The following is a 115343-nucleotide window of genomic DNA, read 5'->3' as shown; positions in this document are numbered from 1 at the left end:
TTATTCGCGGCGATCTCGAGGAGATCCGCGGGATTCGCGTACTCGTAGGGCGGGAGGGTGAGAGCGACGCCCTGGTGAATAGCATCGTCGGTGAGTCGGTCGAGTTCGGCCCGTGTGGCTTCGTGCAGCTGAAGGCCCTTTTGATGGGCAAGGCGCATGATCTCGCGTACGCGCTCGTCTGCATCAAGCCGGATGGCAAGAGTGAGCGAGAGTGCCTCCACGCCTTCTTGGAGCGCCTCGAGAACGGAGTTCCGTCCCGCGATCACCGTGGGGCGGTTTGCAGTGTCCTTAGGGGACTTGCGCGGTGGGCGGCGCTTGCCGGATTTGGCACCGGATTTTCCGACGGTGTCGTGCGTTCCCCTGTAGGCCTTGTGATGCGGGCGATCCTCCGCCTTCGGGGTGGGGCCGCGCCCTTCGAGGCGGCGGCGGCGCACGCCGCCGGATCCGACCTTCGGGCCCTTGCGGGAGCTCTTGTGTCCTGCCATGGTCTCTCCTAGTTCGTGAGGCTCCAGCGGGAGGAGCCCGCGGAGTCTTCGATGCGAATGCCGGCGGCAGCGAAGCGATCTCGGATCGCGTCGGCGCTCGCCCAGTCTTTGTTGGCACGTGCCTCGGCGCGCTCCTCGAGTTGGGCTCTAATGAGCGCATCGAGGGCGTCGTGTTCGGCATTGGTGGCGCTTGATTCGTCGGCCCACTGGGGCCCCGCGAGGTCGAGTCCCAGAACATCGAGCATGTCGCGAAGCTCGCCTACGCGGCGCGCAATCTCGTGGGCGTCGCTCGTGTGCTCGGCAAGAAGCGAGTTCAGTTCGCCCTGGCGCTCGTGGATCACGGCGAGAGCTTCGGCGACGGAAAGGTCGTCATTCATCGCGTCAACGAAGCGCGCGGGAAGCTCGCTCTCGCCTACCTCGCGCAGGGCTTCGCTCGCGCCTTGCTGGCTGACTGCTTCGAGTGCGCGCGTGAGGGTGCCCTCGAGGCGCGAGAGCACGGTCTCGGCTTCCGCGAGGGTGGTCTCGTTGAACTCCACGTTGGTGCGGTAGTGGGAGCCAACGATCGCGAGGCGCACGGCTGCTGCCGAGTGCTTGGCGAGGACGTCTTCGGCCGTGATGAAGTTGCCGAGGCTCTTGCCCATTTTCATCCCGTCGACCGTCAGCATCCCCGAATGCATCCAGTGCTGCGCAAAGCCGTAGCCAGCTCCGTAGCTTTGGGCTTGCTCGTTTTCATGGTGCGGGAAGCGAAGATCAAGGCCGCCACCGTGAATGTCGAAGCTCTCCCCCACGTATTTTTTCGCCATCGCCGAGCACTCAAGGTGCCAGCCGGGCCGCCCTTCGCCGAACGGGGTTGACCACTTCGCTGTCGTGGGTTCGCCGTCCTTTGCTTTCTTCCACAGGGCGAAGTCTCGAGGGTCCTGCTTGAGGTTGGAGGCGGCTTCCGCATCGTCAACCATGTTCTCGATGGACTGGTTCGTGAGCGAGCCGTATTCGGGCAGGGAGGATACGTCAAAGTAGACGCTTCCTTCCCCGTCAGCATAGGCGTGGCCGCGCTCGATGAGCCGCTGCATGAAGTCAATCATCTCCGTGACGTGACCGGTCGCGCGGGGCTCGTAGTCAGGGCGCACGGCGCCGAGCCGGTCCATGATCTCGCCAAACTTTCGTTCGTTGGCGTACGACCACTTCCACCACGGCTCACCTTCCTCGGCGGCGCGCGCGAGGATCTTATCGTCGATGTCAGTCACGTTGCGCACGTAAGTCACGCGGTAACCGCTCCTGCGCAGCCACCGCACGAGCACGTCGAACGCGAGGAACGTGCGGATATGCCCCACGTGGGGACCGTCCTGGACAGTCGGCCCACACACGTAGAGCGAGACTTCACCGTCCTTGAGCGGGGTGAAGTCCGAAACGGTCCTGGTCTTCGAGTCATGCAGTCGTAGAGTCACGTCTTAAGCCTAGCCTCTCGTGGGTACCGAAAAAGCGAGGAGCGCTTGCGGCGCCCCTCGCTTCGTGTTGGTCGTAATGTCAGATCTCGCGCGGCGTCGCGGCGCTGACCTGCTTACCGTAGAGTTCTTCGAAAGCGTCGTCGTAGTCAACGCTATTGGCGCGGCGCTTTCCCTGAACGGATTCGACGGCGCTCTTAGCGGTCTCGATGGTGACTTCGGGCGCGGTGATCTTCTTGACGATCAGGTAGGCGATGAGGCCGAGGATCGCGCCGAGTACCACGAGCGCGCCACACACGATGAGGAACGACGCCCATGCCGGCAGACCGAGTGCCACAAGGCCCCACGCGCAGAAGAAGAGGAACATCACCCACGCGCTCAGGAGGAAGAACACGAGAACCGCGGCAAGCGCCGCAACGGCGCCGCCCTTGACGGCGATCCCGGTGATTTCCTTCTTCGCGATTGCGACCTGCTGGTCGATCACGGAGGTGAATTCGTTCTTGATCGAGGCGACGAGTTCGCCAATCGACCGCGAGGTCGTGCTCGCTCGGCGTTCGTTCGAGGAATTGATCATGCATTCAGCCTATCAATGCGGGCCCTGCGTCATTCAGGGGTTTCGAAGGGTTTTCTCCGGTTAGTCGTGTGATGTTTAGTCGATCGTCACGCGCTTGCGGCGCTGCTGCTCGGGTCGCGGCCCTGCCGACGAGGAACGACGCACGATGAGGTGCGGCGAAACCGCGGTGTCGCGTGCGGGCCCTTCGAAACCGCCGATGCGCTCGACGAGCATCTGCGCGCCAAGCGCCCCGATGCGGCGCGAGTTCGGATCGATGCTGGTCACCTGCGCAATACCCGAGGACGCGAGCGACGTATTGCCATAGCCGGTGACGGCAAGCTGAGCGGGAACATCGAAGCCGGCGTCGGCTGCTGCCGAGAGCACACCGACGGCGGTCACATCGTTCGAGCACGTGATCGCGGTGGGAACCTGGCTGCCGCGCAGAAGCATCGCTCCGGCGGTCTGCCCAACCTGCTCGCTGAAGTCCGCCGGCTCCACGCGCGCACGATCCTCGAGTCCGTGACGCTTCATCGCGGCCTTGAAGGCGGTCGCACGCTCCTTCGCCACGGCATACCCCACGCCACCCACGTGAGCGATGTCCTTGTGGCCGAGACTCACAAGGTGATCGACGAGAAGACCAAAGCCCGCTTCATCGTCGATACGGACCGTGTCCGACTTCCCGATGCGCTCTTTCGATCCACCGATCGCGACGAGGGGGCGGTTGCCGATGGCCTCAAAGACCTTGTCGAGCTCGGGGAGCTCACTGGCCATGATGAAGCCATCCACCCCGAGCGCCGTGAGCGAGGAGATCGTTTCTTCCTCGAGCGTGACGGGGTATTCGGGCATACGCCGGCGAGTCGGCACAACCACGACGTGGCGGCCGGTCGCGGCGAGCTCGATGCGGATCGAGCGAACCAGATCGGAGATCCACGTGTTGCGCATCGTGTTCACGAGCACAGCGACGACACCGCGGTGGTCATCCTCCTGAGCGAGGTCTTCGAGCGGGTAGTGGAGCCGTTCGGCGGTCTCGCGAACGGACGTCACGAGCCTCGAATTGATGTCGGATTCGCCGCGAAGGGCGCGAAGCGCAACCGCGGCCGTAATGCCGAGGGAGTTGGCAACTTCGGTCAGCGTTGCGCGGTCACCTTCGGAGCGCTGCTCCGTGACCTCGGGAGCGACCTTCGCCGCCGCTTCGAGCTCGTCGGGGCTCTCTCCGGGTGCGAAATCACCGTTGATGTCGCCGCGTGCTTTATCGTTCATGAGGCCTTAGCCGTCCTTTTCTGTCCTGGAAGCCGCGCCCGCATGGCGCGTAACATTCGCCTTTAACGGTAGCCCACGTGCCTCAACACGCGGGCAAGGACACGGGAACCGTGACGGCGAGGCCGCCCATTGCGGTTTCCTTGTAGTGCTCGTGCATGTCCTTACCCGTGCGGCGCATGGTCTCGAGCACGGTGTCGAACGAGACGAAGTGTTCGCCATTGCCACGCATCGCGAAGCGCACCGCCGTAATCGACTTGATCGCGCCCATCGCGTTGCGCTCGATGCAGGGCACCTGCACGAGACCACCGACGGGGTCGCATGTGAGGCCGAGGTTGTGTTCCATCGCAATCTCGGCAGCGTTTTCGACCTGCCGGGGCTTCGCGCCCATAACTTCGGCAAGCCCCGCCGCGGCCATCGAGCTCGCCGAGCCAACTTCACCCTGGCAGCCCACTTCCGCGCCGGAAATCGACGCGCGCTCCTTGCACAGCGACCCGAACGCGGCAGCTGCGAGCATAAAGCGCACGATGACGTCATCACGATCGTCGTAGTTGAGGTAGGTGAGCGCGTAATAGAGCACCGCGGGGATAATCCCGGCCGCGCCGTTGGTGGGAGCTGTGACGACGCGCCCGCCGCCCGCGTTTTCCTCGTTCACCGCGAGCGCTGCGAGGCTCACCCATTCGAATGCGTTGTCGGCGCGATGGTTCGGGTCTTCGAGCTGAAGGGCGTCGTGCCAGGTTGCTGCGCGGCGCCGCACGTTGAGGCCGCCCGGGAGCACACCGGAGGTGTGCATGCCACGCTCGATGCAGGCTTCCATGACTGCCCAAATGTCGAGGATCCCCTGGCGGATTTCGCTGTCGGTTCGCCATTGCCGCTCGCGCATGAGCATCGCTTGCGAAACCGTGATGCCGTTTTCTTCGCACACGCGAAGAAGCTCCTCACCACTTTGGAAAATCGGTTTCACACCGTCATCGGCGCCCGCTGCGCTGTCGTCTGCGGAGGTTTCCGACGCCTGCTGCGCTTCGAGCTCCTCCTTGTCGACGACGAAGCCGCCACCGATCGAGAACATCGTGCGCTTGTCGAGCTCGTTGCCGTCCTCATCGAGCACCGCGAAGGTCATGCCGTTCGAATGCTCGGGAAGGAAGGTGAGGGGGTGCAGCACGATCGTGGACGGGCGGAGGCTTACCGGGACGCGCCCGCCGAGCATGAGTCCACCGTTGGCGTCGATGTCTTTCGCTCGCGCCCAGGCTTCGGTGGGATCGATCGTGGCGGGGTCGTTGCCCTCGAGACCGAGGACGACCGCGTCGAGTGTTCCGTGGCCCATGCCGGTCGCCGCAAGCGAGCCGTACAGATGCACCTCGACATCGGCGATGTCGGGGCCAATAGTGGGGTGGGCAAGGGCCTCGTCGGCGAATTCTTTCGCGGCGCGCATGGGGCCGACGGTGTGCGAACTCGAGGGGCCGATCCCGATCTTGAACAGGTCAAACAGGCTGACGCTCATCGAGGGACTCCTTATCGTGTCGAACGCGGATCATCTGACGTGTGGTGAAGCTTTAGCGCGACCGGCGCTGGCCACGCGACCGGGCTGGGGAAGCACCGCGTGCCCGGCGAGCGTCGGACCCTCGTTTCTTCCCGGCCGTGCGGCGGCCTTTGCCAGAACCGGGCGTACGCGAAAATGGTGACTTTTCGTTCTCGTCGTATACCGCGCGGCGCTTCTCGTTCTCGCGCCGTTCCGCGGCGTTTCTCGAGTTAGCTCCGCGCATCCTGGTGACATCGAGCTTACGGGGCGCGCCCTTATATTTGACGAGCTGAGGGTCCCGGGCGGGGGTCCCGCTCGGTGTCCTTCCTCCGACATGCCGGATCACCTCGTCAGTTTCGGAATTCACCTCGCTCCATTCGGGACTCACCTGGGCTGCCTCGAGCACCTGGCGAGTCTTGTCCTTCTGATGTGGGAGGGCGAGAGTGACCACGACGCCCGAAGCCCCGGCGCGTGCCGTGCGGCCCGAGCGGTGCACGTACTCCTTCGCGTCATCGGAAGGATCGACGTGCAGCACGAGCGAAACGTCGTCGATGTGAATGCCGCGAGCGGCCACGTCGGTCGCGACGAGCACGTCGAAGGCCCCCTGGCGGAACCCTGCGAGGACGTTCGTGCGCAGGCCCTGCTGTTTATTGCCGTGCAGGGCCGCGGCGGGAATGCCCACCTCAATGAGTTCCTGGGCGACGCGTTCGGCGCCGAGTTGCGTGCGCGTAAACAGGAGGGTGCGACCATCGCGCGCCGCGATCTGGGCCGTGATCTGGCGCTTCTTTTTTGGGTTGATGGCATAGACGACGTGCCGCATGTTCTGCACCGCCGCGGCGACAGGGGTCGTCTCGTGCGTGACGGGGTCGACGAGGAAGCGGTCGGTGATCGCATCGACCTGGTCGTCGAGCGTTGCCGAAAAGAGCATCTTCTGCGTGCCCATCTCAACGTGCGCGAGAATCTCGGTGACGACGGGAAGGAAGCCGAGGTCGGCCATGTGGTCCGCCTCGTCAATAACCGTCGTCTCGATGCGGTCAAGGAAGAGATCTCCCCGCTGAGCGAGGTCGACGACACGCCCCGGTGTCGCGACGATGATCTCAACGCCCCGACGCAGCGCATCGGCCTGTTTGTCGATGTTCATGCCACCCGACACAAGCTGAGCCTTGATACCAACGGCACGCGCGAACGGGTGAATTGTGTCGACGACCTGGACGGCAAGCTCGCGAGTAGGCACGAGCACCATTCCCAGTGGCCGACGCCTGTGGGAGCTGCGATGCCGAAAACGCGCACACATCGACAGGGCAAAAGCGAGGGTTTTACCCGATCCAGTTTCAGCGCGGGCAAGAACGTCGCGTCCCGCGAGCGCATCGGGCAAGATTGCCTCTTGAATTTCGAAGGCACGCTCGAAGCCTTGCGCCTGAAGTTCTTGAACGAGCTCTTCTGGAAGCGCCATCGCATCGAAGCGCTCTGCTTTGTGTGTCCGTCGTGACTTGGGCATGGCAGTGGCCCCTTTCTGCGCGCGTGTGCGCGGTCCTGTGCTTCTCATGGGCGCCGTAGCGCCGGGCCCCAACGGGGCGGTAAACACCTCAAGTATCCGCGAGCCATCCCGGCACCGGAAGAGACGGTCGGGCAATTCGTTCGCAAACTCACGTCTATGACTGCTGCCCGATGGCCCACGGGGTGGAATACTTGAGCATCGTGTTGCGAACACTCATGACATCAAAGATTCACCGCGCCACCGTCACGCAAGCCGACCTTCACTACGTGGGGTCGGTAACCGTCGATGCCGATTTACTCGATGCCGCGGGCCTCATCGAAAACGAACTCGTCGCCATCGTCGACGTGACGAACGGGGCTCGGCTTGAAACCTACGTGATTCGAGGCGAGGCGGGCAGCGGGGAGATCAAGATCAACGGGGCTGCGGCCCACCTGGTACACCCCGGCGACCTCGTGATCCTGATCGCCTACGGTCAGTTCACGCCGGAGGAGGCCACCGCTCACACCCCGCGGGTTGTCCACGTCGATGACAAGAATCGCATCGTCGCGCTCGGCAGCGATCCTGCCCAGGCCGTGCCGGGAGCTCCCGACCAGATTTCCTCGAGGTAACTCACGTGGCGGGAGTCGTGAGCGGGTTCTTCGTGATCGCCGTGATCGTCACCGTGGGCGCATTCGCGGGGTGGTGCAATCTTTTGGGCCCCCAGGGCCGCTTTGTTCTCAATCGCCTGACCTATTTCATCGCGGGGCCATGCCTCGTGTTTGTGTCGCTCATCGACAGCGACCTTCACCTCATACTCTCCGCCAATTTTGCGGTCGCTGCCCTGGCAGCACTCCTCACGACTCTGCTCGCCGCCGCCCTTTCGCGCATTTTCCTCCAGCAGGATTTCCCCCACACCGTGATTTCCTCGGTTTCGGCCTCGATGGTCAATAGCGCGAACATGGGCTTTCCCATCGCGGCCTATGTTCTCGGTGACGTCTCTCTTGCGCTCCCCGTGGCGCTTTGGCAAATGGCGGTGTTCACGCCGCTCTTCCAGTCGGTTCTCCACTCTGCGGTCTCAGGGCAGCGACCAAGCGTACGCGCCCTCGCGGAAACAATTGCCGTGAACCCCATGATCGTCGCGTCCGCGGCAGGTCTCGCTGTTCTCGGCTTCGACCTTCACCTCCCGGCCTTCGTCACCGAACCGATCGACGTCATCGCGGGCATTTCCATCCCAGGGATGCTCCTCGCGTTTGGCATGTCGCTCACCACCTCGAGGCCTTTCTCGAAGGAGGCGGGGCATCGCGCCGACATCGTCCTCGCTACTGCCCTCAAGCTCCTCGCGATGCCCCTTTTTGCCTGGGCTCTCGGCCGGTTCGCCTTTGATCTCACGGGAACGGCGCTTTACGCGGTCGTCGTCCTCGCTGCGCTGCCTACCGCGCAAAACGTATACGTCGCCGCTGCGCGTTACGAGGTGGGCGAGGAGATGACGCGCGATATCGCGCTGTTGACATCGGTCGGCACAATGGTCGCGCTCATGGTGATTGCTTCGCTTTTCGGAGCGTGAGAAGCGCTTTACGTTAGGGTCGAGGCATGATCGTCACTACCGTATGCTGGGGCAACATTTGCCGCTCCCCGATGGCCGAACGCATCCTCGCCTCCGCGCTGTCGTCCCTCGAAGGCGGTGAAGGCATCACCGTCAATTCCGTTGGTGTGAGCAGTGAAGAGACGGGCAACCCCATGGATCCACGCGCTGCCCGCGTTCTCAAAGCCCAGGGCTACGACGCGGGCGGCCACGCCGCTCGTCAGGTGAGCGCTGCCGACATCGAGCGAACCGATCTTTTCGTCGCCGCCGAGCAGTTCCACCTCGACCGGCTTCGTGCGCTTGGAGCCCGCGAGGAGCAGCTCGCTCTCATGACCGACTTCGACCTCGAGTCTCAGCCGGGCGACGCCCTGCCCGACCCGTGGTACGGCGGCGCCGAGGACTTCGATCGGACTCTCGACGTGCTCGAGCGCGCGATGCCGCGCCTCGCCGCACGCCTCGTGAAAGAGTCCTAGAAGCTCGCCGCGAGGCTCGTAAGCGCGTCCTCGTCCATCCCCGCCTCGCGCAAAACCTTCTGGAACATGGGCGCCTTCGCGCGGCGGTACTCGTCCACGTCGATCGCCCCCGTGAACGCAAGACCTCGCTTGTAGCCCGAAAACTCCGCCACGAGCTCGGGGCTGTTCATGAGGACTTGACGCGCCGCGACGCTCGCGTGAAGCAGCGGCGATCCCTCATCGAAAACGGTGAGGGAGTGAAGCACTCCCGACGTGGGAGTATTCAGTTTTCGGTAACCCTCGCCCTCCTGGCGATCGCCGCCGGCCACGTAGCCAAGCGGGGCGAGCGCCTCGCACGCCTCGTCAAGCGCGAGTGGCGCAGCGACCACCGCGATATCGATGATCGGTCTTGCGACCATGCCCGGAACCGAGGTCGCGCCGATGTGCTCGATCCCCTGGCCGCCGTGGCCGTCGAGGGCGTCCACGAGGGTCGTTGCGACCCCCATAAAATCGCCCACCCAAGATTCCGAATACTCGCTCAAATGAATCGCCATACCCCCATCCTACGGGCGAGGAACGGGGCGTATAGCCGAGCTGATGCTGGCGCGGCGGCCGTCGGGCCCTCACGAGGCCCCCAAAGGCACAGCACGTAGACTAGAGACATTGAATGCGCGCTCGAGACCGAGGGCGCACGACACCGACACGAGGAAAGGGACACGATGGCTGAGGCCCCATACCGTTACACCGCCGAACTCGCGGGACAGATCGAGCAGAAATGGCAAAAGCTGTGGCTCGAGCAGGGTACTTTCAACGCCGTCAACCCCGTGGGCGAGCTCTCCGATGGACGCAGCGCCGAAGAGCTCGGCGAGAAGATGTTCATCATGGACATGTTCCCCTACCCCTCGGGCAAGGGACTGCATGTGGGCCACCCGCTTGGCTACATTGCGACCGACGCCGTCGCGCGTCACAACCGCATGCTCGGCAAGAATGTGCTCTACACGATGGGCTACGACGCCTTCGGCCTGCCCGCGGAGCAGTACGCGATTCAAACCGGCACCCACCCGCGCGTCACGACCGACGAAAACGTTGCGAACATGGCCCGTCAGCTCTTCCGCCTCGGCCTCTCGCACGACTCGCGCCGCTCGCTTCGCACGACCGATCTTGACTTCGTCAAGTGGACCCAGTGGGTATTCCTCCAGCTGTTCGACTCGTGGTACGACCCGAACTTCGTGAAGGCTGACGGCACACGCGGCTCTGCACGGCCCATTTCGGAACTCAAGGGCGCGATCCAGGATCGCGATGTTGATCCGTACGCGCTCGCCGAGCAGCAGGGCATCGACATCCCGCAGATGTGGCACGACCGCAAGCCGGATCACGAGCATTGGAATCCCGAGCACGACACACCGTTCGACTTCCTCATTCAGTACACGCCCGAGGAGATGACGGAGCTCGTCAACTGCTTCCGACTCGCCTACGTGAGCGACACGCCCGTGAACTGGTGCCCTGGTCTCGGCACCGTGCTCGCGAACGAAGAGGTGACGGCCGAGGGCCGCTCGGAGCGCGGCGATTTCCCCGTGTTCAAGCGCCGCTTGCGCCAGTGGAACCTGCGCATCACCGCGTATGCCGATCGACTTCTCGAGGATCTCGACACCGTTAACTGGCCCGAATCGGTCAAATCCATGCAGCGGAACTGGATCGGCCGTTCGCGCGGTGCGCAGGTCACGTTCACGCTGGATTCCGACGGCTGCCCCGCCTTCGCCGACTCCACGTTCGACGTCTTCACGACGCGCGTGGACACGCTGTTTGGCGCGACCTTCACGGTGCTCTCGCCCGAGCATCCGCTGCTGTCTGACGTCAGCGCTCTCCCCGAGGCGTGGCCCGAAGACACGAAGTCCGCCTGGACCGGCGGAGCATCGAGCCCGCGCGAGGCCGTCGCCGCCTACAAGGAACGTGCCGCCGCACTCGATGACACCGAGCGCACCGCCGATTCGCGTGAGAAGACGGGAGTGTTCACGGGCCTTTTCGCAGTGAACCCGATGGACGGCCGTGCGCTTCCCGTGTTCACCGCCGACTACGTACTCATGGGCTACGGCACGGGCGCCATCATGGCCGTTCCCGCCGAAGACGAACGTGACTACGCGTTCGCGAGCGCTTTCGAGCTCCCCGTGATCCGCACCGTTCAACCGCCCGCCGATTTCGAAGAGGGACAGGCCTACACGGGCGACGGGAGGAAGATCAATTCGCGCAGCGACGAGCTCGATCTCAACGGCATGAGCAAGGACGAGGCGATCGCTGCCGCGACCGAATTCGCCGAGAAGAAGGGCTTCGGCCACGCAAAGACGACGTACCGGCTGCGTGACTGGCTTTTCAGCCGCCAGCGCTACTGGGGCGAGCCCTTCCCGATCGTGTACGCGGAAGACGCCCCCGAAGTCCCGATCGCGCTCCCGTTCGATCAGCTTCCCGTTCAGCTGCCCGAACTCGACGACTTCTCCCCCAAGACGTTCGACCCGGAAGACGCCGACACCGAGCCGCAGACCCCGCTCTCGCGCGCGGAGGACTGGGCCTGGGTCGAGCTTGATCTTGGCGACGGCATGAAGCGCTACCGTCGCGAAATGAATGTCATGCCGCAGTGGGCCGGATCGTCGTGGTACGAAATCCGCTACACCGATCCCACGAACGACGACCAGATTTCGGCGCCCGAAAATGAGCAGTACTGGATGGGCCCGCGTGAAGGCGCCCCCACTGGCGGTGTCGACCTGTACGTCGGTGGTGTCGAGCATGCCGTTCTCCACCTGCTCTACGCACGTTTCTGGCACAAGGTTCTCTTCGACCGCGGCTACCTTGCGAGCGCCGAGCCGTTCCACACCCTGTTCAACCAGGGATATGTGCAGGCCTATGCTTACCGCGACGAGCGAGGCGTCTACGTCAACGCCTCCGAGGTTGTTGAGGAAGCCGACGGCACCTTCACTCACGATGGCAAACCCGTGCGCCAGGAATACGGGAAGATGGGCAAGTCCCTGCGCAACATCGTGACCCCGGACGACATGTACGACGAGTTCGGCGCCGACACGTTCCGCGTGTACGAAATGTCGATGGGTCCGCTCGATCTGTCGCGCCCCTGGAACACGCGCGACGTCGTGGGCTCGCAGCGCTTCCTTCAGCGTTTGTGGCGCCTCGCCGTGTCCGAAGACACCGGCGAGTGCATCGTGAGCGATGCCGAGCCGAGCGTGGAGACCTTGCGCGCCGTGCATAAGACCATCGACGCGGTGAGCGCCGACATGGACCACATGCGTTTCAACACCGCAATCGCGCGCCTCATCGAGCTCGTCAATCACCTCACGAAGGTCGCCGGCGAGAGCGGCGGCGCGCCGCGTTCGGCCGTCGAGGCTCTCGTGCTCATGGTCTCGCCGTTTGCCCCGCACCTCGCCGAGGAACTGTGGGCGAAGCTCGGTCACGACGAGTCGCTCGCGCGCGCTTCCTACCCGGTTGCGGATCCGCAGTACCTCGTTGCCGACGCCGTCACGTGCGTCATCCAGGTCAAGGGCAAGGTGCGCCACCGCATCGAGGTTGATCCGGAGATCTCGGCGGAGGAGCTCGAGAAGGCAGTGTTTGCCGAGGAGCGCGTGCAAAAACTCATCGAGGGCCACGAGGTTCGTAAGGTGATCGTGCGCGCGCCGAAGCTCGTTAACATCGTCCTCTCCTAACTGAATTGCATAGGGGTTGCGGGGGTTTGGATACCGCCCCCTCTCCCTGAAATTGCATAGTTGTTGTGGGGGTTTGAGCCGCGTGGCTCGGACCCCCACACCTCTTCGGTTTAAGGAGCGTTTCGAGACGGAACAGCGACTCTCGCCGAACGCGCTGAGGCGGCTCGCGCTCCACATTTCTCGGTTTCTCCCACTCCGCCCAGGGGCGCGCATGATGACAGCTGCCGATCCATAGCATGCAAGCCGTGGCACGCATCCGAGCTCCTATCCCGGCCGCCCTCGCGCACACCGTATTCACGTCCCAAGAGGCCTATGCGCAGGCAGTCACGCGAGATCAGCTCCGCGGTCCGAATTATCAGCAGCTCCACCGGGGAATCTATGCTCCGACGGATCTTTCGCCCACAAGTTGGGACTACGCGCGCATCGTGACTCACGCATGCCCAAAAGCAGCACTCTCTCAAATTTCGGCAGCACTCTTGTGGGGATTTCCTCTACCCACCAGATTCCTCGCGCAGGAATGCCCACCAACTCCGGAACTGGCGCGTATCCAAGACGCTCACGCGCCCATACCCGAAAAACTCAATGGCCTTCCGAACTTTGTTTACCCCTACCATCACCGCTCCCCCACGCAGCCATGTGCCGAGTGGCGGCAGCATCTTTTGGCAAGCGACGATGTCATTGTTGTGGAGCCCGACCAGATTCGTGCGGGCTTAGGTGCCGACGGTGGCCCAGCAAGCGTCGGAATGCCGTGGCACCCCTCCACCGCGCCCCTGTGGAAAAAGCCGCTCAGGATCATCTCCCGCGAGAGAACGTTCCTTGATCTTGCGACGGTGCTGAACCCGTTTGAGCTCGTGGCCGTAGGCGACTATCTCGTGCGTCGGCCGCGCCCGAACTACGAGGGGCGAAGCCGGCCCTACTGCACGATTGCTGGCCTCAAGGGCGCGCGCGAGAAATACCCAAAAATCGACAGTGCCTCCAACACGCGATGGGCGCTCGACAATATTCGCGTGGGCTCTGACTCACCTCAGGAGACTCTGTGCCGCCTTCTTCTCGTCGAGGCAGGCCTTCCCGAACCGCAGCTCAATATTCCTATCCCGCTGGCCGGAGGAATCGTCGTTCCCGATCGTGACCTCGTCTATCCGGCTCAGAAGGTCGTTGTGGAGTATCAGGGAAGCTCCCACGAAGAGCCGCAACGGACGGCGCGCGACCGCTACCACGCCGAGAATCTTCGGGAGGAGGGGTGGGAGGTCGTCCCGATTTATAAAGATGACCTCCCGTATGTCGGTTGGTGCAACGAGTTTCCAGCGAAGTATCGAATAGACGCGCCGGGGATGCCTCGCATCAATCGCGTCAACTTTAAGTTGTCACCATATGCGCTGGCGCCGGTGCCTCGCGAGTGGCCCCTTGTTGTCAAGGTTCGCGAAGCATTCCGACGCCAGGCAATGCGGTAGGTTGCGGGGGGGGCTAAGCCCGAGGGAATAACCCCCACAACCCCTATGGAATCCAAGTGAAGGGGTGCGAATAACCCCCACAACACCTATGGAATTCAGTGGAGGACGAGGCGGGCCGGCGCCCCCTCCTCGTGCTCCACGTCAACCGTGACCTTCTGATCGTCCGTAACCTCGCCCGTGAGGATGAGGCGCGCGAGCGCGTCGCCGATCTCCTTCTGCACGAGACGCTTGAGCGGGCGCGCGCCGTACGCTGGATCGAATCCGCGCTCGGCAAGCAAATCCTCGGCAGCGTCGCTCACCTCGAGGGTGATGCGGCGATCCTTGAGACGCGCGGCAAGCGACGCCACCTGGAGGCCAACGATGCGGCGCAGCTCCTCGCGGCTGAGGGAGTCGAACATGACGATGTCGTCGAGGCGATTGACGAACTCGGGCTTGAACGCGGCGCGAACAGCGCTCATGACCGCCTCGCGTTTCGCACTGTCGTCGAGGCTCTCGTCCTGGAGGAAGTGCGCGCCCAAGTTGGACGTGAGGATCACAATAGTGTTCCGGAAGTCGACCGTGCGCCCTTGGCCGTCGGTCAGGCGGCCGTCATCGAGCACCTGGAGGAGGATGTCGAAAACGTCCGGGTGGGCCTTCTCGATCTCGTCCAGGAGTATGACGGTGTAGGGGCGGCGTCGGACCTGCTCGGTGAGCTGCCCTCCCTCTTCGTAGCCAACGTAGCCCGGAGGTGCACCCACGAGGCGAGAGACGCTGTGCTTTTCACCGTATTCGGACATGTCGATGCGAACCATTGCGCGTTCGTCGTCGAAGAGGAATTCGGCGAGGGATTTGGCGAGTTCGGTCTTGCCTACGCCCGTGGGGCCGAGGAAGAGGAACGATCCCGTGGGCCGGTTCGGGTCGGCGATTCCGGCGCGCGAGCGGCGCACGGCATCCGAGACCTCGGCGACGGCCCTGCGCTGACCGATGAGGCGTTTACCAATAATGTCCTCCATGTCGAGAAGCTTTTGCGTCTCGGACCTGAGAAGTCGGCCAGCGGGGATGCCGGTCCACGAGGACACCACGCCAGCGATGTCGTCGGGCCCGACCTTGTCGGCGACGAGCGGCTTTTGCTCCTCGTCAATAGCTCGGCTCTCGGTGCCTTCTCCGTGCTCAAGTTCCACGAGCTTCTTTTTGAGCTCGGGGATGTCGCCGTAGAGGATCTTCGAGGCCTGGCTCAGGTCGCCTTCGCGCTGGGCACGATCGGCCTGCATGCGGAGATCCTCGAGCTTTGCCTTGAGCTCGCCCACCTCGTTGAGGCCGGATTTCTCGCGCTCCCAGCGGGCGGAAAGCTCGTTCATCTCCTCGGTGCGCGCCGCGAGATGCTCGCGGACGCTCGCGAGTTGCGCGAGCGATCCCGGATCGTCCGAGCCCTTGAGGGCGAGCTCTTCCATCTTGAGCCGGTCGACCTGGCGGCGAAGAACATCGAGCTCCACGGGTGAGGAGTCGAGTTCCATCCGCAGGCGCGAGGCAGCTTCGTCAATGAGGTCGATGGCCTTATCAGGGAGCTGGCGATTGTTGATGTAGCGATCGGAAAGCGAGGCAGCAGCGACGAGCGCCGAGTCCGAAATCGTGACCTTGTGGTGCGCCTCGTACTTGTCTTTGAGGCCGCGGAGGATCGTGATCGTGTCTTCGACGCTTGGCTCGCCCACGAAGACCTGTTGGAAGCGGCGTTCGAGAGCCGGGTCCTTTTCGATCCGTTCGCGGTATTCGTCGAGGGTCGTCGCGCCCACCATGCGAAGTTCGCCGCGCGCGAGCATGGGTTTGAGCATGTTGCCGGCGTCCATGGAGCCCTCGCCTGTGCCGCCTGCGCCGACGACTGTGTGCAGCTCGTCGATGAACGTGATCACGTTGCCGTTCGAGTCGCGGATTTCGTCGAGGACGCTCTTGAGACGCTCTTCAAATTCGCCTCGGTATTTCGAGCCGGCGACCATCGAGGAAAGGTCGAGCGAGACGAGGGTCTTGCCGCGGAGCGATTCGGGCACATCCCCTTCGACGATGCGCTGGGCGAGGCCTTCGACGACGGCGGTTTTTCCGACGCCGGGCTCGCCGATGAGCACGGGGTTGTTCTTCGTGCGGCGGCTGAGCACTTGGACGACGCGGCGGATTTCGCCGTCGCGGCCGATGACGGGGTCCAGTTTGCCTTCGCGCGCGCGGGCGGTGAGGTCGACCCCGAATTTTTCGAGGCTCTTGAAGGAGCCTTCCGGGTTTTCTTTGTTCATGCTTGTTCCTTTGGTGAGTTTTGCGATGCTGGCGCGGATCGCTTTCGGGGTCGCGCCGAAGTCTTTGAGGATGTCGCCAGGGGTTTTTGCGGCCTTGGCGATGCCGTAGAGCAAGTGCTCGGTCGAGATGTACCCTTCTGCCCCTTGCCCCATGCCGGCGCCGGCTTCTTTCCCGGCAGCCTCAAGCGCGTCGTAGCCATCGCCCTGGAAGACGGGTTTTTGGTCGGCGCTGCCCGTGAGGCGCGGCAAACGCTGAATTTCTTGGTTGATCCGCTCTTTGAGCGCACCGATGTGCACGCCCGTGTCGGTGAGCACGGCCGTGGCGATTGAGTCTTCTTGTTCGAGCAGTGCCGCGAGCAAGTGCAGACCGGTGACGTTGGTGTTGCGCAGTGTTTCCGCCGAGCGCGTTGCCGCCCCGACGGCTTCGCGCGAGCGTTGGGTGAAGGAAAATTGCATATTTTCCGCTCCTTTCACGTGGTGTGCGTGGAGCGGGGTTGTGGCCTGGCAGGTCCGACGATTGCCGAGCCTTCCTCGTTCTCACGCTTACGCTCTATGCAACGCCACCAAAGTTGAGTCTATTCCGCTCAACTTTCATCATTGTCGAAAATGGTCGTCCACCTGCCGTTTTGCGATTCGCGGCCGCGCAGGCGGTCGAGCGCTCGGCGTTCCTTTTTCGTGGGGCGGCCAGTCCCACGCTCACGTCGCGGTGGTGCCGCGAAGAGCTGCGGGGGCGGCGGAACGGAGATGTCGGTGTAGGCCTCGCGGGCAAGTGGCGCACCAACTCTCTTTGAGAGCAATTGTGTGACGACGTACTCGTTCGTGTAGCCGGGGTGGCGTATGGCAACCGTTCTGCCCATGCTCAAGCGGAAGCTCGGCTTGACGACCTCGCCATCGACGCGCACGTGCGAGGCTCTGATCGCGCTCGCGGCGAGGGAACGCGTTTTAAATAGCCGCACCGCGTGCAGCCACGTATCAAGGCGCACGCTCACGGCTCCCGCCTGCTTGTTCTCATTCACGGTGCTACTTTCGCACACTCGGCTTGCTCATAGCGCAACCACGTGCGACTTCGCTACTCCACCCATGAAGCACCCCGGGTGTCTCGGGTTAATATGCAGGTTCGCTCCTTAGACTGCACACGTCAGATGCAGGGGCGAATCTCGCACGCCCCACACAGGATCCCGGAGAGGAGGCGCTCATGCCCGCGGCACGGTCGTACGTCATCGATCCGGCTTCCGAGGCGAGCGCACATCCCCTCCCCTTGAATGCCTCGGAACTTCTCGATTTTGCCATTTCGCATTTCCGTTCACGCACGGCTATCGAGATGAGCGGAACCCGCGTGAGCTATGGGCAGCTTGGCCGCCGCATTCGATGCCTTGCGCAGGGACTCTTGGATTCGGGAATCCGTGCGGGCGACCGCGTCGCGATCGTCCTGCCTATGAGCATTGAAGCCGTCGTGGCGTTCCACGCGGTCCTTCGGATCGGAGCGATCGCCGTGCAGCACTCCGATCGCGAACCGATGATGCGCCTGAGCCGGGAATTTGCCGATTACACGCCGGTCGCGGTCATCATCGCCGAGTATCGTCTCAATGCGCTCGCGGGTCTCGACCAGCACGCGCGACCAAAAACCGTCATCACCGTCCAAGCGCCGGAGCTTCCGAAGACTGCCCCGCGTCGGCTCACGCTAACAGGGGCACTCGCAGAGATTGCGAAAGCGGGCGGCAAGGGAGTCATGCGGGTTGCATCGCCGTCCAAAGGCCCGGCGCAGCTTCCCCTCACTTTCTGCACGCGCACGCGTCTCAAGGACCTGCTGGGCTCAGCGCCGCTTCCTGACGACTATCCCTACCCGAGTCCACGTGACCTCGCGACCATCGTGTACGAAGGGCACACGCGGGCCAGCTCGCTCGGGGCGATGCTCACCCACGACAATCTCACGGCGCTCGCGCACCAGTCCCTGGAGTATCTCGAAACGGCACCAGCAGGGACCGAGACCGGCTACGCGCTATGGCCGCTGCACTCGGTGATCGGGATCGCCGATACTCTCACGACCAGCCTTTTTTACGGTCGGCACACGATTCTCTTCCCGCGGTTCGACCGCGCCGGCCTCATGCGCGCTCTCAAGAAGCACCCTCCCGAGGTGATCTCCGGCGATACCGAGGTCTTCCGCTTCCTCGCCGAGCATGCCCGCACGACAGGCCGGTCCCTCACATTGAGGCTCGCGTTGAGTCCCGTGAGCCGTGACCACGCACCGAGTTTTCGGGATTGGGCACGGGACCTTGGCTGGCCGCTCATGGTCGGTTACAGCGGCGCTGAAGCTGGCGTCACCGTGTATTTGCGCACCGCGGAAGAGGGGCGCGAGCACACCGTGGGGACACCGCTCCCCTCGATCGAGGTGCGGGTCGTGGATCTAAATGACCGCAGGCGCGTCGTGGGCCCGGGAACCGTCGGCAAGCTCATGATCAAAGGACCTCAGGTGTTCCACGGGTATTGGAAGAAGCCCGATGAAAGCACGGCCGTGCTCAGCGCGGACGGCTGGGTGCTGACCACTTCGCTCGCCTCGATTGACGCTGACGGCTACGTCACGCTCGCTCCCGCGCCGCCGCACTAACATGGGGTCATGGCACGCCTCATTTCGATTCACCCCGTCACTCCACAGCAGCGCCTGCTCGACCAGGTTGTTGAGCGGCTAAAGGACGGTGAGCTCATCGCGTACCCCACCGATTCGGGGTACGCGCTCGGCTGCCGCATCGGTGCCCACGAGGCGTTAGAGCAGATCCGCACGATTCGCCACACCGGCAAAGACCACCACTTTACGGTCATGTGCAGCGAGTTTGGCCAGCTGGGCACCTACGTGCGCATTTCGAATCCCAACTACCGCTTGCTGCGCGCGCATACCCCGGGCCCGTACACGTTCATCATGCCGGCGACGAAGGAGCTCCCGCGCCGCATGCTCCACCCGAAGAAGCACACGGTTGGGGCGCGTATTCCCGATCACGTGGTGGCGCGCGCGATCGTTGAGGCACTCGGGGAGCCTCTCATGAGTTCGAGCCTCATCATGCCCGGCGAGAGCTCCGTGCTCACGGAATCATGGGTCGTCGAGGATCGCCTCGGCCACCTCATTCCCGCGATTATCGACGGGGAGGTCACGGGCACAGAGCCCACAAGCATCATTGACCTCACGGGCGATGTCCCGCGCGTTCTGCGCGAGGGTGCGGGCGACACACGCGCGTTCGAATAAACAGGAGCGGGCTCGAGGGGCGTGGGGCGGTCCGACGTTTGCCGGGCCTACGATGCGGCCGCGGCCTTCACGCGCTTATCGGCCTTTGTCAGGTCCTCGAGGGCACCGGCGAAGATGAAGATTCCGATCGCGTAGAGGGGCACGAGTGCGAGGGCATAGCGCAGCGTGAAAAGATCGGCGAGCCAGCCCACGATCGGTGGGGCGAGAAGGAACCCGATGCGCGCGAACCACCCGACAACGGTGATGCCGACCCCGTGACCGAAATCTTCAATATTGTCGCCCGCACGGAAGACAGCCGGGAAGAGAGTCGCGACGCCCCAGCCGGCCGCGGCGAAGCCGACGACCGCCGTCACGGCATTTGGCCACACGAGCATGAGGCCCATACCCACGAACGAAATTATCGCACCGACGCGTGCCGTTTTTCGGTCGCCCCACGCATCGACGATCGGGTCTCCCACGAATCGACCTACCATCTGCGCACCTTGGAGGGCGACGAAAGCGAGCCCCGCGACGAACGGCGAAGCATCGAAGGTGTGGGTCATGAAGAGCGCGCCCCATGTGCTCCCCGCGTCCTCGGTCGAGCCGGCAAATACCAGAACCATGCCGAGCGCGCCGAGGAGCGCGAGCGCACCGAGCTTCCCGCGTTGTGGCGTGGTGCTTTCGAGGAGGGTGTCACCGCTCGTCTCCCCCATGAGGTCCGCCGGGGCTTCGTTCGCGGAGGAGGCGCTTGGAGACGAGACCTCTTTGACGCGCTCGGAGGCGTCGGAACCTTTGAGCAGGAACGGGAAGTTCGCAATCGCGATGGCACCAAACACGACGAGCCCGCCCCAGCCTTGCCAGGCGAGCGGGACGCCGAATTGCGCGCACGCGGAGCCGATCACGCCCCCGAGCACAGCACCGAGGGACCAAAATCCGTGAAAGCTGTTGATGATCGAGCGGCGATAGCGGCGCTCGACCCTCATCCCGTGAGCGTTCTGCGAAATATCCGTAATGGCGTCGAAGCTCATCGCGAGCACGAAGCCGAGCGCGAGCATGCCCCAGCTCGGAGCGAGATAGATGAGCACGTGCGCGCTCGAGGCCAGGAGCTGAAAGATCACCGCGGTCTTCCCGGATCCGAGCCGCTTCATAATCGGCGCGGCGAGCAAGCCGAAAGCGAGGCCACCGAGCGGCCCGAGACCCACGGCGAGTCCGAGTTCCGCGTTATTGATGCCCAGCTGCCGCACTATCTCCGGGTAGCGCGGGAGAATCGCACAAAAACTCACGCCATTAAGGAGAAACACAAGCGAAACCGCCCACCTTGCGCGGACGGCTTCACGATCTGGCAGAAAAGTTTCGGGCATCCCATCTCCAAACACCGTAGGCTTAAGGCATGTCTACTCATATTAATGCCCCCGAAGGCGCGATCGCGCCTTACGTCCTCTTCCCCGGAGACCCCTATCGCGCGAGGTGGATCGCGGAAACCTTCCTTGACGATGCGAAGCTCTATAACGAGGTGCGCGGCATGCTCGGCTACACGGGTACATACAAGGGCGTGCGTGTGAGCGTACAGGGTTCCGGCATGGGCCAGCCATCGATGGCGATCTACGCGCACGAGCTCATGAACGACTACGACGTCCAAGCCATCATCCGCGTGGGCACCGCGGGCGGTATGGCGCCGGAGGTCAAGGTGCGCGACGTCGTAATCGCGAGCAGCGCCAGCACGGATTCGGCCATGAACCGCGCGCGTTTCGGTGACGTCACCTACGCCCCCGCGGCCGACTTCGAACTCTTGCGCCTCACGGTGGAGGCTGCCGAAGCGCAGGAACTCCCCTATCGCGTTGGCGGGCTGTTCTCCGCCGACCAGTTCTACAACCCGAATCCGATCACCCAAACCCTCGCCAACTACGGTGTGCTTGGAGTCGAGATGGAAACCGCTGGGCTGTACACGCTCGCCGCGCAGTTCGGCCGCAAGGCGCTATCCGTGTGCACGATCTCCGACCATCTGCTCACGGGTGAAGAGACGAGCGCTCAGGAGCGCCAGGAGACGTTCGACTCGATGATCGTCATGGCGCTCGAGGCCGTCGTGGCCCTCGATAAAAGCGCAGATAAGAAGCGTGCGCAATAGCTCGCTCCTGCTTCTTCGCAACGAAAAGGCCTCGGCGACCGCGCCGGGGCCTTTTGCTATCGCTGCTGTTCTACTTCATGAAGAAGCGCGGGACGATATCGAACGCGAGAAAGAGCGCGACAATCGACATGGCAAGCCCAACGACGAACCAGATCGGCGCAATCGTGTAGAGGCTCATAACGTAAAGGCCGCCAGCGAAAAGCACGAACACGACCGCGGTGAGGAGAATCGAAAAGCCGAGGCTGTAGCCCTGCGAGGTTTCGTTGCTTGCCGCGGCGTTATTGTGCTGGGTCACGCTTTTCTCCATGATGGTCGGGTAGGAATGTCGGCCGCCGCAAGCGGCCGCCGCGACCTCAGTCTAAACGATGGACGAAAGTCCTCCAAGTGCTTCGCGGCGAGTCCGTCTCCTGTATAACGGGGACATGGAGAAAAACACACGCCGAGCGCTCACCGTCATTCAACACGAGGACGACTGCCCACCGGGCATGCTCGAACCGCTCGCGCGTGCCGCGGGCCTCACGCTCAACGTTATTCGACCCTACCGGGGCGAAGCACTGCCGTCCCTCTCGAGCATCGCCTCCACGTCCCGCGGTCTCATCATCCTCGGCGGTGGCCCGGGCCCGCTCGAGGACGATCGCTACAAATGGCTCGCACCGTGCCGAAAACTCTGTCTTGACGCTGTCGAGACCACATTTCCGCTCTTTGGAATTTGCCTCGGCGAGGAACTTCTCGGAGCCGCACTAGGCAGTGCGATTACCCGCAGGCCGGAGCCTGCCGTCGGGCTCTGCACCGTAATAGCGCAGCCAGCTGCCGCCACCGATCCCCTGTTCTCCCGTGCCGAGCTTCACGAAACCGGGACGGTGTTCCGCGCATTCCAGTGGCACAAGGACGAAGTCTCCGCACTCCCCACAACCACTCCCGGTGGCGCGCCCATCGTTCCCCTCGCCCTCGACAGCGAGGGCCGCCTCGAAGCCTTCCGGGCTGGCGAGGCGGCATGGGGTGTGCAGTTCCACCCCGAGGTCACGCCCGCAATTGCGACGCGCTGGGCCGCTACGAGCGCACTCACGCCCGCCGAACGAGAACGCGATTCCTTCGCGCGCGAGATTGAACAGTGGCGCGCGAGCGCCCAGGGAATGCACGGTTCCGACGGCGCCTTGCGGCTACTCGAAGCTTTCCTCCGCCTTGTACAGCCAGCCCGCCACTAGGAGCGGCCGCGCGATGGAAGGTTACGCGGCTTGCGTTGACGCCTCATGCACGCGCGCAGCTTCGCGATAGAAGCCAAGGAGCTGTTCGGCGAGAACCGGCCACGTGCGCTGGCGCACCGAGTCCTGAGCGGCCGCAGCGAAATGCTCGCGTTTCGCATCGTCCCCGAGGAGGTCCTCGACGTAGGCACGAAGCTCATCGAGCTTGCCGGGCGTGTACAGCCAGCCCGTACGCGAATGGTCGATGAGGTCGATGGGGCCGCCAGAGCGGGGGGCTATCGCCGGCAGCCCAGAAGCCATCGCCTCCTGGATCGTCTGGCAGAAAGTTTCGAGCTCTCCCGTGTGCACAAACAGGTCGCACGTAGCCACAATCTCCGCAAGCTCGGCGCCCTTCTTGAACCCCGCGAAATACGCGCCCGGCATGGCCGCGCGAAGCTCTGCCTCGAGGGGCCCTTCGCCAACGATCACGAGGCGAACGTTGGGAAGCGATTCAAGCACGGCGAGGTCCTCGACCTGCTTCTCGGCTGCAAGGCGCCCGACGTACACCACGAGCTTTTCCCCATTCGGGGCGAGGCGCTCGCGAAGCTCGTCGCTGCGCCGCGAGGGCGAGAACTGCGAAGTGTCGACCCCACGGCGCCAGATCTGCACGCGTTCGATGCCGTGCTCGACGATCTGATTGCGCGTGCTTGACGACGGTGCAAGATTCACCTCGCAGCGGTTATGGATGTCGCGGAGGAACATCCACATCGCTTCCTCGAGAACTGGCGCCCCGTACTTGCGCGTGTAGCCAGGAAGGTCAGTTTGGTAGATCGCAACCGTTGGGATACCTCTTTTGACGGCGGCCTTCGACGCTGCGTTGCCGAGCAGGGCAGGGCAGGCAAGATGGACGACATCGGGATGAAAATCGTCGATGATCGAGCGAATGCGGTAGTTGGTCGTCGCACTCATGCGCACCTGGCCGTAGCCCATCATGGGTATCGACAGCACGGGGATGATTGGCACGCGCTCCGCGCCGAACGTCAATTCATTCGGGATACCGGGCGCGCCGGGGGCGACAATCCGCACCTCGTGGCCGGAGAGAGCGAAGCACTCGACGACGCGAAGAACGGAGTTGGTCACGCCGTTCATATGGGGAAGGAACGATTCGGCAACTACGAGGATTTTCACGCTTCCGATTGTGCAGCCTCGGAGCAACGCCCACGATAAAGACACGTGTCCCCAATGTGACGGGGGCGTGAACGCTACGCGTCACGCCCCCGTCACTTTCGCGGCTGGTCGCGGATGACCTCAGTACTTCGCCGAGGCGATGCCCGCGCCCTCCACGAGGGACTCGAGCTTCGCCCATGCGATCTCCGGGTGGATGCGGCCGCCAAGACCACAGTCGGTCGACGCAATCACACGCTCGGGGCCCACGATGTCCGCAAAGCGCTCGATGCGCTGCGCCACGAGCTCGGGATGCTCCACGACGTTCGTCGAGTGCGAGACGATGCCGGGAACGATCACGCGATCCTCGGGCAGCGTGACGTCCTTCCAGACAACCCACTCGTGCTCGTGGCGCACATTCGCCGCTTCGAACGAGTAGTACTTCGCGTTAACCTCGAGCATGAGCTCGGCGAGATACTTGAACTCGAAGTCCGTCACGTGCGGCCCGTGCCACGAACCCCAGCACGTGTGCAGGCGCACGAGCTCGCGAGGGATTCCATCGATCGCACGGTTGATGGCATCGACGCGCTTCTTCGTGAACGCGAGGTAGTCCTCAACGCTCGGCTCAGGGTTGATCTGGTCGAAGTTCTCGGCAAGCGAAGGGTCATCGATCTGGATCTGGATGCCGGCGTCGGTGATGGCCTTGTACTCGGGGCGCATCACCTCCACCCACGCGTCGAGGAACGCATCCGGATCACCGTAGTATTCGTCGTGAATTCTGGCGCCCGAGCCCGGCGACAGGGTCGAAAGGTAGCCCTTTTCATACCCCGACTTCTCAAGTGCGTGCGAGAAGTTTCGAATGTCGTTGGCGCACAGGTCCTTACCGAGTTCGGAGAAGGCAACCGGCCCGGTGGCAGCAGGAATGATGAACGTTTCGGGCTTGTCGTTGGTCGTGGGAACACCGGTAATGGGATCGGCGTACGCTCCAGGGAAAAGGCTGCGGTCGCGGCGATCGTCGAAGCTCGTCAAGACAATCTTGCCGGGCTCGCTGCGCTGCGGTTTTGCATTGAAGAAATCGGTCCCCGTGAGCTCGAGCCCCTCGGTGCGGTCGTAGATGTATGACCACCAGGAGCCGTAATTCACGGCTGAGCCCATCGCCTTGCCGTACTCGCCATCGCCCGGCACGGAAATACCGATCTCCTTCTGGCGGGCCACGACGCCATCGACCGCGTCCGCGAGAATGCGTTCAAACTCAGGCGATTTCTTTGGGGTGAAGCCGTCGGCCTCAAGCTCCCTGTTGTAGTTCGCGTCGATCAGTTCTTGGGTGCGCGGGAGCGAGCCCGCGTGTGTGGTGAGTATCTCTGTCATGGCCATCAACCTACGAGATTCGCAACGGCGTGGCCAAACTCCAGTTCACGCTCGTTCATGTTTCCCAAGACCAACGCAAAGGTGGGGCGCTCCCGAAGGAACACCCCACCCTTAGGCTGCGCTATTAGCCCTGTTCGTAGGCGTCAAGCGGCTGGCACGAGCACACGAGATTGCGGTCACCGTATGCCTGGTCGATGCGCCTGACCGGCGGCCAGTACTTCGCCTGGTACTGCATCTGCTTTGTCATGTGGAAGTCAGGGTCATAGCCCGCTTCGCTCGCGGCATTCACACCCGGGTACACGGCTTCGTCACGCGAGTAGGGATGATCCCAGTCCTCGCGCGCAACCGAATACGCGGTGTGCGGGGCGTTGACGAGCGGGTTGTCGTCCTTCGGCCACTCGCCCGACACAACCTTTTCGGCTTCGTCCGCGATCCGGTGCATAGCGAGGATGAAGCGCTCGATCTCCCACAGGTCTTCCGATTCGGTCGGCTCGATCATGAGGGTGCCCGCAACGGGGAAGCTCATGGTCGGAGCGTGGAAACCGTAGTCAATGAGACGCTTCGCGACATCATCGACGGTGATACCCGTACGGTCGGTGAAGGGGCGCAGATCCACGATGCACTCGTGCGCCACGAGCCCGTTCTCCCCGCGGTAGAGGATTTCGAACTTCTCGCTGAGCCGCTTTGCCATGTAGTTTGCGGCAAGCACGGCCGATGCGGTCGCGTGGCGCAGCCCCTTCGCGCCCATGAGGCGGATGTAGGTCCACGGGATGGGCAGGATCGACGGGGAACCGTACGGTGCCTGCGACACAGGTGCGCCGCCGTGGGCGCGATCCGCACCGCCAATGACGGGGTGCTCCGCATTTTGCATGTCCGGGTGCCCCGGCAGGAACGGTGCGAGGTGGGCCTTCGCCGCAACGGGGCCGACGCCGGGCCCGCCACCGCCGTGCGGAATGCAGAACGTCTTGTGCAGATTCAAGTGCGAGACGTCGCCGCCGAATTCGCCCGGCTTCGCCACTTCGAGCAGCGCGTTGAGGTTTGCGCCATCAACGTACACCTGCCCGCCAGCATCGTGCACGAGCTGCGTGATCGTACGGACTTCGGACTCGTACACGCCGTGGGTCGACGGGTACGTGATCATGATGCACGCGAGTTCATCGGCGTGATCCTTGATCTTCTGCTTGAGGTCGTCGAGATCCACGTTGCCGTTAGCGTCGCTCGCAACAACGACGACGCGCAGGCCCGCGAGGACCGCGGAAGCGGCGTTTGTGCCGTGGGCCGAGCTCGGCACGAGACACACGGTGCGGGCGGATTCGCCGCGGCTCGCGTGGTAGGCGCGGATCGCGAGAAGACCCGCGTACTCGCCCTGCGAACCAGCGTTCGGCTGAAGCGACACGGTGTCGTAGCCTGTGACGTCGGCGAGCCAGGTTTCGAGCTGAGTAATGAGCTCGACGTAGCCTTGAACGTCGCTTGCGGGCGCGGACGGGTGGATCGCGTTGAACTCGGGCCACGTAACTGCGGCCATTTCGGTCGCGGCATTGAGCTTCATCGTGCACGAACCGAGCGGGATCATGCCGCGATCGAGGGCATAGTCCTTATCCGCGAGACGGCGCAGGTAACGCATCATCGCGGTCTCCGAGCGGAACGAGTTGAACACGGGCGCCTCGAGGAACGAGGACGTACGCGCGAGTTCGCCCCAGGTCTCACCGGGCTGAGCCCAGTCGTCAAAAGCCACGTCGCCGACGTGGGAGGGCGAGAACTCCGAGAATACCTCGATGATCTCCGAAAGCGCGCTCGGCGTGACAGTCTCGTCGAGGCTGACGTGGACGGTGTCCGCATCGGGATGAGCGACGAGGATGCCTCGGTCATCGAACGCCTGAGCAACGTCCTCAGCCTTGCCGTTGACGGTCACTTCAAGTGTGTCGAAGAACGTCTCGTGCTTGAGCTGGAAACCGTTCGATGTGAGCCACGCAGCGAGCGCGGCGGTGCGGCCAGCGACCTCGCTAGCAATCTGCTTGAGACCCTCGGGGCCGTGGTACACGGCGTACATCGACGCCATAACAGCGAGCAGGACCTGCGCCGTGCAGATATTGCTCGTTGCCTTCTCGCGGCGAATGTGCTGCTCACGAGTCTGGAGGGCGAGGCGATACGCGGGGTTGCCCTCCGCATCGAGGGAGATACCCACGAGTCGGCCGGGAATCTGCCGCTCAAGCCCCTTCGAGACCGCCATGTAGCCGGCGTGCGGCCCACCGAAGCCGAGCGGAACGCCGAAGCGTTGGGAGTTACCCACCGCAACATCCGCGCCGAGCTCGCCGGGCGAGGCAAGGAGCGTGAGCGCGAGCAGATCCGCGGCCACGATTGCCTTCGCCTTGTTGGCCTGAACCGCGGCAATCACGTCGCGAGGATCCCACACGCGACCCGAAGCGCCCGGGTACTGCACAAGCGCGCCGAAGTACTCGCCCGACGGAGCGCCATCGTTCGCGAAATCGACGTCCTTCAGTTCAATGCCAACGGCCTCGGCACGGCCGCCGAGAACAGCGCGGGTCGACGGCAACACGTCGGTGTCCACGAGGAACACATTCGACTTGTTGCCGCGGGCCGCGCGGCGCGCAAGAAGCATTGCCTCGGCAGCCGCCGTGGCCTCATCGAGCATCGACGAGTTTGCGATCTCGAGGCCCGTGAGGTCCCCGATCATGGTCTGATAGTTGAGCAGCGCCTCGAGTCGGCCCTGCGAGATCTCAGGCTGGTACGGCGTGTACGCCGTATACCAAGCTGGGTTCTCGAGGATGTTTCGCTGAATGACCGAGGGCGTGTACGTGCCGTAGTACCCGTGGCCGATGAGCGACCGCTTCACGGTGTTTTTCTTCGCAAGAGCACGAAGCTCCTCGAGAGCCTCGGCTTCGCTCGCGCCTTCGGGAAGCAGAGAATCCAGCCCTTCGTCGAGAAGGATCGTGCCCGGCACGGCCTTCTCAAGAAGTGCACCGAGCGAGTCGAGGCCTAGTGCCTCGAGCATTCTCTTCTGGTCCTCGCTCGCAGTGCCGACATGACGACGAACGAACGAATGAAGACCGTCGATCGCCGAATTATCGACAGCGACGTTGCTGTGGTGTTCAGACATGGACGGGAAACTCCTCAAATATTTACTTGCTGGTCAGTTCGCTGTATTCCTCGGCCGAGAGCAGATCATCGGGGATATCGGTGACCTTGACCTTGATGAGCCATGCTTCGCCGAAGGGATCGTCGTTGACCTTCTCGGGGCTTTCGACGACGTCCTCGTTCACCTCGGTGACCTCGCCGGACAGCGGGGCAAAAAGATCCGAGACCGACTTCGTCGACTCGATCTCGCCCATCTCGGTGCCGGCCTCAATTTCTTCACCGACGGAGGGCAGGTCGATGTAGACAACGTCGCCGAGCTGGTCAGCAGCGAAGTCGGTCACGCCGATCGTTGCGGTGCCGTCGCCTTCCTCGCGCACCCATTCGTGGTCCTTGCTGTACTTCAGATCCGACATCTTTGTTCCTTTCAGAGTGTGTGAAGCGTACCTTCGTGAAAATCCTACGGGCCGCCTCCTGGTAGGCAGCCCCACGCGTCACTTGGCGCGCGAGTAAAACGGGAGGGATACGACGGTGGCGGGCAGTGCCTTGCCGCGCACATCAATCGACAGTTCCTGACCTTCGTTCGAGAGGTGAGGCTCAACGTAAGCAAGCGCAATCGGGTAACCGAGAGTCGGTGCGAGCGCGCCCGAGGTCAGCTCCCCTACCTCCGTGCCGTTCTCATCGTGAAGAACGTAGCCCGCGCGGCCGGCGCGGCGACCGTCGGCCTTGAGCCCCACGAGCACTCGGCGATCCGAAAAATCCTTGCCCTCGAGGGCTTCGCGCCCGACGAAATCGCCTTTCGACTTGAAGGCGACCACACGGCGAAGGCCCGCCTGTGCCGGGACGATATCGAGGCTCAGCTCGTGGCCGTAAAGGGGCATGCCGGCTTCGAGGCGGAGCGTGTCGCGGCACGCGAGACCGCACGACTGGATGTTCTCGCCGCCAACGCCAGCAATTGCCTCCCACGTCTTCACACCCAGGGCGTTCGGAACGTAGATTTCGAAGCCGTCTTCGCCCGTGTAACCGGTGCGGGCAAAAAGGATTTCCTCGCCCTCGTAGGTTCCCGCAAGAATGCGGTAGTACTTGAGAGCATCGAGAGCGTCGAGATCCACCTCGATGCCTTCGCGTTCAGCAAAGCCGCGCACGATTTCCGCGGATTTCGGGCCCTGAACCGCAACGAGCGCGATCTCCTCACTGCGATCGGTGACCTCGACGTCGAAACGCTCGGCGCGTTCCTTGAGAGCGGCGGCGTCGACGAGACGATTTCCCGCGTTCGGGACGGTGAGGAAGCGATCCTCTGCGAGGCGGTAGACGATCAGGTCATCGATGATGCCGCCTTCCTCGCTCAGCAAGAGCGAGTACTTCGCGCGCCCCACCTCAAGCGAACTGATCTTGCCCGCAAGCGCGTAGTCGAGCGCTTCGCCAGCCTCTGGGCCCGTAAAGAACACCTCGCCCATGTGCGAGAGGTCGAACTGGCCGGCGCGCTCGCGCACGGCGGCGTGCTCGGCGAGATCCGAGGTGTAGCGCACGGGCATATTCCAGCCCGCAAAATCGGTGAACGAGGCGCCCTCACGCTCGTGAACGGCGAACAGTGGGCTGTTGATGAGCTCGGCCATCGGGTTTCCTGCCCTTTCTTGCGCGATATTCGCGCGGTGTATCCCGCGTCGTCGCGGGGTGTCCGGGTTGCAGTGACATGAACACGACCAAAACACGCGGTGACCCGCATCGCGAGCGCACCTCGAAATGTCTCAGGCGTCACAGTTAAGCTAGTGGTCGTGAGACGCGAACACGAACCCTATTGGCCAGTTCGGCTACGCACCGAACGACTTCATATCCGGGAACCCGGAGAGGCAGACCGGGACGACTACGTGCGGCTCATGACCGATCCCTCGGCGAGCCGATACCTCGGCGGAGCCGTGAATTTCGGCTCGCGCCAGGCTCTCGAACTTTCCCCGCTCGGGAACACGTGGGGCGCCTGGATCATTGCGCACGGCGCTACGGATCAGATGCTCGGTATCGTCAACCTGAACTACGACCGCGACGAACTCGAAATCACCTACGCGCTCCTGCCCGAATTCGTCGGTCACGGATATGCGCGCGAAGCTGTCAGGCGCGTCATCGAGTTCGCTAGAGACACCCTCGACGAACCCGTCATGATTGCCGTTGTTCAAACATCGAACAAGCGCTCGGTAGAACAGCTCAAAAAGATCGGCTTCCGAGTACGCCGCGGACTCGAAGAATTCGGTGGCCAGCAGCTCCTCATGGAATACCCGCTGCAAGCCGAGCCGGGCGAGTGTCGGACCTCCGTCACCGCACCCGAGATCCCCACACTCTAAAACGGGTCGAGGAACGGGTTGCGCCTCTCGCGCCCGCGGTGTTCCGCCCAGCGCGCGAGCACCGTGTGGGCGTCTTCCCGCACCACATAGTCGAACACACCCGCGAGGCGGTCCGAGTCCGCGTACGGGTTGATACACACGGTCACCGCACCCGAAGCGCGCGCAAGCGGCGCGAGCAGCGATGCCGGGGCAACCGTGTTCGACGTACCGACGGCGAGGAACACGTCGCAGTTACGCGCCGCGTTTTCCGAATACTCGAGCACTCCGCTCGGGAGCATCTCGCCGAAAAGGACGATGTCGGGACGCATGAGAGCCCCGCACACGGGGCAGTCGCGCGGCACCCCGTAATGCTCGGGATCGGAAGGATCACGCTCGGGATCGAGGCGCACGGCGAGTTGCGCGCGCCACGTGCACTCCGGGTTGAGGCACACAGCCTCCGCCGCGCTTCCGTGCAGTTCGGCAACATCGTGCGAACCGGCGAACTGGTGCAGCCCGTCGACGTTCTGAGTCAGAATCGTTGCGTCGAGCGCTGCGAGAGCTCTATGCCCGGGGGTCGGCCCAGCGATAAGCGCCCGCTCAAACACGCTCCCCCACACGCGCCACAGGATCGGCACATTTCCCGGAAGACGACTGACGTCCATTGCCGCCTCGAGATCGGGGTTTTCCTCCCAGATCCCACCCGGCCCGCGGAACGTCGCAAGCCCGGCCGCAGCACTCAGCCCGGCACCGGTCAGCGCGACGACCCGCTCATGATGGGGTCGAAGCTCGAACGAACGATTTCTCACGCGCGCACTCAGTAGCGCATGCCCATGCGGTCGCGGACCTCATCGAGGGTTTGGACCGCCTGCTCGCGCGCACGCTCCGTGCCCGCGCGCAGCACCTCGAAGAGGTAGTCGGGATTCGCCTCGAGCTCGGCGCGACGCGCCCGCACCGGTTCGAGATGAGCATTGAGGGCGTCGGCGCACATCACCTTGAGCGTCCCCGCACCTTTATCACCGATCTCCTCGGCGATGTCCTCCGGCGCGCGGCCGGTACATTCAGCAGTAATGGTGAGGAGGTTCGAGACCTCGGGGCGATTGTCGGGATCGAACGTAATGAGGCGCTCCGAGTCGGTCTTAGCCTTCTTGATCTTCTTCGCCGTTTCCGCGGCGGTCATCTTGAGCATGACCGTGTTCCCACGAGACTTCGACATCTTGTCGCCGTCGAGACCGAGAATGACAGCGGCCTTCGAGAGCAGCGCATCAGGCTCCGGGAAATACTTTTCGCCGCCGGCGAAGCGCTCGTTGAAGCGTCGCGCAATGAGGCGGGTCTGCTCGATGTGCGGGAGTTGATCCTTGCCAACCGGAACGAGATTGCCGTGGCAGAAAAGGATGTCTGCCGCCTGGTGGACGGGGTACGTGAGCAGCAAGCCGCCCATCGCGCTCTTGCCCGCAGCCTGCATCTCCGACTTCACGGTGGGATTGCGCTCGAGTTCCGGCTGCGTCACGAGCGAGAGAAACGGGAGCATGAGCTGGTTGAGTTCGGGAACACCCGAATGCGCGAAGATCGTTGCGCGCTCAGGATCGATGCCCGCAGCGAGGTAGTCGGTGAGGAGCTCGCGCACCGAGCCCTTGATATCCCCCGCGACGTCACGATCCGTAATCACCTGGTAATCAGCGACGAGGATCCAGGTTTCTACCCCCTGCTGCTGAAGGCGAACCCTGTTCTTGAGCGTGCCGAAATAGTGGCCTATATGCAGAGCACCCGTGGGGCGATCTCCGGTGAGCATGCGAAAGACCGACGGGTCCTTCGCGAGCTGTTCCTCAACCTGAGCGTTGCGCTTGAGCGCCGCCTCGTAGGTCTTATTGGGAATGTCGGCGATATGGGTCGTGGGGGCAGAGTCGGTGGTGTTCACGCCTTTTAGCCTATCGTGTTCGCGGGCGGTGAGGTGGTTTGTCGAACCACGAGCTCGGGACGGACAACGTAGACGGCGCGAGGGGCTTGCCTCGACTCCCCCGTTGCACTGCTCACGCTTCGTATGGCGGTACGCGCGATGGCCGGCACCGGTTGGCGAATTGTTGTAAGCGCGGGAGTATGGTGCGCCGCGAGCGGAATATCGTCGTACCCCACGACCGACATGTCCGCGGGCACTTGGAGCCCAAGATCACGAATCGCTGCGATTGCCCCGAGCGCCATTTGATCACTCCCGCACACCATGGCCGTGCATCCTTGGTCGTAGAGCTCAAGTGCGGCCTGGTAACCACCCGCAAACGAAAAATCGGTGTAGGCGACGCATCCGAACTCGTGGGGCCAGTGCTCCTCGAACGCCGCGACCTTGCCGCGTACCGGCCACGAGTGCTCGTCGCCAACCGCGAGGCCCACGCGCACGTGACCGAGGTGCCGCAAGTGCTCGAGCGCGAGAAAGACCGCTTTCGAATCATCGGTGCTGATGAAACTCGCGTCCAGCCCGGGGCGCACCCCGTTAATGAGGCAGAGCTTGATGCCGCGTTCGGCGCACGCGATGTAGTGATCGATGCTCGTTTCATCGTGCGCGTGCTGACCCGAGACAAGAACGATCCCGCGCGCGCCGGCGCGTATGAGGCGCTCCATGGAGGCGGCTTCTTGCGCCTCGCTTCGCGCGTTGATGCTCACGAGAGTCTCGAGGTCCGCGGCGTAGGCCTCAGCTTCGAGGCGCTCGAGAAAGAGCGGGAAGACCGGGTTTTCCATGTTGGGCATGACAAGGCCTACGAGAGGCGCCGCATCATCGATTGCGCCGTCGGTGCGACCGAGCAGGCGCGCGACTGAAAGAACCTTGTCGCGAGTTGCGGCGTTGACACCGGGTTTGCCCGCAAGGACGCGCGACACGGTTGCTTCACTCACGTGCGCTTTGCGCGCTATATCGATGAGTCGCACCTTCGCCATACGGTCCCTCCAGGGCCAAAAGTGTCGCGCGTGGAGCGGCGTCCACATTGGTAAACCATGCGCGCGAGCTGAATTATCGAGCTGCAAGTTTCTTGCGATCTTTCTGATATTTTTGCACAACTTTCGCTTTCACGCTACGGTGAAAGCACGACATACCCCCGTCGCCCCGCGCCTACGCGGGTCCACCATTTCAAAGGAGAACACGGTGAAGATTCGCCGCAAGACTTTCCTCGCTGCAAGCGCAGCAACCATCGGCGCTACTGCCCTCGCCGCATGTGGCGGCGACAAATCGGGCTCGAACTCCTCGGGCGCCTCGGACGGCGGCGCGGGTGGCGATGAGTCCAAAGCCCCAGAACGTGCCGACGCCGACCTCGTCATCTGGACCGATGAGAAGAAGGCCAACTCCCTCAAGGACGCCGCAGCCAAGTGGGGCGAGGCAAACGGTATGACCGTTGCCGTGCAGATCGTGGCGACCGACCCGCAGGCGAACTTCATCACCGCGAACCAGGCCGGCAATGGCCCCGACATGATCCTCGCGGCCCACGACTGGATCGGTAACCTCATCCAGAACTCCGCCATCACCCCGGTTCAGCTGAGCGCGAAGGCAACCGAAGCCATCGACGAAATCGGCATGAAGGCCGCAACGTACGAGGGCCAGGTGTACGGCCTCCCCTACGCCGTCGAAACCCTCGTCCTCTACTCGAACAATGCCCTCACGGACGTTCCCGAACCGAAGACCATCGAGGAACTCGTTGAAGCCGGCAAGGCCTCGGGCGCCGAGGACATCCTCTCCCTCCCGATCGGCGAAGAGGGCGACGCCTACCACATGGAGCCCCTCTACACGTCGGGTGGAGGCTACCTCTTCGGTAGGACCGCCGAGGGCGACGCGGATCCTTCAGACATCGGCGTGGGCAAGGAAGGCTCGATCGCTGCCGGCGAGAAGCTCAAGGAACTCGGCGCCGAAGGTGTTCTCAAGACCTCGATCACCGGCGAGAACTCGATCGCGCGCTTTACCGACGGCAAAGCCGCCTACCTCATCTCGGGCCCCTGGGCACTCGCAGACATCCAGAAGGCCGGTATGGACTACACGATGAGTGCGATTCCTGGCTTCGAAGGCATGAACCCGGCCGAGCCGTTCGCTGGTGTCAACCTCTTCTTCGTTGCCGCCAACGGTAAGAACGCGGTCAACGCCCAGACCTTCATCCAGTCCATCGCCGAGGATTCGACCGTGATCGAGGAAATGTTCCCGATCAACCCGCTTCCCCCGGTCAACAAGGAAATCCAGGAGAAGCTCGCGGGCGAGCATCCCGACATGATCAAGAACGCTGAGTTCGCCTCGAAGGCGCTGCCGATGCCCGCGATCCCCGCTATGGCCGCTGTGTGGCAGCCGCTCGGAATCGCCCAGGCCAACATCGTCAAGGGCGCCGACCCTAAGGACGCCATGGAGTCCGCAGGCGAACAGATCAAGTCGCAGATCTGATCCCCACGAACGATCTCCCGTGATACTCACGCGCGCGAGCAGGGCGCACGGCTTCGGCCGCCGCCTTGTCCGCGCGCGTGACCCCTTACTTCGCCCCTTTAGGAAGGGTCCACGCCCATGACCGCAACGGATGCGCCCGCGTTCAAGGAACGCTCCACGTCGCTCTTGCCCCTTATCCTCAAAATCGTCTTCCTCGGCGCGGTGCTCGCAACCGCGTGCTGGCTTGTGCCCGTGCTGATCGGCCTCAAGCTGTGGATGTGGCTCGCGATCACCATCGTCGTCACGATCGCGATTTTCTGCATCTACTCGACTAAACGCTTCATCCCCGCGAAGTACATCTTCCCGGGAACGTTCTTCCTTCTGATCTTCCTCATTACGCCGATCCTCCTCACCGTGAACTACTCGTTCACGAACTACGGTGACGGCACGCGCGGCACGAAGGAACAGGCGATCGCTTCGATCACCGGCAATTCGGTGAAAGAAGTTGAAGGATCGACGCGCTTCAACGCGAGCGTTGCGACGACCGGCACCGCCGCCGACGGCCCGTTCGAGCTGTATCTCGTGAATCCAGAAACGGGAGAGATCTTCCACGGAAGCACCGAGCAGCCGCTTGAGAAGGTCGATCCGGCCAACGTCAAAGTCGAGAATAAACGCGTCGTTGAGGCCGGCAAGGGCGTCCAGATCCTCACAAACAAGGAGATCAACCAGGCAGGAAAGAAGGTCCTCGAGATCGCCGTTGAAAAGAGCGATACAGAGGCGATCCGCCTGCTCACTCCGACGATGGCCTTCGAGGGTACGAAGGTCATGCGCTATGACGAGGCGTCCGACACGATCACGAATTCCGAAACGGGCGAGACCTGGTCGATCAAGAAGGTCGGAAGCAGCGAGAAGTTCGTCAGCGACAAGACGGGGCAGGCGCTCTCACAGGGCTGGCTCCAAGGCGTCGGTCTCGATAACTACGCGCGCCTGTTCACGAATGGCAAGATCGGCGCGCAGTTCTTCAAGGTGTTCCTGTGGACCCTCGCGTTCGCATTCCTGAGCGTCGCTACGACGTTTATCTTGGGGCTTTTCCTCGCGCTTGTCCTCAACGACGACCGCCTCAAGGGTAAGCGCCTGTACCGCTCCTTCCTGCTCCTTCCGTACGCGGTCCCGGGCTTCATTTCGCTGCTCATCTGGTCGAACTTCTACAACAAAGACTTCGGCCTCATCAATAACTTGCTCCACCTCGACATCAACTGGCTCGGGGATCCGACGATGGCGAAGGCCGCGGTGCTGCTCACGAACCTCTGGATGGGTTTCCCCTACATGTTCATCATTTGCACGGGCGCTCTCCAGTCGATTCCGGAGGACATCAAGGAGGCCGCTCGCATCGATGGCGCGAGCCGCTTCCAGACAACGGTTCGGGTTATCGCCCCGCTTCTGCTCGTCGCCGTTGCGCCCCTGCTCGTGTCGTCGTTCGCGTTCAACTTCAATAACTTCAACGCGATCCAGTTGCTTACGGGTGGCGGCCCGTTCGGCCAGGGCGAATACACGGCCGGCGGAACCGACATTCTCATTTCGATGATTTACCGCATCGCGTTCGGCGGTTCCGGCGCCGATTTCGGCTTCGCCTCGGCGGTGTCGGTCGCACTGTTCTTCATCACGGGTCTTCTCGCCGCGCTGCAGTTCCGCGCGACGCGAGTGCTCGAGGACTTCAACTAGGGCGCGCGAGGTAGGAGAAAACAATGTCTAAGAACAATCCTCAAGGCTTCGAGCGTTCCAACAAGATGCCCTTCGGCCGATGGTGCGCCGAAATCGGGTGGCGTCATCTCGTGGGTATTGCCGCGATGATTTTCGCGGCGATCCCGATCCTCTACGTGATCTCTGCGTCGCTCAACCCGCTCGGCACGGTCAGCTCGACCTCGGTGATCCCGACGCAGTTCAGCCTCGTGCATTTCGAAACCCTCCTGAGCGGTGCACGCGGAAACTTCTTGCAGTGGGTCCTGAATACGGTCATCGTCTGCGCGGTCGTCTCGTTCACGCAGATCTTCCTGTCGCTGCTTGCGAGCTATGCCTTCAGCCGAATGCGGTTCAAGGGCCGCCGCGGAGGTCTCCTCGCGCTTTTGCTCGTCATGATGTTCCCGGCGATTCTCTCGATGATTGCGGTGTACACGATGATCGCGGATCTCGGTCAGGCGATTCCGTTCCTTGGCCTCAACTCGCTTCCGGGCTACATCATCGTGATGCTCGGTGGCTCGCTCGGCCAGGTGTGGCTCATCAAGGGCTTCTTCGACACTGTTCCGAAGGAACTCGACGAAGCCGCAATCATTGATGGCGCGAGCCACTGGCAGGTGTTCTGGCGCATTCTCGTGCCGACCCTCACGCCGATTCTCGCCACAACGTTCGTGCTATCCCTCGTGGGTGTCATGAGCGACTTCCTCCTCGGCTCGATCTTCCTCACGGATGACAGCAAGAAGACTCTCGCGGTGGGGCTCTACGGCATGCTCCAGGGCGATCGCTCGAATAACCTCGGCATTTTTGCCGCTGGTGCGGTCATGACGATGGTTCCAGTGATCGCGCTGTACCAATTCCTCCAGAAGTACATCGTGGGCGGTTCGACCGCCGGCGCCGTGAAGGGCTGATCGCTGCGTGAGACCGTACCAAGAGGACTCAGCCGTGCTTTTGGCGCACGAACCCTTCCACGACAACTCGCGCGTTGGGGTCCCCTCCCGGGCCGCGGGGCTCGACGCATCCGTTCCGCTTCGCGTGTGGGTTCCCGATTCGGTACAGGATCCGACGGTTGTTTTGCGCCAGTTGATGGATGGAGAGCCCAGGTTCGTCACGTGCACACGGGGCGATGCCGACGGTGCCGGACACTGGTTTGAGGCCGAGCTTCTCGCGCGCAATCCCGTGACGAGGTATCGCTTCCTCGTAACGGGTCGCGAAGATGGGCAACCGGTGTACGAGTGGCTTACGGCCGCGGGGATCGCCGATCACGATGTCTCCGACGCCCACGATTTCACGTATCTCGCGAGCGGCTCGAAGGCCCCTGAGTGGCTTGAGGGCGCGATCGTGTACCAGGTGTTCCCGGACCGTTTCGCACGTTCGGTCTCGAGCGGGGAACTTCCCGTGCACGAGCTTCCCGAGTGGGCACTCCCTATGAAGTGGGACGAGCCGTGCGAGGAGAACGGCGAGCGCAACGGTCGCCAAATCTACGGTGGCGACCTCAAAGGCCTCGAAGAGAGGCTTGGCTACCTGCAGGATCTTGGCGTTAGTGTCGTGTACATGTGCCCGATTTTCCCGGCAGGTTCGGCGCATCGCTATGACGCCTCGACGTTCGAGTACGTCGATCCTCTACTGGGCGGCAACGAGGCCCTGGTTTCGCTCACCCGGGCCGCTCATGCGCGCGGCATGAAGATCGTCATGGACCTCACGACAAACCACACGGGCAATACCCACGAGTGGTTCGCACGAGCGCAGGCTGACGCGACGAGTGAAGAAGCAGGCTTCTACTTTTTCACAGAGCACCCCGATCGCTACGACGGCTGGCTCGGCATCGATTCGCTCCCGAAGCTCGATTACGAGAGCGCCTCGCTTCGCGAGCGTATGTACGCGAGCGAGAATTCGATCGTGCGCCGCTACCTCGAGCCCCCGTTTAACGTGGACGGCTGGCGCATCGACGTTGCGAACATGACGGGTCGCCACGGCGCGCAGGATCTCACGCACGAGGTTGCCCGCGAAATCCGCGAGGCAATGCGAGAGGACACGTGGCTTGTCGCCGAGCATTTCCACGACGCCTCAGCCGACCTCGCCGGTGATGGCTGGGATGGCGCGATGAACTACACCGGCTTCACGAAGCCGCTGTGGGCGTGGCTGAGCCCGCAGAGCTCCTCGGTAATGTGGCTCGGGCTCCCCATGCGCGTACCGCAGCTTCCCACACGTGCAGTTCTTGCAAGTCTGCGCGACTACAACGCTCAGCTCACCTACGAAGCTCGCCTTCATTCACAAAATCAACTGTGCTCGCACGACACGGCACGCAGCCGCACCGTGTTCGCCGACCCTGATCGCCACGCGGCCGCCCTCGGCGCGCTCGTTGGTTTCCCGGGTATCCCCACCCTTTTTGCCGGGGACGAGCTCGCACTCGAAGGTAACAACGGCGAGCACTCACGCACCCCGATGCCGTGGGGGGCTATCGATACCGGCGCTCTCCCCGACAAGACGCAGCGTTGGCAAGAGCTCACCAGGCGGGTTTTTGCGGCGCGCCACGCATTTCGAGCGCTGCAAAGCGGCGGCATGCGCTGGCTGCACGCTGGGCGTGACTCTCTGACCTTCATACGCACCGATGAACAAGAGCCGGTTCTCGTCCATCTTGCGCGAGCGGCGCACGGCGAGATCGCTCTTCCCGAATCGCTCGTACTTGCTTCCGCCAGCGGGCACGACCGCGCCGCGGTGTGCTCCCAGGGCCTCACTCTCGAGATCGCGGGCTCCACACGTGGAGAGCAGCCGTCGGAACACACACTGACCCTGCGCGCCGAACGCGCGGGCTTCGCCCTCGTGCCCTTGCGACCCCTCACGGCCGCACCCTCTCGCGGCCACTGAGCCGCCCCCAACTGTTCCCGCCCGCACCTCGTGGGCACCACGTACAACCCAAGGAGGATTTCCACATGGCCAACGAATGGTGGCGCGACGCCGTTGTTTATCAGGTGTATCCGCGCTCGTTCGCTGACTCAAACGGTGACGGCATGGGCGACTTGCCCGGCATCACCGCCAAGCTCGACTACCTCAAGGACCTGGGCGTCGATGCGCTGTGGCTCTCCCCGTTCTACACGTCCCCGCAAAAGGACGGCGGCTACGACGTCTCGAACTACACCGACGTTGATCCACGTTTCGGCTCGATCAGCGACGCCGACGACCTCATCGCCCGCGCACACGAGCTCGGTATCAAAGTGATCGTCGACATCGTTCCGAACCACTCGAGCGATCAGCACGAGCTGTTCCAGAAGGCCCTTGCGGCAAAGCCCGGCTCGCCTGAACGCGATATGTACATGTTCCGCGACGGCAAGGGCGAAAACGGCGAACTTCCGCCGAACAACTGGCAGTCGATTTTCCACGGCAGCGCCTGGACTCGCATCACGGAGGCCGACGGTCAGCCGGGCCAGTGGTACCTCCACATTTTCGATACCTCTCAGCCCGACTGGAACTGGGAGAACCCCAAGGTCCACGAACTGTTCGAGGGCGTTTTGCGTTTCTGGATGGAGCGCGGGGCCGACGGCTTCCGCGTGGACGTCGCGCACGGCATGGTGAAGCCCGAGGGACTTCCCGATGCGCCCGAGGCCACGGAAACCGCGATGCTCGATACGGGCGATGACGACGACGTCCCCGTGTACTTCGATCAGGACGGCGTGCATGAGATCTACCGCGAGTGGCGCGCAATCATGAACGAATACGACGGCGATCGCATGATGGTCGCCGAGGCTTGGGTTCCCAAGAACCGCCAGCACCTCTACGTGCGCCCCGACGAAATGCATCAGATCTTCAACTTCGGGTTCTTGCAGGCCGGTTGGAGCGTCGAGACCCTCACGTCGGCGATCATGGAGCCGCTGACCTTCGCGAATGAAGTTGGTGCGCCCACGACGTGGGTGCTGTCCAACCACGATACGATCCGCCACGCGACCCGCTACGGCTTCGATCACGGCTACCGCTTCGGCGAGGGCCTCTCACGCGAGGAAAACCCCGACTTTGAGCTTGGCGTGCGCCGCGCACGCGCCGCCACGGCCCTCATGCTGGCCCTGCCCGGATCGGCGTACATCTACCAGGGTGAAGAGTTTGGTCTTCCCGAGGTCGCGGACATCCCCGACGAGCTTCGCGAAGACCCTGCCCACAAGCGCGCAGGTGTTCCGGGCCGCGACGGCTGCCGCGTGCCGCTCCCCTGGGAAAAGAATGCTCCCGCCTACGGCTACTCCCCGACGGGCAAGGCGTGGCTCCCCCAGCCCGAGATCTTTGGCGAACTCGCCGCAGACCAGCAGGCTGGAAAGCCCGATTCGACGCTCGAGATGTACCGCACGGCCCTGCACCTGCGTCGCGAACTCGAGCTCGGCAAGGGCACCGACGTTACGATCAACGATTCCCTCGGTGAGGGCATCCTCTCGCTCACCTCGGGTCCCATCACGGTGCTAGTCAATACGACCGATCAGGATCACGCCCTTCCCGAAGGAGCCGAGGTCGTCTTCGCTTCCGTTCCCGACGCGAAGACCATCCTCGCCGCAAACTCAACGGTGTGGATCAAGAAGTAAGCACCGCCCGCCTGTAGGCGATCGACGCAAAACCGGAAGGCGTCGGACCCGGAACCCACCGGGCCCGGCGCCCGCCTTTTTAACGAAAGTTCTCGGGCGTAAACCCCATGCTGCGCCCCACTGTTTCCGCGGCTTCGCGCACAGCTGGGCAGAGAGTGTCGATTCTTTCCTCCGAGGTCCGGAACGCAGGTGCGGCGAGGAGAAGCGCCCCCACGATCCCTCCGCGGTGATCGAAGATAGGGCTTGCGATACCGACCTCGTCTGCGTTCGAATCACGGTTGTTGACCGCGTAGAGGCGCTCGCGAATCTCGGCGCAATGCTGATCGTAGGACTCTTTGCTCCAGCCGAGTACCGCCGGCTGAACTTCGTCAACTCCCTCGACTTTCAGGCCGGGCTCTCCCCCGCCCCATGCGTGGAAGACTCGCACGGTTGCGTGGGCGAGCGACAGGTAGCGCGTGCCGATCGGGGTGACGTGGCGGATCATTTCGGTGCCCTGCACCTGCTCGACCACGATCGCCTCTACCCCGTCGAATACGCACAGCGACACCGTCTCGCGGGTCTGTCCAGCGAGTTCTTTCATGGTGGGGTACGCGAGCGAGCGCAGATCCAAGTGCGATAGGAGCGGGCCAACGATCGACAAAAGCCCCCAGTTCAGTCGGTACTTTTTCGTCTCGGGGTTTTGCGCAACCATGCGTTCAGCCTCGAGGGTGCGCAAGGTCCGTGACACGCTCGACTTGTGAAGCCCGACGGCCTCCGCAATTTCGGTGACGCCGCATTCGGGTTCATCGACCGTGAAGCATCGAAGGATTGCGGCGACGGTCGAAATGGTGGAATTCGAACGCGGGGCCTGGGGCGCGGAGTGTGTGGTCGTTTTCGTCATGACGGCTCCATGCTAATCACCACGAGAGGGACCCCGTACAAAGCGGGGCCCTCTCGCCCATCGTGTGGCGAGCGTTATTCCTTCTCGGGAAGCCTCGGGATGTTGGCGGGAATCTCCTCCGGCGGAAGCGGAAGGCCGTGCTCATCAACCGTGAAGTCCTCGGGGCGAACCTCGGGGTCGTTGACCTCACGCTCGAGCAAGCGGGTCTCGCGGTCGCGGTGCCGCAAACGCCTGAAAAGGTTGATGATCATGAGCAGCACCACGAACGAGAATGGGAACGCACCGATGATCGTTCCGGTCTGCACGGTGTCCACAACCGAGTCGGAGCCGAGCGAAAGGAGCACAATCGCGACAACGGCGATCGAGACAACAAGCACGACCCTGAACGCGCTGCTCGCCTTCTTCGGCGCATTCACGAACTCCGCGAGCGCGTACGTGCCTGAATCAAGAGAGGTCACGTAGTAGGTGCCCACGAGGACGGTCGCCACGATAATGAGGATCGTACCGATGAAGGGGATCATGCCAAGCATTTCAAAGAGGCCCGCAGCATTATCGATCCCGACCGCTTCGGTGACAGCACCGCCGCTCTTCTCGTCGTAGAACATCCCGGCCGAGGCGATGATGCCCACCCAGACCATGACGATAATCGACGGCACGATCGTCACCCCGACGACGAACTCGCGGATCGTGCGGCCACGCGAAATGCGCGCAATGAAGCCGGCAACGAAGGGGCTGAATGCAATCACCCAGCACCAGATGAACACGGTCCACCAGCCGTTCCAGCTGTCCTGCCACGAATCGATCGGGGTCATCGTGAGTTCGGGCGCCGTAAAGAAGCTCATAGAAAGGAAGTTGCTGATGAAACTTCCCGAGGTTTGCACAAGGTTCGAGAGGATATAGACGGTGGGTCCGAAAAGAAGCACACCGAGCACGAGAACGACCGAAAGAATCGTGTTGAGCTCGGAAATGCGTTTCATTCCTTTATCCACACCCATGAAGGCGGAGAATGCTGCAAGAACAGCGAACACAGCGATCACGATGAGCCACACCGTATTGCCGCTTTCCAGACTCGTGAGCGAGCTTAGACCCGAAGAGAACTGAATGGCGGCAAACGAGAAGCTCGTTGCAAGACCGAGAACGGTCGCGATGATCGCAAGCATCTCGATGACCACGCCGGCGGGGCGCTGCGCCTTCTTAGGAAGGATGTCGACGGTCGCCTCCCTGAAGGTGAGGGTTTTGCCGAGGTTGTGGTGCGAGTAGGCAAGGCACGCAGCGATACCGCCATAGATCGCCCACGCCGTAAAGCCCCAGTGGAAGTATGTCCACACGATTCCGCCCTCGCCCGGGTTCCCCGTGATCGGGAGGATCGCCGCATCTTCCTTCATCATGATCGGCTGCGCGAGTGACCAGAAAATGAGGCCAATGCCCTGCCCGCAGGCGAAGAGCATCGAATACCACGCGAAAGCCGAGTGCTCGGGCTTCGCTTTCGGACCTCCGAGGCGCACCTTGCCGAGCTTCGAAAACGTCAACCACACGCACAGGGCGACCGCGAGCACCGAGTAGGCGACGAAATACCAGGTCCACCCCGCCGTGATCTGTGTGCGAAGGCCATCGATCACGTTCGCGGTTCCGTCGGGGTTGACGACGACCGCAATGACAACGCACACGATAAGGATCGGTGGAAGCGCCTTAATGATGAGCGAATCGATAGGTGGAATGATCGAACCGCGGAAGCGAGGAAGCTGCACCTCCGTGGTCTGAGTGCACGGCTCCTCGAGCGAATGCTCTGGCCCAGCCTGATCCGGTTCGGGCGTTCTCGGTCGGGGCATAGTTCTATCCTTCGTTGAGGGCGGACGCTTGTAAGCGCTTAGGTGAGGTTCAGTTCTTGGAGGAGGTCAGCAGCGATAGCAGAGGCCGCTGCACAAAAGAGCCACTCCCCTTTTTCGCGGCTGGCCCCTCGCGGTGACGAGAGGCAGCCCGTTTCGGGCGTACGCCCCGGTACGACGGGGAGACGGTCGAAGCGAGGAAGATCAGCTGCGGGGTGATCGATCATCAGGGATTCATTCACGAGACTCGGGTAAAGGCGCATCATAAGAGCAGTTTCGAGAACACCCCCGTGCTCGATGTCCCATCCCGGGAAGCCGTCGGGATAGACCTTCGCGAGCGTCGCGTCATCTACATAGTCCCAATAGCTAAGTAAGAGCGCGCTGCGCTCGGAGCCCTGCACGATCCCGAGGTCCCGAAGGGCAAGATCCACGCCTTCGTAGAGGAATTGATAGTTCTCATAGTGTCCGTTGACGAACACCACGCTGCTTACCCCCTGCGCGAAAAAACCGCGCGTGATGTCACGTGCGTAGCTCGTGAGAGTCTCGGCATCGAGGCTAATTGTGCCGGGGAGGTGATTACCCCCGCCGGACTTTTGCTGCGATTTATAGCCGTATACGAACGGCTGCGCGACTTTTACCGGGTCAACGTCACCATGCGCCTTGGCGTTGACGAGATCGCACGCTCCGCGTGCCACGGCGTGCGAGAGAAGTGCGTCGGTACCGAGTGGCATGTGGGGGCCGTGCTGCTCGAGAGCGCCAACGGGGATGAGCACGACGGAGCGCCCTCGACACCACGAGGCATAGTCGGGGGCTGCGGTAAAAGCGAGGTCGCGTTCGGGACGTGGGGATACGGCGGTGTCGAGAATAGTCGGGTCGATGTCCACGGTTGGCTCCTGGAGATGGGGCGGGATGAATCGAATCGGGCGCAACTAACGAAAAAGCGTACGCGGCGCGGCCACGATGCGGTGGCCGCACCGCGTGTTAGCTCAAGATGCGAGACTTCAGGCCGGGATGATGTTCTTCTCCGGGCCGTACGGGAACTTCGTAATGTTCTCTACACCATCTTCGCCGACCACGAGAATGTCGTGCTCACGGTAGCCACCCGCGCCGGGCTCGCCCTCGGGAATCGTGATCATCGGCTCCATCGACACAACCATGCCGGGTTCGATCACGGTATCGATGTCTTCGCGCAGCTCAAGCCCTGCCTCACGGCCGTAATAATGCGAGAGCACACCGAACGAGTGGCCGTAGCCAAAGGTGCGCTTCGGCAAGAGGCCGTAGCCCACGTAAATCTTGTTCAGCTCAGCGGCGATATCCTTGCACACCGCACCTGGTTTGATGAGCTCGAGGCCCGCCTCGTGAACCTCCACGTTGATGTCCCAGTATCGGCGTGCTTCGGGGCTCGGCTCTCCCACGAACAGTGTGCGTTCCAGGGCCGTGTAGTAGCCCGAGGTCATCGGGAAGCAGTTGAGCGAGAGAATGTCGCCCGCCTCAAGCTTGCGCGTGGTCGGCCAGTTGTGCGCGCCGTCGGTGTTGATGCCTGACTGGAACCACACCCACGTGTCACGCACCTCTCGATGCGGGAAGGTCTTGGCGATTTCATGCACCATCGCTTCGGTGCCGGCAAGTGCAACCTCATACTCGGTCACGCCCGGGCGAATTGCCTCGCGGATCGCCTCGCCACCGAGGTCTGCGATGCGTGCGCCGTGCTTGATGACCTCAATCTCCTCAGCGCTCTTAAACATTCGCTGACGCATGGATTCGAGCGAGATATCTACGAGCTCTGCGCCGCTTAGGGCATTCTCGAGGCGACTGCGCAAGAGCGTGGGAAGGGAGTCATCCTCGACACCGACACGCTTTGGCGAGACTCCTGCGCGGCGGAGCGCCTCACGAATGCCCTCGTAATAGTTATCGCGGTTCCAATCGGTGTACACGATGTTGTCACCGTAACTTGTGCGCCACGGCATGCCCGCATCGATATTGGCGGAGATCGTGCACGTGTTCTCCTGCGTCACGACGAAGGCGTAGTGCCGACCGAAGTACGTGAAGAGAAAGTCGGAGTAGTACTTGATGCCGTGGAAACTCGTGAGCACAACAGCGTCGAGATCCTTTGCGGCCATGATGTCCCGAAGACCGCTGATGCGGCGTTCCATTTCAGCGTCGGAGAAGGTGAGCTTCTGCTTTTCGCCATTCTGGATGGTCTTGAGGGCTTCGAGTTCGGATACGGAGGTAGCGGGTTTCTCAGTCATGGAGTTCTCCTTAATTCACGCGAAGTCTCGCGGATCGGTACGCAGCGCTGCGTATGTGCGATCGCGCGAATGCGCTGCGTTGAGCATCGTGCGATCGGCGCGGCCGGAGCCCGGCTGCTGTGCTCAAGGGCGCCGGGGCTATCACGTCACGAGAATCTATCTCGCGTTGCGCTAGTGGCAACCCTGTTGCATTACCAGTATGCACCTCTCTGCTGTGAATGTCACAGAAAAGGAAAAACTCTAATGAGCAAAGGCGGGAGTGAGCCGCTTGCCTGTCTTCTTGACCGTCGCCTTCGCGAGCTCACGCAGCGAGTCAACAATGCGCCTGTCGCCTGACATCGATTCCTTGTCGAAGATCAAACTCAGTTCGGTACATCCAAAGATCACCGCACCGGCACCAGCTGCCTCCATTGCGTCGATGATGCCCGAAAGGGCCGGGAGGTCGACGGGGCGGCCGGCTTTGACCTGGTCGTAGATGAGAGAGTTCACGACCTCTTGAACGTCCCGGTCGGGAACCATCGACGCGAGGCCCGCGCGCGCTAGCGCATCCTGGTAAACGTTTGCGTGAATATTGCCTTCAGTCGCAAAGATCGCAACCGGCGAATCCTCTGCTCGGCGCTCACGAAGACGTTTGGCGGCGGCTCGCACGGTGACCTCGACGATGGACAGCAGGTCCACCTGCGCAGTGGAATCGATCGCTTCGGCGTAGTGATGGGCGGTATTGCAGGGCAGCACAAGAAACGACGCTCCCGCATTCTCCAAAAACGCCGCATCGTGGGCAAGCACAGGGCCCGGGTCCTCCGCATGCGCTGCGTCGAGGATATGGCGCGTACGATCGGGGGTACTCGCGTGCTGCATTACGATGCAATCGATGTGGTCCTGGTCCGTTCGAGCAGCGGTCGCTCGCACAAGGACGTCCATGAACACGGCCGTTGCCCCGGGGCCTACCCCTCCAAGTACCCCTACGAAAGGGGTCTGCCACACCGTCATCACTTCTCCCCAGAGGCCTGTACGTCCGCGGTATCGGGCTTGTAGTGAGTGCGGAATTTTTTCACGTAGTTCACGAGAGCCGCGTAGTAGTAAAACCAGCGTTTCGGATCTTTTTCGACTCCGCGATAGTTGAGCGGATTCTTGACGCGCCTCGCTTTGAGTACGCGCTTGAGGATCGCGCGCGATTCGGGATCGCGGGTGTAGTGCTTGACGAGGGCCACCGGCACCACGGTGTAGAGCGTTTCTGGCTGGTCCTGAACAATCTCCCCCGGCTCTCCGAGGGCATCGAGGATGTGCTCGTTGACGTAGTAGGTGACGGGGTTGTGGCCGGCTGCGGTGATGTAGTAGTTCGATCGGCCAAGTCGGGGGTTAAGCTCAAAGAACACGGTTCGGCCCGTTCGCGGATCATACTTGAGGTCGAAGTTCGCGTAGCCGGTCCAACCGAGTTCACTCACAATTTTTTGGGCCTGTGCCACGGCTTCGCGATTGACGCCCGAAACGATCGCTGCGGGATTACCAATGGCGCCGGGAGTGTGCTCCTCGAGCAGCGTCCGCCCCCACGAGGCAAATCGGATACGGGAGTTACGGTCGCAATAGGCGGTGAGGATGCGCATGTTTTGATCGTCGCCGGGAATGAGGTCCTGAACGATGATCGCCTTGCGGTAGCCGGCCCCGTGGATCTTGGCAAAGAGTGAACGGAGATCCTGTTCGTTCGCTACCGTGTGGACCTTGGATTTCCCAACAAAACTCGTTCGCTTCCATGCCGAAACGTCGGCTGGTTTCGCGATTACGGGGTAGTTAAAGGGGAGGTCGAATGATTCAGGCACCCCCGCTGCGAGGTCGACGATCACCGTTTCGGGGTGGTCAACACCGAGCTTTTCGCACAGGCGCGTGAAGTTGTTCTTCTCGGTGCCGGCCTCGAACGCCTCGAGGCCCACGTACGGCACGATCCACGCGGGATCCATTGCTCCCAGCTCATCGCGGACACGGATGATGGATTTGACCGTGGCATCGGCGGAACCCAAAAGGATGACCTGAGCGTTCGGCCGCTCAGCCCCGATTTTCTCGGCAATTGCTGTGAGCGACGGTGCGAGCACGCCAGGGTCCATGGGATCCTCGCACAGCACGTTGTCGATAATCGCGCTCCTCGCGATCTGCCATCCAAGTTTCGCGCTCACAACGATCGACTTGACCCCGTACGCCTCGTGAAAGGCTCGCGCGAGTGAGTATGCGCCGATGTCACCCCCGACGATGACCGGTTGTATATCGAGCGCGGCCGCCGCTTCCGGCGAATTTTCCGTGTGCACCATAGCCGCGACTATATCGAGCCTCAAGCCCTCAGTTGCGTTCCCGCGCGCGTGACTTCGCGCAACTGAGGCTTTTCTCCCCGCACGCAATTCCGGGAAAACTCCGGGATGGCGTTCGCCGCCCCGAAACACAGGGCACATAGTCTCGAAGTGCGAAGCGTTGTGGCGACGCGCCCGCCTGCGGGTTTGCGGCCTCGCTTGCTGGCGGAGTCTCAGCCCCGCGGCTCGAGCAATATCAGTCTCGAGGATGATTGAGTCGATCCTCCAGACCGATGCGTCCACAGGCCTCCGCGACTCACGATGGAGACATGATGATGCACAGAAGTGAACGAGCACCCCTCAAGGTCCTCATTACAACCGACTGGTACGAGCCGGTTGTCAACGGGGTCGTGACGAGCGTTCTCACGCTCAAAAAGCAACTCGAGATGCTCGGGTGCGACGTACGAGTGCTGACTCTCGCGGAGTCCCTACGGTCCTCGTCGCGCGATGGCGTGTACCGCCTCGCATCGCTCAACGCTTCCATGTTTTACGATCACGCCCGTATTTCTGTGCTCCCCAACCGAAAGATCCGGCGGGAGATTGAGCAGTGGCACCCGGATGTTATTCATTCGCAGTGCGAGTTCTCGACCTTCCTATGGGCCAGAACGATCGCCAAGGCGCTCGACATCCCGATCGTGCACACCTATCACACGATTTACGAGGATTACACCCACTACTACGCGCCCACGAAAACCATGGGCAAGAAGATGATCACGGCCTTCTCGAAGAAGTTTTGCGAGCAGGTCAGTGCGGTGATCACGCCGACGGCAAAGGTCGAGAGGCTTCTTCGCGGCTACGGTGTCACACAGCCCATCGCCGTGATCCCCACGGGTCTCAATCTCTCGCGTTTCCACGCCGCTGAGATGAATGAGGACCTCGAGCGCAGCCGCGAGATTCGCCGCGAGCTTGGTATCGCTGAAGGCACGAAGGTTCTCCTATCGGTGTGCCGCCTTGCGAAAGAAAAGAGCGTCGACGACGTGCTGCGCCACCTCGCAAAGGCCCGCCCGGCCGAAACCGTATTTGTGCTGGTCGGTGACGGCCCGTCACGTAACGAACTCGAGGACCTCGTCGACCACCTCGGGATCAGGGATATGGTGCGTTTCGCGGGCTTCCGCGCTCCCGAGGAAGTCGCCGACTACTACCGCATGGCCGATCTCTTCGTTTCTGCCTCGCTCAGCGAAACCCAGGGCCTCACGTTCATCGAGGCCATGGCATGTGGAATCCCGCTCCTGTGCCGCAAGGATGACTCGCTCGACGGCGTGATCCTCGAAGGTAAAACTGGTTACACCTACGGGGACTCGACCCAGTTCGCCGCGCGCCTTGCCGACATCCTCGAAGACGATGCGCTGCGTGCCCGCATGGCAGCCTGCGCCGCCAAGCGCGCCGCCACAGTTTTCTCGGCGGAAGCTTTTGGACGATCCGCCAAAGAGGTCTACGAAAAGGTGCTCGCAAGCGTCGGAACCGGGCGCCGCCGCAGCCCGCTGAGCCTGAAGATTTCCACCCACCGCGAGAGCGTTACAAAGACGCCTCACCCCACGACCAATGGAGAAGAGCGCCTGGCCGCATGAGTGCACACGAGGACACCACGACCGCACCGACCGAAGACTCCTCGCCAGCGTTCCCGGGGGCCGAGAAACTTCCGTTCACTCCTACGGAACGTTCACGCACCAATATCGCTCCCGCGATCGAACCGCGTGAGGGGATGAGTGCGAAAGAGCACCATCAGTCGCGCTTCGGTGAGCACACCGCCGAACGCGTCACCGCCCACAAGAAGGCCATTCAGATCGCGGTCAAGGTCATGCCGTTCGTAGGGCTCGCGTTCTCGATCGGCCTCGTTGCGTGGGGTATCAAGACCGGCACGCTCGAGTCCCTCGATTCTCTTCAGGCGTACATCGACTCGCTCGGGATCTGGGGACCGATAGGTTTTATGGCGGCTAGCTTCGCCTCGGTGATGTTTCCCATCATCCCTGCCGGTCTCCTCGTGATCGCTGCTCCAATTCTGTTCGGGCCGATCGAGGGCACAATCTATAACTGGCTCGCGGTGTGCGCCGGCTCGCTCACCAATTTTATTGTGGCGCGCCAGGTGGGCATGGCTCTCATCGAGGCAATGTTTAGCGAGAAGACGATCGAAAAGTACCTCGGGTGGACGCGAAAATCCGGTTTCACGACCCTATTCGCAGCCGCGATCGTGCTGCCCATCGCCCCGGACGACCTCCTGTGCTACCTCGCCGGCACCACGAAAATGAAGTTCTCGACGTACACGTGGATCATCCTCCTGGGTAAGATCCCCACCCTCGTGGCATACGGGCTCGGCATTAGCGCGCTCGTGACCAATCTTCTCCCCTGGTAAGAGGGCACGTACATGGCGAAACCACGTATTCACGCATTTTCGAAAGCCGACTCCGTCGCGGGTCAGGGGGTGGGAAGCGCCTACCTTGAGCAGGTTGCACTCATCAGCGCAGAGCTCGGCAACGAATTCGATATCAACCCGCGAGCCCGCCTCGGAAGCTTCGGCGACATCAACCACTTCCATTCCATCAACCCGGAATATCGCGCGGCGATCCCCCTCGCCAAGCGGCATGGGGCGACGCTCGCCCATGTGCACTTCATTCCGGAGACCGTCGATGATTCGATCGCGATGCCGAAACCGGCACGCTGGGCGTTCTACCGCTACATGCTGAACTTCTACCGCGCTACGGATACGCTCGTCACGGTCAATCCCTGGTTCATCACAGCGCTCGAAAGCACATACGGATTCGATCCGTCCCGCATCACGTTTATCCCGAATTTCGTTTCAGAGGAACAGTTCCATCCTCTCGAGAGAAACGAGAGCATCGCCCAACGACGACGGGCCTGGGGCGCAGACGACACTCGCTTCGTGGTCATGTGCGCAGGCCAGCTGCAAACCCGCAAGGGATTCTTTGATCTTCTCGACGTTGCACGCGCAATGCCTGAGGTGCTCTTCGTGTGGGCCGGGGATTTTTCTTTCGGTCGCATCACGAGCGGCTACGAACAAATCAAAAAGGCAAAAGAGAATCTCCCCGCGAACGTCAAGCTCATTGGACTTGTGCCGCGCGAGGAGATGAATGAGTGCTTCAACGCCGCGGATGCATTTTTCCTGCCAAGCTACGAGGAGCTCTTTCCCATGACGATTCTCGAAGCCATGGCAACCGACACCCCCATCGTGGTTCGGGACCTCGTGTACTACGAAGGCGTGCTGTTCGATCACGCGACGCGCGTTCAGGCCGGGCGCGGCGAGATCGACGGGTTCGTCGAGGCCCTCACGAGGCTGAAGGACTCCCCCACCGTTTACGCGAAAGCCCAGCAGGCCGCGCGCGAAGGCGCCGCCCGCTATTCGAGGGCGTCGGTCGCCGAGCAGTGGCGCGAGTTCTACCGGAGCCAGCTCACGCGTTAGCGCGGACCTTCGGGTCTCCACACGACAAGCGCACCCGCTTGGCGGCGACGCGGCCGCTGACCGCGGCGCATCGCTTCGACTTCACCGGTTTGCGAGGTCGCGAAGATCCTCGTGTCCCGCTTGCGCTGTGCGTCGCGTTCCTCGGTCAGTTCGTCGAGTTGCGCGCGCAGCCGCTCCACTTCGTTTTGAAGCTCAAAGATGCGCTTGATACCCGCGAGGTTGATGCCTTCCTCTTGCGAGAGGGCTTGGACTTGCCTCAACTGCGCGATGTTCCATGCGCTGTAGCGTCGCCCGCGCCCACTCGTGCGCTGCGGCGACACAATCCCAAGCCGATCGTAGGTGCGTAGGGTTTGCGGGTGCATCCCCGTAAGCTCGGCCGCGACCGAGATGACGAAGACTCCCGCGTGCTCATCGAAACGTGACGGTGCCATGTCTCCTCCTTCTCGTGGCCGTCGGTCGTGGTGCTACCGGGTGGCGTTCTCCGCAAAATCCGCCCGGGGGTCGAACTCGCTCGTCGCCTCGGCGAAGTCGCGAAGGGCGCGCTCGGCGGTTTCACTGAGCGTATCGGGAAGCGCAATCGTAAGCGTCACGAGCAGATCACCCGTGCCCTTCTTGGCCCGTACGCCCTTCCCTTTGGCACGCAGGGTGCGCCCGGATGGAGTGCCGGCGGGCACCTTGAGCTTCACGTTTGAGCCATCGATAAGGGGCACGCTTATGGTCGTGCCGAACGCGGCTTCCGCGGCGGTGACGGGGACGTTTACCCGCAGGTTAATCCCGTCCATGGTGTAAAGCGGGTGGGGTGCAACCTTCGCGGTCAGCATGAGGTCGCCGGGGGCGCCACCGTTCGCCGACGCTTGCCCTTTGCCCCTGAGCCGAATCTTCTGTCCGTCGTGAATGCCCGCGGGAATACGGGTCGTGATGTTCCGACCGCCCGCACTAAACGACACCTCGGTTCCGAGCACTGCGTCGCGGAAGCTGAGCTTAACGCTTGCGCTCACGTCGGCGCCTTTTTGAGGTGCTTGGCGCCCAAAGCCGCCGTTCGGCGAGAAGCCTGCACGGCCCTGACCCCCGCCGAAGCCACCTCCGCCAAACATCCCCATGAGGTCTTCGATATTGACGCCGCCCGCGCCACCACCGAAACCACCGCCGGTAAAGGCACCGAAGAGATCCTCAAATCCGCCGCCGGCTGCACCGCCGGGGCCCGAGGCGAAGCGCGCACCGCCCGCGCCCATCGCGCGGATCGCGTCGTACTGCTTGCGCTGCTCCGCGTCGCTCAGGATCGAGTAGGCCTCGCCCACTTCCTTGAAGCGTTCTTCCGCCGCGGCATCCCCGGGGTGCCTATCCGGATGCAGCTCCTTCGCCTTCTTGCGATAGGCCTTCTTGATTTCTGCTGCGGAGGCGTCCTGGGAGACGCCGAGGATCTTATAAAAGTCCTTACTCAGCCATTCCTGCTGGCTCATGGTGTCTCCTCGTCAAAAGTTTGAATCTACGGAGCGAGGCGGCGGTGCGTGTGCCCGCCGCCTCGCGGTGTGCTGATGGCGTCGGCCCGCTCCGTTCCACTGTCACGTATCGGGAGGGGCCGACGTATGCCCTGCCTTAGTTGGGGCCGACCGTGCCCACGCGCGCCGGGCGCAGGACACGGTCCCCCATCATGTAGCCCGGCTGCATGATGACCTCAAGGCTCGTCGCCTCGGCATCATCGCTGCTCGAGTGCATGAGTGCCTCGTGCTTCTCGGGGTCGAACTCTTCGCCGACCTCACCGTAGCGGGCGAGACCGTGCGCACCGAGTGCTTCCTCGAGCTTGCTCGTGATCGAGGCAAACGGCGTGCCCTCGGCGATATCCCCGTGCTGCCGAGCGAGCTCGATGTCGTCGAGGACGCTAAGCAGCGATGTGAGGACCTTTGCGACGGCCTGCTGCTGACCCACGACGGCGCTCTGTTCGATGCGCCTGCGCGAGTTCACGTATTCGGCCTGGTCACGCTTGAGCTGCTCTTCGAGCTCGTTCACTTTCGCTTTGAGGGCTTCGGTCTCGGCGGCAGCACTCTCGTAGAGGGCTCCGGCCTCGGCGGAGAGATCGTCGACCTCGGCGCTCTCGGGCGTTTCAGTGCTGTTCGCGCCCGCCGCGTCGGGCGCAGGAGTTTCCTCCGGCGCGCCGTCGGTTGGCTGCTCGTTCATGTCTGGCTCCTCGCCTTTCGTGGACGTGCGCTTATCGGTGAACGTGAACGGTTTGTCGTTCTCGCTCACTTGTCGTCCTCATCGTCAACGATCTCGGCGTCGACAACGTCGTCGTCTTCGCCCGAGGCAGCGTCGGCCGAATCCGCGCCTTCGGCGTTACCTGCCTGCTCGGCCTGAGCGGCCGAGTAGATCGCGGTGCCGACAGCCTGGAGCTTCTCGCTCAGTGCTTCGCGTGCGGCTTCGAGGTCGCTCGTCGAGGCATCTTCCTTGGCGAGGGTTTCCTTGGCCTCCTTGATCGCGTCTTCAGCTGCGGTCTTGTCGGCGTTCTGGATCTTGTCGCCGTTGTCCTTGAGGAGCTTGTCGCCCTGGTAGGTGAGCTGCTCGAGGGTGTTGCGAGCGTCAGCGTTCTTGCGGCGCTCGGCGTCCTCGGCAGCGTGTGCCTCGGCGTCCTTCACCATGCGGTCGATCTCTTCGTCGGAGAGACCCGAGCCACCCGTGATCTGGATCGACTGCTCGTTGCCGGTGCCGCGGTCCTTCGCGGACACGTTCACGATGCCGTTGGAGTCGATGTCGAAGGTCACCTCGATCTGAGGCATGCCGGCGGGGGCCGGTGCAATTCCGGAGAGCTCGAAGGTGCCGAGCAGCTTGTTGTCGCGCGTGAACTGGCGCTCACCCTGGTAGACCTGGATCGCGACCGAGGGCTGGTTGTCGTCAGCGGTCGAGAAGACCTCGGAGGTCTTGGTCGGGATCGCCGAGTTGCGCTCGATGAGCTTCGTCATGAGGCCGCCCTTGGTTTCAATGCCGAGCGAGAGCGGCGTGACGTCCATGAGGAGCACGTCCTTGCGGTCGCCCTTGATCACTGCAGCCTGGAGCGCGGCGCCGTACGCCACGACCTCATCGGGGTTGACGCCCTTGTTGGGCTCCTTGCCGGTGAGCGAGGTGACAACCTCGGTCACGGCCGGCATACGGGTCGAGCCACCCACGAGGATGACGTGGTCGATGTCGGAAACCGAAACGTCGGCGTCTTTGATGACCTGGTGGAACGGTGCCTTCGTGCGCTCGAGCAGGTCGCTCGTGAGCTCCTCGAAGTGGGAGCGCGTGAGCTTCTCGTCGAGGTGGATCGGGCCGTTTTCACTCATCGAGAGGTACTGGAGCGAAATGTTGGTCGAGGTCGAGCTCGAGAGCTCCTTCTTGGCCTGTTCAGCGGCTTCCTTGAGGCGGTGAAGCGCGATGCGGTCCTTCGAGAGGTCCACGCCGTCCTTGTTCTTGACCTGGCTCACGAGGTAGTCGACCACGCGCTGGTCCCAGTCGTCGCCACCGAGGCGGTTGTCACCCGCGGTCGCCACGACCTGAATGGCCGAGCCGTCCTCGTCCTTCGAAATTTCGAGGAGGGAGACGTCGAACGTGCCGCCACCGAGGTCGAACACGAGGATGCGCTCGTCGTCCTTGCCCTTTTCGAGGCCGTACGCGAGAGCGGCGGCGGTGGGCTCGTTGATGATGCGCAGAACGTTGAGGCCCGCGATCTGGCCGGCGTCCTTCGTGGCCTGGCGTTCCGCGTCGTTGAAGTAGGCGGGAACGGTGATGACCGCGTCGGTCACGGTCTGGCCGAGGTAGGACTCAGCATCGCGCTTGAGCTTGCCGAGGGTTCGGGCCGAGATCTCCTGCGGGGTGTATTTCTTGTCGTCAACTTCGGTCGTCCAGTCGGTGCCCATGTGGCGCTTGACAGACGAGTACGTACGGTCAACGTTGGTCGCGGCCTGGCGCTTGGCGACTTCACCGACGAGGACTTCGCCGGACTTCGAGAAGGCCACAACCGAGGGGGTCGTGCGAGCGCCTTCGGCGTTCGCGATAACGGTGGGTTCGCCACCTTCGAGAACGGCGACAACAGAGTTGGTGGTGCCGAGGTCGATTCCTACTGCCTGTGACATAAGTGTTCTCCTTCCGCGTGTGCGACCGGTGAATTTCTGTGGTGGCCGCACCGCTATCAACTTGGCTGTGCTCAAGAACGCGATTAGTCAACGCTCCCCGAAGTTGGGTTGTCAATCGACGTATCACTCAACTTGAGTTCACTAGGCTCAACTCTTCTACTGGCGAGCTTATTCCACCGACTCCCACATATGTCACACGTCACATTTTGTTCGCGCTTGCGCCCATAAAAGGGTTCCAAGGCGCACGTGTCACAATCACCTCAGCAGCTCCACCAACCTTCGAGCACCAGAAAGATACGGCCATGCCCACCCACTGCGCAGCCCCGCTCACGCTCGAATTCACGGAAATCGCCTCCCCGCTCGGGACGCTCATGCTCGCCGCGACCGAACGTGGCCTCGTGCGAATCGCCTTCGATAGCGACGACGTCACGGCCACCAAAGCCCTCACCGAAGCGCAGCTATGCAAAGTCGCGCACGCCTCAGTTCAGGCACCCGCATTCGAGCCCCACGAGGTGCTTAGCACGGCTAAGGATCAGGTCCTCGACTTTCTCGACGGCAACCGTCGGACCTTCAGCTTCCCACTCGACCGCTCCCTTTCCCAGGGGTTTCGCCGCGCGGTGCATGAGGCAATCGAACAGATCGGCTTCGGCGAGCGGCAAAGCTACAGGTGGATCGCAGAGCGCGCCGGCAACCCCAAAGCGGTGCGCGCAGTGGGCACGGCGTGCGGCACAAATCCCCTCCCGATCGTGGTCCCGTGCCACAGGGTCATAAAATCCGACGGCAGCCTCGGCGGCTATAGCGGCGGGATCGAGAAAAAGCGTTTCTTGCTCGCGCTCGAGGAGGGCGACGCGCCACGTACGTGACGCCGCGAGAATGGCAACCGTCGGCCCCTCCCCTACCGTTTCGAACTCCTAGACCGACCCCACGACGCTCACAAAACGCTTGAGACGCTCATCCTCAGAGTTGAAGAAGTGTTCGGGATCGCCGTCGAAGAGGATCTTTCCTTCCTCAAGAAACACAACGCGGTCGGCAACGCTTCGCGCAAACTGGAGCGAATGCGTCACAACGACGAGGGTGCGGTGCTCGCTCGCGAGAGACGAGAGCACCGCGATAACCTCGGCGGCAAGCTCCGGATCAAGCGCAGACGTCGGCTCGTCGAACAAGAGATAGTCGGTGCTCAAAGCAAGAGCGCGGGCAATTGCAACCCGCTGCTGCTGACCGCCAGATAGCCGCGCGGGATAGGCGTCGATCTTGTCTGCAAGCCCCACGCGCTCGAGGGCGCGAATACCCCTCTCACGCGCGTGGGCCTTCGACATCCCGCGCGACGTGATCGGCGCAAGCGTCACGTTCTGAAGAGCCGTGAGGTGCGGAAACAGGTTGAACTGCTGGAACACCATGGTCGAGTGACGCCTGATTTCGCGGACCTTCTGATCCGAAAGCTTGCCGCTCACGTCTATCGGGCCGCCTCCGAAATCAAGCGTGCCCTCATCCGGTTTTTCGAGAAGGTTGATGGAACGCAAAAGCGTGGATTTACCCGAGCCCGAGGGGCCGAGCAGAACGGTCGTGCGTCCCGGCTCGATGTCGAGGTCGATGTGATCGAGTGCGGTAAGCGCACCAAAACGCTTCGTGATCGAGCGCAGCCTCAGTGGGCTGCGCGCCTCACCCGCATTGAGGTCAGCAGAGGTCTCAGTCGCGCTCAACGTACACGCTCGCTTTCTTTTCTAGCCACGCCTGCACGAGACTCAGCACGGAAATAAGAACAAGGTAAATCGCCGCTACGAGGACGTAGAGGTAGAACGGCTCGAAGGTTGCGGCCGCTCGCTGCTGCGCCACCATGAACATGTCGAGCAGCGTAATCGTCGAGACGAGGCTCGTGCCCTTCACGAGGTCAATGAAGTCATTGCTGAGCGGTGGGAGCGCAATGCGGAACGCCTGCGGAGCAATCACCTTGAGGAACGTCGTGCGGCGATCGAGATCGAGCGTCGCCGCCGCCTCGTACTGGCCGCGCGGGATCGAGAGGATTGACGCGCGCACCGCCTCGGAAGCGTAGGCCCCACTGTTCAGGGCGAGGGTTCCGACGGCCGCAGTCCACGGGTCGAGCACGAGCGATGGGACGAGCTTCGGCAGTCCGTAAAACACGATGAAGAGCTGCACGAGCAGAGGCGTTCCGCGAAACACCCACACGTACAGCCACGCAATCGCCTTGAGCGGACGGAAGCGCGAAAGTCTCGCGCTGGCCGTGATGATGGCCAGCACGAGGGCGATCGCAAAAGCGATGAGCGAGAGAGGAATCGTGACCTTGAGGGTCGCGAGGAGCATGGGGCCAATCGCCCCTGCCCACACCTCTAGGGCCCGCGAAAAATCAACATTCACGAGGGAATCTCCGTGGGGTGCTTAGTTCTTGGGCGTGAGGTCAAGCCCGAGCCAGTCCTTACCGATCTTTGCGATCGTGCCATCGTCGAGGAGCTCGGTAATAGTCTTGTTGATCTTCTCGGTGAGAGGGCTGCCCTTCTTGAGCGCCCCGGCGATAAGAACCTCGGTTTCGAGCTTCTCGTCCAGGACCGTGATCGGCGCATCGGGATGTTCCTCAAGATAGGTGTTGAACGCAACGACCTCGTTCGCCGTGACGTCAGCTCGGCCGGTCGACACAAGTTCGACCGACTCGGCGAAGCCCGGGGACGCGACAATTTCGGCCCCCGCGTCGGTCATGACCTGCCCCCAGTTTGAGGTGGTCGTCTGCGCCGCGCGGCGCCCCTTGACATCGGCGAGAGACGTGATGTCCGAGCCCTCCGGGACGCCAAGGCGACCCTGGGTCTGTGCATAGGGGACGGTAAGGTCAAAAGCTTTCTTGCGCTCATCGGTCACAGCGACGTTGTTCATGACGAGGTCGTACTGCCCGGCATCGAGGCCAGCAAGCAGGCTGTCCCATTTTGCCTCGACGTATTGGGTCTTCTTGCCGATCTTCTCGGCGATCGCCTCGACGATGTCGATCTCGAAGCCCACAAGCTTCCCCGAGTCAGCGTGGAAGTTGTACGGCTTGTACACGCCCTCAACACCAACCTTGAGCACGCCCTCTGAGGAGCCCGAGCCACCGGCCTGCTTTCCATCATCGGACGAGCCGCATGCGGCAAGGGCCAGGGCGGCAGCAGAAATGCCGGAGGTCGCAAGGATTGAGCGGCGCGAAATGGAGAGAGACATAGTGAGCTCCTTTATGAGAGTGATGGGGAAGGTGACTACTTCTGCGCGGCGTCGAGCGCCTTGGCAAAGTCAGCCAGGAGGTCGTCGATATTCTCGATGCCCGCGCTGAAGCGCACGAGGCCATTGGTGATGCCAGCACGGTCGCGTGCGGCTTGCGTCATGCCGTCGTGGCTCATCGTCGCCGGGATCGACAGAAGCGATTCGACTCCTCCGAGGCTCACGGCGAACGAGGGGATTTCGAGCGCATGGAGGAATTTCTTGAGGTCGTAGCCTTGCGCGAGTTCGAATGAGAAGACGGCGCCGATACCTTTGGCTTGACGCTCGTGAACCTCCCGTTCAGCCTCGCTGAAGGACCCGGCTGAGAGCACCGTTTGGACTGCGGGGTGATCGCTCAAGAAGGCAACGAGCTTCTCAGCGTTTTCTTGCTGACGGGCGATGCGCAGCGGAAGAGTCTTGATGGCCTGGAGAAGCCGGAAAGAGGTCAATGGTTCGAGCACACCACCGAAGACCTTCTGGCTGAGGCGAATATTCTCGGCGAGCTCGTCATCATTCGTCGTGACAGCACCCGCAAGGAGGTCGCTGTGGCCGCCGAGGAACTTGGTCGCGGACTGAACGACGAGGTCCGCGCCGAAGTCGAGGGGCCGCTGGAGGACCGCGGTCATGAATGTGTTGTCGATGACGAGGAGAGCGCCGTGCGCGTGCGCGAGCTTCGCGAGGCGCTCGATATCGACGACGCGCAGCGTGGGGTTGCCGGGTGATTCGACGAAGATCATGCGCGTGTTCTTGCTCAGGTCTTCGCTCGTAATAGAACCGAGGTCGTCGAAGAACGTGCCCGTCAAGCCAGCGCGAGGGAAGATCTTTTCGACGTAGCGGAAGGTGCCGCCATACACGTTGGATGAAAAGAGCACTTCGTCACCCGGGCTCAAGAGGCTGAAAACCGAACTCACTGCGGCCATCCCGGTCGCAAAAGCGAATCCGTGCTTCGCTTCCTCAATGCTCGCAATGACCGACTCGAGGTCGGCTCGCGAAGGATTCGAGCCGCGCTGATAGGCGTAGTCCCCGCTCACCGAGTCGATATCGAGTTCGAAGGTCGAGGAGAGGTGGACGGGCGGCACAACCGCCCCAAACTCGCTCTTGCGCGGCGCGAGAATGGCCCGGGTATCAATATGCATGTCTCTCCACAGTCCTTTCAAAACACAGGTTGTTGGACACACAAGCGCTAACAATAGCTTATGTACCCCATAAGCATGTCAATACTAGGGGTCTCGCTGGCGAAAACCAAAAAATCTGTGACGCACTATGACGCTCCGAAAGTCGCAATCCCCCTCAATCTCACGTATGAGATCCCCGCAGAACATCCGCGCCTCGAGACTGTTGCCTCAGCGCATATGCTCGCGAAGAATAAGAGATGTCTGACCGATCACATCATCCCGGACATCCAGAGGAGTACCCATGTCCACAACCGTTCCCCCCTCTCCCGTCGCCGTCAGCGCGCGCGGGGTCACCAAGACCTACGGAAGCGGCAGCAACCAGGTGACCGCTCTCAACGCAGTCGGGCTCGACATCCGTGCCGGAGAGTTCACCGCGATCATGGGAGCCTCGGGCTCCGGAAAATCGACTCTTCTCCACTCCCTCGCCGGTCTCGATTCAATCGACTCTGGGACGATCGTGGTTGAGGGCGTCGACATCACTCAGCTCTCGGACTCGCAACTCACAACCCTCCGCCGCGACCGAATCGGATTCGTCTTCCAATCGTTCAACCTGTTGCCCATGCTCACGGCAAAGGAGAACATTCTTCTCCCGCTTGAACTCGCCGGCCGCAAGGTGGATGAGCAATGGTTCGGGATGCTTGTGCAGCGCTTTGGTCTCGCCGAGCGCCTCGGGCACCGCCCCAGTCAGCTCTCGGGTGGCCAGATCCAGCGCGTCGCCCTGACTCGCGCACTCGTCACGCGCCCCGCTGTCATTTTTGCCGATGAGCCCACCGGCAACCTCGACTCGGCCTCGACCGAGGCCGTACTGAGCTTCTTGCGTGAGAGCGTCGACGTTCTCGGTCACACCGTCGTCATGGTGACGCACGAAGACGACGCTGCACACAGGGCAGATCGCATCCTTCGCATGCATGACGGCCGAATCGTCGCCGATGAGTACATCGGCCAGAAAGCGGTGCAGGCACAGTGAGTACCCTGAAACTTCAGCCGCGGCGCAGGCACCTCGCCGCCGCCATCACGATTGCGCTTACGAGCGCCTTCATCGCCATTGCTGTCCTCGCCGTCGGATTCGTGGGCGAAGCTGTCAAAGCCCAGGTCACGGGACCCGTTCAGGGGGCTAGCGCCCTCGTACAGCCAGCTTTTACAACAGAGGGCGATGCCGCTTCCGCCTCGCCCGAGTCCATCGGGAAGGTGGACGGTGCCGACGGCGCCTTTTATAAGACTGACAACACGTTCGCGATCGCACTCGACGAGGGGGAGACAGGCAAAGAGAACCCACTCGATTCCAAGGGGACGTTTGTCAAGGTAGACACGGTTCGCCCCGGCGTTGATGCCCACTACGTCGAAGGCAAAGCCCCCAGTGGAGACCACGAGGTTGCCGTCGACACGTCGTTCGCCAAAAAACGCAATCTGAAGGTTGGAAGCCAGATTGGGGTCCAGTCGCTCGACTCCGGCCAGACGCTTACCTTCACCGTCGCTGGCATTAGCAGGCCGCAGCTCGCGCAGGTCCTCAATCCCGGGGGAACCCTCACATTCGGCACCGCGGGCATCGACACCCTCACAGCTCTTGAAGGAGATGCCTCCGAAAAAGCCTCCGACTACTACACGATCGCCGTCGTCGCCAAGCCCGGCGTGAGCGAAGAAGAGCTGGTGAGTAACCTCAAGGCTGCCGGGTACGACGCCGCGACTGTCACGGAATTCCTGCAGGACGCGAATCTCATGGCGTTGACAGTCGTGACCATGCTCTCGGCACTTCTCGCAGGATTCGTCCTGATCGCTATTGCGACGAGCGCGCTCGTCGTGACGAACTCGTTCGCCGTGACGATGGCGCAGCGCAGGCGATCGTTCGCTCTCGCGCGTGCGCTCGGCGCGAAACGCCGCCAGGCGATGTGGGCGATCGTTCGCGACGCACTACTCGTCGGGATTATCGGCTCGATTCTCGGCATTGTTCTCGCGTACCTCGCCTGGTGGGCGCTCCTTCTCGTGGGCCGCTTCACCTATTCCGAGGCTTTGCCTGTCGTCCCGGGATTGAATATCTTCGCGATTCTCATCCCGATCCTCGCCTCTCTCATCCTCGCGGTCTGTGCATCGGTGTTCCCGGCTATCAGCGCGTCTCGCGTGAAGCCTCTCGAGGCACTGCGCCCCGCAGAGATCGCCTCCGGTAAGCACGCGTCGCTGATTCGCACGATCTTCGCTTCGGCGGTTGTTGCGCTCGGTGTTGTTGTCTCACTCGGCTCGTTCGTCGTCGAAATTGTCCTCAAAGACAGCGAGTTCATGATCCTGATTTCCATGCTGTGCGCGTTCTTCGGATGCCTCACGATTCTTGTCGGTGTGATCGGGCTGCTGCCGGCGCTCATCCCGCCGGTGGCGAAACTCGGCAACGCACTCGCCTCCGCCCTCGGTTTCACGAGCGCACGCTTCGCATTTTTGAACCTTGCGCGACATCCGAAACGCACGGGCATCACGATGTCGGCGCTCATCATTGGCACCACTCTCATGGCGACAATGGCCTCCGGTGCGGTGACCGCTCAAAACACATTCGAGCATGACATCACTGACCGCGTCCCTGTCGACACCATCATTGCCGCCACCGACCTTCCCGCTGGTTTCCTCGAGAAGGTTCAAAAGACCGAGGGTGTGGACACCGCTCGCCAGGTCCCCACGGCAGAACTGCCATTCGACGCGGGCGCGATGACCGTATACGCCCCCTCGGCGGAGGACCTGCAGGAGGTTGCGACGTCGGACTCGATCGAGGTTCCACCGCCCGGAGAGCTGCACATGGGCAAGGCTCGCGCGGAACGGTTCCATGTTCACGACGGCGAGACGGTCACTGTCAACGCGAATGATGGAAGTGCACGCGAAGTCACCGTCCGTGTCAAGGGGAAACTGTCAATTTCCCTGGTGGCCCCCGAAACCCTCGATGGGCTTGGGATCGATGTAGGCAAAGCGGTCTTCGTCAAGTTTGCCGCTCCTGATTCTCCACAGAGGGCTCACACCACGTCGATCCAACTCACCGGCGCGCTGAGTGAACTTTCTAATCAGCTGCCTCCCGAGACCGTCACGGCACAGTCCTTCGATGGGGCTCAGCGCGAGGTGATGGCAACGGTGATCCAGACGCTCCTCACGATCACCGTCGCGCTCCTTGCGGTTGCCGTCGTGGTCGCGATCGTCGGCGTCGCGAACACTCTCAGCCTGAGCGTGATCGAGCGTTCAAGCGAGTACGCCCTGATGCGTGCGCTCGGCACCTCGAAGGGCGCGATCCGCGCGATGCTCGTATGGGAAGGTATTTTCATTGCCTTCCTGGGCTCACTCGTTGGCGTGCTTCTAGGAACCGCTTTCGGAATGCTCGGCGTGCGCTCACTTCTCGCGGGTGAGTTCGACTTCTACCCGGCAATTCCGTGGCTGTATCTCCTCATGATTCTGCTCGCCGGGCTCATCGCAGGCGTTCTCGCTTCAATTCTGCCCGGAATGCGGGCGAGCGCGACGGCACCGGCCCAGGCGCTCGCGCAGCGAGACGAGTAGGCATCAGCGTCACGCCATAGGGCGGCCGCGCTCGTGCGCGGCATGGGCGGGAAGCAGTGCGTGCACACTGTTTCCCGCCCGTCTTTTGCGTCAATGCGGAAACGCGCAGGGGCAAAACCACAACGGGGCCGCTCAGCACCTATCTACCCCCTCGAGGGAGGGAGCAACTCACGAGGCGCCAAATCGCTCAAGCACCGCCAGAGCGAGTTGCGCCAAGTCCTTCTCGGTAAACCCGGGCCAGCCGTTGAGCGCACGCCGCCACACGGGATCGATGGCCTTGTACCCCACGACGGCGCCCGCGAGCGCACCCGCGATTGCCGCGACCGTATCGGTGTCGTTTCCACTGCGCACCGCCGCTTCGACGACGCGCGTGAAGTAGGCGCGGCGCTCGAACTTGTCCTCGGGAACATCCCCCGCGTGGCATAGGGCCGAAACCGCTCCTTGGAAGGCGTGAATGACCCACCCGTTTCGAGCGAAATATGCGGGCGGGGCACTGTGTGCCTCGGCGATGAGGCCCTTCCAATAGTCGCGGCGTTCAGGCGTGAGCCGGCCAAGGCCGGCATCGATCGTGAGCTCGCCGGTGAGAATAGCGTGACGAATAGCGAAGCTCCACAGGACTGCCGCCTCGATCGTCTCGAGGTCGACGTGCGTAAGCGTGTTGACGAAAACAACGGCGCGCTCGAATTCGTCCTCGCTCGCGAGGAGGTACGGCAGAACAACTGAATAGGCGCGCATGAGCCCGCCGTTGCCAGCGGTGTGATGCTGCGCTTTGTGTATCGCACGGGCAGCCTCGTGCATGTCACGGCCAGAAGGCACGCTGTTGCCGTGTGATTGCGCGGTCTCGAGGGCGGCGAGCAGCACGTTCGAGGTGAGGATCCCGATGTCGGGGGTTTCTCGCGACCACTGGTACCAGCCGGCGGCTATCGCGTCGAGGGAACTTTCGCTCGTGAGCGAATCACCGTGGATCTCGTGGGCGGCCGCCCGCATGATGACGATTGCCATCGCCGTGTCGTCGGTCCACTCCCCCGGCTTCCAGCCGAGCTGCCCGCCGCCGGTCATGGCCACGTCGTCGGAATCCGCAATGGGAGGTTCGAATTCGTAGGGCGCTCCGAGCGCGTCGCCCGTGGCAGCGCCGAGTACCGCGCCGAGTGCGCGTTCGCGCTGCTGCTTGCTGAGGCTGTGCGGATCGTGCGGCCGTTCAGGTTCCCGGGCCGCCGTAGCCTCGGTTGAAGGGGCGATGTTCGACAATTTCAATCCCCTTTCGTTGCCGTGAAGACTCGTGCGGCGTGCGCACGGGTGGTGTTGGCGCCGCCCTGCGCACACCGGTCACGCCAGTTTAAGCCGCGTTTCTCGCATTTTCCTGTACCCAATGGGCAAATGCGCATCGGCTCACTACGCTTGGAAGGCGCATCCGGTACCCGGCTGACCAAGGAGATTGTGTGAGTACAGCGCCTGAGCCCGCCCACGACGTGGATCCCGGCACTGATCGTTGCTCGTGCGGCAGCGACCACGACCACGGCCCCACGGGCAACGAGATTGTTCACGCGCTCGGGCGTGGTTTCGCCATACTTTCGCTGCTCACCCCTATTCTCGCTCTCGTGCTCGCTGCAGCGAGTCTCGCGGCGACACCGACCTCACCGGGCGTTCTGTTCCTCGGCATCGGCCTTGGCCTCGTTCACCTCGCTCTCATGCTTGTGGCGGGCATGGTGGGGACTAAGAAAGGTGCGGCGATGACCCGCTCGCCATGGTTCCTCGTGGGCCGTGTGGCGATTGAGGAACTCGTGCGACTGCTCGTCTGCCTGATTGCCCTCGTGACCCTGAGTTGGCAGTGGACTGGTGCGCTCGGCCTGTGGATCGGGGTGGGAGCGATGCTCGTGTGGGCGGCCCTCGCGACCGTGCAACTTGCCGCCTCTCGCCGGCGGATCACGCAGCCCTCGGACTGGTCGAAGGAGACTGTCCTCAGCGTTCTCGACGGCGGCATTTCGGTGCGGCGCGCAATGTGCGTACGCTTCCTCGACATCGCAGGGTTATTCCTGTTCCAGCTTGGCGCCTGCACGCTCGTGACAGCGGCCCCCATCATGACGGTCGCGACGATCGTTCTCTCGATCGCCTCGGGCCTTTCAACGCTTATCGTGCAGAGCCTGAGCCCGCAGCGCCGCAAGACCTCTCCGTGGGCGTTCGCCCCGTTCGCTATCGGCATCGTGACGGCCGCGCTCGCGGTCATTTTCGTGCTCGCGCCAGGAATAGCCGCGCTCTCCTAAATTGCTCTGTCTCATCCTCGCCGACTCGGGTGGAGAAAACCGGGTGCGGAGGGGCGGTTCCGACGCTTGCTACGCGCCCATCGCTCCCGAGAACGCAACCATGGCGAGCGCCAGCAGGGCAATCCAGACGGTGCTCATGGCACCGAGGAGAACGGGCTTCCCGCCGACGCTGATCAACCCCTTGATTTTCACCCCGAGCCCAAGCGCGAACATCGCCGCCGCGAGGAGCCCGGTCTGCAAGAGCTTGACTCCCGCGAGCGCCTGCGGGGGCATGATGTGGAGCGAGCCGAGACCAACCATCACGAGGAAGCCCACGACGAAAAGTGGCACGATCGGTGGACGTTTTGTGCCCTCGCGCAGCGTGCCGCGCGAGCGTGCTGCGAGGGAGAGCGCGACCGCGACGGGGGCGAGGAGCACCACGCGCGTGAGCTTGACGATCACCGCGACCGAGAGGGCCGAGGCCCCGTAGGCTCCTGCGGCGGCGACGACCTGGGCGACCTCGTGAGTGCTCGCCCCGATCCACGTGCCGCCCGCGCTCTCTCCCATGCCCATCGCGTGCGCGGCAAGCGGCGCGAGCGGGATCATAAGGGTGCCGAATAGCACGACGAGCGCGATCGCGGTGGCGACTTCCTCTTCGTCAGCGTCAGCGATATCTTCAACGCCGGCAACGGCGGCCGCACCGCAGATCGAGAAGCCGCACGCAATCAGGATCGACAGTGGGCGGCTGATGCCCAGGGCGCGCGCCATGGCGAGAGTGCCGAGGATCGAGAGGGTGACGACGAGGATGACGCCCACGATCACACGCCAGCCGAGCGAAAGGATGTCCCCTACCGCGAGCTGCAAGCCGAGCAGCACGATCCCGACACGCAAGAGCTTCTTCGACGCGAACGTGATACCCGCGCTCCACGACTCCGGAATTGTCCAGATGTTCGTGAGGAGCGCACCGAGCACGATCGCGATGAGAAGCGGGCTCACTGCCGGCAGGGCACGATTCACAACGAGTGCAAGGACTGAAACGAGCCCGCACGGCACGAGTCCGGGCACGAGAGATAGTGAAGAGACGCGGGAAGAAGATGAAGCTGGCACGGCCTCATTCTAGGAATCCAGGCACGCTCGCTCAGATTTTCGGGACCGTAACGTGACACATCCACCCTTCCCAAACCGCGGATCGCTAGGGTGGAGGCAACCGTCGGACATTCCGATTTTCCCTATCCCGGAGGAGACACATGACCTCGCCCGCATCCCAGACCGGCCTCGATCTCACCCAGATTGATGAGTCCGTTCGTCCGCAGGACGACCTCTTCGGCTTCATCAATGGCGCGTGGCTCGCCTCGGCTGAGATCCCAGCCGATAAGCCGAGCTACTCGGAATTCATGCGCCTGCACGATCTGTCTGAGGAGCGCGTACGCGGCATCATCGAAAAGGCCGCGGCCTCGAACGCCCCGGCCGACTCGAATGAGGGAAAGATCGGCGCGCTCTATGAACTTTTCATGGACGAGGCTCGCTTGAACGAGGTGGGCACGCGCGACCTCGAGCCGCAGCTCGAGCGGATCCTCAGCCTCGCCGACCGTTCAGCGCTCACGAGCTTCACTGGCGAAGCAACGGCCCCCACCGGCATCATCGCTCTGTACGTGTGGACAGACGCCAACGACCCGGAGCGCTACCAGGCACAGATCACCCAAGCGGGCCTCGGCCTTCCCGACGAATCGTTCTACCGCGACGAGCAGTACCGGGCGATCCGCGAAGCCTACGTTGATTACCTCGCGACTCTTGCCGACCTTGCGCAGCTCCCGGGGCGTGCCGGGCTCCCCGACGGCGATGCTCGCGCACTGGCCGAAACCGTCATGGATCTCGAGACCCGCATCGCGAAAGCGCACGTCGATGTTGTGCGCAGGCGCGACAGCGAGAAATCGAACAACCCGATGAGCGTCGCCGAGCGCGCCGATGCTTTCCCGAGCTTCGACTGGAGCGCCTACTTCGAGGGCGCCGGCGCGAAGGCCGAGTGGGTCGAAACCATCAACATCAACGAGCCTGAGTACACGGCGGCCATTTCGAAGCTGTGGTCGAGCGAAAGCCTCGAGAACCTCCGCGCGTGGCTCGCCCTCCACGCGATCGACGCCGCTGCGCCCTACCTGAGTGACGAGTTCGTCGATGCCCACTTTGCCTTCCACGGCGCCACACTTTCGGGCACCGCCGAGATCCGCGACCGCTGGAAGCGCGGCGTGAGCCTCGTCGAGGCTGCCCTCGGCGAGGCCGTCGGCGAGACATACGTGGCGCGCTATTTCCCGCCCGAGGCCAAGGAGCGCATGGAGCACCTCGTGGAGGCCCTCATCACCGCCTACCGCGAGTCGATCTCCTCGCTTGAGTGGATGACCCCGGCGACCCGCGAAAAGGCCCTCGCGAAACTCGAGAAGTTCACGCCGAAGATTGGCCACCCCGAGACCTGGCGGGATTACTCGAGCCTCACCATTGATCCCGATTCACTCCTTGCCACCGTCGGAAACATCGCGACGTTTACCCATGACTACGAGATCGCAAAGCTTGGGCGGGGCGTGGATCGCGGCGAGTGGCACATGACCCCGCAGACGGTCAATGCCTACTACAACCCTGGCGCGAACGAAATCGTGTTCCCCGCGGCGATCCTTCAGCCGCCGTATTTTGGGATCGATGCGGATGATGCCGTGAACTTCGGTGGGATCGGCGCGGTTATCGGCCACGAAATCGGCCACGGCTTCGACGATCAGGGCTCCAAGTACGACGGTGACGGCGCACTCAAGAGCTGGTGGACCGAGGCGGACCGCGAAGAGTTTGAGAAGCGCACGCGCTCGCTCATCGCCGACTACGACGCGATGAGCCCGCGCGACCTCTCAGATGAGCATCACGTGAACGGCGCCTTCACGATCGGCGAGAACATCGGCGACCTCGGCGGTCTCACGATCGCGCTCAAGGCCTACCTCAATGAGGTTGGCGAAGCGGCACACGAGGTGGGGTCCGACGGTTACACGGGCATCCAGCGCCTCTTCCTTTCGTGGGGTGCGGTATGGCGCGGCAAGAACCGCGAGGCCGACGCCATTCGTCGCCTCGCAATCGACCCGCACTCGCCCATGGAGTTCCGCGCGAACGGGGTCGTGCGCCATGTTGACGCGTTCCACGACGCCTTCGGCGTGAAGGAAGGCGACGGCCTGTTCCTCGCTCCCGAGCGCCGCGTGAGCATCTGGTAGACGATGGCACACAAGCACGAGTACCTCACTCCGTATAAGGGCAGGGTGAGGCCGGGGCGGGTCGCGTGGACCCGCGTCATCCTCACCCTCGTGATCGGCGCGGCAATCTGCCTGTTCGTGTTGCTGACCTTTGGCGACCCCGGACTCGGCACCGCCGCCCTCCTCGCGATCGGTTTCGCGGGGTATGCACTATGGGCGTGGATGCGCACGACGATCGGGTTCGTCGTAGACGAGCGCGGCCTCACGCCGAAGCTCGGTGGTTTCCTCGCGCGGTCCACGTGGCCGCTCGAGAATTTCCGCACGGTGCAGATCCGCGTCGTTGCACCGGAACGGGTCGGCTCACTCGTGGGCAACATTGGACTAGGACGCGCCGAAGTCGCGGTTTCCCGCATGGATGAGGTGCGCCCGGTGGCGCCGCTCAAACCTCGCAAGCTTGTGGGGCCGCAGGCCGACACGCGGTTTGCGGTCACCCGCGGCGGTGAGCTCGTGGAGATCATCGGCCGAGATGGAGGGGCATACCTGCTCAGCCCCGAGCGCCCGCGCGAGGTCGCCGAGGCGATCGCGAAGGCCATCACATTTGCGCGCTGAGCACTCGCGGCCCTGCCCTCACCTGCCTGTACACTTGTGGGCGTCATCCAACAGACAGGGGAGCACCGACCGGTGCTGAGAGTGCGCAAAGGGCGCTGACCCTCGAACCTGATCCGGTTAGCACCGGCGTAGGGAGTCGGGATTTCTCGCATGCCGCGGCCACGCCGCTTCGCGGGCATGCCCCTTCCGAGTGGAAGGAGTGGTGATGACTGATCAACGCACAGCGCGAGCGGGCTTTTCCGAGCGCATTAAGTACCGCACGATTGATCTCGTCGTGATCGTCATGGTCGGCGTAGCCTTCGGGGTCGCCTTTGCCGGCTACGCGCATCTGTACAACCTTGTGGCCCCTCTCACCGCGGTGTTCCCCCCGCTCGAGGGCCTCCTCACTGGCTTCTGGTGCCTTCCTGCTCTCGTCGCGATGTTGATCGTTCGCCGCCCAGGCGCTGCCTTCGGCGCGGAAATTATCGCGGCGTGCCTCGAGGCTCTCCTCGGCAGCCACTTCGGTGTCGGCGCGCTTATCTCCGGCCTCATCCAGGGCGCGGGTTTCGAGATCGCGTTCGCGCTCTCGGGGTGGGCGAGTACGAGTGCAGCGGTCGTGATTGGCGGCTCGCTTCTGTCGACCCTCTTCGAATGGCTTTACGAGATCATCGCGTACTTCCCCTCGTGGTCTGCGGGCTACAAAGTCATGCTTCTCGTATTCTTCTGGATCAGCGCCCTCACGCTTCTCGCCGCCCTCGGGCGCGCTATCGTCACGGCACTCGCGAAGGCCGGCGCGCTCAATCAATTTCCGGTGGGCAGGGACTTTGCCGTCTCTCAAGCCCCGCGTGACGGCTCTAGAATCGATGCATGATGACCACTGCTGCTCCTGATAACCATTCCACTCTTCGCTACCGCACCATCGATCTTCTCGTTGTTGTATCGATGGGCCTGATCGCGGGCGTCGCGTTCTTTGCCTACGCCGCCGGTCTCGGCGCACTCAAGCCCGTGTTCTCGCTTTTCCCGCCCAGTGAGGGCATCGCCGCGGGTCCGTGGGCTCTGCCGGCGGCGCTCTCGATGCTCATCGTTCGCAAACCGGGTTCGGCACTTGGCACGATGTGGATTGGCGCGGTCATCGAGGCACTTCTCGGCTCGCACTTCGGGTGGACGGTGCTCATCTCGGGCGCGATCGTTGCGATCGGCTTCGAGGTCATGGGTGCCGCCACGAAATACGCGAAGCCGTCGTTTAAGTGGGTTCTCGCAGGCGCCTGGATCTCGATGGTTTTGCAGTGGATTTGGGAGCAGTTCGTGTTCTTCCCGAGCTGGGCCATGCCGTTCCGCTTCGCCCACCTCGCACTGTTCATCATTTCTGGCGTCATCCTGCTTGCGTTGCCGGCACCGGCAATCGTGCGCGCGCTTGCGAAGACCGGGGCTCTCGGGAACTTCGCACCAGGGCGTGAGGAGGCCGCACAGCGGTGAGTGAGAGCCCGATGCTTGCCTCCACCCGCCGTGCCGTGGGTGTGGGGATCGATGACTTCACCTATACGCCACCGGGGCGTAGGGCCCCGGTTCTCTCTGGCCTTTCCCTCCAGATTGATGCGGGTGAACGCGTTCTCCTCACGGGTGCGAGCGGCTCGGGAAAATCAACGATTCTCAAGGCCCTGAGCGGCCTCATTCCAGAGGACCCGCCGGAGGGAATAGACCCCTCGGCCCCGCTCCCCGAGGCATCTCCCGTGCCGGGCGTCGCCCTCATGGTGCAAAATCCCGTCCACTCGTTCGTGGGCGCGACGACTGGAATCGATACCGCTTTCGGCCCGGAAAATGCGAGCATTGATCCTGCACGTATGCCCGCGATAGTGCGCGACGCACACGCCGCGGCCGCGTTTTCCTCTCCGCTCGATGCCAACCCCTACCATCTTTCTGGTGGGCAGCAGCAGCGTCTCTCCCTCGCGGGCCTGATCGCCACGGGTGCCGGGGCGATCGCTCTCGACGAGCCGCTTGCAATGCTCGACGCCAAGACGGCACTCGCGGTACGCGACGCCATTTGCGAAGCAACGGAGGGCCTCACCCTCGTCGTTGCGGATCACCAAGTGGAGCTCTGGCGCGACCACGTCGACCGCGTCATCCGCATAGGTGCGGGCGGTCAGATACTTGAGGACGCTCCCGCGGGGGCATGGCGCGCGGACGACTCTCGTGGCGAAAGTGCGCTCGGCAGCGAACAAAAATCGCTGCGAGGAGGCAGCGAGAGGGTCGCTCTCATTGACCTCGAGGTTCCCGCGACGCTCGAAGGCCGCACTCTGTTTGCCGGCCCCGTTCACGTCGAGCTTTACAACGGAGAGCTCGCCGCGCTCACGGGTCCAAGTGGCATCGGCAAGTCCACCTTGATCCGCTACCTTCTCGAGGAGACCCGCGAACGTACGGGTAGGGGTAAGCGCGCAGCGAAGAAAGCGCCGTTTCGAGCCGCATGGCTCCCACAAAACCCCGAGCAGAGCCTCGTCGCCCGCACCGTCCTCGACGAGGTGAAAGCTGGCGCCGAGGATCCGAACGACGATGAGGCCGCACGGGCGTGGCTCGAGGCGACAGGCCTCGCTCACCTCGAATCCGCCGGCCCCTTCACGCTTTCAGGGGGTGAGCAGCGTCGCCTCGCCTTCGCGACGGCACTCGCCTCGGGCCGCGACATTCTCGTGCTCGACGAGCCGACTGTGGGCCTCGACGACGCGGCGTTTGGTGCAGTGGCTGAGCTCATTGCTCGCGCACTCGTCAGCGGCCGCGCGGTCCTTGCGGCCACGCATGACGAGCGGCTCGTGCGCGCGTGCGACCGAGTCATTGCCCTCGAGGCAGCGCCGGGGCGTGACGATCTCCGAGAGAGTATCGCGTGCAAGCAACCGTCGGACCCGTCCCCCGCTCCCCCGATCCCGCGCGTTCCCCACCCGCCGCGCGCCGTCGCTGCCGATAAGCTCAATCCACTCACGATCCTCGCGATCGCCGCTTTAGCCTTCGCGGGATCGTTCGGAATGCACACGCTCGCGCCGACGCTCACGGGCACCATTCTCACGCTCACGCTCATCCCTCTCGCCTGGCGCACTCCAGCCCGGCTCATGACGCGCCTTGCACCAATCGTGCTCGCGGCGCTCACCATCGCGTGGTCGGCCGGAATTCTTTCCGGCAGGCCACTCGGCGAACTGTCGACATGGCAGAGCGCCGGCGTCGAGGGCCTGAGAATCTTCGCCATGGTCGGCCCCGGCGCGATCCTTCTTGAAGGTCTGGACCCGACCCGCTTCGGTCAGGCTCTCGCCCAAAAGTGTCATGTTCCCGCGCGTTTCGCGGCAGCAATGAGTGCGGGCCTCGCGCGGCTCGGACACGTGTTTTCGCAGTGGGGCGACATCGTCTTTACGCGCCGCATCCGCGGCATCCAGCAGCGCAACTCCTTCGCACTCTACGCCGGTGCAACGTTTGCGCTTCTCGTCTCGACGCTGCGCGGCGCGGAGATCCAAGCGCTCGCGATGGACGCGCGCGGTTTCGCGACGGCGCAACGGCGCACGTGGGTCCATAGTGCGCAGTTCACGTGGCACGATGCGTGGGGCGTGGGACTCGGGATCGTCCTGCTGGCCGCGCCCATCATCGCTACGCTTGTGGCATGAGTGAAAACACCGCGCCCCAGCCCGGTACCGACGCCGACGCCGACGCCGATGAGGCCGCCGCACTCGCGCGCGCCCTCATGGACGCTGCACGCGAGGGGAACCTCGATATTCTCCGCCCCGCTATCGAGGCGGGAATTCCCCTCAACATGCAAGATGCAGACGGCAACACCATGCTCATGCTTGCCGCCTACCACGGCCACGCGGCACTCGTGAAGCTGCTTGCAGAGCACGGCGCGGACGTCGACCTTCTCAACGACCGCGGCCAGAGCCCGCTCGCTGGCGCCGTATTCAAAGGCTTCGACGACGTGGTCGAGGTGCTCGTTGAGGCCGGCGCTGATCCAGATGCGGGAGTGCCCAGCGCGCGCGAGAGCGCTCGGTTCTTCTCCCGCACCTACGCCTTCTGAAGGCGAGTTTCCGCGCGCGCTAGCGCAAGCGCGCCTTCGAGCGGCGAGTCAGCCTGACGCACGTCAAACCCCTCGCGTTCGAGCGCATAGCGCATGAGATCCCCAATCGGCCCGCGAGCGGTGAGGACACTACCGGCGAGAACGACACTTACGGGTGAATTACCGCGAAGAGGATCCGCGAGCGCAAGGGCCCCCTCGAGGAGGCTTTCCACGGCTTGCGCGACGATCTCGCGTGCGACCTCGTCGCTTTCGCCCTCGCCGAAGTGACCGAGCTCGGTCACGATCGGGGCGAAACGCCCGTACTCGGCCGGGGTCAGGTCGTAGGCTTCACGGATGAGCGCTTGGCGCGGGTCGAGCTGGGCCGCGGTGTCACGTGGGTTGAAGCCCAGCGCCGCGCATACACGGTCGGTGAGGGCTGTCGAGCTCCCGCGCGCGTCGAGGTCCGCCGCCACTGCCTCGAGAGCGCGCTTGCCGAGCCACACGGCTGAGCCGACGTCTCCTAGCAGCCATCCCATGCCATCGCGGCGCACCGACTCCACGCCCCGCACATAGCTCACGCTTGCCGCGCCGGTGCCTGCGAGAACGAGAACGCCAGTGGGTCGTGACGCGGATGCCGGGAAGGCACTCGCGAATGCCGTGCAGAGGTCATCGACGACACGAACGTTGGCGGGATCGACCTGGATGTGGTGAGAGGCCGCTTGCGAGACAACGGCCTCACGCACGAGCGCCTCGATGCGCTCGTGGCGGGCGGGGCCCGCTCCGGATATGCCGAATACGGCTTTTTCCAGGGTGCTACCGGTGTCGAGTGGGGCGAAGGCGCGCGCAAGTGTCTGCTCGAAGTGCTCGAGCGCGTCGGGCCCGGAAGACCTCACGTTGAAGCCCGCGCCCTCGACGCGGACCGGCGTGAAGCTCTCGCCAGTTTGCCCATCGGCTCCCTCGATTGCGAGGCGCGTGTGGGTCGCTCCGACGTCGGCACCCAGAATCACGGAAATCGGCATGTCAGCAGTCCTTTCGGTCTCGCCCAGTATGTCATCCACCCCACAAGTTGTGGTAAGTTTCATCTTGAGGCATACGGATGAAATATTTTTTCACGACGGTGCCCGACCCCCATAGCTCAAAGGAGACACTATGATCACCCGCAGGAACCTCATCGCCACCGGAGCACTCGGCGCGGCCACCGTGGGCCTTGCCGCGTGCGGTAATTCGGGCGGTTCCTCCTCCAACCCCACTGATAAGGCCGCCAATGACGGCAAGACCATCACCCTGTGGATCATGGAGGGCACAAACGCCAAGACTGACGAATACACCAAAGCCCTCCAGGAAGAGTTCACCAAGCGCACGGGCGCGACTCTCAAGGTCGAGGTCCAGCCGTGGGATGGCGCGCACGACAAGTTCGTGACCGCCATGGCGGGCGGCACCGGCCCCGACGTTGCCGAGATCGGCACGACCTGGACTCCCGAGTTCGCGGATGCAGGAGGCCTCGATGACCTCACGGAAGACGTCAAGAAGGCCGGAATTGACTCCGACCTCGTCGATGCACTCAAGGAAGCGGGCACGCTTGACGGCAAGTTGTACGGCATGCCGTGGTACGCGGGCATCCGCTCGATCCTCGCGAACAAGGAAATCCTCGAAGCCGCGGGGGTCAACTCCCAGCCCCAGTCGTGGGATGACCTCCTCGCCATGATCGAAACCCTCAAGGCGAAGAACCCCGACGTCATCCCGTTCCCCGTCAACGGCGGATCCCCCTTCGCTCTCCTCCCCTTCATCTGGGGAGCAGGCGGCGACATCGCTGAAGGCTCCGGTAAAGACTGGAAGGCCACCATCAACGAAGCGCCCGCAGTCGAGGGTCTCACGTGGTACACCGACCTCGCCCTCAAGCATGGCTCGTCGACCGAGGCCGCCTCGACCTGGAAGGAGACCGACTCCCTCAAGCAGTTCCAGGAGGGCAAGGTTGCCATGTTCATCACCGGTTCGTGGGTGCCCGCAACCGTGAAGGCAAGCGACGAAGAACTGTTCAATAAGCTCACGGCTTTCACCATCCCCGCCAAGGACTCGGCGATCGCCGCCAGCTTCGTGGGCGGTTCCCACCTGTGCCGGTTCCTGGACTCCGAGGAGCCGGAGCTCGCCTTCGAACTCATCAAGCTCATGACAACCGGCGAATTCGCGACCCGGTGGAGCGAAGAGACGAACTTCTTCCCCGGCACGAAGTCAGCGCTCGACGAGACCATCAAGAACGGCACCGACCTCACAAAGGTCTTTGCTTCGCAGATGACCGAGGCCGGCAAGTCCGTACCCGTTACTCCAATGTGGGGCCAGATCGAGGGCAAGAAGACCCTCCCGAACCTCCTGAGCAACGTGCTCGCCGGTGGCCAGGCTCCGCAGGCTGCCGCTGATGCTGCCGCTAAGGAAATGGACGGAATCTTCGGCGCCTAAGCCACGTTTTCGTTCACCGACCATCGCTCGGGACCCACTCGCTGAGGGCTGGGTCCCGAGCCTCCAGCTCACGTTCGAAAGCTTCCTCGATGACCACCATGAACGACACTCACGAGAGTGCGCTGCCCCCGGCTGACTCGAGCCGCTCGTCACGACTGTCGATGTGGGCGCGCCGACACCTGCCGCCATGGCTGCTCCTCGCACCCGGGCTGCTCACGCTCGCGGTCCTGTTGATCTTCCCCCTGTTTCGCGTATTCGACCTCTCGCTTCAGGACTACGGCCTGCGTAACCTGCTGAAGGGCACCACCAACTACGTGGGCTTCGCCAACTATTCGGCGATTCTCAGCGACCCGCATCTGTGGACAACCGTGCTTCCCAACACCGTCGGATTTGCGGCCGTGTGCGTGGTGCTGACGATGCTCGTGGGCGTTGCCGTTGCGCTGTTTCTCAATACGCTCTCGCTCACGTGGCGCAACATCTGCATCGGCGCAATCATGGTCGCGTGGGCCGTTCCCGCGCTTACCGGCACCTACGTGTTTGTGTGGCTTTTCGACCCCACGAGCGGGTTCGTGGCGAGCGTCCTTGAATCACTCGGGCTGTTCACTCCGGGCAGCGCCAACTGGTGGGATTCTCGCCTCGCGTTTTACGGAATTGCCGCGCTCAATGTCGTGTACCACGGCTTTCCCTTTATCGCCGTGACGACCCTCGCCGGTCTCCTCACGATCCCGGAGTCCCTGTACGAGGCCGCGAAGGTCGATGGCGCGAGTGCGTTCAAGCGCTTCACGAACGTCACCATCCCGATGATCCGCCCGATCCTCGCCGTGTGCATCATCTTGTCGACGATCTGGGACTTCAAGGTTTTCACGCAGATTTATCTCATGCCCGGCGGCGATGGGTCGAACCGACACATGATGAACCTCGGCGTGTGGTCCTATACCGAATCGTTTGGGCAAGGCAAATACGGCATGGGCTCGGCTATCGCGGTGCTTCTCACTCTCGTCCTTCTCGCGATCTCGGTGGTCTACATGCGCGCGCTCATGAAGGAGGATGAACTGTGAGTACCCCCGCTCCCACCGGCGCCACACCCGCCAATAAGAAGAACCCGCTTCGCCCCGCAAATATCGCGAAGGCTCTCGGCATCGCCCTTCTGCTCCTCTACGCGCTCTTCCCGTTTTACTGGATGCTCACGACCGCCGTGGATACGCACGCGAATTCTCGCGGCGCGGGCATTTTGCCTTCGGGCTTCACCCTCGATCACTTTAAAACAGTTCTGATCGACGCGAACTTCTTCGAGTACATCAAGGTCTCGCTCATCGTCGCGGCCGGCACCGTGCTCCTGTCCGGCGCAATCGCGCTGTTCGCCGCGATTGGCGTCGCCCGCTACCGCTTCCGCCTTCGCACCGTCGTGCTCGTTCTCGTGCTCATGGTGCAGATGGTGCCGCTCGAGGCTCTCGTGATACCGCTGTTCCTCCAGGCGCGCACCCTCAACATGCTCAACTCGCTCCTCGGGCTCGTGATCGTCTATCTTGCCTTCTCGCTTCCGTTCGCGATTTGGAACCTCAAGGGTTTCGTCGCCGCGGTCCCGAAGGAACTTGAGGAAGCCGCCTACATCGATGGCGCCGGATGGTTCAGGATGTTCTTCTCGATTCTCCTGCCGCTCGTCGCCCCCGGTCTCGTCGCCACGAGCGTGTTCGCGTTCATCACCGCGTGGAACGAGTTCATTTTTGCCCTCACGTTTATGACGGACTCGTCGAAGTACACGGTAGGCGTTGGTCTGCGGACGTTCTTCACGCAGAACACGGCCGACTGGGGGCCGATTATGGCCGCCTCGACCATCATCGCGCTTCCCGTTGTGATCTTCTTCGTCCTCGTTCAGCGCCAGCTGTCGTCGGGGCTCACGGCAGGCGCGGTCAAAGGTTAGAAGGTGACCATGTCTCAGTCTCGTTTTGATGCCGATGCTCTCGCCCCGCTTCTCGCGTCTTTTCCCGGCACGGACGTCCCTGAATGGCTCGCGCAGGCGCTCGAGGCCGGACTCGGCGGTGTGTGCCTGTTCGGGTACAACACGCCGAATACGCGCGAGGCCCAAAGGCTTATCGCCCAGGTGCGTGAGGCGAGTTGCACAGAGCCGATCGTCACGATCGACGAGGAGGGCGGCGACGTCACTCGGCTCTATGCGGCGCGCGGCGGCGCGTTTCCAGCAGCCCGTGGTTTCGGGGACATCGATGATCCCGAGCTTTCACGCGAATACGGCGAGGCCATCGGGCGGGTTCTCGCCGCGATTGGCGTACGCATGAACTTCGCCCCCGTCGCAGACGTCAACACAAACCCTGCAAATCCCGTGATCGGTGCCCGCAGTTTCGGCACGTCGCCGGGGCCGGTCGCGCGGCATGCGCGGGCGGTGTGCGAGGGACTTTCGCGCGCGGGGGTGCTGAGCTGCGCGAAGCATTTTCCCGGACACGGAGACACTGCGGTTGATTCGCACCTGGGGGTTCCGACGGTCGCCCTGTCGCGCGAGGACGCCCTCGCCCAGCATGTCACGGCCTTCCGCGAGCTCGGCAGCGCGCCCGATGCCCTCATGACGGGCCACGTGTGTGTGCCGTCGCTCGGTGAAGGGCCCGCGACGATTGCCCCGTGGTCGTATGCTCTTGCTGCGCAGATCAATCCCGATGCACTCCTCGTGACCGATGCTCTCGACATGGGGGCGATTACCGAATCGGTGGGCTACGCGGAGGCAACCGTGCGGGCGCTTGAGGCAGGTGCGCACCTGCTGTGTCTTGGGACGTCGATCCGTTGCGATGGCGAGAACATGCTTGTCGAGGCCCACGACGCGATAGCTGAGGCTCTTCGTTCGGGGCGGCTTGATCGTGATGAGCTGCGCTCGCGCGCCGAGCGCGTGCGCACGACACTCGCGGGCCGCGCGAGCGCGTCTGCATGCACCGTAGAGGCGCTCGAGAGTGCGGAGGCTCATCTCGAGGCAGTTGGCGAGCGTGCCTCTCGACGTGCGGTGCGGTGGGCACTCGAGTCGTCGCCTGTCGCGGACCACGTTTCGACCGCGGCCATCGTCGATGCGCGTTTCGCGCACGATTATGCGGCGGGTAAAGGGCACACCTTCCTCGCGCCGGTACTCGAGCATCGAGGCATTCGTCTTCTGCCCGCAGACCCGCCGCCGGGCTACGAAAGCCCGCAGGTGACGTTCGTGCTCACGCGGCTTGGCTCGGCAAGTGACGCGGAAACGGCTCGTCTCGATCAGGCCGCCGCGAATGCACACGAGTTGGGCTCGCGCCTGATCGTCCTTCACACGGGTGTTCCGGAAACGGCACCGCTCCCCCACACGCTCTCATCGCCCGCAGCCGTTCTTTTCACCTATGGTGCGAGTCGGGGCGTCATGAACGCCGCAGCCGATCTCGCTCTGGGAGAGGTCGCGCGATGAGGATCCTCGGTCTCATGACGGGCACGTCGGTTGATTCGGCGGATTTCGCCCTCGTCGATTTCTCCCGCGACGGCGACGTGCTTCACGCACGCGTGAAGAGCTCGGGTGAGCACCCGTGGCCCGAAGCGCTTCGCGGCCGCGTCCTCGAGGCTGTGACCAGCGCGAGTGTTCCCTCGCTCGCAGAGCTCACACTGCTCGATGCGCACGTTGGCGAGTTCCTCGCTGGCGTCGTCACAAGCGTGCGCGACGATGCCCGCGAACTCGGATCCGACACACCACTCGATCTTGTCGTCTCGCCCGGGCAAACGCTCTTTCACAACGTCGAGGGCGGGCGCACCCTCGCGACCCTCGCCATTGGGGACGCCTCCCGTATCCACGCCGCAACCGGGATTGCGGCGCTGAGCACCGTGCGCAGCGCCGACATCGCCCGTGGCGGGACCGGCGCGCCACTCGCCCCTCTCCTCGACCAACTCCTGCTCGGCCCCGATGGCGGATGCGCGGTGAACATCGGTGGGATAGCCAATGCGACGCTGTGCACCCCGGCAGCCGTCGGACCAACCGCTCCCCCGCTCGTGCGCGCGGGCGACACGGGCCCCGGTAACGGGCTCATTGACGCGGCCGCCGCCCTTCGCACGGGAACGGCGTGCGATACGGATGGCGCCCGAGCCGCCGCCGGACGCGTGCACGACACTCTTCTTTCAGCGCTGCTCGCCGACCCTTACTTCGCACTTCCCTTTCCGAAGTCCACGGGCAGGGAGTATTTTTCGCCGGCGTGGCTCGATGCTCGCGCACGCGAAGCGGGCATCGACCTGGACGTGCTTAGCACTGAGAACCTGCTCGCGACGCTCACGGAACTCACTGCCCGCGCTCTCGCCGATGCGCTCAAGGCCGAAGTGGGGCACGAGCCTCGCACGCGTCTTCACGTGACCGGCGGCGGCGCCCATAACCCGACCCTCATGGCCCGCATCGAAGCCCTTCTACCTGCATGTACGGTGACTACGGGGCCGCTTGGCGACCTCGACCCCGACATCAAAGAGGCGTTCCTCATGGCCCTCATCGGCTACTACTCTGCGCACGGCCTGCCCGGTGCTCTGATCGATGCCACCGGCGCGACAGAGCCCGCTGTCCTCGGTCAGCTTACCCCGCCGCACGCCCTGCGCACCGTCCCGCTTTCGACAACCGCACCCCGCCAACTTCTCGTGGAGGATTCCCGTGACTGATTCACAAGACCCGCTCACTCCGCTCGTCCAGGTGCACTCGCCTACCGAAGAGCGCAATCCCCGCTCGCGCGACATCGATACGCTTGCATCCGAGCAGGTTGTCTCGCGCATCCTCGCGGAAGATGCCACGGTCGTCGCGGCCGTGCAAGCACTGACCCACGAGATCGCGCGCTTGACCGACCTGTGCGTGGACGCTCTCACGAACGGGGGCCGCGTGCACTACGTTGGCGCGGGCACCTCGGGCAGGCTCGGGGTTCTCGACGCAGTCGAACTTCTGCCCACCTATAACGCTGACTCCGACATGTTCGTCGCGCATCTCGCGGGCGGAGATGGCGCGATGATGAAAGCTGTCGAGGGCGCCGAAGACAGCGAAGAGCTCGGCGCGAGTGTCATTGCGGACCACGCGGGTGAGCACGACGTTATCGTGGGCCTTGCCGCGAGCGGCCGCACTCCGTACGTGAAAGGCGCCCTTGCGGCGGCCCGCGAGCGCGGGCTCGCGACAGCGCTCGTGAGCGCGAACCCGAATGCGCCGCTCGCGGCGCTTGCCGATGTGCCGCTTCTCGTGAACACTGGCCCCGAGGTTGTCACGGGGTCGACCCGCATGAAGGCTGCGACCGCGCAAAAGGTGCTCCTCAACGCCCTGTCGACGTCGGTGATGGTGCGTCTCGGCAAGACCTTCGAGAACCTCATGATCGATGTTCGCGCGACGAATGAGAAGCTCGTGGCGCGCACGGTGCGCATCGTGCGCGAAGCAACGGGTGCGAGTGAAGACGACGCGCGCGCGGCACTTGGCGCGACCGGGAACAACCTGCGCGCTGCCCTCGTGCTCCTCCTCGCTGGAGCTCCGCTTGAGCACGCTCCGGAGGCCCTCGAGGTGCTCGCGCAGTTCCCGCCTTCTGCCACACGCCCGGGGGATGCCTCGGGGATTCGTTCGGCAAGCGAAGCCTTGCGCGCCCGCGTGGGCTCTCCGACGGTCGCCGAGGAACGATAGGCACCCCACCATGACCGCCGAAGACTTCCAGCGCCCACCGGCACGTGTCCTCGATGCTCTCGAGGATGCCGCCAAGAGCGAGTCGCGCACCCTCGCGCGCGCGAGCCGCTACCTCTTGGATCACCCCGACGAGGCCCTCGCTCGGCCCATTGCCGAGATCGCCGCGGCCTCTCGCACGTCGCCCGCGAGCATCGTGCGGCTCGCCACGAGCCTCGGCTTCAGCGGCTTTAGGGAGTTGAGGGCCGCGTTCCGTGAAGACCTGGCGTTTTCGCGCGGGCGCGCGACAACCATCGCGGGAGGCGATGAGCGTGCCGCGAGCGCGCTTGCCGCCGACATCGACCCGCAGGACTCCCTCGAAGCGGTCGTCAAGAAGGTGGCGTTTGCCGATTCGCGCGCGGTTGCCGATACCGCCGATGCCGTGAGCATCAGCGAACTCGAGCGTGCGCGCACGTTGTGCACGAGAGCCCGCCAGGTGGTGACGTTCGGTGTGGGAGCCTCCGCGTTTGCGGCGATGGACCTCGAACAAAAACTCGCGCGGATTGGGATGCGCGCCACGAGCTACGTGGATGCACACCAGGCCTTGCCTGCGGCGTCGCTCATGGGCGACGGTGATGTCGCGGTCGGTATTTCGCACTCCGGCGAAACGCTCGACATTCTTGATTCGCTCGCGATTGCGCAGGATGCGGGCGCAGCCACGATCGCGATTACGAATGCACCGTCGAGTGAGATCGCCCGCCTTGCCGATATCACGCTGCTGACTCACGCCCACGAGTCGGAGCTGCGCTCGGGTGCGACGGCTTCAAGGATTGCGCAGCTTACCGTCGTAGATTTTCTCTTTGTCGCCATTGCGCAAATGCGCATGGACGAGGCTCACGAGGCGCTCGCACGCACGTATTCCGCGGTCTCGGCAAGGAGGCGATAACCTACTCCACCGACGTTCCAGGCCCTCCGTCCAGGGTGCAAAACCTCTGCATCGTCAGGGACGGGGCCCTTGACGGGGACACTAAGTCGTTTTTCGTCATGCACACGAGATTCTCAACGAGGAGACCCTATGACTAACCTTTCACGTCGTTCATTCGTCGCGCTTTCCGGCGCCGCCAGCGCGGGCGCCTTCGTCGCCGCGATCGGTGCGGTCCCGGCCGTCGCGTCGCCTTCACCGCAGGGGTCGAGCGCCTCCGACGCAGCAGTGGCCCCACGCGCACGCGAGTTTCGCGCGATGTGGATCGCCTCCACCGACAATATTGACTACCCGAGCCGCACCGGCCTCAGTGTCGAGGAATCCAAAGCGGAATTTATCGCGTGGCTTGATCTGGCGAAGGAGCTCAACCTCAACGCGGTGATTTCTCAGATCCGCCCTGCTGCCGATGCCTTCTGGCCCTCGCCGTATGAACCGTGGTCGCAGTTCCTCACGGGCGAACAGGGCAAGGACCCGGGGTTTGACCCCCTCGCATTCCAGATCGAGGAGGCGCACAAGCGCAACCTCGAATTCCACGCGTGGTACAACCCGTTCCGGGTGTCGATGACCGAATCTGTCGATCACCTCGTCCCTGACCATCCCGCGCTCGTCAACGAGGGGTGGGCATGGGCGTACGGTACGAAGACCTATTTCGATCCGGGTATCCCTGAGGTTCGAGAGCACTCGCTGCGCGCGATCATGCATTCGGTCGAGCATTACGACATCGATGCGGTCCACTTCGACGACTACTTCTATCCGTACAAGGTTGAAGGCAAGGACTACCCGGACCAGGCGACCTATGAGCGCTACTCGGATGGCACGTCCTCGCGTGATGACTGGCGTCGCGAGAACATCACGATCTTTATCCGCGAGATGCGGGAGAGGATCCGGTCGTGCAAGCCGTGGGTGAAGTTCGGGATCAGTCCGTTCGGTATTTGGCGCAACAACACGAGCGATCCCGCCGGTTCTGCTACGAGCGGGTCGGAGAGCTACGAGATCATTTGCGCGGATTCGCGCGCATGGGTCAAGGATGGCCTCGTCGACTACATCAATCCGCAGATCTACTGGCCGATCGGGCTCGAGGTCGCCGACTACGCGGCACTCGTTCCCTGGTGGAACGATGTCGTCGAGGGCACCGATGTCGCACTCTACATTGGCCAAGCGATGTACAAGCAGGCCTCGGGCGCAATCGAGGATCCGGAAGAGATGGCACGCCACCTCGACTTCAATCGCGACTACCCACGTGTCGAGGGCGATGTGTACTTCTCGGCGAAGTCAGTGCGTGATGAGCGAGACGGTGCGATGGGCGAGGTTGTTCGCCGCCACTACGCACATCCCGCGATCGTGCCTGTCATCGCTCACATGGGAGGTGCCGCGCCGCGCACGCCGAACGGCCTCAAGGTGCGCTGCTCGCGCGGCAACGCCGTGGTCGAGTTCAATCGCCACCCTCATTCTGAGGCGACGAGTTTCGCGATCTACCGGGTCTCGGGTGCGCGATTCAATCCCGCCGAACTCGCAGATGGCCGCAACCTTCTCGCGTGTGTGCGCGCCGATGAGCAGGTCGTGCGCCAGAGCGTTCACGTTGAGGGGGTCGCGGGCGGTGACTGGATCGTCGTGACGGCGCTCGATCGTCTGTGGAACGAGTCTGATCCCTCGAAGCCAACTCGCGCACGCTGACCGGGGCATCTATGCAACTGGGGTGAGGGTGCAGAAAACGGTCTCATCGCGTCGTTTTCTGTACCCTCACCGTTTAAGGTGTGCGACGACGGGCGCGACTTTTGACTAGAGGTGGACGCGCACCTCGGCCCCGTCGCGGTACGCCGAAAACATCATCGGCGAGTTATGAGCGATGACCATTTCCCCGGTGGGCAGCACTGCGATGAGGCCTCCGCTCGAGCCTTTCTCGGTGAGGGTCTCCTCGATGGTGGCCGCAACGGCGGAGGGAAGGTCGCAGCCCGCATACCTCATGCGTGCAGCAACGTCGTAGGCCACAACTCCGCGGAGGAAGGCCTCGCCCTCCCCCGTGCATGACAGCGCCGCGAGTCCATCGCGCGCGTACGTGCCCGCCCCGATCACGGGGGTGTCCCCGATCCGACCGACATCCTGCGCGCTGATTCCTCCGGTCGAGGTTGCGGCGGCGAGGTGGCCGTTCGCATCAAGGGCCACGGCTCCGACGGTGCCGTGCCTCGGGCCGCTCTCACTCTTGTCGAGCAGCCGTCGCAGCTGTGCGAGGCGCCGCTCGGTCACAAACCACTCGGGGTTTGCGACCTCGAGGCTCCACTCACCCACGAGCTGCGCTGGCGGATCGACGATCATGACGTGATCGGTGTGTTCCATGACGGCGCGCGCCGCACGCACCGGGCTCTTGGCATGCCGACTCGCGAGAACGGCCCCCGCGAGACCGCTTGCCCCGTCCATGACCGACGCGTCGAGTTCGGCACGGCCATCTTTCGCGAGCGCCGCGCCACGACCCGCGTTGAACAGCGGGTTCTCCTCGAGCGATTGCACAGCAGCGCAGCACGCCTCGAGGGCGCTTCCGCCGCCCGACAGTACCGCTTCACCGGCCGCGTGTGCCTCGCGCAAACCGCTCTCGTAATCGGCCTGTTCACCGAGCTCGAGAATGCGACCGCCGGCACCACCGTGGATCGCAAGTGCCCACGGCTCGGCGCTCGCCCGGTGAAGCGTAAGGGTGGCTGGTGGCTGGACGTTCTCCTCGCCGGCTGCGCGCGCGGCAGACACACTCGTGTTCATCGTCGCTCCTCCTCGAAACACTTACGGGTGGTGGTACTCCATCGTGTAATGCGCGATCCCAGCTTCGTAGAACTCGTCGCTCACGGTCACGTATCCGAGCGATTCGTACCAGTCTTTGAGGTAGGACTGTCCGTGGATCACGATCTTCTGGGTGCTCTCGCGCTCCTTGCACAGATTGATCGCCGCGGCCATGAGGGCGCCGCCATAGCCGCCACGGCGGGCACTCTTTGCGCACGCGAGGCGACCGATCCTCATGCATCCTTCACCGGGGAACACGCGGATCGTGCCGATCACATCGCCGTCTTTTTCCCACCACACGGTGATGGTGGAATCCTCGCGGTCGAGCCCGTCGAGCTCTTGCTCGCTCGAGACGCCCTGCTCGATGATGAACACGTCCTGGCGGAGTATGCACATCGAGTACACGATCTCGGGATCCATAAAGCTGAGGTGCGACGCCTTGAGGGTGGAACCGTCGGGCCTTTCGGCGAGCACGCGCAGATCAAACTTGGGGTGTGGGGTCATCTCATTCACCCTCCGGAGTGTACGCCCAGCCGGCTGCACTGTTCAGGTCCGTCCACCCGGCCTTGCGAACGCGGCGCCTTTGGCAGCGGGGACACCAGTACAGGGCGCGCCCGGCAAGGTCGGCATCGCGAATGCTCGCCTCGCACAGGCGGCACGGGAACCCCTGACGGTGATACACGTAAAACGACTCCTCGCGAGGAACACTCGCGGGGTCATCATCCCCGTTTTGGTACACGGGAACCGTGCGTTCGTTGAGCTCGCGGTGAATCTTTCGATGCTCGGGCTGCGTCGTGACGATGCGGCCCGTCCGCTCGCCGTACGCCATGAGAGGCACGAGATCCTCCCACAGCGCCTCGATCAGCGGTGTCGTAAGTTCGTTGCCGGGCACGTAAGGGTCGAGCCGCGCGCGAAACAGCAGTTCGGCGCGGTAGATGTTGCCGATGCCCGCGCATACGCGCTGGTCCATGAGGAGCTGACCGATGCTCTGGCGTGATTTCTTGATGCGCCGCACGAACTCACGCGGATCGGCGTCCGAGCGCAGCGGGTCAGGCCCGAGACGTTCGAGCACCGCTTCCCGCTCGGCCTCGTCGATCACGCGGCACTGGTTGGGACCGGTCAGGTCAGCAAGCCCCTCTGCTCCGCGAATGCGGAGCCTGACGTTGACCCCGGGCACAATCGAAGCCCAGGAGCCGTCGGATGTCACCTCAAGTCCCTTGCGGGGCGCACCAATCGCGCGCACTTGATGGAAGCGCTCACTGCCCGCGAATGTCCACGAGCCGTACAACCCCAAGTGAATATGGATGAACCGAAGCGGTTCGGTGTCCTCGTGCGGAGCGAAGCCCATGAAGAGGTGCTTGCCCGCCGCCTCGGCTCGCGCCATGACCCAGCCGTCGAGTTCCGTGGCTCCCGCCTCAAACCGGCCCTGCGGCGACGAAAGCCGCACCCGGGTGTTTCCGAATGCGGCATTCATCGCGCGTGCGAGCCGGTGAATCGTGTGCCCCTCGGGCATCACTCACCACCCTTTCTCTAGCGCGTGGAGTACGTGCCCGTCTTCTCGTATTCGGCAATCTTCCCGATGCGGCGCACGTGGCGCTCGTCGCCCGAGAAAGGCTCATTCACGAACGTCTCGATGAGTCCGATGAGCTCTTCCTCGCTATGCTGGCGCGCCCCCACGGCGATCACGTTCGCGTCGTTATGCTCTCGCGCGAGCTTTGCGGTGGCTTCGTTCCACACGAGGGCCGCGCGCACACCCTTGACTTTGTTTGCGGCGATCTGCTCGCCATTACCTGAACCGCCGATCACGATTCCGAGGCTTCCCGGATCCGCTACGACGGCCTCCCCACAGTCCGAGCAGAACGGTGGGTAGTCATCGAGGGGGTCAACCTCGAACGCACCGTGGTCGATGACCTCGTGGCCCTTCTCCTCAAAGATGGCGATGAGCCGGTTCTTGAGGTCATAACCGGCGTGGTCGGTGGCGATGTGAAGGCGCATGGTGTGCTCTTTCTAAGGTGATCGAGATGTAAGTGAAAGGACGCGTCAGGAAAAATCGAGGCCGCCCGTGCGGGCACGTTTGAGCTCGGCGAAGCCCCGCACGGTCGACATCGCGGCGAGGCCATCGAGCAGGGTACCGGCTTCTTCCCCACGCGGAGCACGCGTCAGCACAGGGCCAAAGTACGCAGTGCCCGAGCCGAAGGAAATCACGGGCGTACCCACGTCGTCGCCAACCATTTTCTGGACTTTCGCCTGTTCCTCGCGCAGTTCGGCCTCGTACGTGCGGCCTTCCCAGTGCTCGAGATAGGAGGCGTCAATTCCCGCTTCTTCGAGGGACTCGCGCGCGACCTCGAGGTAGTCGTCCTTGCGGTCCTGCACGTGGAAGCGCTCGCCCCACGCCGTGTAGAGCTTCGAGAACGCCTCCTGGCCGAGTTCACGCTGAACAGCCATGAAAAGGTGTGCGGGGCTCATGGTCTGGTCGATAACGACTCGGTAGTCAGGGTCAAGATCGCGACCTTCGTTGAGTACGTAAAGCGACATGATCGAGAAGCGGGGCGTGTACGCGGGTCGTTCCTTCACGGCGTGGAGGAGCCATCGGCTCGTGACCCACGCGAACGGGCACGTGGGGTCAATGTAGAGGAGAACGTCGCGGTTCTTCGCGCTCACGGTGCTGTCCTTTCGTGGCAATTTCGTACCGCCCCATTGTGGCAGACGCCACGGGGTGTTTTCCGAGAAGCGATTGCGGCACCTCGCATTTCTTCGTTAACTAATGAGGATGAGCGAAGCACCCGTGAGCACCGAAAACACCCGCGCGAAAAAGCGCGCCAAGCGCCATGCCTCGGAAGCGCACCTCAGTAAGAGCGAGCTGCGCGAGCGGTCAGTTATGCGTGCGATTTTGCGCCGCAATTCCCGCCCCCTCACGTGGTTCATGGTTCTCGCGATGGCGAGCGAAGCGATCGAGATGTTCATCCCGATCGGGATCGGCCTCGTGATCGACCACGGCATCTTCAAAGCCAATCTGTGGCTCACGGTGGGCGGAGCCGCGGGCCTCGCGACGCTTCGGCTCGTCGCCAACTGGTGCTGGGCGCGTTTCTTCGAACCGATCATGGAGATCCGCGCGCGCGAGCAACACAATCTTCGCCTTGCCGTAACCGCGGCCGCCCTCGATCCCGCGTCCCGGCAGGTCGATCGGCCGGCAGGCGAGATTCTCTCGATCGCGACGTCTGATGCCGATCGCGCCCCCGATATCTTCGACATGATGACGTGGGCCGTGCCCGCCTCAATCGCCGTCGTAGGTGCGGGTGTGTGGCTCGCGATCATGAACCCACTCGTGGGCCTCATCGTCTTCGCGTGCCTCGCACTGCAGGTTCTCGTCTTGAGGGTCGTCACGCCGATCCTTTCGGAGAAATACGACAATCAACAGTCGCGAGCCGCCGACGCCGCCGCAACGGCCACGGATCTCGTGCACGGCCTTCGCGTCCTTCAGGGACTCGGCGTGCAAACCCGTGCCCGCTCGACTTACCGGGCGCGCTCGCGCATCGCTCTCGACGCCGCCCTCACGAACGCGCGCTTCTCTGGCCTTTCCGATGGCCTCATGCTTTTCACATCCTCCATCATGATCGCCGCGGTCGTCGTCACCTCGGGCACGCTCACGCTCGACGGCGCGATGTCGGTGGGTGTGTTTATTTCGATTGTGGGCCTCGTACGCAACCTCTCCGGCATGATGTCGGGGCTCTCCGGCGTCCCCGTATGGTGGGCGAGTTTCTCAACTTCCGCGCGCCGCATCCGCCAGCTTCTGAGCGAAATGGGTCGCAGCATCACCGAGCCTGCGCTCAATGCGTTCGTCGAGGCGGGCTCGCCCGAGGCGCTTTCCACGAGCACAGAACGCACCCCTCACCCGCGTCTTCCTGGCCTCGGGGAAATCTCCACTCCCCTGCTCGGGACCGTGCGCGATTCTCAGATCGTCGCACTCGTTCCAGAATCCGCTTCCGACGCCCGCCTCGCCCTAAGCGAGCTTTCTGCTCTCGATGTCCCTCGCGAAAGCCTCCTCATCGAGCCGCACGCGGTCGACCTTTTCGATGGAACGCTGCGAGAGCAGCTCGACACGAAGCGCCCCTCTCCCCACACTGCACCCAGCACGGTGAGCGATCCCGATGCGTGGGCACACACGGCTCTCGAATCCGCCGGCGCCGATGATCTTTTGAGGATCCTCCCCGACGGTCTCGATACGCGCATTCTCGATCGCGGTGCGAACCTCTCGGGTGGCCAGCGCCAGCGCCTCGCCCTCGCGCGCGCTCTCGCGGCGGATGTTCCCGTGCTCGTGCTCAACGACCCCACGACCGCGGTCGATGCCGTGACGGAGCACAAAATCGCTCAAGGCGTGCGGGAGGCCCGCAAGGTTGCGGATCGCATCACGGTGCTCATCGCAAAGGCTCCGGCGCTCCTCGATCAGGCCGATCGCGTGCTCTTCGTGCGTGGTGGCAAGGTATGCGCCGAAGGCTCACATCACGAGCTCTTGCACGCCGAGGAATACCGGAAGGTGGTGCAGCGATGAGCGAAAACACCATGAGTGCAGCGAACACCACGAGCGAAGCAGAACGCGACCTGATCGCCTCGATGGAAGCCGAGGGTGAAGTCGCGCGCCAACTTTCCCGGCATGCGGAACTCCTCCCGATTGCTTCTTTCGGTGAGACGGGCCGATTCATGCTCGGCCGGCTTCGCGCGTTCGCGCCCCTCGCTCTGGGCATGCTCGCCGCGACGATCATTGCCGCGCTCGCGGGGGCGCTTGGCCCTTACTTCATGGGCCGGGCGGTAGACGTGGTCACGACGGGTGGAACAACTAGGGCGCTCTGGACGATCGCTGGGCTGCTCGTGGCAGCGGGCGCCGTGCAGGCGATCGCCTCGGCTCTCTCGCGCGCCCTCATTTCTGGTCTCGGCCAGCGTATTCTCGCCGGGATGCGCGAGGACGTCATCGACCGCGCACTCGACTTGCCGACGCAAACGATGGAGCGTGCGGGCATCGGTGACGCGCTCTCGAGGGTCGCCGACGATGTCGACGTGACCGCGAAGGCCGTCAACAACATCGTGCCGTGGCTTATCACGGTCATTTTCCAGATCACGGTGACGCTCATCGCCCTCGTCGTGATCAGCCCGTGGCTTCTCATTCTCGTTGTCGCGATCGTGCCGTTTTACGTGCTCGCGCTACGCTTCTATCTTCCGCGCACGAACCGCATTTATCGAGTTGAGCGCATCGCGAAGGGTGCCCGCGCACAGGGGCTTCTCGCCGCGATCAATGGTGCTCCGACCGTGCACGCCTACGGCATCGAGGAACGCGAGACGCGGCACGTCGGTTCGCTGAGCGCCGCCGCCTACGCGCTTGTGCTGAAAATCTTCCGCCTCGTCGTCCAGGTCGTGTGGCTCATGATGATCCCCGAGACACTCGCGCTGGTTCTCGTGCTGCTCATCGGATACGCGACCGTCCAGGCGGGACTCATGCCCGTGGGGCTCGTGGCCTCGGCGTGCATCTACATCGTGACGCTATTTTGGCCCCTTCAATCCCTCATCTTCTCGCTCGATGACGTGCAATCGGCCGCGGCGAGCCTCACGCGCATGGTCGGCGTGATCACCTCGATCGATCCTGCTCAATCACCCGGGTCCGAGATTCCGCAAAATGGTTCGATTCGCCTCGAAGGTGTCTCTCACGCCTATAGCGAGAAGGGACGCATCGTGCTCGCCCCGATCGACCTCACGATCGAAGAAGGTGAAACGGTCGCGCTCGTGGGGGCTTCTGGCGCGGGCAAATCGACACTCGCCTCGATCATGGCAGGAACGCTCACACCGCGATGGGGCCGTGTACTCCACGGAGGCGCCGATCTCACTCACGCCGATCTTGAGGCCGTGCGCGCCCACGCTTCGATCGTCTCGCAAGAGGTGCACGTGTTCCACGGGACGCTGCGTGAGGATCTGAGCCTCGCGATCGATAAAGCAAGCGACGCTGAACTGTGGAGCGCCCTCGCGCGCGTCGGTGCTGACGAATGGGCAAGGCTCCTCCCGAAAGGGCTCGACACCGAGGTCGGCGAGAAAGGCGCAAAGCTCACCGCTGAACAGGGCCAGCAGCTCGCGCTTGCACGCATCGTGCTTCAGGATCCGGCGATCCTCATCATGGACGAGGCGACCGCGGATGAGGGAAGCTCGGGCGCGCGGGTCCTCGAACTCGCGGCGCTCGAGGTTGCGCGCGGCCGGACGACCGTGATCGTTGCGCACCGCCTCTCGCAGGCCAAGGAGGCAGATCGAATCCTCGTCATGGACGATGGCGCAGTCGTGGAATCGGGAAGCCACGACCAGCTCGTCGCACTCGGAGGGCGCTACGCAGAGCTCTGGAGCGCCTGGTCGCGCTAGAAAACTCCGCGCCTACTCCTGCTGTGCTCCACCCCTCCCACGCCCGACGGAATCGCTCTGTTGACGCGCCGTGAACGAGCACACTCGCGTGAGGTGCCGTTACTCCGGTAGGCTCGAGCCATACTCGTTTCCCCTTCCGGAAACCATGTGACTTTGCGGAATCGGCCCTTCGCGGAGCACCCGGGAGGCTAAGGGGCCACGGAAGAGTCATGAATACCCAGAAGCGTTGGTCCGCTGGGGACCACGTGACCTGGACGTACTACACGCACGCACACGAAACCATCACAGTGCGGCCGGGAACCGTCGTCATTGATGACGACCGCGGCATCGTCGTGTGGATCGCCCCGGGCACGGAGGTTCTCCTTCCCGTTCTCGAATCAGGCGCCCCGCTCAGGCGCGCGGGCGACGAGGGCATGTTTACCGCTCCTCGAACACAATCAAAACAGCTATGGACCGGTAACGGCATCCTCATGATTGGGCTTCCCGATAAGCCCTATTCGGTGTGGCTGTTCTATAAGGACGACGGCACTCTCGGCTGCTATTACGTCAACCTCGAGACCTCGCTCGAGCGCACGGAGGAAGGGGTGCGTTCGCGCGATCTCGTTCTCGATCTCGTGGTGCTCCCCCGCCACGATTACCACTACAAGGATGAGGACGAACTCGAGGGTGCCGAACGGATCGGCTACTTTAGCCGGGATATGGCGGAGCAGATCCGGGCATGGGGCCGCGAGGCCGAACGCGACATCGAAGCGTGGGGCTACCCCTTCAATGCGGGCTTTGAGTATTTCTTCCCGAACCCCGCATGGGACCTGCCCAAGCTCCCCGAGCACTATTCGTGGGACATGGACCTAACTCACGCACGTCGCCGCTGACTACTTCACTAGCCGAAGCCACGTAGTATATTGCTCACCCGGGCGTAATCACGCTCGCATTCAGCCGCGCGAGGATGCGCGTACTTTTCCCCTTGGAGTGATGTCTCGTGATGAAATTCTTCCAGCGGCTCGGCAGGTCCCTCATGCTGCCGGTCGCCGTGCTCCCCGTTGCCTCGATCTTTTCGGGGCTTGGCTACTGGATTGCCGGAGCCACGGGCGACCCCAACAACGTCATCGGTGCGTTCCTCGCTGCGGCGGGCGGCGCTCTCGTCGACAACATCCCTCTCCTTTTTGCCATCGGTGTCGCGATCGGCATGCCGAAGAAGGCGGACGGCGTTGCCGCCCTCGCTGGTCTCACCTCGTGGCTTACGGTGACCTCCCTTCTCAAGCCCGAGACGATCATGAAGTTCCAGGGATTGAAGGACGTTGCCGAGGTTGATCCCGCGTTCGACAAGGTCAACAACGTGTTCGTCGCTCTCATTTGCGGCCTCATCGCTGCGTGGAGCTACGAGAAATTCAAAGATACGAAGCTTCCCGACTTCCTTGCGTTCTTCTCGGGTAAGCGTTCAGTCGCGATCATGTCGGCGCTCTTGTCGCTAGCCGCAGCGCTTGTGCTCATGTTCGTGTGGCCCCTCGTGTTCGGTGGACTCGTCGCTTTCGGCGAGTGGATGCTTACGCTCGGCCCGGTTGGCGCCGGACTCTACGGCTTCTTCAACCGCCTCCTCATCCCGCTCGGCCTCCACCACGCCCTCAATGCCGTGTTCTGGTTCGATATCGCAGGGGTGAACGACCTCAACAACTTCCTTGCCGGCAACGGCACGCGCGGCGTGACCGGCCAGTACATGACGGGCTTCTTCCCGATCATGATGATGGGCCTTCCGGGCGCCGCGCTCGCGATGTATGTCACCTCGAAGCCGTCGAAGAAAAAGGCCACGGGCGGCATCCTCATCGGCGCCGCTTTCGCCGCATTCCTCGTGGGCATCACCGAGCCTCTCGAGTTCCTCTTCATGTTCCTCGCGCCAGGTCTCTACCTCATCCACGCGATCTTCATGGGCATCTCGATGGGCGTCACTGCCGCCCTTCCCGTCCGTTCGGGCTTCGGATTCTCGGGCGGTTTCATCGACCTCATCCTCCAGTGGGTGAACCCTCTCTCGATGAACCCGTGGGCGATCTTCATCATGGGCGCCATCTGGTTCGTGATCTACTTCCTCGTGTTCCGTTTCGTGATCCTCAAGTGGGACCTCAAGACCCCAGGCCGCGGTGCCGACGAAGATGAGGATGACGAAGAAGGCTCGTCTCGTGCCACGGGTGCGGACAAATACATCGTCACTGCCGACCGTTTCATCAAGGCTCTTGGCGGCAAGGCAAACATCGACGAGGTCGAGAACTGCGCAACCCGCCTTCGCCTCAGCCTCAACGACGTGTCTCTCGCTAACGAGGAAGCCCTCAAGGCCGCTGGCGCAACAGGCGTCATGAAGCCTGGAGGAAACCTCTACCAGGTGATCTACGGCCTCAACGTGCAGTTTGTGAAAGACGCGATGGACGGTCTCATGGACGGTTCGATCGAGCCTCCCGCGCCCGCGGATGCGGAAAACATTGCTGAGCCGGCTACCGTCGGAACTGCCGATGGCTCGACCGCCGCTGCCGCCGCACCAGCGGAGGTCTCCACCGCGACCGCCGTTGCGGACAAGCCCGCGTTCGCACTCGTGCGCATGCGCCAGCCCCTCGAGGGCACGGTCGTTTCGCTCGAGGACGTTCCCGATTCGACATTTGCCGATCGCCTCCTCGGCGGCGGTTCCGCGATCGATCCGAGCGGAAACCAGGTCGTGGCTCCCGCCGCGGGCGTTGTCTCGCAGGCCTTCCCCACCGGCCATGCCGTAGCCCTCACGCTCGATGACGGCGCCGAGGTTCTCATCCACGTGGGCCTTGACACCGTGAAGATGAACGGCGAAGGCTTCACGCTCCACGTGAAGAACGGCGATCGAGTCGTCGCGGGCCAGCCGCTTGTGGATTTCGATCGCGCGAAGATCGAAGCCGCGGGCTACAAGGCGATCACGCCGGTCGTGATCCTCGGCCACGCGGATTCGACAATCGAGTTCGTCTAAACACGCACTCCGCATCCACACGTCCTCTCCCCGTCCGAGCCCGTCTCGGTGCGGGGAGAGCGCTTTTAACGTACGATTCTTGCTCTGAGTGAAGGGAGCGCAAAGTCGTGCAACGCGAGAATACGGAACGACGGCTCCTGCGGTCCCTCCAAGTTTCTAATGCGAGTGACGCCGTCGGCCGTGAATTCATTGACTCCTCCATAGCGATTATCGCGATTTCGCTCCTGGGGTTTTCTACGACCCAGATCGGCATCTTGGATTTTCTCGAGTCGGGAGCTGCCCTTTTCCTTGCGCTCCCCATTGGACTTCTGGTCGACCACTACAGACCGCAAACGATTCTGACGATTTCTCTTGCTCTCAAGGTTCTGCTCGGCACGCTCTTGTGCCTCGGTCTCACTTTTGAGATCACGAGTCCCGTGTTCTTTATGGCTCTCGTCTTCTTCCTCGGAATCTCCGCAATCGCCTCGGAAGGTGCTCAAACGAGCGTGGTGCCGTTTCTGACCGGAAGCAGCAGCCAGATAGAAACTGCCATCTCCAGAATGGCAATGGCAGACTCCATTGCAGGAGTCATCGCACCGGCAGCAGCCGGATTCACCTTGGCGTTCCTTGGCCCTACTCCGGCAACAGGAGCAGCCGCGCTCTTCTTCGTTCTAGCTCTGGTCTTCGCTTGGCGTATTCTGCAGCGCTTAACCCCGATCAAGAGCACGACTCATCACGCTAGCGCCCCGCACGTCGCGGACGATCGCAGTGATGAGTCTGAACTCGAGAACGACACACGGACTCTCTCTCAGAAGCTCACCGACGGTTTCCGCATCCTTGGTCGTAATCGCTTTCTTCTCGGCGCTGTGTGCCTGATTTCAGCTGGCAACATTGGGCTCGCCTTGGGCGACTCGATGGTCAACGTCGTCATTCTGAGGATTTTGGATCTTGGCATGCCCTTCTTCGGCATCCTCGGAACAGTGTCGGCGATCGCAGGAATCCTCGCAGCATCGCTCGCTCCCGCGATCGTGAAATCCGTCCCGCTACGAACGCTCTACATTTCAAGCTCCATTATTCAAGCGCTCGTGGCATGCCTTCCGCTCTTGGCACTCATGATCCCGAACTGGGCTCATATTCTCTTCCTCGTTCAATCTGCGAGTTGGGCTTTCACCCTTACCGTCGCCAACATCGCAGGGTTCTCGTACATAGCGAAGGTCGTTGACAAGAAGTTCCTTGGTCGTGCGAGTGCTGCGATGCGCATGTTAACAATGGGCACTGTCCCCTTCGCTGCGCTTCTCGGGGGTGTACTCGCGGATATCGGCGCGATCACCGTTCCCCTTATTGTTTGGCCGCTTCTCACCGCCACTGCTGTCACGGTGTACATCTTCCTGACGCGCCCCGCGGCCTCAGGACGCGCTTGACCTACGAGCCTTCCAGAGAAAAGTCTCGGTGCGGGGAGAGCGCTGTTAGCGGACGATCTCGCGATGCCCCGCGTCGAGGCGGCGCGTCCACCCCTTTTTATCGAGATGCTCGAGGAGCGGAATCACGGTGCGTCTGGTCGTGCCGAGCGCCCGGCGCGCCTCAGAGGTCGTAAACGGCTGCGGTAACGCTGCGAGTTCGCGCATCGCGAGTGCGGGCGCGGTGGGTAGAAGAACGAGGTTGTCGCTCGGCAGGCCGATCCTCAGGAGCCGCCCTTGTTTCGCCGCGGCCGCGAGCTCTTTCGCGCCGAGACCAAGGTCAGCGAGATCGCCGAGTTCGGGCGCGTTGAACGGATCATTTTTGAGTTTCGCTTCGAGCGCGGCAACGCTCGCTTCTGCCTCGCCGAGCCCCGCTTCGATCGCCGGATCGACAATGAGCCCATCGCGTTCGATGAGCGCCGACTTCTTCACGACCATCGGAAGGAGTTCGAGGGCGGGAAGCGCGAGGGCTTCGACCGCTTCTTTTCGGGAAAGCCCCGGACGAAGGGGATTTGTCTTAGCGGCAGCCGCAACGCGTTCTCTCAGCGCGCGGGCACCGCGGTCGAGGAAAGCTGCGCTCACAAGCCAGCCACCGTCGGACACACACCCTTCGAGCGTGCCTGCCACCTCAAAGCCCATTTTCCTGAGGTCTGTTTCGCGCATGGCGCCGCGCCGCTCGATTTCAGCTCGTGCGTCCCCGCTCTCGCTCATGTGCTCGAGCTCGCTTTCACGCGCGCTCCCCGCGCCGCGCCTGCGCAGTTCCGGCGGGTCCACATCGAGAACGCGCACGCCCCCGAGAACAGCCCGCTCACCTGTGCCGCGCATGACGAGGCGATCGCCGATCACGAGCGGAAGAGGAACATCAAACGTGAGGCGCGCGTGCTCCGCGCCGAGGGGGCGCACGCGTGCGGTCACGGCCGCGCTTCCCACGTGGATCGTGGTCTCGCGCGGCACATCGTCGAGGCTGTCTCCGCTTACGCTGCGCACATCCACGACACGCGTGAGGTGGAAAGCGCCGGGTGTAAGGAGCACGTCGCCGCGATGGATCTCGCTCGCGGAAATTTGGCGAAGGTTGAGGGCCGCGCGGCTCACTGGCTCGACGACCTCCTCGCTCGCGCCGCGCGACTGCACGCCGCGCACGCTCACTTCTCGCGGCTCGCTCTCGCCGTGGCGGGTGCTCACGAGCTCGAGCTCATCGCCCGCGCGCACGCTCCCGGAACCGAGGGTTCCCGTCACGACCGTGCCTGCGCCGTCGATCGTGAAGGACCGATCAATCCACAACCTCACGTTTTCATGCGGGGATGCAGCTGCGACGCTTGCCACGAGTTCATCGAGCACGCGCTTCAGCTCATCGATCCCCTCACCGGTCACACCCGAGACACCGCATGCCGGTGCATCAGCAAGGCCTGTGTCGGCGAGTTCGCGCCGTGCTTCGGCAATCACGGTAGTGACGCGTTCGGGGGCGCGATCGGCGCGCGTCACGACGATGATGCCGTGGGAAATACCGAGGGCCTTGACGGCGTCGCGGTGGTCGCTCGACTGCGCGCTCCAGCCCTCATCTGCGGCAACGACGAAGAGCACAATGGGCACGGGCCCGAGTCCCGCGAGCATATTGCCGATGAAGCGCTCGTGGCCGGGTACGTCCACGAAGCTCACGCCGCGCCCCGAGGGGAGCGTGCACCACGCGAAGCCGAGGTCGATTGTGAGCCCGCGGCGTTGCTCTTCTTCCCAGCGGTCTGTTTCAATGCCGGTGAGCGCGCGGATCAGTGTGCTTTTGCCGTGGTCAACGTGCCCAGCGGTCGCGATGACGTGCATGCGTCCCTCCTAGCGTTTCATGAGCGCGGCGATCACGCTCGCAAGCTCAGCATCCTCGAATTCGGGAATGCAACGCACGTCGATAAGACAGGCGCCGTCGCGCGTGGTCGCAATGATTGGTCGTTCGAGCGCGCGCAGTTCGCTCGCCAGATGCTCGGGCACGCGCAGTGCCCATCCCGGGATCGGAACCTCTGCACCGCCTCCCCCGCCGACGCGGCCGTCGTGCGGAACAACCTCGCACGTCACGTTCACGCGCTCGTCGATTGCACGCGCAAGCTTTTCGGTGCGGGCTTTGAGCGCGTCGGGGTCGGTGTGAAGCGCTTCAAGCACGGGCGGCGTGGGTCCTCCGACGGTAGCCTCGAGCGCGGCGAGCAGGAGTTTATCGGCGCGCATCGCTCGCGCGAGAGGGTGGCGGGCCACGCGCTCGACCCACTCCTTCTTCCCGAGGATGAGCCCCGCTTGGGGGCCGCCCACGAGCTTGTCGCCGCTTGCGAGCACGAGGTCCGCGCCGCTTTCAAGGGCCTCGGTGAGCGTTGGCTCATCAGGAAGCAGCGGCTCCGGGGAAAAGAGCCCCGAACCGATGTCGACGATGAGCGGGAGATCGTGGGCGTGCGCGAGATCGGCGAGTTCAGCGATGCCAACAGCGCTTGTGAAGCCTTTGATGACGTAATTGCTCGCGTGAATCTTGAGGAGCGCGGCTGTGTTTTCTCCGAGGGCCTTTTCGTAGTCGGCAAGATGCGTGCGATTCGTCGTGCCGACCTCGTGGATCACGGGACCCGTCGACTCGATGAGCTCGGTGAGGCGAAATCCCGCGCCGATCTCGATCATCTCACCGCGGCTCAATACAATCTCGCGCCGCTTGCCCGATCCTGGACCGGCGAGGGCCGTCGCGATGAGCGAGAGCGCCGCAGCGCCATTGTTGACCGCAAGCGCGTCCTGCGCTGCAGGGCACGCCTTGAGGAGCGCCTCGCGCGTCGAAACGCCGCGCTTCCCGCGAAGGCCCGTTGCCAGATCGAACTCGACATCAACGTAGCCAGCAGCGGCTTCCAAGGCGTTGATCGCCTGAGGTGAAAGAGGGGCACGCCCAAGATTGGTGTGGACGATGACTCCCGTTGCGTTGAGCACGGGCGTGAACGCGCACGCGTGCACGCCCTCGAGCGCGGCGATCACCGCGCCCTCGACGTCTTCCGGCGCGATTTCCCCCGCCCGGGCACGACTCTGCATGTCACGCACAACATCGCGTACGCGCTCTTCCCCAAGGCGTTGCTTCGCTCGTTCGACCTCATCGAGCGCGAGTACAGCATCGGTCCGTGGGATCCGCCGTCGTGGATCGTCGCCTGCTACCGGGGACGCGGTTCGTGACATGTCGCGGGGCACCTTCGCTCAAAACTCGGGATCGCGGTGGCGTGGCAGGCGTCGGACCAGAACTCCACGTGCCACGCGCGCGCCCCGCCCACAAAGGCGAGGCGCGAAAGCTTGGCGGAGGCGGACGGGAATCGAACCCGCCATACCGAGCTACTCGATATCACCGGTTTTGAAGACCGGGGCGCCCACCAGGACACGTACGCCTCCAAGCACGAATTTACCAGTGAAAACGCTTAAAGTGGAACGCATGAACATCAACGAGGATCCCCAGAACACCGACAAACCCGACTTCAGCAACTACCCACGCCTCACCACGATGGCGCATGGCGGCGGTTGCGCGTGCAAAATCCCACCGGGCGAGCTCGAGGATGCCGTGAAGGCACTCACCGGTCAGACGTTCGACTCGGTGATCGTGGGTCTCGACGACGGCGATGATGCCGCCGCGGTGAAGGTGCGTGGCGACCTCGCGGTGCTGTCGACTGCGGATTTCTTCACGCCCGTCGTCGATGATCCTTACGACTGGGGTCGCATCGCTGCGGCGAACGCCCTTTCAGATATTTACGCGATGGGCGGCGAGCCGGTTGTCGCGATCAACCTCGTGGGGTGGCCGCGCGAAAAACTCCCCATGGAGATGCTTTCGGAGGTGCTGCGCGGGGGTCTCGACGTGGGGCGCGAGGCTGGGGTTCCCGTGATCGGGGGTCACAGCGTGGATGATCCCGAACCGAAGTACGGTCAGGCGGTCACGGGCATCGCGAAGCCCGACGCTCTCCTGCGCAACGATGCGGCCGAGGTTGGCCTGCCGCTTACGCTCACGAAACCGATCGGCGTCGGTCTTTTGAACAACCGCCACAAGGCCACCGGCTCGAGCATCGACGAAGCCGTGAAATGGATGACGACGCTCAACGCCGAAGCCTCTCGGAAGGCACTTGCAGCCGGCGCCAAGGCCGCAACCGACGTGACCGGATTCGGCCTGCTCGGGCATTTGCACAAAATGGCGCGTGCCTCAGGTGTGAGCGCCGTGCTTGAGCGCGCGGCCGTGCCGGCGATGGGCGATGCGCTCGACGCGCTTGCGGGTGGATTCATCTCCGGGGGCACTCGGCGCAACCTCGACTGGGTGCGGCCCTCGATTCGCGCAGGTGCAAGCATCACGGAAGAGGATCTGCTGTTCCTCGCCGACGCGCAGACCTCGGGCGGCCTCCTCGTCGTGGGAGAGATCCCCGGGTACCCGGTCATCGGTGAGATCGTGGCCGCGAGCGACGACGCGCCCGCAGGCAGCGTCCAGGTCCGCTAGGCGCCGTCGGAAGAAGCTGAGCGAAAGGCCCGCACAGTGTACGAGTCCGCCCTCGATCTTCCGTGAATTGCATAGGGGTTACGGGGGTTTGAGCTGCCGCGACTCGATCTAAGCCGATGCGGCTCACGAAAAAGTGGGGGCTATGGCACTTGGCCATAACCCCCACAACTTCTATGGAATCCAGAGGACGCTAGTCGGTCTCGGGACCCGTCACGATCGAATCGTCCACGATGCCGTGCTTACGGCGACGCTCGAGGCGTTCCTTCTGCGGGATCACCGTGTACTTGGGGTCGCGCGCCGACTGGAAGCCCGCGTCGAGGATGCCGAAACGTGTAAACGCGCTTGCCGCGGCAAGGCACGCGCCCGAGGCGATAGCAATCGCGCGATGCTTCTTCGCAAACAGGCCCGTGACGGCGCCCGCGATGAGAAGCTTCTCGGCGATGTGCATCTTCTTGCCACCATCGCCGATTTCCAGCGGCTCGGCTTCGAGTGGGTGCATTTCCTTCTTCATCGCGCGCAGTGAGAGCATATCGCCCGCAACGCCCGCGAGTGCGAGGCGCTGAACGGGACCGATCTCGTCAAGCGGGGTCGACAGCATCGCCGTGCCCGAAGCGGCCAGGGTCGCCGAGGATGCAAACAGGAACGGAAGCGAGAACTTTCCGCCATTCCAGGCGGGAAGCGCCGAGTCACCGAGCAGCACCGCGGTGTACACCGCGAGCGGAGCACCCGTCGCCGCCTGGCCCCACGCCGCAGGCTTCTCGAAAGCGCGCGCAACCTTGCGAAGCGGACCGAGGGGGAGCTTCTCCCCCGTCATACGGTCAAACTCATTCGCAAATGTCACACCCGCGTTCACGCCGTACGCCGAAATGATCCACGTACCGAGGTTCATGGGGCTCGTCGGCTTGAACGTGCGCATCATGTTCAAGAAGCGCTCTGGTCGACCGAGGTCCTCGATGAGGCTGACGGTGCCGATGCCGAGCGCGACGATCGAGCCAACGCGCGCGTTACGGCGCAGCGTCTCACGCCCGGTCGCCCCCGCGGCAAGCGCGATGAGGCCCGAGGAACCGGCGACACCACCAAGGAAGAGGTACACGCCGATCGGGTACTCCCACGGCGGCGCCTTGACGATCTGACGACCGTAGTAGCTCGTGAACTGGACGTCCTCGACCATCGAGACTTCGCCCATACGGTTCTGACCGCGCTTACGGGCGCCGTCATACTTGGTTGCTTCAGGCCGACGCTTGCGGCGCATCGGCTGCGGCGGGCGGTAGCTATCGAACTCGTTCTGGCTCATTTCCTCTTACCTCCCACAAACATGAGGGCGGTCGTTGCGATCATTGCACCGGCTGCGAGGGCTGCGCGACCATACATCTTCGGCAGGTCCATCGTGCCCACGCGCGGGTCCGGCGGAAGACCGTAAACCTCCGGTTCGTCGAGGAGAAGGAAGACGGAGCCGAGACCACCCACGCCGTCGTTCGAGTTTGCGCCGTAGAGGCGGGCTTCGGTCATGCCCTCCTCATGGAGCTTCTTCACGCGTTCCTTGGCCTTCGCGACCATGTCTTCGCGATCACCGAACTTGATCGACGTCGTGGGGCAGGTTTGGGCACACGCGGGCTGCTGACCGTCTTTGAGGCGGTCGTAGCACAGCGTGCACTTGTTGGCCGTGCCCTTATTCGGGATGTCCTGTTCGAGGTGAGGGCGGTCGTCGCGGTCGGTCTTCGGTGACACGGTGCCGTCGTCGCGGCGCTCGATCACACCGAACGGGCACGTGTACACACACGTACCGCAGCCGTTGCAGACGTCTGCCTGCACAACGACGGTGCCAAATTCCGTGCGGAATAGCGCGCCCGTGGGACATGCATCGAGGCAGCCCGCGCGCGTGCAGTGCTTGCAGACATCCGACGCCATGAGCCAACGGAATTCGTCCGTGTGCTTTGGCTGCTGCTCACTCGGCGGCTTCTTGCCGATCTTCGGCATGCCAAGGTTCACGAGCTGGCGACCCGACTCGCGGGCCTGCTCGATGCGCTTTTCGGACTGCTCGATAAAGGCCACGTGACGCCAGGTGTTCGCACCGAGCGAGCCCGTGTTGTCGAACGACGAGCCGAGCAGCTCGAAGTTGCCGTCTTGGGGATTGCGGTTCCATTCCTTACACGCGACCTCGCAGGCCTTGCAGCCAATGCAGATCGACGTGTCGGTGAAGAACCCCTTACGGTCGTGCGTGTGCTCCCACCCCGAAACGGAGATGGGGTCAGCGGTCGTGTTGAGAAGACTCATCACACACCTCCATTCTCATCGTGGGAAGCTTGGGAGTTGTCGTTGACCATGCTCGTGCGGCCGGTCTCGCCGTCTTGGCCGTTGGACCCGGTTTCCGTGTCCTCGTCGACCTTGTCGGCGCGGCGCTGAGCTTCCTTCGAGCCGGGCTTCGATGCGGCGATTCCCGTGAAGCCCGGGCTGTTCGAGCCGCGGGTCGTCTCTTCGGCGACCTTCGCATCCTGCTCGGGGCTCGTCTCTTCGATGCCCGCGTCTTTCGCCGGAACCGTGACGCGCTGCATGCCCGTGTCGAGGGTGATACCAGCCTCGCGCTGGTACTTCTCCACGAGGTCCACGAGCTCGGGGCCACGCGGCCTGCGACCCGGAATCATCGCCACCGAGGAGTACTTCGAATCCTGGATGCCGGTGTTCGGGTCCATCGTGATACCGAGCAGGTCGTTCGCGCCGTCACCCGTGATGATCGCGTCTTCGCCCACACCCCAGTGGTACGGCAAACCAATCTGATGCACGGTGTGGCCGTTCACGTTGAGCGGCTTGAAACGCTTCGTCACAAGTACTCGCGCTTCGATCGCGGCACGCGGCGAGATGAGGGTTGCCCACTCACCGTTCTTCACACCCACCTCTTCGGCGAGCTCCGGCGAGACCTCCGCGAACATCTCCGGCTGAAGCTCGGCGAGGTACGGAAGCCAGCGGCTCATGCCGCCCGCCGTGTGGTGCTCGGTGAGGCGGTACGTCGTGAACACGTATGGGTACACCTCTTGCAGAGGCTCACCGTAACCGGGCGCGGTGAGGTTCTCTTCGCGAGGCATGACCACGCGAGTCGGCTGGTTCTGCTGCGGGTACATGATGTTCGGCAGCTTCGATTCCACGGGCTCGTAGTGAGTCGGGATCGGGCCATCGATCATGCCCTTCGGTGCGAACAGCCAGCCCTTACCGTCGGGCTGCATGATGAACGCGTCATCGCCGGCAAGCGCCGCGGGGCCACCCACGGTCGCATCGGGGCGTGCCTTCGGGTTGAGGCCCACGGGGAAGTCGGGGACGTCGTGACCGACCCACTTCTCCTGGTCTTCGTCCCACCAGATCCATGCCTTCTCCGGGCTCCAAGGCTTGCCCTCGGGGTCCGCGGAAGCGCGGTTGTAAAGGATCTTGCGGTTGGCCGGCCACACCCAGCCCCATTCCCTTTCGGTGTAGGGGCGGCCATCGGCGGGCTCGCGCACCGCCGCATGGTTGATGCCGTCGGCATACACACCGGCGTAGATCCAGCAGCCACCGGCGGTGGAACCGTCAGCCTTCATATCGACGAACTTCGCAAGGGGCTTGCCCTTGTTCTCACCCTCGGTGTAATACCCGTTGATCTCGCGAATCACAGCTTCGGCATCGACCTCGCCGTGTTCATCGAGCGGGTAGTCCCACGTCATGTCAAGCACGGGCCGATCGCGAGGATCGTCCGAATCCTTGAGGGCTTCGCGAATACGGTTGCCGAGATCGAAGAAGAACTGCAGCTCGCTTTCGGCATCGCCCGGCGGCGTGACCGCCTGGTGGCGCCACTGCACCATGCGCTGCGTTTGCGTGAACGAACCGGCCTTCTCAGTGTGGTTCGCGGCGGGCATGAAGAACACTTCGGTGTCGATGTCTTCGGTCTTCAACTCGCCCGTTTCGATCTCGGGACCGTTCTTCCAGAACGTGGCCGTTTCGATCATGTTGAAGTCGCGAACGACAAGCCACTTGAGGTGGCTCAGCGCCTTGCGGTGCAAGCGACCGTTCGAGCTCCCGACCGCGGGGTTCTGGCCGAGCACGAAGTAGCCGTCCACCTTGTCCTGGAGCATGAGCTGCAGGGTCTGGTAGGTACCGTGCGCACCGGTGAGTCGCGGCAGGTAGTCGAAGTGGAAGTTGTTCTCCTTAGTCGCGGACTCGCCCCACCACGCCTTGAGAAGGCTTGCGGTGAATTCCTCCGACTTCGCCCAGAAGCCCTTCTGCTTCTTTGTGCCCACCGAATCAAGGTAGGTCTCCCACGTGTCCGTCACGCCAGCCTTCGGCATCGGAAGGTAGCCGGGGAGGATGTGGAAGAGGGCCGGGATGTCGGTCGCGCCCTGAATGTTGGCGTGCCCGCGAAGCGCGAGAATGCCCGAACCGGGGCGGCCCACGTTGCCCATGAGCAGCTGGAGAATCGAGGCTGTGCGGATGAACTGCGCGCCGCCTGTGTGCTGGGTCCAGCCCACGGCGTAGCAGAACGCGGTCGTCTTGTCGCGACCCGAGTTCTTCACAATCGACTCGGCGATGTACGCGAAGTCTTCCTGGCTCACGCCACAAACCTTCTCCACAACCTCGGGGGTGTAGCGCTTGAAGTGGCGCTTGAGGATTTGGAAGACGGTACGCGGGTGCTGCAGGGTTTCGTCGCGAACGGGGAGGTTCTTCTCCTCGTCCATTTCGTACTGCCAGCTCGACGGGTCGTACGCGCCAGTCTCGGGATCGAAGCCCGAGAAGAAACCATCGAGATCCTCGGGATCCTGATAGTCCTCACTGATGAGCGTCGAAGCGTTCGTGTAGTGCTTCACGTACTCCTCGAAGAACAGGTTGTTCTCGAGGACGTGGTTGATGAGAGCACCGAGCAGAACGATGTCGCCGCCTGCGCGGGTCGAAATGTACTTATCGGCAAGCGCCGAGGTGCGCGAGAAGCGCGGGTCGACGTGGATCACACGTGCGCCGCGAAGCTTCGCTTCAATAACCCACTGGAAAGCGACCGGGTGACACTCGGCCATGTTGGAGCCTTGGATGATGATGCAGTCCGCATTCGCGAGGTCCTGCACCGGCTGCGTGGCTCCGCCGCGCCCAAACGAGGATCCCAAACTGGGAACCGTGGCGCTGTGTCATATGCGGGCTTGGTTCTCGATCTGAATAGCGCCCGTGGCGGTAAACAGCTTCTTGATGAGGTAGTTTTCCTCGTTATCGATGGTCGCGCCACCGAGCGAGGCGATACCGAGCGTGCGGCGCACGGGGCGGCCGTGCTCGTCGGTATCCTGCCAGTGCTTCTTGCGCGCCTCGAGGTAGCGCTCGGTGATCATCGACATCGCGGTCTCGCGATCGAGCTTGACCCACTCTTTCGACTTGGGAGCGCGGTAGAGGATGTCGGTCACGCGCCCGGGAGCATTCACGAGCTGTTCGCTCGCCGAACCCTTGGGGCACAGGCGGCCACGCGAGACGGGCGAGTTCGGATCGCCTTCGATCTGAATGACCTTGTTGTCTTTGACGTAAATGCGCTGGCCACAGCCAACAGCGCAGTAGGGGCACACGCTCTCGACGACCTTATCGGCGGTCGTGGTGCGCGCCTTGAGGTCTTGATACGTGGGCGACTGGGAGGTGGGGCCGAGCCCCAACACATCGCGAGACTTGGCCTGCCTCAGCACAGGCCAATTAAGAGGATTTAGTGATGCCATACGACAACCCTACCAGCGCCACGCGCAAAAGAAACCCTGGTCAGAAACGATCTTTAAGAAACTAAACCATTGCAAAAACTACTTCGGCGTCGGACTCCCTATCCCTCCGGGCGGCCGGGCACTACCCGCTCGCCCAGCCCTCACGTCCGTGCATTCATCCCACCCGCTCCCACCCTGCGATGCGAAGATGGAGGGGACCCGCACGCGATGCGGCCCCCTCAACCCTAGGAGAATTCGAGAATGACCTCTGAAAATCTCACCCGCGCCGAGGCGCAGGAACGCTCCTCGTTCCTCAGCACCTCCCATTACGACGTGAAGCTTGACCTCACCAAGGGCCCCAAGACATTCCTCACGGAATCCACCATCTACGTCAACGCCACCGAGGCTCGCGAAACCTTCGTCGACCTCATCGCTCCCGAAGTCCTCGAGATCACCCTCAACGGCGAGACCCTCGACAACCCCGGCGAACGTTTCGACGGCGCGCGCGTCCAGCTTCCCGCGCTCAAGGTCGGCGAGAACGTCATTACCATCCGCGCCAACGGCGCCTACATGAACACGGGCGAAGGCTTGCACCGCATGGTCGACCCGGTCGACAACGAGGTGTATCTCTACACCCAGTTCGAGGTGTCCGATGCCCGCCGCATGTACGCCAACTTCGAACAGCCCGACCTCAAGGCCACCTTCGCCTTCACGATCACCGCTCCCGCCCACTGGCGCGTCATTTCGATCGCCCCGAGCCCCGAGCCCGTCCCGGCCGGTGAGGATTCCGACGGTCAGCCGATCGCCACGTGGACTTTCGAAAAAACACCGAAGATCTCGACCTACCTGACGGCTCTCATCGCAGGCAAGTACGAGGGCTACGACGGCACGATCACCTCCCGCAACGGCCGCGAGATCCCCGCGGGCGTGTACGCGCGCGCGTCTCTCGCCCCGTACCTCGATGGCGAGTACATCGTTTCGATCGCCCAGCAGGGCTTTGAGTTCTACGAGAATCTCTTCGATTACGACTACCCGTTCCCGACCTACGACCAGATCTTCGTGCCCGAATACAACATGGGCGCGATGGAGCACCCGGGCGCCGTGACGTTCGTGGAGCGCTACGTGTTCCGCAGCGCCGTCTCGGACGCAATCCGCGAGCGCCGCGACCTCACGATCCTCCACGAGCTCGCTCACATGTGGTTCGGCGACCTTGTCACGATGAAGTGGTGGGACGACCTGTGGCTCAACGAGTCCTTCGCTGAGTTCGCCTCGACCCTCTCTTCTGCGCGCGCTACTCGCTGGACGAACGCATGGACGACCTTCGCTGGTTCGGAAAAGGCCTGGGCCTACAGCCAGGACCAGCTGCCGTCCACGCACCCGATCGTGGCCGACATGGTGGACTTCGACGCGGTAGAGACGAACTTCGACGGCATCACTTACGCGAAGGGCGCCTCGGTTCTGCGCCAGCTCGTCGCATACGTCGGTGAGGAGTCGTTCTTTAAGGGTCTTCGCGCGTACTTCAAGAAGTACGAGTGGCAGAACACGACCCTCAATGATCTGCTCGACGAGCTCGAGGCCACGAGCGGCCGCGACCTTCGCTCGTGGAGCAAGCTGTGGCTCGAGACGACCGGCGTGAACACGCTCCGCCCCGAGATTGATCGCAATAACGACGGCACCGTCGCGTCGTTCGCAGTTCTGCAGTCCGCCGCGAGCGAGCACCCCACGATCCGCCCGCACCGACTCAAGATCGGCGGCTACAGCCTCGAGGGCGGCGTCGTGACCCGCACCGTGAGCGTCGAGACCGACATCGACGGTGAGCGCACCGAGATCGCGGATCTCGCGGGCAAGAAGGCCGACCTGTGGCTCATCAACGACGAGGACCTCACCTACGCGAAGGTCCGCCTCGACGACGATTCGCTCGCGTTCGCCCTCGAGCACCTGCGCGATATCGACGACGAGCTCGCTCGCACCCTCGTGTGGAGCGCCACGTGGGACATGACGCGAGACGCCGAACTTCCGAGCCGCCGCTACCTCGATCTTCTCCTGAAGAACATCGACCGCGAAAAGGACTCCTCGGTTCTGCGCACGCTCCTCGGGCGTCTGGACCTCGTGGGCACGCGCTACGCGGCCCCGGCTGATCGCGCTGAGCGCGTGAAGAAGGTTGCGTCGGCTCTGTGGGAGCTCACGCAGGGGGCCGACGGTGGCAGCGATCAGCAGCTCCAATTCCTCGAGTCGTATCTGCAGTTTGCTGGCAAGGACGACCTCGACACGGTCAAGGGGCTGTTCGACGGATCTCTCACCCTCGCGGACCGCGAAATCGATACCGATCTCAAGTGGCAGATCACCATCGCTCTCGCCGCTCTCGGCGCTATCGACGAGGCCGGAATCGACGAGGTACTCGCGAGCGACGACACGCAAAACGGCCGTAAGAGCGCCCTCACGGCGAAGGCCGCGATCCCCACTGCCGAGGCGAAGGCAGCAGCGTGGAAGAAGACCGTCGGCGAGGACACGCTTGCGAACGAGCACCTCACCTGCGCCATCGTGGGCTTCAACCGCGCGAGCGAGGAATTGCGCGCGCCGTACATCGATCCGTACTTCGAGATGATCGAGAAGGCATGGGCGTCACGCTCGAGCGAGATCGCGAACCGTCTTATCCAGGGCTACTTCCCGGGCCAGTACCCGAGCGAAGAGATCGTCGCGAAAGCGGACGAGTGGCTCGCTTCGCATGAAGACGCGATCTACGGCATGCGCCGCCCCGTCCTCGAGGGTCGCGACTCCGTCGCGCGTGCGGTGCGCGTCCAAAACGCCGACAAGTAGTCCGCTGAGGAGGCTGCGCTGAGGGCGCGGCCACCGTCGGAAACCGTGGGCGGCCTCACCATCGGTGGGGCCGCCTTTTCATGCCCGTCTCAAGGTTTCCCTCCTACGGTGGGGGCATGAACTTTTTGGCAGAAACCACGACCCAAGAGGCTTTCTCGCTCGTGGACCGGATAGGCCAGTGGCTGCTCTCCAATGGCGTCACGATCCTCGTGATCATTCTGGTCGCCCTACTCGTGCGCTTCGTGGTGGGCATACTGGTCAATCGCATTTTTCAGACGATGTACCAATCAGGTTCGCGTATTTCGCGCATGACCAACGTCGTCGTGAAGAAGCACCCCGATGCCGGCCTCGCCGCCGCCCACGAGGAGCGCCGCAAGCAGCGTGCGGACACCCTCTCGACGGCGTCGAAGAATGTCGCGAGCGTCGTCATTTGGTCGATCGCGTTCGTCATGATCCTCGCGCAAGTGGGCGTCAACATCGCGCCGATCATCGCCTCGCTTGGTGTTGCCGGCCTGGCCGCCGGTATCGGCGCGCAAACGCTCATTAAGGACGTTCTTGCGGGCGTGATCATGCTGTTCGAGGATCTGGTGGCCGTCGGCGATTACGTCGATCTTCAGTTCGCCGAGGGAACCGTCGAAAACGTGAATTTGCGCGTCACCCAGGTGCGCGGCCTCAACGGCGTCCTGTGGACGGTGCGCAACGGGGAGATTATTTCGCTCGGCAATTACTCGCGCGGCCTCGGAACAGCGTTCGTCATGCTCGATATCGCGAGCAGCGCCGATGATGCTGCGGTGACGGAGGCGATCCACGCCGTGTTCGATACGCTCAAGGCCGATCAAAAGTGGTCGAAGCTCATTGTCGGCGCGCCCCAGGCCACCGGAATTCTTTCGGTCGACGGTGCTCGCTACCAGCGCCGGATCACTGCCGACACCATCCCCGGCAAGCAGTGGGATGTGGAGCGCGAGATCCGCAAGCGCCTTCGCGCCGAGTTCGATAAGCGGGGCATCGAGTTTGCGCTCCCGCGCTTCCAGGAGTCGGCGTAGAAAAACGCGCTACGCGCGCCGGAATGTCAGCGGCGCGTCTGTGAAGCTCTCGAGGGCCGTGCGTAGCCGTGTGGGCATGCGCACGGCCTTCGCGGTTTTGGCCTCGACAATCACGATCGTCGTGCGTGCGATCGCGTAGGGCCGCTCCAGCTCGTCGGCCGTGAGTATTTCGTAGTCGAGGTCGAGCGACGCTCCCCCAAGCTTCGAGACCCACGTGCGCACGATGACCCCGTCTCGGCGGTACCCAAGCTGGCGCGCGTACTCGATCGTGTGGGCGGCCACGAGCGTGTGGAAGGCACCGCCCGGCGACAGCTCCGCGAGCGCGGTTGGGTACGCGGGGGCGCCATTCGCGAGCTCGGTGTCCGACGGCCGCCAAAAGGCCCTCGTGCGGGCCTCCTCGAGCAGCCGCAGATACGCGGTGTTATTAACATGCCCGTACCCGTCAAGGTCACTCCACCTGACGGGTACGGGAATATCGAGGAAAGGCACGAGTGCGACGAGCCTTATTCTGCCCTGTGGTCAAACGTGCCGTGCACGCCGACGCTTTCAATCATGCTCGTCGTGGGCGCGGGCTCGCGGCGCCTAAACGCGAGCGCGAGGATGATGACGCCCGCGAGCGTGAGCGCAAGCGCTACCCACCACGAGGCGCCCGCGAGAACTAGAGCCGGGAGCGTTGCGATGGTCGCGATATCGACAAAGCCGATCGGGATATAGGCGATGCCGTAGTAGTCGAGCGTCTTGGACTTCATGTCGGGATCGACGATGCGCAGGAGCGCCATGCCCATACCGGCGGTGCCGGTGTTCCAGCCCCACGTGAAAATGCCTTGCTCAACCTTGTGATCGGCAAAGAGTTTCTTGGAGACGAACACGTAGTAGGCAAGCACGAACAAGGTGCCCGCGAGGATAAGAATGAGAAGCGGCTGCCAGTAGGAGGCCACGACCTTCGGATCGATCGAGGCTACGCCGAAGGCCACGAGCAGGTCGGTTGACATGCCGCTTCCACGCTCAAAAATTTTCCCTTCGAAGACGTTTTCCGCTTTGAATGCTTTGAGAACGAACAGCACGACGTACCCGAGGAGGAACGAGACGCTGAAGGTAGGAACCGACAGCCACTCGACCTGGCTATTCGCCCACGAGGTGAACATGTAGGCGAAGGCCGCAATCATGAAGAGCAGCCCCAGGTGGTAGGTGATCGGGTCCAGGCTCGTCGAGGATACGGGAGAAACACCAATCGATTCGCGGTTCTCTTCGGCGATGATGCCCGTGCGAAGATCCTTCGGAAGGGACTTGAAGTCCTTGAGGTAGGCCGTGTTGCCGCGCATCGATTCGACCTTGATGATCGCGATTCCGCCCACGACGGACAGGATGATGCCGATCGTGGCGGACGTCATCGCGAGGGAAAGTGCCTCGGGCCATGTGTTGCCAAAACCGTCGGCGATCGCGGCTGCCGTGCCGTGGCCGCCCATGAAGCCGGCTGCGAGGAGCAAGCCGAAGCCGTCGGGCAGGTCATTGAAGAACAAACTGAGAATGCCGAGGGCGAAAATCAGACCGAAGCCCCATTGGAGAACCGAGATGGCCTGGGAGACGGACCACATGGTGCGAACGGCACGAAACACGTTGCCGAGTCCCGCGATTTTCGAGGTGAACGGAAGCGCCGCGAATACGACCGCGATCAGGATCGAGGAGTAGATGGGGACGGAACTACTGAACGGGATGATGTTCAAGACGTTGGGGCCGAGAATAAGGCCGAGAAGCCCGGCGATCAGGCCGGCGGGCAAGAAGAGAGACTGAATCGGCTTGACCCAGGCGCGCAAAAGCACACCGATGAGGATCAGAAGGCCCATCCAGCCGAGGTCGGTAAAGACGTCCCACGCGCTCATCGTTCACATCCTTTGACTCATCTCGCGAATATTTGCAAACGAGTCACGGTACCACGGGAAAGGGCTGGTGAGTCACGTTCACGTGAGAGGTGGCACCGGTTGGGACTTAATCCGCGAGTTCACCCATGGGACCCCAGCCTTCACCTTCGATGTCCTTCGAGATGATCTCGGGAGTTTCAGAGATGAGCGGGCGCATGGCATCCAGGCCGGCCTGGAAGTGCGGGGCGTTGACGTGCTTCTCTCCGGCCTCGGCGTCACGGTACATCTCGACAAGGAGGAATTCGTTTTCGCGCTCCGTGCTGCGGTACCACTCGAAGAAGAGGCAACCTTCCTCCGCGCGGCACGCGTTCGTGTAATCCGCAAGTTTTTCGAGGAAGGTGGCGGTCTCTTCGGGCTTGACCTGGTATTTCACGTTAATGAAAATCATGGCGCCAACCTAGCTTTTGACCCTGCATAGATCCTTGCCGCGCGCCTAGCAGGTGCGAGTGCCGTCATTGAGGCCGGTGATGATGTTCTCGACGACGTCCTTCGCGGGCTGTTCTATGCTCGCGATGATGCCAGCTTCGTCGTCGTCAAGCTGTTCGAGAGTCGCGAACTGGGAATCAAGAAGCGAAGCGGGCATGTACTCGTGGTGACGGTGCGCGATGCGCCCAGCGATGAGTTCTCGACTTCCCGCAAGGTGCACGAATTGGAGATCCGGTGCGAAGGAGCGCAGCTGATCGCGGTAGCGGCGTTTAAGCGCGGAGCACACGATCGCGCACGTGACGCCTTTCGCGCGCTCACGCGCGATGGTCTCGCCGATCGCGTCCAGCCATGGAGCGCGGTCCTGGTCGGTGAGCGGAGTTCCCGAAGCCATTTTGGCTTTATTGGCCGCTGGGTGAAGATCGTCGCCGTCGATGAACGTCAGCCCTAGACGGTCAGCGAGGGCCTTTCCGACGGTGGATTTTCCCGTGCCCTGCACGCCCATGATGATGAGCGGGGTCTGGCTCACGACAAGTCTCCTTTTGGTGTGCGGCGCTAGTTTTCCCCACCACTGTAGAGGATTCACCAGTGCGTTCCCCCTAGGATTGAAGGAGCGAAAGGAGACCTCATGCCACGCTCGAACGACCAGCGCCTGACCCTCGCCATCGCCGTCGACCTCCCCGAAGACGAATGCGCGTTGATCCGCGAGCGCGAACCTCGCGTGAGGCTCGTTCGCACCGGAGCTCTTGCGCGTCCGCGCCGGTACGACTCCGACTGGGTGGGCGATCCGGCTTTCACGCGCTCTGATGCAGACGAGCGGGCGTATCAGGAGATCCTCGAAAGCGCCGATGCCGTCGTGGGCCTTCCTGACGATAGCCCCGCGAAGCTCGCAGAGCTCGTGCGAAGCAACCCTCGGCTCCGCTGGGTTCACACGATGGCTGCGGGCGGCGGAGCACAGGTGAAAGCTGCGCATCTCAGCTCTGAAGCGCTTGAACGCGTCACGTTTACAACCTCGGCGGGCGTGCACGGCAGCACCCTTGCGGAGTTCGCAATCTTTGGACTACTCGCTGGGGCGAAGAACCTTCGTGGCCTCGAAGATGATCAACGTGCGCACGTGTGGCCAACCATTCGCGTACACCCTCGCCACCTCGATGAAATGACGGTTCTCGTGCTCGGTCTTGGCGGTATCGGCAAGGCTGTCGCCTCCCGGCTCAAGGCTTTCGGCACCGAGGTCTGGGGAACCTCGCGCTCGGGCCGCGCTGTCGAGAACGTGGACCGCATCGTGCCGCTCGCTGACCTTCACGACGCGCTGTCGAGGGTCGACGCCGTCGTGGTGACGCTTCCCGGCACGGACGAGACTCGCCACGTGCTCGATCGGCAGGCGTTTTCTTCGATGAAGAAGGGCATGATCCTCACAAATGTCGGCAGGGGAAGCGTGATTGACGAGGCTGCGCTTCTCGATGCCCTCGACGACGGCACCGTCGATTTCGCTGCACTCGACGTGGTGGAGCGCGAGCCCCTCCCTCACGAGCACCCACTTTGGGATCACGAAAAGGTTCTCCTCAGCCCACACTCGGCAGCCCTGAGCGCGCAGGAGGGGATGCGCATCGCGGCGATCGTGGCACGCAACGCGACGGCGCTCCTCGACGGCACACCCCTCACAAATGTTGTCGATACCCTCAACTTTTATTAGGAAGGCGTTCATGCGCCCTTCGTTAAGATGGGCGCATGTCGATTCCTGAGCCAGCAGCCGTGACCCGCAGCCTCCTCGATCTTTTCGAGCTTCGGAAAATCGATGGGCCCGAGCAAACATTTGAGGGGACTTCGCTCCCCCAGCCGGGCGGGCACGTGTTTGGCGGGCAGATGATGGCGCAGGCCCTGATCGCAATGGCGCGCACCGTGCCGGAGGGGCGCCGTGTGCACTCGACCTACGCATCGTTCCTCGAGCCCGCTCGCGCGAGTGAGCCGCTGACCTTCACCGTACGCACGCTCCGAGATGGCGGGTCGTTCTCCACCCGCGCACTCGAGGTCACGCAGCGCGGAAACCTCGTCCTCACGATGAATGGCTCGTTCCAGGAACGCCAAGAAGGAGTGCACCACGTGGACGAGGTGGCGTCGGACCACTCCCCCGACACTCTCCCGAGCACACGCGACGAACTGGGCCGGGTAGACCACCCGCTCGCGCAGTTCATGGCGTACCAGCGCCCCGTGGACATTCGAAACGCGACCGGCTCTTTGTA

General features: G+C 63.2%; 95 protein-coding genes, 1 tRNA gene, 1 pseudogene and 1 riboswitch (2 of these 98 cut by a window edge). Of the genes and pseudogenes, 46 read left to right on the top strand and 51 right to left on the bottom strand.

The window, feature by feature from the left end:
- The 6 genes from rlmB to HMPREF3157_RS01625 form a co-directional block, all read right to left on the bottom strand.
- A protein-coding gene (rlmB, locus tag HMPREF3157_RS01650) for a 23S rRNA (guanosine(2251)-2'-O)-methyltransferase RlmB (RefSeq protein WP_016664317.1) crosses the window boundary here: on the bottom strand, window positions 1-485 show its 5' portion. It extends 478 nt beyond the left edge of the window; the window shows 485 of its 963 coding nt (coding positions 1-485); the start codon lies at window positions 483-485; the stop codon falls past the left edge of the window.
- 8 nt (window positions 486-493) lie between these two features.
- Window positions 494-1930, bottom strand: a complete 1437-nt coding sequence (cysS, locus tag HMPREF3157_RS01645; RefSeq protein ID WP_016664316.1) for a cysteine--tRNA ligase — start codon at window positions 1928-1930, stop codon at window positions 494-496.
- 79 nt (window positions 1931-2009) lie between these two features.
- Window positions 2010-2501 (bottom strand): phage holin family protein, encoded by a 492-nt coding sequence (locus tag HMPREF3157_RS01640; protein WP_070435332.1) that lies wholly within the window; start codon window positions 2499-2501, stop codon window positions 2010-2012.
- A 75-nt stretch (window positions 2502-2576) separates the two neighbouring features.
- The gene (locus HMPREF3157_RS01635; RefSeq protein ID WP_016664314.1) at window positions 2577-3740 is read right to left on the bottom strand and encodes a LacI family DNA-binding transcriptional regulator; all 1164 of its coding nucleotides are present in this window, start codon (window positions 3738-3740) and stop codon (window positions 2577-2579) included.
- An 82-nt stretch (window positions 3741-3822) separates the two neighbouring features.
- The gene (locus HMPREF3157_RS01630; RefSeq protein ID WP_016664313.1) at window positions 3823-5238 is read right to left on the bottom strand and encodes an L-serine ammonia-lyase; all 1416 of its coding nucleotides are present in this window, start codon (window positions 5236-5238) and stop codon (window positions 3823-3825) included.
- A gap of 52 nt (window positions 5239-5290) precedes the next feature.
- A complete protein-coding gene (locus HMPREF3157_RS01625) occupies window positions 5291-6754 on the bottom strand; it encodes a DEAD/DEAH box helicase (protein WP_070435331.1) in 1464 nt (487 codons plus the stop codon).
- 200 nt (window positions 6755-6954) lie between these two features.
- On the opposite strand from HMPREF3157_RS01625, the gene panD reads away from it, so the two are divergent.
- Genes panD through HMPREF3157_RS01610 form a run of 3 tightly spaced genes read left to right on the top strand, consistent with a single transcriptional unit; the run spans window position 6955 to window position 8788 of the window.
- Complete coding sequence (panD, locus tag HMPREF3157_RS01620) at window positions 6955-7362, top strand: aspartate 1-decarboxylase (RefSeq protein WP_034374752.1); 408 nt, start codon at window positions 6955-6957, stop codon at window positions 7360-7362.
- A 5-nt stretch (window positions 7363-7367) separates the two neighbouring features.
- A complete protein-coding gene (locus HMPREF3157_RS01615) occupies window positions 7368-8297 on the top strand; it encodes an AEC family transporter (protein WP_016664310.1) in 930 nt (309 codons plus the stop codon).
- Window positions 8298-8323: 26 nt separating this feature from the next.
- Window positions 8324-8788, top strand: a complete 465-nt coding sequence (locus tag HMPREF3157_RS01610; RefSeq protein ID WP_016664309.1) for a low molecular weight protein-tyrosine-phosphatase — start codon at window positions 8324-8326, stop codon at window positions 8786-8788.
- On the opposite strand, the gene HMPREF3157_RS01605 is transcribed toward HMPREF3157_RS01610, so the two are convergent.
- Window positions 8785-9321, bottom strand: coding sequence for a GrpB family protein (locus tag HMPREF3157_RS01605; RefSeq protein ID WP_016664308.1), 537 nt, complete (start codon window positions 9319-9321; stop codon window positions 8785-8787). The genes HMPREF3157_RS01610 and HMPREF3157_RS01605 overlap by 4 nt on opposite strands.
- A 165-nt stretch (window positions 9322-9486) precedes the next feature.
- On the opposite strand from HMPREF3157_RS01605, the gene leuS reads away from it, so the two are divergent.
- Together leuS and HMPREF3157_RS10345 are read left to right on the top strand one after the other, a co-directional pair.
- Window positions 9487-12471 (top strand): leucine--tRNA ligase, encoded by a 2985-nt coding sequence (leuS, locus tag HMPREF3157_RS01600; RefSeq protein WP_070435330.1) that lies wholly within the window; start codon window positions 9487-9489, stop codon window positions 12469-12471.
- Window positions 12472-12716: 245 nt separating this feature from the next.
- Window positions 12717-13922: a hypothetical protein gene (locus tag HMPREF3157_RS10345; protein WP_141740576.1), complete on the top strand. Its 1206-nt coding sequence runs from the start codon at window positions 12717-12719 to the stop codon at window positions 13920-13922.
- Window positions 13923-14017: 95 nt separating this feature from the next.
- On the opposite strand, the gene clpB is transcribed toward HMPREF3157_RS10345, so the two are convergent.
- Together clpB and HMPREF3157_RS01585 are read right to left on the bottom strand one after the other, a co-directional pair.
- Window positions 14018-16636 (bottom strand): ATP-dependent chaperone ClpB, encoded by a 2619-nt coding sequence (clpB, locus tag HMPREF3157_RS01590; RefSeq protein WP_070435328.1) that lies wholly within the window; start codon window positions 16634-16636, stop codon window positions 14018-14020.
- A gap of 128 nt (window positions 16637-16764) precedes the next feature.
- The gene (locus HMPREF3157_RS01585) at window positions 16765-17196 is read right to left on the bottom strand and encodes an RNA-binding S4 domain-containing protein (RefSeq protein ID WP_246816477.1); all 432 of its coding nucleotides are present in this window, start codon (window positions 17194-17196) and stop codon (window positions 16765-16767) included.
- 179 nt (window positions 17197-17375) lie between these two features.
- On the opposite strand from HMPREF3157_RS01585, the gene HMPREF3157_RS01580 reads away from it, so the two are divergent.
- Entirely contained in the window at window positions 17376-18785 is a 1410-nt protein-coding gene (locus HMPREF3157_RS01580; RefSeq protein ID WP_034372723.1) for an AMP-binding protein, read from the top strand.
- A gap of 9 nt (window positions 18786-18794) precedes the next feature.
- Complete coding sequence (locus HMPREF3157_RS01575) at window positions 18795-19415, top strand: L-threonylcarbamoyladenylate synthase (protein ID WP_034372720.1); 621 nt, start codon at window positions 18795-18797, stop codon at window positions 19413-19415.
- Between the two features lie 47 nt (window positions 19416-19462).
- On the opposite strand, the gene HMPREF3157_RS01570 is transcribed toward HMPREF3157_RS01575, so the two are convergent.
- Window positions 19463-20695, bottom strand: coding sequence for an MFS transporter (locus HMPREF3157_RS01570; protein ID WP_246816475.1), 1233 nt, complete (start codon window positions 20693-20695; stop codon window positions 19463-19465).
- Window positions 20696-20784: 89 nt separating this feature from the next.
- Here HMPREF3157_RS01570 and deoD point away from each other — a divergent pair, with 89 nt between their 5' ends.
- Window positions 20785-21519: a purine-nucleoside phosphorylase gene (deoD, locus tag HMPREF3157_RS01565; protein ID WP_016664300.1), complete on the top strand. Its 735-nt coding sequence runs from the start codon at window positions 20785-20787 to the stop codon at window positions 21517-21519.
- A gap of 70 nt (window positions 21520-21589) precedes the next feature.
- Here deoD and HMPREF3157_RS01560 read toward each other — a convergent pair whose 3' ends face one another.
- Window positions 21590-21814, bottom strand: a complete 225-nt coding sequence (locus tag HMPREF3157_RS01560) for a hypothetical protein (RefSeq protein ID WP_016664299.1) — start codon at window positions 21812-21814, stop codon at window positions 21590-21592.
- Between the two features lie 127 nt (window positions 21815-21941).
- Here HMPREF3157_RS01560 and HMPREF3157_RS01555 point away from each other — a divergent pair, with 127 nt between their 5' ends.
- A complete protein-coding gene (locus tag HMPREF3157_RS01555; RefSeq protein WP_070435326.1) occupies window positions 21942-22724 on the top strand; it encodes a type 1 glutamine amidotransferase in 783 nt (260 codons plus the stop codon).
- A gap of 21 nt (window positions 22725-22745) precedes the next feature.
- Here the strand turns inward: HMPREF3157_RS01555 and HMPREF3157_RS01550 are convergent, their stop codons facing one another.
- From HMPREF3157_RS01550 to gcvT, 5 genes are all read right to left on the bottom strand, one after another.
- A complete protein-coding gene (locus tag HMPREF3157_RS01550; RefSeq protein WP_070435325.1) occupies window positions 22746-23888 on the bottom strand; it encodes a glycosyltransferase family 4 protein in 1143 nt (380 codons plus the stop codon).
- A gap of 120 nt (window positions 23889-24008) precedes the next feature.
- Entirely contained in the window at window positions 24009-25232 is a 1224-nt protein-coding gene (locus HMPREF3157_RS01545) for a cobalamin-independent methionine synthase II family protein (RefSeq protein WP_034372707.1), read from the bottom strand.
- 124 nt (window positions 25233-25356) lie between these two features.
- Window positions 25357-28350 carry an aminomethyl-transferring glycine dehydrogenase gene (gcvP, locus tag HMPREF3157_RS01540; RefSeq protein ID WP_141740575.1) on the bottom strand — a complete coding sequence of 998 codons (2994 nt, stop codon included), beginning with the start codon at window positions 28348-28350 and terminating at the stop codon, window positions 25357-25359.
- Between the two features lie 22 nt (window positions 28351-28372).
- The gene (gcvH, locus tag HMPREF3157_RS01535; protein ID WP_070435324.1) at window positions 28373-28741 is read right to left on the bottom strand and encodes a glycine cleavage system protein GcvH; all 369 of its coding nucleotides are present in this window, start codon (window positions 28739-28741) and stop codon (window positions 28373-28375) included.
- 78 nt (window positions 28742-28819) lie between these two features.
- Complete coding sequence (gcvT, locus tag HMPREF3157_RS01530; protein ID WP_016664293.1) at window positions 28820-29941, bottom strand: glycine cleavage system aminomethyltransferase GcvT; 1122 nt, start codon at window positions 29939-29941, stop codon at window positions 28820-28822.
- Between the two features lie 159 nt (window positions 29942-30100).
- Here gcvT and HMPREF3157_RS01525 point away from each other — a divergent pair, with 159 nt between their 5' ends.
- Window positions 30101-30661: a GNAT family N-acetyltransferase gene (locus tag HMPREF3157_RS01525; RefSeq protein ID WP_246816474.1), complete on the top strand. Its 561-nt coding sequence runs from the start codon at window positions 30101-30103 to the stop codon at window positions 30659-30661.
- On the opposite strand, the gene HMPREF3157_RS01520 is transcribed toward HMPREF3157_RS01525, so the two are convergent.
- Genes HMPREF3157_RS01520 through HMPREF3157_RS01510 form a run of 3 tightly spaced genes read right to left on the bottom strand, consistent with a single transcriptional unit; the run spans window position 30658 to window position 33562 of the window.
- On the bottom strand, window positions 30658-31446 hold the full coding sequence (locus HMPREF3157_RS01520) for an SIR2 family NAD-dependent protein deacylase (RefSeq protein WP_034372702.1): 789 nt from the start codon (window positions 31444-31446) through the stop codon (window positions 30658-30660). The two genes, HMPREF3157_RS01525 and HMPREF3157_RS01520, sit on opposite strands and share 4 nt — an antisense overlap.
- A gap of 8 nt (window positions 31447-31454) precedes the next feature.
- Complete coding sequence (gene trpS / locus HMPREF3157_RS01515) at window positions 31455-32555, bottom strand: tryptophan--tRNA ligase (RefSeq protein ID WP_016664290.1); 1101 nt, start codon at window positions 32553-32555, stop codon at window positions 31455-31457.
- Window positions 32556-32560: 5 nt separating this feature from the next.
- The gene (locus HMPREF3157_RS01510) at window positions 32561-33562 is read right to left on the bottom strand and encodes a LacI family DNA-binding transcriptional regulator (protein ID WP_070435322.1); all 1002 of its coding nucleotides are present in this window, start codon (window positions 33560-33562) and stop codon (window positions 32561-32563) included.
- A 205-nt stretch (window positions 33563-33767) separates the two neighbouring features.
- Between HMPREF3157_RS01510 and HMPREF3157_RS01505 the strand changes: the two genes are divergently transcribed.
- The 5 genes from HMPREF3157_RS01505 (at window position 33768) to HMPREF3157_RS01485 (ending at window position 41314) form a co-directional block, all read left to right on the top strand.
- Window positions 33768-35042 carry a sugar ABC transporter substrate-binding protein gene (locus tag HMPREF3157_RS01505; protein WP_034372695.1) on the top strand — a complete coding sequence of 425 codons (1275 nt, stop codon included), beginning with the start codon at window positions 33768-33770 and terminating at the stop codon, window positions 35040-35042.
- Window positions 35043-35159: 117 nt separating this feature from the next.
- Window positions 35160-36743 carry an ABC transporter permease subunit gene (locus HMPREF3157_RS01500; RefSeq protein WP_070435321.1) on the top strand — a complete coding sequence of 528 codons (1584 nt, stop codon included), beginning with the start codon at window positions 35160-35162 and terminating at the stop codon, window positions 36741-36743.
- Window positions 36744-36766: 23 nt separating this feature from the next.
- A complete protein-coding gene (locus tag HMPREF3157_RS01495) occupies window positions 36767-37663 on the top strand; it encodes a sugar ABC transporter permease (protein WP_070435320.1) in 897 nt (298 codons plus the stop codon).
- 34 nt (window positions 37664-37697) lie between these two features.
- Window positions 37698-39620, top strand: a complete 1923-nt coding sequence (locus tag HMPREF3157_RS01490) for an alpha-amylase family glycosyl hydrolase (RefSeq protein ID WP_070435319.1) — start codon at window positions 37698-37700, stop codon at window positions 39618-39620.
- 65 nt (window positions 39621-39685) lie between these two features.
- Window positions 39686-41314: a glycoside hydrolase family 13 protein gene (locus tag HMPREF3157_RS01485; RefSeq protein WP_070435318.1), complete on the top strand. Its 1629-nt coding sequence runs from the start codon at window positions 39686-39688 to the stop codon at window positions 41312-41314.
- Between the two features lie 79 nt (window positions 41315-41393).
- Here HMPREF3157_RS01485 and HMPREF3157_RS01480 read toward each other — a convergent pair whose 3' ends face one another.
- The 6 genes from HMPREF3157_RS01480 to HMPREF3157_RS01455 all read right to left on the bottom strand — a co-directional run bounded on the left by HMPREF3157_RS01480 (window position 41394) and on the right by HMPREF3157_RS01455 (window position 48569).
- Entirely contained in the window at window positions 41394-42194 is an 801-nt protein-coding gene (locus HMPREF3157_RS01480) for an IclR family transcriptional regulator (RefSeq protein WP_070435317.1), read from the bottom strand.
- Window positions 42195-42268: 74 nt separating this feature from the next.
- On the bottom strand, window positions 42269-44023 hold the full coding sequence (locus tag HMPREF3157_RS01475) for a BCCT family transporter (RefSeq protein WP_070435316.1): 1755 nt from the start codon (window positions 44021-44023) through the stop codon (window positions 42269-42271).
- Between the two features lie 38 nt (window positions 44024-44061).
- The gene (locus HMPREF3157_RS01470) at window positions 44062-44904 is read right to left on the bottom strand and encodes a creatininase (protein ID WP_016664281.1); all 843 of its coding nucleotides are present in this window, start codon (window positions 44902-44904) and stop codon (window positions 44062-44064) included.
- Between the two features lie 117 nt (window positions 44905-45021).
- Window positions 45022-46269, bottom strand: coding sequence for an aminopeptidase P family protein (locus HMPREF3157_RS01465; RefSeq protein WP_070435315.1), 1248 nt, complete (start codon window positions 46267-46269; stop codon window positions 45022-45024).
- A 240-nt stretch (window positions 46270-46509) separates the two neighbouring features.
- Window positions 46510-47259, bottom strand: a complete 750-nt coding sequence (locus HMPREF3157_RS01460) for a cysteate racemase (protein WP_016664279.1) — start codon at window positions 47257-47259, stop codon at window positions 46510-46512.
- Window positions 47259-48569, bottom strand: a complete 1311-nt coding sequence (locus HMPREF3157_RS01455; RefSeq protein ID WP_070435314.1) for a carboxylate--amine ligase — start codon at window positions 48567-48569, stop codon at window positions 47259-47261. Before HMPREF3157_RS01455 ends, HMPREF3157_RS01460 begins: the two co-directional genes overlap by 1 nt.
- A gap of 305 nt (window positions 48570-48874) precedes the next feature.
- Between HMPREF3157_RS01455 and HMPREF3157_RS01450 the strand changes: the two genes are divergently transcribed.
- Genes HMPREF3157_RS01450 through HMPREF3157_RS01440 form a run of 3 tightly spaced genes read left to right on the top strand, consistent with a single transcriptional unit; the run spans window position 48875 to window position 52020 of the window.
- Window positions 48875-50173: a glycosyltransferase family 4 protein gene (locus HMPREF3157_RS01450; RefSeq protein WP_210386251.1), complete on the top strand. Its 1299-nt coding sequence runs from the start codon at window positions 48875-48877 to the stop codon at window positions 50171-50173.
- Window positions 50170-50955, top strand: coding sequence for a TVP38/TMEM64 family protein (locus HMPREF3157_RS01445; protein ID WP_016664276.1), 786 nt, complete (start codon window positions 50170-50172; stop codon window positions 50953-50955). Before HMPREF3157_RS01450 ends, HMPREF3157_RS01445 begins: the two co-directional genes overlap by 4 nt.
- A 12-nt stretch (window positions 50956-50967) precedes the next feature.
- Window positions 50968-52020: a glycosyltransferase family 4 protein gene (locus tag HMPREF3157_RS01440; protein ID WP_070435312.1), complete on the top strand. Its 1053-nt coding sequence runs from the start codon at window positions 50968-50970 to the stop codon at window positions 52018-52020.
- Here HMPREF3157_RS01440 and HMPREF3157_RS01435 read toward each other — a convergent pair.
- From HMPREF3157_RS01435 to dnaK, 4 genes are all read right to left on the bottom strand, one after another.
- Window positions 52017-52451 carry a heat shock protein transcriptional repressor HspR gene (locus HMPREF3157_RS01435; protein WP_016664274.1) on the bottom strand — a complete coding sequence of 145 codons (435 nt, stop codon included), beginning with the start codon at window positions 52449-52451 and terminating at the stop codon, window positions 52017-52019. The genes HMPREF3157_RS01440 and HMPREF3157_RS01435 overlap by 4 nt on opposite strands.
- A 33-nt stretch (window positions 52452-52484) precedes the next feature.
- Window positions 52485-53480 carry a DnaJ C-terminal domain-containing protein gene (locus tag HMPREF3157_RS01430; RefSeq protein ID WP_070435311.1) on the bottom strand — a complete coding sequence of 332 codons (996 nt, stop codon included), beginning with the start codon at window positions 53478-53480 and terminating at the stop codon, window positions 52485-52487.
- A gap of 136 nt (window positions 53481-53616) precedes the next feature.
- Entirely contained in the window at window positions 53617-54264 is a 648-nt protein-coding gene (locus tag HMPREF3157_RS01425) for a nucleotide exchange factor GrpE (RefSeq protein ID WP_070435310.1), read from the bottom strand.
- On the bottom strand, window positions 54261-56123 hold the full coding sequence (gene dnaK, locus HMPREF3157_RS01420) for a molecular chaperone DnaK (RefSeq protein ID WP_070435309.1): 1863 nt from the start codon (window positions 56121-56123) through the stop codon (window positions 54261-54263). Before dnaK ends, HMPREF3157_RS01425 begins: the two co-directional genes overlap by 4 nt.
- Before the next feature lie 302 nt (window positions 56124-56425).
- On the opposite strand from dnaK, the gene HMPREF3157_RS01415 reads away from it, so the two are divergent.
- Window positions 56426-56986 carry a methylated-DNA--[protein]-cysteine S-methyltransferase gene (locus tag HMPREF3157_RS01415; RefSeq protein WP_070435308.1) on the top strand — a complete coding sequence of 187 codons (561 nt, stop codon included), beginning with the start codon at window positions 56426-56428 and terminating at the stop codon, window positions 56984-56986.
- A gap of 48 nt (window positions 56987-57034) precedes the next feature.
- Here HMPREF3157_RS01415 and HMPREF3157_RS01410 read toward each other — a convergent pair whose 3' ends face one another.
- From HMPREF3157_RS01410 to HMPREF3157_RS01395, 4 genes are read right to left on the bottom strand one after another with little or no spacing between them, the layout of a single operon-like run.
- Entirely contained in the window at window positions 57035-57823 is a 789-nt protein-coding gene (locus tag HMPREF3157_RS01410) for an amino acid ABC transporter ATP-binding protein (RefSeq protein ID WP_083288007.1), read from the bottom strand.
- A complete protein-coding gene (locus HMPREF3157_RS01405; protein ID WP_016664268.1) occupies window positions 57810-58496 on the bottom strand; it encodes an amino acid ABC transporter permease in 687 nt (228 codons plus the stop codon). The genes HMPREF3157_RS01410 and HMPREF3157_RS01405 overlap by 14 nt, the downstream gene beginning before the upstream one ends.
- A 21-nt stretch (window positions 58497-58517) precedes the next feature.
- Window positions 58518-59321 (bottom strand): transporter substrate-binding domain-containing protein, encoded by an 804-nt coding sequence (locus HMPREF3157_RS01400; protein ID WP_070435307.1) that lies wholly within the window; start codon window positions 59319-59321, stop codon window positions 58518-58520.
- A gap of 35 nt (window positions 59322-59356) precedes the next feature.
- Entirely contained in the window at window positions 59357-60493 is a 1137-nt protein-coding gene (locus HMPREF3157_RS01395) for a trans-sulfuration enzyme family protein (RefSeq protein ID WP_070435306.1), read from the bottom strand.
- A gap of 280 nt (window positions 60494-60773) precedes the next feature.
- On the opposite strand from HMPREF3157_RS01395, the gene HMPREF3157_RS01390 reads away from it, so the two are divergent.
- Window positions 60774-61499, top strand: coding sequence for an ABC transporter ATP-binding protein (locus HMPREF3157_RS01390; RefSeq protein ID WP_061211270.1), 726 nt, complete (start codon window positions 60774-60776; stop codon window positions 61497-61499).
- On the top strand, window positions 61496-64051 hold the full coding sequence (locus HMPREF3157_RS01385; RefSeq protein ID WP_070435305.1) for an FtsX-like permease family protein: 2556 nt from the start codon (window positions 61496-61498) through the stop codon (window positions 64049-64051). The genes HMPREF3157_RS01390 and HMPREF3157_RS01385 overlap by 4 nt, the downstream gene beginning before the upstream one ends.
- 168 nt (window positions 64052-64219) lie before the next feature.
- Here the strand turns inward: HMPREF3157_RS01385 and HMPREF3157_RS01380 are convergent, their stop codons facing one another.
- Window positions 64220-65299, bottom strand: a complete 1080-nt coding sequence (locus HMPREF3157_RS01380) for an ADP-ribosylglycohydrolase family protein (protein ID WP_070435304.1) — start codon at window positions 65297-65299, stop codon at window positions 64220-64222.
- A 191-nt stretch (window positions 65300-65490) separates the two neighbouring features.
- Between HMPREF3157_RS01380 and HMPREF3157_RS01375 the strand changes: the two genes are divergently transcribed.
- Window positions 65491-66312: a hypothetical protein gene (locus tag HMPREF3157_RS01375; protein WP_083288006.1), complete on the top strand. Its 822-nt coding sequence runs from the start codon at window positions 65491-65493 to the stop codon at window positions 66310-66312.
- Window positions 66313-66381: 69 nt separating this feature from the next.
- On the opposite strand, the gene HMPREF3157_RS01370 is transcribed toward HMPREF3157_RS01375, so the two are convergent.
- A complete protein-coding gene (locus tag HMPREF3157_RS01370) occupies window positions 66382-67398 on the bottom strand; it encodes a YeiH family protein (protein WP_070435303.1) in 1017 nt (338 codons plus the stop codon).
- Between the two features lie 140 nt (window positions 67399-67538).
- On the opposite strand from HMPREF3157_RS01370, the gene HMPREF3157_RS01365 reads away from it, so the two are divergent.
- From HMPREF3157_RS01365 to HMPREF3157_RS01340, 6 genes are all read left to right on the top strand, one after another.
- On the top strand, window positions 67539-69533 hold the full coding sequence (locus tag HMPREF3157_RS01365) for a M13 family metallopeptidase (RefSeq protein ID WP_070435302.1): 1995 nt from the start codon (window positions 67539-67541) through the stop codon (window positions 69531-69533).
- Between the two features lie 3 nt (window positions 69534-69536).
- A complete protein-coding gene (locus HMPREF3157_RS01360) occupies window positions 69537-70121 on the top strand; it encodes a hypothetical protein (protein ID WP_070435301.1) in 585 nt (194 codons plus the stop codon).
- A 46-nt stretch (window positions 70122-70167) separates the two neighbouring features.
- A riboswitch (TPP riboswitch) is annotated at window positions 70168-70273 on the top strand.
- Window positions 70274-70326: 53 nt separating this feature from the next.
- Window positions 70327-70971, top strand: coding sequence for an ECF transporter S component (locus HMPREF3157_RS01355; protein WP_070435300.1), 645 nt, complete (start codon window positions 70327-70329; stop codon window positions 70969-70971).
- The gene (locus HMPREF3157_RS01350) at window positions 70968-71576 is read left to right on the top strand and encodes an ECF transporter S component (RefSeq protein ID WP_083288005.1); all 609 of its coding nucleotides are present in this window, start codon (window positions 70968-70970) and stop codon (window positions 71574-71576) included. The genes HMPREF3157_RS01355 and HMPREF3157_RS01350 overlap by 4 nt, the downstream gene beginning before the upstream one ends.
- Complete coding sequence (locus tag HMPREF3157_RS01345; protein WP_083288004.1) at window positions 71573-73738, top strand: ATP-binding cassette domain-containing protein; 2166 nt, start codon at window positions 71573-71575, stop codon at window positions 73736-73738. The genes HMPREF3157_RS01350 and HMPREF3157_RS01345 overlap by 4 nt, the downstream gene beginning before the upstream one ends.
- A complete protein-coding gene (locus tag HMPREF3157_RS01340) occupies window positions 73735-74142 on the top strand; it encodes an ankyrin repeat domain-containing protein (RefSeq protein ID WP_070435298.1) in 408 nt (135 codons plus the stop codon). The genes HMPREF3157_RS01345 and HMPREF3157_RS01340 overlap by 4 nt, the downstream gene beginning before the upstream one ends.
- On the opposite strand, the gene HMPREF3157_RS01335 is transcribed toward HMPREF3157_RS01340, so the two are convergent.
- Window positions 74130-75140, bottom strand: coding sequence for an N-acetylglucosamine kinase (locus HMPREF3157_RS01335; RefSeq protein ID WP_070435297.1), 1011 nt, complete (start codon window positions 75138-75140; stop codon window positions 74130-74132). The two genes, HMPREF3157_RS01340 and HMPREF3157_RS01335, sit on opposite strands and share 13 nt — an antisense overlap.
- Window positions 75141-75270: 130 nt before the next feature.
- Between HMPREF3157_RS01335 and HMPREF3157_RS01330 the strand changes: the two genes are divergently transcribed.
- From HMPREF3157_RS01330 to HMPREF3157_RS01295, 8 genes are all read left to right on the top strand, one after another.
- Window positions 75271-76575 (top strand): sugar ABC transporter substrate-binding protein, encoded by a 1305-nt coding sequence (locus tag HMPREF3157_RS01330; RefSeq protein WP_070435296.1) that lies wholly within the window; start codon window positions 75271-75273, stop codon window positions 76573-76575.
- A gap of 89 nt (window positions 76576-76664) precedes the next feature.
- On the top strand, window positions 76665-77633 hold the full coding sequence (locus HMPREF3157_RS01325) for a carbohydrate ABC transporter permease (protein WP_141740574.1): 969 nt from the start codon (window positions 76665-76667) through the stop codon (window positions 77631-77633).
- The gene (locus HMPREF3157_RS01320; RefSeq protein WP_070435295.1) at window positions 77630-78496 is read left to right on the top strand and encodes a carbohydrate ABC transporter permease; all 867 of its coding nucleotides are present in this window, start codon (window positions 77630-77632) and stop codon (window positions 78494-78496) included. Before HMPREF3157_RS01325 ends, HMPREF3157_RS01320 begins: the two co-directional genes overlap by 4 nt.
- A gap of 9 nt (window positions 78497-78505) precedes the next feature.
- Window positions 78506-80005: a glycoside hydrolase family 3 N-terminal domain-containing protein gene (locus tag HMPREF3157_RS01315; protein ID WP_070435294.1), complete on the top strand. Its 1500-nt coding sequence runs from the start codon at window positions 78506-78508 to the stop codon at window positions 80003-80005.
- Window positions 80002-81225 (top strand): anhydro-N-acetylmuramic acid kinase, encoded by a 1224-nt coding sequence (locus HMPREF3157_RS01310; protein WP_070435293.1) that lies wholly within the window; start codon window positions 80002-80004, stop codon window positions 81223-81225. The genes HMPREF3157_RS01315 and HMPREF3157_RS01310 overlap by 4 nt, the downstream gene beginning before the upstream one ends.
- The gene (gene murQ, locus HMPREF3157_RS01305) at window positions 81218-82216 is read left to right on the top strand and encodes an N-acetylmuramic acid 6-phosphate etherase (RefSeq protein ID WP_070435292.1); all 999 of its coding nucleotides are present in this window, start codon (window positions 81218-81220) and stop codon (window positions 82214-82216) included. The genes HMPREF3157_RS01310 and murQ overlap by 8 nt, the downstream gene beginning before the upstream one ends.
- Window positions 82217-82226: 10 nt before the next feature.
- Complete coding sequence (locus HMPREF3157_RS01300; protein ID WP_016664247.1) at window positions 82227-83138, top strand: MurR/RpiR family transcriptional regulator; 912 nt, start codon at window positions 82227-82229, stop codon at window positions 83136-83138.
- Window positions 83139-83267: 129 nt separating this feature from the next.
- The gene (locus HMPREF3157_RS01295; RefSeq protein WP_070435291.1) at window positions 83268-84848 is read left to right on the top strand and encodes a glycoside hydrolase family 10-like protein; all 1581 of its coding nucleotides are present in this window, start codon (window positions 83268-83270) and stop codon (window positions 84846-84848) included.
- Window positions 84849-84953: 105 nt separating this feature from the next.
- On the opposite strand, the gene HMPREF3157_RS01290 is transcribed toward HMPREF3157_RS01295, so the two are convergent.
- From HMPREF3157_RS01290 to HMPREF3157_RS01270, 5 genes are read right to left on the bottom strand one after another with little or no spacing between them, the layout of a single operon-like run.
- Window positions 84954-85922 (bottom strand): isoaspartyl peptidase/L-asparaginase family protein, encoded by a 969-nt coding sequence (locus HMPREF3157_RS01290; RefSeq protein WP_083288001.1) that lies wholly within the window; start codon window positions 85920-85922, stop codon window positions 84954-84956.
- 21 nt (window positions 85923-85943) lie between these two features.
- Complete coding sequence (locus HMPREF3157_RS01285) at window positions 85944-86444, bottom strand: GNAT family N-acetyltransferase (RefSeq protein WP_083286347.1); 501 nt, start codon at window positions 86442-86444, stop codon at window positions 85944-85946.
- Between the two features lies 1 nt (window position 86445).
- Window positions 86446-87453: an Fpg/Nei family DNA glycosylase gene (locus HMPREF3157_RS01280; RefSeq protein ID WP_016664243.1), complete on the bottom strand. Its 1008-nt coding sequence runs from the start codon at window positions 87451-87453 to the stop codon at window positions 86446-86448.
- 17 nt (window positions 87454-87470) lie between these two features.
- Complete coding sequence (locus tag HMPREF3157_RS01275; RefSeq protein WP_070435290.1) at window positions 87471-87935, bottom strand: ribose-5-phosphate isomerase; 465 nt, start codon at window positions 87933-87935, stop codon at window positions 87471-87473.
- 45 nt (window positions 87936-87980) lie between these two features.
- Window positions 87981-88601 (bottom strand): mycothiol-dependent nitroreductase Rv2466c family protein, encoded by a 621-nt coding sequence (locus HMPREF3157_RS01270; protein ID WP_070435289.1) that lies wholly within the window; start codon window positions 88599-88601, stop codon window positions 87981-87983.
- Between the two features lie 109 nt (window positions 88602-88710).
- Here HMPREF3157_RS01270 and HMPREF3157_RS01265 point away from each other — a divergent pair, with 109 nt between their 5' ends.
- The 5 genes from HMPREF3157_RS01265 (at window position 88711) to HMPREF3157_RS01245 (ending at window position 96710) form a co-directional block, all read left to right on the top strand.
- Entirely contained in the window at window positions 88711-90489 is a 1779-nt protein-coding gene (locus HMPREF3157_RS01265) for an ABC transporter transmembrane domain-containing protein (protein ID WP_246816472.1), read from the top strand.
- The gene (locus tag HMPREF3157_RS01260) at window positions 90486-92333 is read left to right on the top strand and encodes an ABC transporter ATP-binding protein (RefSeq protein ID WP_083288000.1); all 1848 of its coding nucleotides are present in this window, start codon (window positions 90486-90488) and stop codon (window positions 92331-92333) included. Before HMPREF3157_RS01265 ends, HMPREF3157_RS01260 begins: the two co-directional genes overlap by 4 nt.
- Before the next feature lie 209 nt (window positions 92334-92542).
- Window positions 92543-93205, top strand: a complete 663-nt coding sequence (locus HMPREF3157_RS01255) for a ribonuclease FAU-1 family protein (RefSeq protein ID WP_070435288.1) — start codon at window positions 92543-92545, stop codon at window positions 93203-93205.
- A gap of 110 nt (window positions 93206-93315) precedes the next feature.
- On the top strand, window positions 93316-95310 hold the full coding sequence (gene nagE, locus HMPREF3157_RS01250) for an N-acetylglucosamine-specific PTS transporter subunit IIBC (RefSeq protein WP_070435287.1): 1995 nt from the start codon (window positions 93316-93318) through the stop codon (window positions 95308-95310).
- A gap of 107 nt (window positions 95311-95417) precedes the next feature.
- Window positions 95418-96710, top strand: coding sequence for an MFS transporter (locus HMPREF3157_RS01245; RefSeq protein ID WP_070435286.1), 1293 nt, complete (start codon window positions 95418-95420; stop codon window positions 96708-96710).
- Window positions 96711-96755: 45 nt separating this feature from the next.
- On the opposite strand, the gene selB is transcribed toward HMPREF3157_RS01245, so the two are convergent.
- The 3 genes from selB to HMPREF3157_RS01230 form a co-directional block, all read right to left on the bottom strand.
- Entirely contained in the window at window positions 96756-98561 is a 1806-nt protein-coding gene (selB, locus tag HMPREF3157_RS01240; protein ID WP_016664235.1) for a selenocysteine-specific translation elongation factor, read from the bottom strand.
- Between the two features lie 9 nt (window positions 98562-98570).
- On the bottom strand, window positions 98571-99926 hold the full coding sequence (selA, locus tag HMPREF3157_RS01235) for an L-seryl-tRNA(Sec) selenium transferase (RefSeq protein ID WP_070435285.1): 1356 nt from the start codon (window positions 99924-99926) through the stop codon (window positions 98571-98573).
- A 112-nt stretch (window positions 99927-100038) separates the two neighbouring features.
- Window positions 100039-100133 (bottom strand) — tRNA-Sec (locus HMPREF3157_RS01230).
- A 40-nt stretch (window positions 100134-100173) separates the two neighbouring features.
- On the opposite strand from HMPREF3157_RS01230, the gene selD reads away from it, so the two are divergent.
- Entirely contained in the window at window positions 100174-101217 is a 1044-nt protein-coding gene (selD, locus tag HMPREF3157_RS01225) for a selenide, water dikinase SelD (protein WP_070435368.1), read from the top strand.
- A gap of 190 nt (window positions 101218-101407) precedes the next feature.
- On the opposite strand, the gene nrfD is transcribed toward selD, so the two are convergent.
- The 3 genes and pseudogenes from nrfD to fdnG form a co-directional block, all read right to left on the bottom strand.
- On the bottom strand, window positions 101408-102511 hold the full coding sequence (nrfD, locus tag HMPREF3157_RS01220; protein ID WP_070435284.1) for an NrfD/PsrC family molybdoenzyme membrane anchor subunit: 1104 nt from the start codon (window positions 102509-102511) through the stop codon (window positions 101408-101410).
- Window positions 102508-103491, bottom strand: coding sequence for a 4Fe-4S dicluster domain-containing protein (locus tag HMPREF3157_RS01215; protein WP_070435283.1), 984 nt, complete (start codon window positions 103489-103491; stop codon window positions 102508-102510). The genes nrfD and HMPREF3157_RS01215 overlap by 4 nt, the downstream gene beginning before the upstream one ends.
- Before the next feature lie 248 nt (window positions 103492-103739).
- Window positions 103740-106922, bottom strand: a pseudogene (gene fdnG / locus HMPREF3157_RS01210) (formate dehydrogenase-N subunit alpha); the annotation flags it as partial.
- Window positions 106923-107162: 240 nt separating this feature from the next.
- Here fdnG and pepN point away from each other — a divergent pair.
- Window positions 107163-109718 carry an aminopeptidase N gene (gene pepN / locus HMPREF3157_RS01200; RefSeq protein ID WP_070435281.1) on the top strand — a complete coding sequence of 852 codons (2556 nt, stop codon included), beginning with the start codon at window positions 107163-107165 and terminating at the stop codon, window positions 109716-109718.
- Window positions 109719-109834: 116 nt separating this feature from the next.
- Complete coding sequence (locus HMPREF3157_RS01195) at window positions 109835-110761, top strand: mechanosensitive ion channel family protein (protein ID WP_070435280.1); 927 nt, start codon at window positions 109835-109837, stop codon at window positions 110759-110761.
- Window positions 110762-110770: 9 nt separating this feature from the next.
- On the opposite strand, the gene HMPREF3157_RS01190 is transcribed toward HMPREF3157_RS01195, so the two are convergent.
- The 4 genes from HMPREF3157_RS01190 to HMPREF3157_RS01175 all read right to left on the bottom strand — a co-directional run bounded on the left by HMPREF3157_RS01190 (window position 110771) and on the right by HMPREF3157_RS01175 (window position 113632).
- Complete coding sequence (locus HMPREF3157_RS01190) at window positions 110771-111250, bottom strand: acyl-CoA thioesterase (RefSeq protein ID WP_070435279.1); 480 nt, start codon at window positions 111248-111250, stop codon at window positions 110771-110773.
- 14 nt (window positions 111251-111264) lie between these two features.
- A complete protein-coding gene (locus HMPREF3157_RS01185; protein WP_016664225.1) occupies window positions 111265-112641 on the bottom strand; it encodes a sodium/glutamate symporter in 1377 nt (458 codons plus the stop codon).
- Window positions 112642-112747: 106 nt separating this feature from the next.
- Window positions 112748-113068 (bottom strand): putative quinol monooxygenase, encoded by a 321-nt coding sequence (locus HMPREF3157_RS01180; RefSeq protein WP_016664224.1) that lies wholly within the window; start codon window positions 113066-113068, stop codon window positions 112748-112750.
- 45 nt (window positions 113069-113113) lie between these two features.
- Window positions 113114-113632 carry a gluconokinase gene (locus HMPREF3157_RS01175; RefSeq protein ID WP_016664223.1) on the bottom strand — a complete coding sequence of 173 codons (519 nt, stop codon included), beginning with the start codon at window positions 113630-113632 and terminating at the stop codon, window positions 113114-113116.
- 99 nt (window positions 113633-113731) lie between these two features.
- On the opposite strand from HMPREF3157_RS01175, the gene HMPREF3157_RS01170 reads away from it, so the two are divergent.
- Both HMPREF3157_RS01170 and HMPREF3157_RS01165 read left to right on the top strand, forming a co-directional pair.
- The gene (locus tag HMPREF3157_RS01170; RefSeq protein WP_070435278.1) at window positions 113732-114796 is read left to right on the top strand and encodes a D-2-hydroxyacid dehydrogenase; all 1065 of its coding nucleotides are present in this window, start codon (window positions 113732-113734) and stop codon (window positions 114794-114796) included.
- A 35-nt stretch (window positions 114797-114831) separates the two neighbouring features.
- Window positions 114832-115343, top strand: the 5' portion of a protein-coding gene (locus HMPREF3157_RS01165; protein ID WP_070435277.1) for an acyl-CoA thioesterase. Its footprint extends 394 nt past the window's final position; 512 of the gene's 906 nt are visible here — the first part of the coding sequence; it begins with the start codon at window positions 114832-114834; its stop codon lies beyond the right edge, outside the window.

The sequence above is a fragment of the Dermabacter sp. HMSC06F07 genome, from assembly GCF_001807345.1.
GTDB lineage: Bacteria > Actinomycetota > Actinomycetes > Actinomycetales > Dermabacteraceae > Dermabacter > Dermabacter hominis.
Note: the sequence above shows the minus strand (reverse complement) of the source record. Positions and strands in the feature narration are given on the sequence as shown.

Bases quoted from the DNA above. Each gene is read 5' to 3' on its own strand.
- HMPREF3157_RS01640 (WP_070435332.1), bottom strand. From the start codon at position 2,501: ATGATCAATTCCTCGAACGAACGCCGAGCGAGCACGACCTCGCGGTCG.
- HMPREF3157_RS01635 (WP_016664314.1), bottom strand. From the start codon at position 3,740: ATGAACGATAAAGCACGCGGCGACATCAACGGTGATTTCGCACCCGGA.
- HMPREF3157_RS01630 (WP_016664313.1), bottom strand. From the start codon at position 5,238: ATGAGCGTCAGCCTGTTTGACCTGTTCAAGATCGGGATCGGCCCCTCG.
- HMPREF3157_RS01625 (WP_070435331.1), bottom strand. From the start codon at position 6,754: ATGCCCAAGTCACGACGGACACACAAAGCAGAGCGCTTCGATGCGATG.
- HMPREF3157_RS01610 (WP_016664309.1), top strand. From the start codon at position 8,324: ATGATCGTCACTACCGTATGCTGGGGCAACATTTGCCGCTCCCCGATG.
- HMPREF3157_RS01605 (WP_016664308.1), bottom strand. From the start codon at position 9,321: ATGGCGATTCATTTGAGCGAGTATTCGGAATCTTGGGTGGGCGATTTT.
- leuS (WP_070435330.1), top strand. From the start codon at position 9,487: ATGGCTGAGGCCCCATACCGTTACACCGCCGAACTCGCGGGACAGATC.
- clpB (WP_070435328.1), bottom strand. From the start codon at position 16,636: ATGCAATTTTCCTTCACCCAACGCTCGCGCGAAGCCGTCGGGGCGGCA.
- HMPREF3157_RS01580 (WP_034372723.1), top strand. From the start codon at position 17,376: ATGCCCGCGGCACGGTCGTACGTCATCGATCCGGCTTCCGAGGCGAGC.
- HMPREF3157_RS01575 (WP_034372720.1), top strand. From the start codon at position 18,795: ATGGCACGCCTCATTTCGATTCACCCCGTCACTCCACAGCAGCGCCTG.
- deoD (WP_016664300.1), top strand. From the start codon at position 20,785: ATGTCTACTCATATTAATGCCCCCGAAGGCGCGATCGCGCCTTACGTC.
- HMPREF3157_RS01555 (WP_070435326.1), top strand. From the start codon at position 21,942: ATGGAGAAAAACACACGCCGAGCGCTCACCGTCATTCAACACGAGGAC.
- HMPREF3157_RS01545 (WP_034372707.1), bottom strand. From the start codon at position 25,232: ATGACAGAGATACTCACCACACACGCGGGCTCGCTCCCGCGCACCCAA.
- gcvP (WP_141740575.1), bottom strand. From the start codon at position 28,350: ATGTCTGAACACCACAGCAACGTCGCTGTCGATAATTCGGCGATCGAC.
- gcvH (WP_070435324.1), bottom strand. From the start codon at position 28,741: ATGTCGGATCTGAAGTACAGCAAGGACCACGAATGGGTGCGCGAGGAA.
- gcvT (WP_016664293.1), bottom strand. From the start codon at position 29,941: ATGGCCGAGCTCATCAACAGCCCACTGTTCGCCGTTCACGAGCGTGAG.
- HMPREF3157_RS01510 (WP_070435322.1), bottom strand. From the start codon at position 33,562: ATGGCGAAGGTGCGACTCATCGATATAGCGCGCAAAGCGCACGTGAGT.
- HMPREF3157_RS01500 (WP_070435321.1), top strand. From the start codon at position 35,160: ATGACCGCAACGGATGCGCCCGCGTTCAAGGAACGCTCCACGTCGCTC.
- HMPREF3157_RS01495 (WP_070435320.1), top strand. From the start codon at position 36,767: ATGTCTAAGAACAATCCTCAAGGCTTCGAGCGTTCCAACAAGATGCCC.
- HMPREF3157_RS01485 (WP_070435318.1), top strand. From the start codon at position 39,686: ATGGCCAACGAATGGTGGCGCGACGCCGTTGTTTATCAGGTGTATCCG.
- HMPREF3157_RS01480 (WP_070435317.1), bottom strand. From the start codon at position 42,194: ATGACGAAAACGACCACACACTCCGCGCCCCAGGCCCCGCGTTCGAAT.
- HMPREF3157_RS01475 (WP_070435316.1), bottom strand. From the start codon at position 44,023: ATGCCCCGACCGAGAACGCCCGAACCGGATCAGGCTGGGCCAGAGCAT.
- HMPREF3157_RS01465 (WP_070435315.1), bottom strand. From the start codon at position 46,269: ATGACTGAGAAACCCGCTACCTCCGTATCCGAACTCGAAGCCCTCAAG.
- HMPREF3157_RS01460 (WP_016664279.1), bottom strand. From the start codon at position 47,259: ATGACGGTGTGGCAGACCCCTTTCGTAGGGGTACTTGGAGGGGTAGGC.
- HMPREF3157_RS01455 (WP_070435314.1), bottom strand. From the start codon at position 48,569: ATGGTGCACACGGAAAATTCGCCGGAAGCGGCGGCCGCGCTCGATATA.
- HMPREF3157_RS01450 (WP_210386251.1), top strand. From the start codon at position 48,875: ATGATGATGCACAGAAGTGAACGAGCACCCCTCAAGGTCCTCATTACA.
- HMPREF3157_RS01445 (WP_016664276.1), top strand. From the start codon at position 50,170: ATGAGTGCACACGAGGACACCACGACCGCACCGACCGAAGACTCCTCG.
- HMPREF3157_RS01440 (WP_070435312.1), top strand. From the start codon at position 50,968: ATGGCGAAACCACGTATTCACGCATTTTCGAAAGCCGACTCCGTCGCG.
- HMPREF3157_RS01435 (WP_016664274.1), bottom strand. From the start codon at position 52,451: ATGGCACCGTCACGTTTCGATGAGCACGCGGGAGTCTTCGTCATCTCG.
- HMPREF3157_RS01430 (WP_070435311.1), bottom strand. From the start codon at position 53,480: ATGAGCCAGCAGGAATGGCTGAGTAAGGACTTTTATAAGATCCTCGGC.
- dnaK (WP_070435309.1), bottom strand. From the start codon at position 56,123: ATGTCACAGGCAGTAGGAATCGACCTCGGCACCACCAACTCTGTTGTC.
- HMPREF3157_RS01415 (WP_070435308.1), top strand. From the start codon at position 56,426: ATGCCCACCCACTGCGCAGCCCCGCTCACGCTCGAATTCACGGAAATC.
- HMPREF3157_RS01400 (WP_070435307.1), bottom strand. From the start codon at position 59,321: ATGTCTCTCTCCATTTCGCGCCGCTCAATCCTTGCGACCTCCGGCATT.
- HMPREF3157_RS01395 (WP_070435306.1), bottom strand. From the start codon at position 60,493: ATGCATATTGATACCCGGGCCATTCTCGCGCCGCGCAAGAGCGAGTTT.
- HMPREF3157_RS01390 (WP_061211270.1), top strand. From the start codon at position 60,774: ATGTCCACAACCGTTCCCCCCTCTCCCGTCGCCGTCAGCGCGCGCGGG.
- HMPREF3157_RS01365 (WP_070435302.1), top strand. From the start codon at position 67,539: ATGACCTCGCCCGCATCCCAGACCGGCCTCGATCTCACCCAGATTGAT.
- HMPREF3157_RS01360 (WP_070435301.1), top strand. From the start codon at position 69,537: ATGGCACACAAGCACGAGTACCTCACTCCGTATAAGGGCAGGGTGAGG.
- HMPREF3157_RS01355 (WP_070435300.1), top strand. From the start codon at position 70,327: ATGACTGATCAACGCACAGCGCGAGCGGGCTTTTCCGAGCGCATTAAG.
- HMPREF3157_RS01350 (WP_083288005.1), top strand. From the start codon at position 70,968: ATGATGACCACTGCTGCTCCTGATAACCATTCCACTCTTCGCTACCGC.
- HMPREF3157_RS01340 (WP_070435298.1), top strand. From the start codon at position 73,735: ATGAGTGAAAACACCGCGCCCCAGCCCGGTACCGACGCCGACGCCGAC.
- HMPREF3157_RS01335 (WP_070435297.1), bottom strand. From the start codon at position 75,140: ATGCCGATTTCCGTGATTCTGGGTGCCGACGTCGGAGCGACCCACACG.
- HMPREF3157_RS01330 (WP_070435296.1), top strand. From the start codon at position 75,271: ATGATCACCCGCAGGAACCTCATCGCCACCGGAGCACTCGGCGCGGCC.
- HMPREF3157_RS01325 (WP_141740574.1), top strand. From the start codon at position 76,665: ATGACCACCATGAACGACACTCACGAGAGTGCGCTGCCCCCGGCTGAC.
- HMPREF3157_RS01315 (WP_070435294.1), top strand. From the start codon at position 78,506: ATGTCTCAGTCTCGTTTTGATGCCGATGCTCTCGCCCCGCTTCTCGCG.
- HMPREF3157_RS01310 (WP_070435293.1), top strand. From the start codon at position 80,002: ATGAGGATCCTCGGTCTCATGACGGGCACGTCGGTTGATTCGGCGGAT.
- HMPREF3157_RS01300 (WP_016664247.1), top strand. From the start codon at position 82,227: ATGACCGCCGAAGACTTCCAGCGCCCACCGGCACGTGTCCTCGATGCT.
- HMPREF3157_RS01295 (WP_070435291.1), top strand. From the start codon at position 83,268: ATGACTAACCTTTCACGTCGTTCATTCGTCGCGCTTTCCGGCGCCGCC.
- HMPREF3157_RS01290 (WP_083288001.1), bottom strand. From the start codon at position 85,922: ATGAACACGAGTGTGTCTGCCGCGCGCGCAGCCGGCGAGGAGAACGTC.
- HMPREF3157_RS01285 (WP_083286347.1), bottom strand. From the start codon at position 86,444: ATGACCCCACACCCCAAGTTTGATCTGCGCGTGCTCGCCGAAAGGCCC.
- HMPREF3157_RS01280 (WP_016664243.1), bottom strand. From the start codon at position 87,453: ATGCCCGAGGGGCACACGATTCACCGGCTCGCACGCGCGATGAATGCC.
- HMPREF3157_RS01275 (WP_070435290.1), bottom strand. From the start codon at position 87,935: ATGCGCCTTCACATCGCCACCGACCACGCCGGTTATGACCTCAAGAAC.
- HMPREF3157_RS01265 (WP_246816472.1), top strand. From the start codon at position 88,711: ATGAGCGAAGCACCCGTGAGCACCGAAAACACCCGCGCGAAAAAGCGC.
- HMPREF3157_RS01260 (WP_083288000.1), top strand. From the start codon at position 90,486: ATGAGCGAAAACACCATGAGTGCAGCGAACACCACGAGCGAAGCAGAA.
- HMPREF3157_RS01255 (WP_070435288.1), top strand. From the start codon at position 92,543: ATGAATACCCAGAAGCGTTGGTCCGCTGGGGACCACGTGACCTGGACG.
- nagE (WP_070435287.1), top strand. From the start codon at position 93,316: ATGAAATTCTTCCAGCGGCTCGGCAGGTCCCTCATGCTGCCGGTCGCC.
- selB (WP_016664235.1), bottom strand. From the start codon at position 98,561: ATGCACGTCATCGCGACCGCTGGGCACGTTGACCACGGCAAAAGCACA.
- selA (WP_070435285.1), bottom strand. From the start codon at position 99,926: ATGTCACGAACCGCGTCCCCGGTAGCAGGCGACGATCCACGACGGCGG.
- selD (WP_070435368.1), top strand. From the start codon at position 100,174: ATGAACATCAACGAGGATCCCCAGAACACCGACAAACCCGACTTCAGC.
- nrfD (WP_070435284.1), bottom strand. From the start codon at position 102,511: ATGAGCCAGAACGAGTTCGATAGCTACCGCCCGCCGCAGCCGATGCGC.
- HMPREF3157_RS01215 (WP_070435283.1), bottom strand. From the start codon at position 103,491: ATGAGTCTTCTCAACACGACCGCTGACCCCATCTCCGTTTCGGGGTGG.
- pepN (WP_070435281.1), top strand. From the start codon at position 107,163: ATGACCTCTGAAAATCTCACCCGCGCCGAGGCGCAGGAACGCTCCTCG.
- HMPREF3157_RS01195 (WP_070435280.1), top strand. From the start codon at position 109,835: ATGAACTTTTTGGCAGAAACCACGACCCAAGAGGCTTTCTCGCTCGTG.
- HMPREF3157_RS01185 (WP_016664225.1), bottom strand. From the start codon at position 112,641: ATGAGCGCGTGGGACGTCTTTACCGACCTCGGCTGGATGGGCCTTCTG.
- HMPREF3157_RS01180 (WP_016664224.1), bottom strand. From the start codon at position 113,068: ATGATTTTCATTAACGTGAAATACCAGGTCAAGCCCGAAGAGACCGCC.
- HMPREF3157_RS01170 (WP_070435278.1), top strand. From the start codon at position 113,732: ATGCCACGCTCGAACGACCAGCGCCTGACCCTCGCCATCGCCGTCGAC.